The sequence below is a fragment of the Pseudooceanicola marinus genome (assembly GCF_002786295.1).
Classification (GTDB): Bacteria; Pseudomonadota; Alphaproteobacteria; order Rhodobacterales; family Rhodobacteraceae; genus Pseudooceanicola; species Pseudooceanicola marinus.
In genome coordinates this window covers 1-111530 of the sequence record NZ_PGTC01000018.1, presented here as the reverse complement: position 1 = coordinate 111530, position 111530 = coordinate 1, and the positions used below count along the sequence as shown (strand labels likewise).

Sequence of the window (111530 nt, the reverse complement as noted above, 5' to 3'; positions counted from 1 at the left end):
ATCCGCCGGGGCGTGGCCGCCTTGGACAGCGAGGCCAGGGCCATAAACCAGGCCTTGGGCATGTCCGAGGGCAGGCCGACGGGGATCCCGGCGATGGTCGGCGTTTCGGTGAAGGGGTGGCGCGGTTCCTCGAACTCGGGCGCGGTGCAGTTGATGCAGGGATAGTTGCCCCGGGTGCAGGAGCCGGAGCCATTCCAGGGCCGGATGTTGCAATCGCCATGCGCCTGGGTTCCGACGCAGCCCAGGTGCTCCATCATGCAGCCGATCTCGGACAGTTCGCGGGCGCTGGCCTTGTATTCGTAGAACTCGTTCTTGGTGCAGCCGTGGTGCACCAAGTGATCGGCGAAGAAGCGGGGGCGGCCAAGCGGGTCGAGGTCCTCCGCGCCCAGCCGGTCGTCGGCCAGCAGCAGCAGGGTTTCGGTGATCCAGTCGGGGTGCGTGGGACAGCCCGCGATATTGATGACCGGCCGGCCCGACCGGGCGCGGAAATCGCCGGGCAAGGCACCGCCCGGCAGCTTGCCGTCATAGGCCAGCCCGATGGCGCCCGCCGGGTTGCCTCCCGCAGAGGTGATACCGCCGAAGGCCGCGCAGCTGCCCACGGCCACCACGTCCTGCGCCAGCGGCGCCAGGGCGCCCACCCAGTCCAGCATCGGGCGCCCGGTGCCCGCCAGCATGTGATAGCGCCCGGTGCCGCGCGGGCCGGTGACGACGGATCCCTCGATGCAGAGCACATCGAGCGGGATCTCTCCGGCTTCGACAGCGGCGAGGATGCGGCGCACCTCTCCCCCGGTCTCGACCGACAGCGAGGGGTGCCAGAGCGTCTCGATCCCCGCGTCGGAGAGCAGTTCGAAAACATTGGGACCTTCGGCGCAGAGAAGCGACATGGTGCAGCCGCCGCAGCCGGCCGATTGCAGCCAAAGCATGTTCATTCGCAGGTCTCCCCGGGGGTGATCGGCAGGGTCAGGCAGAAGGCGGCGCCGTGCTCCGACGGCAGCAGGGCCAGGCGGCCACCGTGTTCCTCGGCGATCTTGTGGCTGATCGACAGGCCCAGACCGGTGCCCTGGCCGACGGGCTTGGTGGTGAAGAAGGGGTCGAAGATCGCCGCGTGGTGTTCGGGGGCGATACCGGGGCCGTTGTCGGTCACCGTCAGCCGGGCGCAGCCGTCGTGGCGGGAGATGTCGATCACGACCTCCGGGGCCTCGGCGCCGCGCAGGGCGTCCATGGCGTTCTGCACCAGGTTCATCACGATCTGCTGGACATGGCCGGCGGTGCCGGTGACCTCCAGCGTGTTCAGCCCGGTGATCCTGGCGGTGATGCCCGATTTCGACCCGCGTTCGACCCAGTGGGCGGCGACGCGCGCGGTGTCCACCAGGTCGAAGGGGGCGCCGGCGTCGCGACCGTCGGCCGAAAGCCGGCGCAGGTCCGCCACGATGTCGCGCACCCGTTCGGCGCCGTCGCGGGCGCCGTGGATCGCGTCACGCAGGTTCTTCAGGTTCCGGTCCAGCTTCAGCTCGGCGCGCAGGCGCACCAGCTCCTCGCGTTCGGCGCCGGCCTGCACCCGGTCGAAATAGGCCTCGAACCGGCCCAGGTATTTCTCCAGCGCATGGGCATTGGCGTAGACGAAACTGATGGGATTGTTCAATTCATGGGCCACGCCCGCCAACAGGCGGCCGAGGGAGGCCAGCTTCTCGTTGCGCACCAGCTGGGCCTGGGCCTCCTGCAGGCGGCGGTGGGATTGTTCCAGCTCGGAATAGGCCTGGCGCAGCTCGCCCAGGGGGCGGCCGACCAGCACCGCGCCCATGACGCGGCCCCGTTCGTTCACCCGGGCCGACAGGCCGATCTCGAAGGGGGCAGGGCCTTCGGCGGTCACGATCTCCGCCTCGAACTGGGCGGGAGCATGCGACAGGCGCAGGCCGCGCAGGGCGCCCGACAGCATTTCCGCCCCGGCAGGCGTCATCAGCCCGGCTACCGGGCGACCGTGATAGCTGTCGGCTGGCGCACCCGTGGTTTCGGCGAGAGAGGCCGAGACCTCTTCGATCGTGCCATCACGATCCAGCACGACCATCACCTCGGTCACCGAGTCGAGCACCGAGCCGATGAAACGCCGCAGGTCCTGAAGCTCTTCGTTCTGCCGTTCCAGCTGTTCCTGGTGGGCCACCAGTTCCGCATAGGACCGGTCGACCGCCTCCAGCACGCTGGCCCAGGCGTCGTCGGTGAATGCGTTCTGAGGCAGGTCGAGTTTCATGCCGTCCCCGGTGGTCTTGCGCCAGTCTAGGCGAGCAGGGCACGGAAAGAAATGGCGGCGTTGACCACCGTGTGCAAACGCCGGGGACCAGGCGCATGCGGGCCGCGCGCCGCTGGCGCGCAGGCCCCTTGCTACGGGCGCTCAGCGCGGCAGGCTTGCCGCCTCGCGCGCCAGTTCCTCGATCGCCTTCCAGTCGCCGGCTTCGACCAGCTTTTGCGGGGCCACCCAGGAGCCGCCGACGCAGAGGATGTTCTTCAGCGACAGGTAGTCCCGCGCGTTGCCGGGCGAGACGCCGCCCGTGGGGCAGAAGGACACGCCCGGGATCGGTGCGCCGATGGCCTTGATGGCCGCCGCGCCGCCGGCGATCTCGGCGGGGAAGAACTTCTGCACCGAATAGCCGCGCTCCAGCAGGGCCATCACCTCCGACGCGGTGGCCGCACCCGGCAGCATCGGCAGCTCGGCCTGCTCGGCTGCGGTCAGCACCTTGTCGGTGGAGCCGGGGGAGACGCCGAACTTGGCGCCTGCGGCGATCACCTGGGTCACATGCTCGGGCGTCAGGATGGATCCCGCGCCCACGACGCCGCCCTCGACCTTGGCCATCTCGGCGATGACCTCCAGCGCCACGGGGGTGCGCAGGGTCACTTCCAGGGCGGGCAGGCCGCCGGCGACCAGCGCCTCGGCCAGGGGGCGGGCATGGGCCACGTCATGCACGACCAGCACGGGGACCACGGGGGCCAGTTCACAGATCTTGCGGGCCTCGGCAGAGGCGGATTCAGGGGTCATGGACATCTCCTCAGACCACGTTGGAGGCGCCATCGCGGGCAGGCGAGGCGTTCTGGCGGAAGGTTTCGAACAGTTCGCGGCCGATACCGAAGCTGTTGGCCGAAAGGTCGGGGGTGACCGGTGTGCGGCTTTCCAGATCGGCGTCGACCGTGATGGTGCCGTTCACGGCATCCAGCGTTACCACGTCGCCGTCCTGCAGCCGCGCGATCCAGCCACCGTCGGCGGCCTCGGGCGACAGGTGGATGGCGGCGGGCACCTTGCCGCTGGCACCCGACATGCGGCCATCGGTCAGCAGGGCGACCTTCAGGCCCCGGTCCTGCAGCACGGCCAGGGTCGGCGTCAGCGAGTGCAGTTCCGGCATCCCGTTGGCCTTCGGCCCCTGGAAACGCACCACCACGATGGTATCGGAAGTGAACTCACCGCGCTTGAACGCCGCCTTCACGTCGTTCTGATCGTGGAAGATGCGCACAGGCGCGGTGATGACATGGCGTTCGGGGGCCACGGCAGAGACCTTCATGATCGCCGAACCCAGCGGACCGGACAGCGATTTCAGCCCGCCCGATTTCTGGAACGGGTCGGAGGCGGGGCGGACGATCTTGTCGTTCTCGGATTTCCGCGCGCCCTCGGAATAGGTCAGGCGGCCATCGGCGCCGATCTGCGGCTCGCGGGTGTAAAGCTCCAGCCCGTCGCCCGCCACGGTCTTGGTGTCGTCGTGCAGCAGACCGTCGTTCAGCAACTGGTCGATCAGGTAACCCAGGCCGCCCGCGGCGTGGAAGTGGTTCACGTCCGCGAGCCCGTTCGGGTAGACCTTGGCCAGCAGCGGCGTGACCGCCGAGATCGCGTCGAAATCCTCCGGGGCCAGGATGATGCCCGCGGCGCGGGCCATGGCGGGCATGTGCAGCACCAGGTTGGTCGAGCCACCCGTGGCCATCAGACCCACGATGCCGTTGACGAAGGCCTTCTCGTCCAGCACCTCGCCCGCGGGGCGGTAGTCATTGCCGAGCGCGGTGATCTCCAGCGCGCGTTCGGTGCCCGCCACGGTCAGCGCGTCGCGCAGCGGCGTATTCGGGTTCACGAAGCTGGCGCCGGGCAGGTGCAGGCCCATGAACTCCATCAGCATCTGGTTGGAGTTCGCGGTGCCGTAGAAGGTGCATGTGCCCGGGGAGTGGTAGGAGGCCATTTCCGCCTCCATCAGCTTGTCACGGCCCACTTCGCCCGCGGCAAACTGCTGGCGCACCTTGGCCTTTTCGTCGTTGGGCAGGCCGGAGGGCATCGGGCCGGCGGGCAGGAAGATTGCCGGGATATGGCCGAAGGTCGCTGCGGCCATCACCAGCCCCGGCACGATCTTGTCGCAGACACCGAGGTAGAGCGCCGCGTCGAAGCAGTTGTGCGACAGCCCGATGCCAGCAGCCATGGCGATCACGTCGCGGGAAAACAGCGACAGCTCCATCCCCGGCTGGCCCTGGGTCACGCCATCGCACATGGCGGGCACGCCACCCGCCACCTGGGCCGTGGCGCCCTTGGCCCGGGCCGAGGCGCGGATCAGTTCGGGGAATTTCTCGAAGGGTTGATGCGCCGACAGCATGTCGTTGTAGGCGCTGATGATGCCGATGTTGGCGGCCCGTCCCCCGGCCAGCGCGTCCTGGTCGGTCGGCACGCCAGCATAGGCATGGGCCTGGTTCCCGCAGGTCAGGTGAGCCCGGACGGGGCCTGCCTCTGCCGCGCGACCAACCCGGTCGAGGTAGCCCTCGCGCCGGTCTCGGGAGCGTTCGATGATCCGGTCGGTCACATCGGCGATGGTCTGGTTGAGGGACATGGCTGGGGTCTCCGCTTTGGCGTCGTCCGGGGCGCCGGCCTGGGGAGGGGCCGGGGCCGATGAGTCGGCAGGAACTCTGTCGCGGCCAGTTTAGCGCTAACAGCGCGGGATTCCACCCCGGTCGCTCAGGGCGCGGCAGTTTGGGCCGATGCGCGCGGATCCGGGGGTTCTACGCACCTGTACACAACTTCATTCCTATGCCGCCAGCCTGCCGCATTTCGGCCCCGTTTCCCATGCAAAAGCGTCTGTGCGAAAAGCAGGGCCCTGCGAGGGGCCGCGAGGGAGAGAGTTTCAGGCCATTCAGGGTGCGGACAAAGGTGCGAGCGACGCATCGGCCCCCCCCCGATCCGCCGCCGGGCCGCGAGAGCGCCGCCCGCTGTCCCGCAACGGAATTCACGCGACCGGGCCGGAGAGGCCCCGTGCCGCGCGTCCAGAGGCGACATTCTGTCGTTCCCGACTTCCCCAGACACGGGGAAGACTATAGGAGGGTGGCCATGCAGCCATCCTCCTCTTTTTTCCCGACGATCCGCCTGAAACCGAAATCCGACCCCCGGAAGATCCGGCACGGGTTTCCCTGGGTCTATGCCAACGAACTGGTCACCGACCGGCGCACCAAGGCGCTGACACCCGGCGCCGTGGCCCTGCTGGAGGATGCTGACCGGGCGCCCCTGGCGCTGGTGGCGGTGAACCCCGAAAGCCGGATCTTCGCCCGGGTTCTGGGCCGACCAGATGCCGAGATGCCCGTGGGCGGGCCGGACCGCGCCTGGTTCGCGGCGCGTCTGCAACGGGCGCTGGACCTGCGCGAGCGGCTGTTTGACGCGCCCTTCTACCGGTTGATCCACGCCGAGGCCGACGGGCTGCCCGGTGTCATCATCGACCGTTTCGGCGACACGGCGGTGGTTCAGCCCAATGCCGCCTGGGCCGATGCCCGGCTGGAGGCGCTGACCGAGGCGCTGGTGGCGGTCACCGGGGTGACCAACGTGCTGAAAAGCGCCTCGGGCCGCGCGCGCGGGCTGGAAGGGCTGGATGATGTCTCCGCCACCCTGGCGGGCACCGCGCCCGACGCGCCGGTGCCGGTGCAGATGAACGGCGCCACCTACATGGCCGATGTGACCGGCGGGCAGAAAACCGGGCTGTTCTACGACCAGCGCCCGAACCACGCCTTCGCCGCGCGGCTGTCGCAGGGCGCGAAGGTGCTGGACGTCTTCAGCCACGTCGGCGGCTTCGGCCTGGCCTGCCTGGCCGGCGGGGCCGACAGCGCGGTGGCCGTCGACGGATCGGCCCCCGCCCTGGCGCTGGCCGAGCAGGGGGCCGAGGCCATGGGCGCCGGCGCCCGCTTCGAGACCCGCAAGGGCGATGCCTTCGCCCAGCTGGAAGCGCTGGCTGCCGAGGGCGCGCGCTTTGACGTGGTGATCTGCGACCCGCCGGCCTTCGCGCCGTCGAAACAGGCGCTGGAGGCGGGGCTGCGGGCCTATGAACGTGTTGCGCGCCTGGCCGCGCCGCTGGTGACCGAGGGTGGCTTCCTCGGGCTTTGCTCCTGCTCGCACGCCGCCGACTTGTCGAAATTCCGCGCCGCCTCGATCCGGGGCATCGGCCGCGCGGGCCGTGACGCGGCGCTGATCCATACCGGCCAGGCCGGGCCGGACCACCCGATGCACCCGCAGCTGGCCGAAAGCGGCTACCTCAAGGCGCTGTTCTTCCGGCTATGAAGGCGGTCCTGGACGCCTGCGTGCTCTACCCGACGGTGATGCGCGAAATGCTCCTCGCCGCCGCGCGCGCCGGGCTCTACCAGCCCGTCTGGTCGGAGAGGCTGCTGGAAGAATGGGCCCTGACGGGCCGGAAGTTCGGCGCCGAGGTGGAGGCCCAGGCCCGGGGCGAGATCGCCTTGGCCCAGGCGGCCTTCCCGCAGGCCTGCCAGAAAACGCGAGCGGGGATCGAAGAGCGGCTCTGGCTGCCCGACCCGGGCGACCTGCACGTCCTGGCGCTGGCCGTGTCCAGTTCCGCCGATGCCATCGTGACGGCCAATGCCAAGGACTTCCCGCGCCACATCCTGGCCGAGGAGGGCGTCAGCCGCGCCGACCCGGACGCGCTGCTTCAAGGGTTCTGCGACAGCGCGCCGGAGGCGATGTGCGCCCTCGGCGCCGAAGTGCTGGCCACCGCCCGGCGCTTGTCGGGCGAGGACTGGACGATGCGTAGGCTGATGCGCAAGGCGCGACTGCCGCGCACGGGCAAGGCGCTGGAACGATTGCTCTAGGGGGATCCTCCTGCGGAGGATGCCTCCGGCGGGAGTATTTTGAGCTTTCGGATGAGGAAAGAGCCAGCGCCCCTGATTATCCGACAGCCCTAAATACTCTGGGGGAGCCGAAGGCGGGGGCAAGGCCCCCTCTGCCCGCTCAGCTTGCCTCGGCGCCGAGGGCTTTCAGCTGCTCCGCCGCGATCTCGTAGCTGCGGATGCGGGCCACGGGGTCGTGGATCTGCGCGGCGGCGATGATCTCGTCGGGCTGGTAGGCCTCGATGAAATCGGCCAGCTGGCGGCGCACCATTTCGGGCGTGCCCACGGCGGTGACGCGGAAGGCGCGTTCGACCTGCGCCAGAAGCGCGGGCGCCACGTGATCCTCGATACGGTCCACCGGGCGCGACAGCTTGCCGGGATTGCCGGTGCGCAGCTTGGCGAAGGTCTGCTGCATCGAGGTCTTCAGCCGGATCGCCTCTGCCTCTGTCTCCGCGGCGAAGACGTTCATCGCCAGCATGAAATAGGGCTTGTCGAGCCATTCGGAGGGCTGGAAATGCGCGCGGTAGATCTCCGCCGCCTGGTCCAGCGCGTCAGGCGCGAAATGCGAGGCGAAGGCGTAGGGCAGGCCCGCCTGGGCGGCCAGCTGCGCGCCGTAGAGCGAAGAGCCCAGGATCCAGACCGGCACCTTGGTCCCCTCGCCGGGAATGGCATGCAGAGTCTGGCCCTCGGCCGGATCGCCCAGGTAGGCCAGCAGCTCGCCCACGTCGCGGGGGAAGTGATCCTCGCCCGACATGTGGCGGCGCAGGGCGCGCGCGGTGGCCATATCCGTCCCCGGCGCCCGGCCCAGGCCGAGGTCGATACGGTCGCCGTGGATCGTGGCCAGCGTGCCGAACTGTTCGGCGACCGTCAGCGGTGAGTGGTTGGGCAGCATGATGCCGCCCGCGCCCACGCGGATGCGTTTGGTCTGGCCGGCGATATGGCCGATCATCACGGCGGTCGCCGAGGAGGCGATGCCGGGCATGTTGTGATGCTCGGCCAACCAGTGACGGTGATAGCCCAGCTCTTCGGCGCGCTGTGCCAGCGTCACGGAATTGCGGATCGCCTGGGCGGCGTCGCTGCCTTCGGGGATCGGGGCAAGATCGAGGAGGGAGTATTTCATGGTCGTCCTTTCTGGGCGCCTCGGGGAGGAGGGTCAGGCGCCGGTCCAGCGCGCGTCGAGGGCCTGGATGGCCGCGACGCGGTCGGGGGTCTTGGGGTGGCTCATCAGCCAGGCGGGGCGTCCTGCGCCCGCCGCGCCGGTGAGATGTTCCAGCTTTTCCAGCAGCGCCACCTGGGGAGCCGTGCCGATGCCCGCCTTGGTCAGCAGGGCGGCGGCATAGGCGTCGGCCTCGTATTCGTCGCTGCGCGACAGCCGTGCGGCCAGCAGGGACATGGCGGTATTGGCGATCAGGGGCCCGAGGCCCGGAATGAACCGGCCCAGCACCTGGGCCAGGCCGATGCGCAGGGCGTTCTGTCCGGAGAAGTCGATCATCCGGCGCCGGGAATGGCCCAGGGCCACATGGCCCAACTCATGGGCGATGACCGAGGTCAGTTCCTCGGCCGTCACGCGCCCCGCGCGGTAGGCTTCCAGGAAGCCGCGGGTCAGGAAGATCCGCCCGTCAGGCGCCGCCAGGCCGTTGATCGCCGGGATGTCATAGAGATGCACCTTGATCCGTGGCAGGTCGAGGGCCCGGGCCAGCTGTTCCATCTGCCGTTTCAGCCCCGGTTCGGCCAATTCGGCCGACCGCTGGTCCAGCTGCGCCTTCAGCCGCCAGGCGGAGAAGCGCCAGGTGACAAAGCCGTAGAGCAGGGCCAGCAGGATCGGGGTGAGTTTCAGCATGTCACCGATATGTATGCAGCCTGGCGGCGGGACAAGAGCGGGGCGCGCGCATCATTGTGGCCCGCTGCGCGGCAGCGCGCCGCTGTCTTCGGGCGGGCTGTCGGACTGCGCCGCCCGCAGCCGGGCACGGCGCAGGCTGCGCCGCATCCACAGAGCCATGCCGGCCATCAGTACCAGCCCCGCGAGAATGCCCGTCACGTCCGAGGCGATCTCTCCCAACGTAGCGATCGAGGCGGCGAAACTGTAGCCCAGCCCGACGTAGGCGCTGACCCAGACGCCCTCTCCGGTGACGCTGCCCAGGGTGAAGGCGCCGCGCCGCATCCGCGCGGCCCCGGCGGCGAAGTTCACGTAAGGGCCAAGCGGCGAGACCAGCCAGCGTGACAGGAAGACCGCCGCCACCCCGCGCTGGTCGAGGAAATGCTGCGCCCGCGCCAAGGCCAGCGCGGTCTTGCGCCGCCCCGTCAGCCGGGTCGACAGACGCCCGTAGGCCGCCTGCGCCAGTTGATAGCCGGCCTGGTCGCCCACCACGGCGCCGATGTAGGCCGCCAGGATGACCCCCGTCAGGTCAAGATCCCCGGAGGCGGCAAAGCCGCCCGCCGACAGCATCATCAGCGACGACGGGATGGGCAGCGCCAGGCAGGACAGGAATGTCCCGATCCCCAGAAGCGGCAGGCCCCAGTCGACCAGTGCGGCAAGCAGCCAATCGGTCATGGCTCACCGGGTCGCGCCGGTGCGGCCGGGGCGGGCTCAGTTGGGGCGGGGGCCGTTGGGGCGGGGGCCGTTGAGATAGGGGTCTGGGCATCCAGCCAGCCTTCCAGCCGCGCCAGCAGCGCGGCCTCGTCCTCGCCTTGCGCGCGGGCAATCTCCGCCAGGGTCGGCGGCTTGCCCTCGGGCCGTTCCGTCAGGCCAAGCTGGGCCGCCACCTCTTCCACGGGCAGGTTCCAGGAATGGGCGACATAGCCCGGGGTCATCCAGCCCTCGGGCACGAGACGCCGGTGGTCGGGATCGGACCAGTAGAAGGTGAAAAGCGCCAGCCGCAGGAGGAAGACGAGCGTCAGGGCCAGCCCGGCCAGGAAGCCGAGACAGGCAAGCGGGTGGCGCCGCCAGAGCTGGACGAGAAGAGACATGCGCGATCCTCCGGCCCGCAGCTAAGCCGATCCGGGCGCGGAGGTCGAGAGGGGGATGGGGCCAGCGCGATCACGGCGCGGCGAGGGCGCAGCCTGTCGGCGTGCCGCAGAACGACAAAGGGGCGCGACCGTGCCGCGCCCCTTCGGGATGGTCTGCTTTGAGGGTCGATGCCTCAGACCAGTTCGGCGTCCAGAGTGATGTCGGCGGCGGCCAGCAGGCGCGAGACGGGGCAGTTTTCCTTGGCGGTCTTCGCAGCCTCGAAGAAGGCTTCCTCGTCGACGCCGGGGATCTTCGCCTTCAGGTGCAGGTCGACACCGGTGATGGTGAAGCCGTCGCCGTCCTTTTCCATCTTCACTGTGGCCTCGGTCGACAGCTCGTCGGCGACGACACCGGCCTGTTCCTGCAGGATCTTCGACAGGGCCATGGTGAAGCAGCCCGCGTGGGCCGCGCCGATCAGCTCTTCGGGGTTCGTGCCGGGGGCGTCCTCGAACCGGGTGTTGAAGCCGTAGGGCTGGTCCGACAGCGCCCCGGACTGGGTCGAGATGTGGCCCTGGCCATCCTTGATGGTGCCGGTCCAATGGGCGGATGCGGTCTTGCGGATCATGGGGAACCTCCTTCGGGGTTTGGGTCTTGGGGACCCAACGTGCGCCCCGGCCTGGGGTTCCGTCCTAGCGCACCAGTTCGCGCATCCCGCGGTCCAGCCCTTCCAGGGTCATCGGCACCATGCGATCCTCGAAGATCTCGCGGATCATGGCGATGGAATGGGTGTAGTCCCAGTATTTCTGCGGCACCGGGTTGATCCACAGGTGATCCGGCCAGGCCTCGCGAGCGCGTTGCAGCCAGACCTGGCCTGCCTCGGGGTTCCAGTGCTCGTTCGCGCCGCCGGGATAGGCGATCTCGTAAGGCGACATGGAGGCGTCGCCGACGAAGATGCATTTGTAGTCGGAGCCATAGGTGCGCAGCACCTCTTGGGTGGGGGTTTGTTCGCTCCAGCGCCGGGCGTTGTCGCGCCACACCCCTTCGTAGAGGCAGTTGTGGAAGTAGTAGTGTTCGAGGTGCTTGAACTCGGCCCGGGCGGCGGAGAAAAGCTCTTCGACCACCTTGATGTGATCGTCCATCGACCCGCCCACGTCGAGGAACAGCAGAACCTTGACGGCATTGCGCCGCTCGGGGCGGGTCTTCACGTCGAGGTAGCCGTGTTCGGCGGTGGCGCGGATCGTGCCGTCGAGGTCCAGTTCCTCATGCGCGCCGTCGCGGGCCCATTTGCGCAGCCGTTTCAGCGCGACCTTGATGTTGCGCGTGCCCAGCTCCTGCGTGTCATCGAAATCGCGGAACTCGCGTTTGTCCCAGACCTTCACCGCGCGGCGGTGGCGGCTATCCTTCTGGCCGATGCGCACGCCTTCGGGGTTGTAGCCGTCGGCGCCGAAAGGCGAGGTGCCGCCCGTGCCGATCCACTTGTTGCCGCCCTGGTGGCGGTCCTTCTGCTCCTCCAGGCGCTGCTTCAGCGTCTCCATCAGCTTCTCGAAGCCGCCCAGGGCCTCGATCTGCGCCTTCTCCTCTTCGGAAAGGTGCTTTTCGGCCATGGACCGCAGCCACTCTTCGGGGATGTCCACGGCCTCCATCACTTGATCGAAGGTGATCTCCTCCAGCCCGGAAAAGGCGGCGGCGAAGGCCTGGTCGAAGCGGTCGATGTTGCGTTCGTCCTTCACCATGGCGGCGCGGGCGAGATAGTAGAACCCTTCGGGATCATAGGTGACCAGGCCGGCCTTCAGGGCCTCCAGGAAGGTCAGGTATTCGCGCAGCGACACCGGCACCGCGTGCTGCCGCAGGGCGTCGAAGAAGGGAATGAACATCTGGTCTCCTCCCGGATGTGTCCCCGCGGGGCGGCCCGGTGGTGACCGGGATCAGATCAGGCTGCGGTGGACGAAGAGCGTGATGAAAAGCCCGATCAGCGCGAAGAGGATGGCATGGGTGGCGCCGTATTGGAACATGTCCTTGCCGTTGCCGCCGCGACGTTTGGCGCGCAGAGCGCCGAAGATGGCGCCGATGATCAGACCTGCGATGACGAACATTGTTTCCCCTCCCGGCCGGACAGGCCCCCTTGGCGTCTTCCGGACATGCACGCCGGCGCCGGGGCGCCGGGCCGGGGTCACCCGCCGCGCGGGGCCAGGGCGGCCACGTCGCGCAGCCGGGCCTCGACGGCCGCGTCCGGGCCGAAGCCGTAGCGCGCCCAGCCCAGAGAGTCCAGCCGGCTGGCACGGGCCGCGGCGGTCTGGCCGGCCAGGTCCTGGGCCTCGGCGCGCAGCATCTTGATATTGGCCAGAAGTACTGCGTTCTGGTAGCGCTCGGCGATCGCATCCTGCCCCTTCAGCAGCGCCAGGGCGCGTGCGCTGTCTCCGCGCGAGATCGCATGGGCGGCCAGCTGAACGGCGGTGTGCGCGGCGTGGATGCGGGTTTCGGGGTGCTGGCCGAAGAGGCTGTGAGCGCGCGACAGCGCGGCCTCGGCCCGCTTCGGGTCGCGGACCTGCAGCAGCCGGCCCAGCACGTAGTTGGCAAAAGCGGTGCGATGGTCGTTCCAACCCTTACTCTCTGCGATCACCACGGCGCGTTCGGCGCCGCGCAGCCGGCTGGCCGGTGATCCGTCGGGGCCAAGCGCCTGCGACAGGGCGCGAATCCACTCCACCGGTGTCTCGGCCATCACCCGCGGCGGCACGAAGCCCCCGTCGGGGTTCACCCGGGCCAGCACGCCGGGCAGCCGGGCCGCCACGGCCTTGCGCGTCATGCCCGAATGCAGTTCCGGCGCATAGGTGATCCGCAGGATCATCATGTCGTAGCCGGTCAGAACCGACTGGATGTTGTCGTCGTTGAAGGTACTGCCGGCCAGCCGGTAAAGATCGTTGAGAGGGCCCAGCGACTGCGCCAGCTCCTCGTGCAGGCAGTCGCGCATTTCCTGCGGCGCGGCATCGGAGGGCACGAAGATGGCGATCTGGTCACGCTCCTTCAGGCGGGTCCAGTCGGTGCGGGCGCTGCGCCGGGCGCTGCGGTATTCCGACAGCCGTGAAATGCCGGGCACCACGAAGCAGGCGGCGGCGGGCAGTTCGCGGCGGATGCGGTCCCCAGGCACCGCGTTGATGGTGATGTTGCCGGTCTGGCCCATGGGCAGGCGGGCGATGTCGATCCCCGCCTCGCGGCGCAGCCGGCCGATCACGTTGTCCAGCTCGCGCGCCATGCCGGGGGGCACATTGCCGGTCAGACCGACGCGGATCGGCCCCTCGAACCGGGTGAAGACGGGCATCTCGCGGCCCGATTCCAGGCGAAAGCTGAGGTCGATGAAATCGCGCGCAAGGTCGGCATTGGCGATGCGCGGGCGGGCCATGGGACCCGCGCCGTAAAAGACCTTCATCGGGGGCAGCGCGGTCACTTTGCTGGTGTCGGCGCGGCTGGCCGCCGAGGCCCGGGTGATCGGTGCTTGGGTGGTCGGGGTCTGGTTGGTCGGGGTCTGGTTAGTCGGGGGCGCGGCTTTCGGGATGCCGGTCGAGGGGCTGGCCGTGGGCGTGGGCGCCATGCAGCCTGAGGTGGCGACCATCAGCGGCAGAAGCATCGCGGCGACCGCAATCCGGCGGGTGAGCAGGCGGGCGGTGGTCGTCATGTCAGCTCCATCCGGTACTTGATGAAATCGGTCTTCCCCGCCAGCCGGTCGTAAAGGCGTTGCGCGGTGACATTGTCCTGCTGCGTCATCCAGTAGAGCCCCGAGGCGCCGGCCTCGCGGGCGCGGTCGCGCACAGCCTCGATCAGCGCCCGGCCCAGGCCGGTGCCGCGGGCGTCCGGGTCGGCATAGAGATCCTGAAGATAGCAGACATCCGCCTCGGCCCAGTTGTGGGGATGGAACAGGTAGTGGACCAGGCCCATGGGCCGCCCGTCGACCAGGGCCAGCAGGCCGTGCTGCGCCCGCGCGGGATCCAGCAGCCGCGAGAAGGTAAGGTCGTAGATCTCGGCCGGCAGCTCTGTCTTGTAGAAGGTGAGGTAGCCCTGCCAGAGCTCGGCCCAGCGGTGACGGTCCTGGGCGGCGACGGGGCGAATCTCGATCATCTTGGTTCCTTCGGTCGTTCCGAAGGCAAGGCTAGGACAAGAGATGGCTATCGGCCAAGCCCGTGTTTGTGGGTAGGGCGCAAGTTGTGGCCCGAGGCCGGGTCACGGGGGTTGCGTGCCTGCGCACAAGGCAGGGTTTTCGTCGCTTGTAATGTGCGGAAGAACGCAGATCTCGCCCCGGTTGCGCCTCGGTGTGACAGATTGCGCTCTGCGGGAGTCGGAGCCCGACAGACGGGGCAGGGCGCGCCGCGACGCCTTGCCCCGTGGAACGCGTTCAGCGGCGCTGGCCGCGGGCCATGAAGGCCAGACGCTCGAACAGGTGTACGTCCTGTTCGTTCTTCAAAAGCGCGCCGTGCAGTTTCGGCAGGGCGCTGGCACCGTCACGCTTCAGATCCTCGGCAGTCAGGTCCTCGGCCAGCAGCAGCTTCAGCCAGTCCAGCACCTCGGAGGTCGAGGGCTTCTTCTTCAGCCCCTGCATTTCGCGCAGCTCGAAGAACTGGGTCAGGGCGGCGGTCAGCAGGTCGCCCTTGATGCCCGGGTGATGCACCTCGACGATCTTCTTCATCGTCTCCATGTCCGGGAAGCGGATGTAATGGAAGAAGCAGCGGCGCAGGAAGGCGTCGGGCAGCTCTTTTTCGTTGTTGGAGGTGATGATGACGATGGGCCGGTTCTCGGCGCGGATCGTCTCGCCGGTCTCGTAGACGTGGAACTCCATCCGGTCGAGTTCCTGCAGCAGGTCATTGGGGAACTCGATATCGGCCTTGTCGACTTCGTCGATCAGCAGCACCACGCGTTCCGGCGCGGTGAAGGCCTGCCAAAGCTTGCCCTGGCGGATGTAATTCTTCACGTCATGGACGCGTTCCTCGCCCAGCTGGCTGTCGCGCAGGCGGCTGACGGCGTCGTATTCGTAAAGGCCCTGCTGCGCCTTGGTCGTGGACTTGATGTTCCATTCGATCATTGGTGCGCCCAGGCTCTGCGCCACCTGGCGGGCCAGTTCGGTCTTGCCGGTGCCCGGCTCACCCTTCACCAGCAGCGGACGCTGCAGGGTGATGGCAGCGTTGACCGCCACAGTCAGATCCTCGGTTGCGACGTAGTCCGCGGTGCCTTCGAAACGCGCGTTCATGCGGGCCTCCTCCTGCCGTTATGCCCTGTTGGGGTAAAAGGCGCGCGGCGGCTTGGCAAGCCGCGGGGGCGCGCCAGGTAGGGCAAAGGGGCCGTGGCGCCCGGAAACATCGCGTCACGGAGCCCTACGTATGAGGGCTGTCACCGTGAAAGCTGTTGTTAAGCACGTAATTTGAGCAAATTCGCAGTGCCGCAGCGAAATCGCCTGCGCGTGAGGCGCCCGGATTTGTGCCCGACTGATCTCGCCGCCTGCAGACAGCCCAGTGCAGTGGGCCGGGCCATTGGTCGCAAACTGACTGAAATCGCGCAGTTTTCACCGACGCGAGAGGGGCCGTGCTCCGGCGCCGGGAGCGGGCGGGCCATGCCCGGCAGATGCGCAATCGCGTCTGCGCGGCGGGATTATTTCGTGACAAGGCGGACCGGAGGCGTTAAGGCCCTGCGCAGGGGATCCTGCCGCCCGCGACGGCTGTCTTGATCGCGGGCCAAGGACGAGTTCGGGAGCCGCTGATGAAAGCAGAAACTTTCCTAGAAGACGATTATCGTCCCGCTGAGGACGAGCCGTTCATGAATGAGCGGCAGACGGAGTATTTTCGTCGCAAGCTGCTGGCCTGGAAGGAGGAAATCCTTTCCGACAGCCGCGATACCATTGAAGGCATGAAGGACAGCACGCGCAATATCCCCGATATTGCCGACCGCGCCAGCGAAGAGACCGACCGCGCATTGGAACTGCGCACCCGGGATCGCCAGCGCAAGCTGGTGGCCAAGATCGACGCGGCGCTGCGCCGCATCGACGAGGGGGAATATGGCTACTGTGAGGTGACCGGCGAGCCGATCAGCCTCAAACGTCTGGACGCCCGGCCGATTGCCACCATGAGCCTGGAAGCCCAGGAGCGTCACGAGCGCCGCGAGAAGGTGCACCGCGACGACTGATCGTGGGACCCCGGGGCGGGGCCACGCGGCGCAGGGCGCCGTGGACCCGGCCGGAACCAAGCCAGATAATTTCTTTTCAACGCCGGGGATTTCCCCGGCGTTGTTGCTTGCATCACCCCCCTATACAGGGCCATATCGCTGCGCCCGAGCTGCCGGGACAGGCGATTCCGCCCTGTCCCTTCCGCCATCGGGCCTGATGACCAAAACGGGCCACCCGGCCAGACCGGTGGCCCCATGCCGCCCCGGCCCGCGCGCCTGACGCGCCATGACGGGGGCCGCGAGCAGGAGAGTTCCCTTGCCGCTGACGGGCCAGAAAATCGCGATCATCGGGGCCGGGATCGGTGGGTTGGCCGCCGCGCGGGCGCTTGCGCTGCGCGGGGCAGAGGTCACTGTGCTGGAGCAGGCGGAGTGCATCCGTGAGGTGGGCGCGGGTCTTCAGATCAGCCCCAATGGCGCGGCGGTGCTGCGCGGCCTGGGCCTGCGGCCGGAGCTGTTCGGCATGGCCAGCGACGCGGTGCGCCTGGTCGATCACCACGGACGCACGGCGCTGCGCATGGATCTGGGCGGGCTGCCAGATCGCAACGGCTATTTCTTCTGTCACCGCGCCGATCTGATCGCCGCGCTCGCCCATGGGGCGCGCAAGGCGGGCGCCCGCGTCCGCCTGCTGCAACGGGTCGAGGACGTGGTAACGGGCGAGGCACCCGAAATCCATATCGCCAACCGGGCCCGCATGCGCCCGGCGCTGGTGGTCGGCGCCGACGGGCTGCATTCGCGCCTGCGCGCGGCGATTCTGGGCGACAGTCGGGCCAGCTTCACCGGCCAGGTCTGCTGGCGCGCCGTGGTGCCCGCCGCCCCTAACGACCCGAAGGGAGCCGAGGCGCGCGTCTACATGGGGCCGGGGCGTCACCTGGTTAGCTATCCGCTGCGCGGCGGGGCGCTGCGCAACATTGTTGCGGTCGAGGAACGCCGCGAATGGGCCCCCGACAGCTGGAGCCACGAGGACAATCCTGACAACCTGTGCCGCGCCTTCGCCGGCTTCTGCCCCGAGGTGCAATCGCTTCTGGAACGGGTCAGCCGGGTCAACCTCTGGGGCCTGCACCGCCACGAGGTTGCGCCGAAATGGTACGACGGGCGCACCGCGCTTCTGGGGGACGCCGCCCATCCGACGCTGCCCTTCCTGGCGCAGGGTGCGAACCTGGCGCTGGAAGATGCCTGGGTCCTGTCGGAGACATTGGCCGAGGCGCTGGACGGGGCCGCAGGACCAGAGGCGGCGCAGGCGGCGATCGGCCCGGCGCTGGAACGCTACCAGCAGGCGCGCCGAGACCGGGCGCGCCGCGCGATCCAGACCGCGAACCGCAATGCCTGGAAATATCACCTGCGCTTCCCGCCGCTGCGCGTGGCGGCCCATGCCGCGCTGCGCCTTGGCGGAAAGGTGGCGCCAGGCGCGATCCTGCATCAGTTCGATTGGCTCTACGGCCACGACGTCACCGGCGGCCAGCGCCTGGCCGCCGATCTGGACTGCCCGGTGTCAGAGGGCGATCTCTGCCCATAGGGGCACGTGGTCCGACGGCTTCTGTCGGCCGCGGATCTCGGCGTCGATGCCGCAATCGGTGACCAGATCCGCGCATTGCGGGGTCATCAGCATGTGGTCGATGCGGATCCCGTCGTTCTTCTGCCAGGCGCCGGCCTGGTAATCCCAGAAAGTGTAGTGGCCCGGGGCAGGGTGCCGGGTGCGGAAGATCTCGGTGAAGCCGAGGTTCTGGATGCGGCGGAAGGCGGCGCGGCTTTCGGGGCGGAACAGCGCGTCCTCGCGCCATTTCTCCGGCTTGGCGGCGTCCTCCGCCTGCGGGATGATGTTGTAATCTCCCAGCATCACCGCCGGTTCCTCCGCCGCCATCAGCTCCTCCGCGCGGGCGCGCAGGCGTTCCATCCAGGCCAGCTTGTAGGCATATTTGCCGCCCTCCACGGGCAGGCCGCTTTCCGTCAGCTCGACCGGGTTGCCGTTCGGCAGGTAGAGGCCGCAGATCCGCAGCGCATCCTGCTCGCCCACCACCGTCGCCTCGATCCAGCGCGCCTGTTCGTCACCCTCGTCGCCGGGCAACCCGCGCGTCACGTCTTCCAGCGGCAGCTTGGACAGGATGGCGACTCCGTTGAAGCTCTTCTGGCCGTGGGTTTCGACCTGGTAGCCGCGCTCCTCGAACAGCTCGCGGGGGAAACCCTCGTCCACCGACTTGATCTCCTGCAGGACGGCGACATCGGGCTGCGCCTCGTCCAGCCAATCCATCAGCGCCTGTGCCCGCGCCTTGATGCCGTTGATGTTGAACGTGGCCAGTTTCATGTCGGGCAACCCTTTTCTCTTTCCTTGCTGACGGAAAAAACACGAACTCTGGGGCCCGTGTATGGCCCCGAACCTGCGCGCGCCCGGCGCGCCTGCGGCCGGGCATCCCGTCTCTGCTGCTTTGTGGGTCTTTGTGCGGGCTCTGTCCAGACGGGTCACGTTTGCGCCTGTGCAGGCGCGATTCGGCGCGGGTGTATCGTCGTTCGGCGAATCCCGGCTTTGTGTTCTCAAAATGTTCCGATTCGTTTCCGCAAGCAAAACTGCTTGTCAAAATTTTGGCAGTTCATTGTTGTTTATATCGAAACAATGTCTTGGAAGTTGAAGCTATTGTGGGTAACTTTCGCTTGACACGGGTAAATTGAAAATTCGGTTTTTCAAACCCGAAATACGTGCAAGCGTTCTCTCATCGTCCTTTCTTTTCAACGACTTGGAGAACATGATGTCTGCCGTTCGTAAAACTTCCATCGCCACCACCGCCGCGTCTGCCGCGTCCCACACCCTTCTGGATGGCGATGCCGTCGAGATGTTCACCTCCGGCTCCGCACCCGCGCTGCAGGGCGACCTGATGGGCGGCGACGGACTGGGCATGTTCACCTCCGGTTCCGCTCCCGTGGCCACCGATGCCGCCGTAGGGGATGCCGTCGAAATGTTCACCTCCGGCTCGGCTCCGATGACCTCGGATGCGGCGGCCGGTGATGCGGTGCAGCTCTTCACCTCCGGTTCCGCCCCGATGGCGACCGATGCCGCCGCCGGCGATGCCGTCGAAGCCTTCACCTCCGGCTCTGCCCCGGTGACCTCCGAGGTCGCCGCAGGCGACGCGGTGGAGATGTTCACCTCGGGCTCCGCACCGGCCGCCGCCGCAGGGGATGCCGTCGACGCCTTCACCTCCGGCTCTGCCCCGGTCGCCTCCGAGGTTGCCGCCGGCGACATGGTCCAGGCCTTCACCTCCGGCAGCTAAGACGCTCTGACCGAGCAACTTGCCCGGACCGCGCAGGGGAACCGGGCAGGGGAGAGGCAGAGAGGACGCCTTCCGTCTGATCGTCGCCGACCCGATGGCGCCGCCAAAAGGTGCCGACGACCAGACGGAAAGGATCCGACCCATGTCGAATGTCATTCAACTGACCTTCCCTGCCCGGAGCCAGGGCCGGGCCGCGCGCCGCGCGGCCCTGCTCGACCGTTTCGCCCGTGAACGCCGCTCACAGGAGGACGTTTTCTGGCTGAAGGAAAATGCCGAGGTGCTGAACATCCTCGAAAGCACCGGCCAGACCCTGGCGTCAGGGGACCTGCCGGACGGGGCGCTGGCCCCCTACGCGGATATCTATGAGACGCTGGACAAACGCCTCGGGTTCTTCCCGCAATACTATCGCTTCTACCTGTCCCTGGCCCTTGATCTGGAGGCGCTCGGCATGGCGGGCGAGAAGGCTGCGGCCATGGTGCACTGGGCCCGGGCCGAGGGCCTGGCGGAGGCCGAGCTGTCGGACCTGCAACGCGCCGAGGCGCGGCGCCTGATGCTGCGCCGGGGGATCGACCCGTCTGGCGGCTGCGACGAGTCGCAGGCCCTGACGGCGCGGTTGATGCGGTTCATCTCGCGCCCCGCGACCTTCATGGTGCCGAACAAGAAGGCTGCCTATGAACTGACCCATATCGCCTTCTACCTAAGCGAGTATGGACGGAAATCCGTACAATTGCCCCAGCCGGCCAAGGAAAGCCTTAACTTTGCCGGAACGCTCGCCTACCTTGATCTGAATGCGGACCTGCTGGCCGAGATCTGCGTGGCGATGCGCTACGTGGGGATGACGCCCCCGGACACCTGGGAAGACTGGCTGAGCCGTGAAACGAACGGGTTCACCGTCGACGCATGGGAGGGCGCGATGGCGCATGACGGCTATCACGAGTTCCTCGTGAGCAACTGGGCGATGGCCACCGCCGGACGCGAAGAGGTCTTCCGCCAGGCCGTGCCGGAGGGCCGGGTGGCCTTCCACGCCGCGCCACGCCCGATCGGCCCGCTGCGCCGCATGTCGCAATGCCTGCTGGAGATGGACGCCGCCCGGTCCGTCGACTGGACCCGGATGGAGGCGCCGATCTGCGAGGCGCTGGCCGATGACGCTGCCATTGCCCATCTCGACCGGGCCGCCCGCGCCTGCGCTGATTTCGAGACTTTCTTCGCCGGTTTCGCCCGCGCCGGTCTTGTGGCGCCCCAGCAGAGGGCCCTTGCGTGACGGAAATGAAGACCCCGAAACTGACCCTAGCAAAGAAGGCGACCCTTGGCGGGGTCGCCCTTGTCATGCTCTACACCGCGCTGATTTCCTCGGCCGATGCGATCACCAAGTTCCTGGCCGGCGGCTATGCCGCGCCGCAGCTTTACGCGATCTCCGGCGTGCTGGTCGCCGCCTTCTGCCTGGTGACCGAACGGGTGAAGGGCGGCCGCGACGGCGTGATCCAGTCCATCCGAACCCGGCGTCCGGTGGAAATGGCCGTGCGGTCCATCGCCACGGTGCTGGCCTCGGTCTGCTTTTTCTATGCCTTCAAGCTGCTGGATTTCGCCGAGGTGTTCATCTTCATCGGGTTGATGCCGATCTTCGCCGGGCTGATGTCCGGCCCGATCCTGGGGGAGAAGGTGACGACCGCGGTCTGGTTCGCCCTGGGGGCCGGGTTCGTCGGGGTCGTCTGCCTCTTTCCGAACGGCATCCACGGCATGTCTCCCGGGCATCTGATCGCCTTCGGCGCCACCGCCTCGGGCACGCTGTCGATGGTCATGGCCCGGCGCATCGGCCGGTTTGAAAGCAACGCCCTGGCGCAGGTCTTCTGGCCCAATGCAACGCTGGCCCTGGTCATGGCGGTGGCGCTGCCCTTCGTCTACACGCCGATGTCGGCGCATGACCTTTTCTTGGTCGGGGCCTATGCCGCCTTCCTGTTTTTCGCCCGCTGGGTGCTTGTGGTGGCCTTGCGCAACCTCGCGGCCTACGTGGTCACCCCGCTGATGAACCTGCAATTCGTCTGGATGGTGATCCTGGGCAGCGTCGTCTTCGGCGAACGGACCGGGACCAATATCGTGCTGGGATCGGCCATCGTGATCGGATCGGGGCTCTACCTGATCTACGACCAGCTGGCGCGTGGCAAGGTCGTGCGCGGCCGTGGCTACAAGGCCCTGGCCACCGTCGACGGGGGAAGCAAGCCAACCGCGCCGACCGCGCCGGCCGAGTAGACCAGGGGGATACGGGACATGAAGACGGGCGCCCCCATCTGGTTGGCGCCCGCTTTCATGTGCGAACCGTCACTTGGCTGAAGAAAGGCCACCCCCGCCTATGGGCGTCAGATCGAGAAGGAGGTGCCGCAGCCGCAGCTGGCGGTGACATTGGGGTTGTCGATGGTGAAACGCGCGCCGATCAGCTCCTCGCTGAAGTCGATCACGGCACCGGCGAGGAAGGGCAGGGAGGTCGGGTCGATCACAACGCGCTGGCCCTTGTCCTCCAGCACCAGGTCGTCGTCGGCCACGGCATCCAGCTTGATATCGTACTGGAAACCAGAACAGCCGCCGCCCTCGACCGCGACGCGCAGGGCCTGGCCTTCCGCGCCGATCTCGGCCAGGCGGTCGAAGGCACGCTCGGTGACTTTCGGGGGCAGGTTCATGGGTCGTCTCCTGAATTTCGTGTGGCCGCGACACTCTCGCGCGCCTGACATTTTGCATGTCGTCACCGCCCAATATAAGGAAGAGGGCAATAGGCGACAAGAAGCCCAAGGAACACGATCATGCGCGCGCGCTATGCCTCCGACCCCGCCCTGTCCCGCGGGCGCCTCTATCCGGAAGAGGAAAGTGCCTTCCGCTCCTGCTTCCAGCGGGACCGGGACCGGATCATCCATGCCTCGGCCTTCCGCCGGCTGAAGCACAAGACACAGGTCTTCATCGAGCATGAGGGCGACTATTTCCGCACCCGGCTGACCCATTCGATCGAGGTGGGTCAGGTGGCGCGGACCATCGCCGGTGCCCTGGGCCTGAACCAGGAGCTGACCGAAGCCGTCGCCCTGGCCCATGATCTGGGCCACACGCCCTTCGGCCACACCGGCGAGGATGCCCTGCATGAGCTGATGGCGCCCTACGGCGGCTTCGATCACAACGCCCAGGCGATCCGGATCGTCACCAACCTGGAACGCACCTACGCGGAATGGGACGGGCTGAACCTGACCTGGGAAAGCCTGGAAGGCATCGCCAAGCACAACGGCCCGGTCGAAGGGGCGGTGCCCGTCGCCCTGGCCGAATACAACGCCCGCCACGACCTGGAGCTGCACACCCATGCCAGCGCCGAGGCCCAGGTGGCGGCGCTGTCGGACGACATCGCCTACAACAACCACGATCTGCACGACGGGCTGCGGGCGGAGCTGTTCTCGACCGACGAACTGGCCGAGTTGCCGATCCTGAAGGGATGTTTCGCCGAAGTGGACAAGCTGTACCCCGGCCTGAACTACTACCGCCGCCGGCACGAGGCGCTGCGCCGGTTCTTCGGGGTTCTGGTGGGCGACGTGATCGACGTCAGCCGTGCCAACCTGGAGGCGCTGAACCCGGCCAGCGTGGAGGAGATCCGCAACGCGGGTCGCCCCATGGTGCAGTTCTCGCCGCACATCTGGTCTGACCTGAAGGTGATCCGCGAGTTCCTTTTCCACCGTATGTACCGCGCCCCCGAGGTGGTGGAGATGCGCAAGAAGGTGACCCGGATCATCATGGAGCTCTTTCCGATCTTCATGGCCCATCCCGAATACCTGCCCAAGCAGTGGCGCAAGGATGTAGAGGAGATCGGGGGCGACGAGATGAAGCTGGCGCGCATCGTCTGCGACTACATCTCCGGCATGACGGACCGGTTCGCCATCGTCGAACATGCCCGCATCACGGGCATCGATCCGGAGCCGGGTCTGCGGGCCTCGGGCCCGGGCCACATCCGTTACGCCGACCGCGTCGCGGAAGACTGAGGCGGAATCTGACCGAACGGGAACGGGGGCGGGGCCACAAGCCTCGCCCCCGTTCGTTTCGCTACCTGTTGTCGGGTTGTGCCCGGACATTGCGCCGTCCCTTGTCCGAGATCCGGTAGGGGGAGGAGGCGCGGCTTTCGATCAAGCGTCGCCGTCGCAGCTTGCCGAAGATGTCGAGCGTGCAATCGCTGAGGATCAGCCCGTCACGTGTGACGCAGGTCACTGCCGTCACCCGGCCATTGGGCGCGCGTTCGTAGAGGATACGCCCACCCTGTGCCAGCGCGTGCAACACGCGCTGTTCGATTTTCGAGATGTTCATGATGAGATGCCGTTTGTGAAACCACGTCAGGCACGCGCGACTGCCCCTGCCGGATCATCTCCGGCGGGATCACGCGGCCGCTGGTCCCCAGGAAGGGACCGTCAGCGGGTTCCGACAATCTCCAGCATCTACAATTCCCTGGCGTATGCTTTGCGGGTCGCGCCTGAGTTAGGCGTGGGCGCGTCCCGGTTCAAGAGGCCCGGTGGCTGCGAGAGCCGACACGCCGGCTGGCTGCGGCATCCGGGCCACGGTCGCCCCGCGCGGGGGGAGGGCCTGCGCCGGCTGCAAAGGTTGGTGGTTCTTGCGATGACGCAGCTGCATCCGGCGCCCGCGCTTGCCGGCGACCAGGGGGCGTGCGGCGGGCAGGCTTTCGCCCTCGGCCAGGCGTCGCAGCAGGTCGGGGAAGAGCGCGGCCAGTTCCGCCCGCGCCGCCGGGCTGAGCGATCGCAGCGCCTGCGGGCCGAGGTAGAGGCTTTCGGCGGCGGCGCCTTCCGCGTCGATCACTTCGTGCCCGTCGAAGACCAGGTGGTGATAGCTGACCGCGCCTTCGGGCGTGCCCAGGGTGACGCCCGGCAGACCAATCAGGTGCTTGGCGGCGACCAGAATCTCCTCTGCGCCGAACATCCGCTGAGCGATGCGCGAGCGGACCAGCATGCGGTGTTGCTGGCTGACCGACAGGTCGCGGGCGGGCACGCCTGGGCCCAGGGCGCCGGCGCGGATCTGCACCGGGCAGAGGTTCGGCTGCTTCGCCAGGCGGCTGGCGGCGACATGGGTCGCGGCATGCCAGCGCAGGGGTTGCGGCCCGTGGTCCAGCGTCATCACCAGGTCGCCGGGCGCCAGGTCTTCCACAGGGCGGGGGCCGTCGGGCGTGGCGATCAGCGTGCCGGCGGTGAAACAGGGCGGCGCGGTGGAGGTGAAGGCCCCTTCGCCGATCATCAGCGCGGAATCGTATTTGGCGTCGTTGAAATCGGCCACCACGATCTTCAGCGTGTAGGTCTTGCCGGCCTCGACCTCCAGCGTCAGGTGCCCGGTCTTGATGGCGTTGAAGTCGGTGTTGTAGCGCAGCCAGTTGCCGGTATCGCCGTTGTTGCGATAGGGCCCGTTCTCCATCGAGTTCAGGTTGAAATAGCCGCCCTCCTGGTGGCTGATCGGCAGCAGCTCCATGTTGTTGCCGTTCTCGTCACCGAGGAAGACGGCGGCACTGTCCGAGTAGGCGCTGCCGTAGTAGACCGGATACTCCTCGGTCAGGAAGGTCAGCGGCACGGTGTAGGTCCCGCTTTCGGTGGCGGTGAAGTTCAGCTCGATCCCGGCAGCATCGTAGGACCGGGCGCTGCCCGGCACGACATCTTCGATGTCGCGGTCGCGGCCCTGATCCCAGTCCCAGTCATTGTGCATGTCGCTGCTGAGGTGGTCGTTGCGGTTATCACCCCAGCCCGCGTTGAAGTCCTCGGCCCGTCCGGTGGAGAAAATCACGCCGTTGTCGCCCGGCGTCGCTTCCCGTGCGACGTCGTCGCCGTTGGAATAGGTGCGCGTCTGCGCCGAGGTTCCGATCAGATCGGCCGAGTTGACCTTGATTCCGCTGTCTGCGCCGAAAAGAAGCTCTGCGATGGTCTTGGCGCTCTCGGAGGAATAATCGAGATCCGACATGGCGGCTGACTTTCTGTTCAGTTAAATTAACCATTCTGGCTAATTTCAATTTGACCTTCATTGTGTGCTTAATGTGGCAATGAAGGGGAAGTTTTGGTTCTTCCCCTGCGTCTACGTCCAAACTCACGGAGCCACCATAGGGCGGAGCCACTCTTTCGCCGTCTCGCGTCGCGAGGCCCTGTTCTGCCACGACCGGGGCCGCGGACGGGCCGCCATTGACCTTGCGCACCGGGCTGCTAAACCCGCGCGGAACACCTCTGGGATATGCTATGAACCTCTTTACCGATATTCGCGCCCTCGTTCTCGACAGCCTTGCCGCCCTTCAGGCGGAGGGGCATCTGCCGGAGGGCCTCTCCTTCGACAACGTCACGGTCGAGCCGCCGCGCGATCCGGCCCACGGGGACATGGCCACCAACGCCGCCATGGTGCTGGCCAAGCCGGCTAAGGCCAAGCCGCGCGATATCGCCGAGGCGCTGGCGCCGAAGCTGACGGAGGACCCGCGGGTGACCTCGGCAGAGGTGGCGGGCCCGGGCTTCCTGAACCTGCGGCTGGCGGGGGATGCCTGGGAAGGCATCGTTGCCGGTGTGCTGAGGCAGGGCGCGGCCTATGGACGCTCGGACATGGGCGCGGGCCAGAAGGTCAACGTGGAATACGTCTCCGCCAACCCCACCGGGCCGCTGCACGTGGGCCATACCCGGGGCGCCGTCTTCGGCGATGCGCTGGCCGCGCTGCTGGACTACGCGGGCCATGACGTGACCCGCGAATATTACATCAACGACGGTGGTGCCCAGGTCGACGTGCTGGCCCGCTCCGTCTACCTGCGCTACCTCGAAGCGCACGGGCAGGAGGTGGAGTTCGCCGACGGCACCTATCCCGGCGACTACCTGATCGAGGTCGGCCAGGCCCTGAAGGAGAAGGTGGGCGACGCCTATGTCGACCAGCCCGAGGACGTCTGGCTGGAAGAGGTGCGCGACTTCTCCACCGACGCCATGATGGCCCTGATCCGCGAGGACCTGAAGATGCTCGGCGTCGAGATGGACGTCTTCTTCTCGGAGAAATCCCTCTACGGCACCGGCCTTATCGAGAAGGCGATCGAGCAGCTGCGCTCGCAGGGGCTCATCTATCGCGGCGTTCTGGAACCGCCTAAGGGCAAGCAGCCCGAGGATTGGGAGCCGCGTGAGCAGACCCTGTTCAAATCGACTGAACATGGCGATGACGTGGACCGGCCGATCATGAAGTCCGACGGCGCCTGGACCTATTTCGCCCCCGACATCGCCTATCACTACGACAAGGTCAGTCGCGGTTTCGATCAGCTGATCGACGTCTTCGGCGCCGACCACGGTGGCTATGTGAAGCGGATGAAGGCGGCCGTCTCCGCCCTGTCCAACGCCCGCGTCCCGGTCGACATCAAGCTGTGCCAGCTGGTGAAGCTCTACAAGAACGGCGAGCCGTTCAAGATGTCGAAGCGGGCCGGCACCTTCATCACCCTGCGGGACGTGGTCGAACAGGTGGGCCCCGACGTGACCCGTTTCGTCATGCTGACCCGCAAGAACGACGCGCCGCTGGATTTCGATTTCGACAAGGTGCTGGAACAGTCGAAGGACAACCCGGTCTTCTACGTGCAATATGCCCACGCCCGGGTCTGCAGCGCCCTGCGCCGCGCGACCGAGGCCGGCATTGCCTGCGACGACGCCACCCTGGCCGCCGCCGACCTGTCCGGCATGACCCACGAAAGCGAGCTGGCCGTGGCCCGCAAGCTGGCCGAATGGCCGCGCCTGGTGGAGATCGCCGCCCGCACGCATGAGCCGCACCGGGTGGCCTTCTACCTCTATGAACTGGCCTCCGATCTGCACGCGCTTTACAACCGCGGCAACGAGGAAACCCAATTGCGTTTCGTCCAGGAGGACAATCCGGCGGTTTCCCAGTCGAAACTGGCACTTGCCCGGGCCGTGGCCGTTGTCATTTCCGCTGGTCTTGGTATCTTGGGCGTGAAACCGGCAGAAGAGATGCGCTAACGCACCGCTGCTGGCCGACGACAGGCACGACCCCTGATTTTCCAGCGAGACCGGGCAGCATAGTCCGGCGGGCAGAGGCATATGGCAGATTTTCCGGCGGACGGACGCTATGCGTCCTATGACGAGTACCCCGATGTATCCGGGCAACCGGCCTCCTTCGGGGGGCTTGTCACCTGGGTCGGCGGCGCCCTGTCTCTGGCCCTGATCGCGGGGGTCGGCCTCTGGGGCTACAAGATGGTCATGCGCGATGTTTCCGGCGTGCCGGTGGTGCGGGCCATGTCCGGTGAAAGCCGCCGCGTGCCCGACAGTGCCGGTGGACAGGAAGCGGAATTCCAGGGCCTTTCGGTGAACCATGTCGCCGCGACTCAGGGGACCGAGGGCTCCGCCGGGACGGTCCGGTTGGCGCCCGCGCCCATGGGGCTGGGCGATGATGCCGTCACCGAGGCCGAGCTGGAGGCGCACGCCCGGGCCGAGGCGGAGGCCGCGGCCCCCGTGACCGCGCCCGCGCCGCTGGACCTGTCAGACCCCGATCGCATCCAGGACCTGGCCGCCCAGCTGTCGCAGGGTGCCGATCCGCTGACGGCGATGCAGCCGAAGACCGTGACCCCGCCCGAGACCTCTGCGGCAAGCGAGGCAGAGTCCGTTGCACGCCGTCCCAAGGGGGGCGTGGCCGTCGCCGTGCGCCCGAAGACGCGCCCGGACGAGCTTCTGGCCAATGTCGCCGCGCGCCAGGTGGCCGGCCCAGTGTCCACCCCCGAAACCGTGCTGGACGTGGCACCGGAGGAGGTGCCCCTGGGCACCCGCATGGCCCAGCTGGGCGCCTTCGGATCGCATGACGTCGCGGTGCAGGAATGGGACAAGTTCGCCGCCCGCTTCGGCATCTACATGGATGGCAAGCAGCGGGTGATCCAGCGCGCCGAAAGCGGCGGCCGGATTTTCTATCGCCTGCGCGTCCTGGGCTTCGACGACCTCTCCGACAGCCGCCGCTTCTGCGCCGCGCTGGTCGCCGAGGGCGCCGACTGCATTCCCGTCTCGGCGAAGTAAATGGCCTTCGGCGCAACCATTCTGGACCCGACCGGCCTACGGCTGACGCCGGAGGAAAAGGCGCTGTTCGCCGCGACACAGCCCTTCGGATTCATCCTCTTTGCCCGTAACATTGAAAGCGCCGAGCAGGTCCGCGCGCTCTGTGATGAACTGCGCGAGAGCGTTGGCCGCAATGCGCCCATCCTGCTGGATCAGGAGGGGGGGCGCGTGCAGCGCCTGCGCGCGCCCCTGGGCACCGATTGGGAGCCGCCGCTGGAGTTCGCCGCCCGCGCAGGCGTCCAGGCCGAGGAAGCGATGCGCCTGCGCTACGCCATCACGGCGGCGGAAATGCGTGCCGTGGGCATCGACGTGAACTGTGCGCCGCTGGTCGACGTGGCGGGCGAGGGCACCCATCCCTTCCTGTATAACCGCTGCTACGGCACTGACGCCGCGCAGGTGGCCCGGCTTGGCCGCGCCGTGGCGCAGGGGCTGATGCAGGGTGGTGTGCTGCCGGTGGTCAAACACATCCCCGGCCATGGCCGGGCGCGGGCCGACAGCCACCTGGAGCTGCCCCGCGTGACCGCCTCGCTGGAGGAGCTGGACGACGTTGATTTCGCCCCCTTCAAGGTGCTGAACGATCTGCCCATGGGGATGACCGCACACCTGGTCTACGACGCGCTGGATCCTGACCGCCCCGCGACCCTGTCGCCGGTGGTCATGCAGGCGGTCCGCAACCGCATCGGTTTCGACAACCTGCTGATGACCGACGACCTGACGATGAAGGCACTGGCGGGGGATCCGGCCGACCTGGCGCTGGCCTCTCTGGAGGCGGGCTGCGACGTGGCGCTGCTGTGTAATGCCGATCTCGACACGCGGGCCCGCGTCGCGGAGGCCGCCGGCCTGATGACCCCGCCGGCACAGGCCCGGGCGGAACGGGTGATGGCCCTGCAGGCCCCGGCGCCCGCGCTTGACATTGACGCCCTGAAAGCCAAGCTGACCGCCTTGATGAACGGGTAAGCGATGGCCGCCGACGATTTCGAAGACGACACCCCGCTGCGGCGGCTGGAGACGGATGCCTCCGGCCCGGACGGGCAGGGGCGCATCACCGTCGCCGAACGGCTGGCGGCCGAGGCGCTGATCGTCGACGTGGAAGGCTTCGAAGGGCCGCTCGACCTGCTGCTGACGCTCAGCCGCACGCAGAAGGTCGACCTGATGAAGATCTCGATCCTGACGCTGGCGGAACAGTACCTGGCTTTCGTCGAAAAGGCCAAGACCCTGCGGATCGAGCTGGCCGCCGATTATCTGGTGATGGCGGCCTGGCTGGCCTTCCTGAAATCGCGCCTTCTGCTGCCGCCCGACCCCGAGGAAGAGGGCCCGTCGGGCGAGGAACTGGCCGCCCACCTGGCGTTCCAGCTGGAACGGCTTCAGGCCATGCGCGACGTGGCCGCCCGGCTGATGGCGCGCGACCAGAAGGGGCGTGATTTCTTCGTGCGGGGCGTGCCTGAAACCGTGGAACGGGTGCGCAAGGTCACCTATTCCGCCACCCTTCTGGAGCTGATGCAGGCCTACGCCCGCATTCGGACCAAGGACGAATTCCGCCCCTTCGTGATGGACCGCGACAACGTCTTCACCATGGAACAGGCGCTGGACCACATGCGCTCGATGGTCGGTTTCGCCGGCACCTGGACCGAACTGTCGGCCTACATGCCCCCCGGCTGGACCAGCGACCCGGTGCGCCGCCGCTCGGTCACCGCGGCCACCTTCGCCGCCTCGCTGGAACTGGCGAAGGAGGGCAAGGTGATGATCCGCCAGTCCGAGACCTTCGCTCCCATTCAACTGCGCCGCCGGGAGGACCGCAAAGATGGCTGACGCCGATCCCGAGATCCCCGAGGACGATGGCCCGCGTGAGAGCCTTTTCGAGGCGCCGCCCCTGGGCGAGCAGGAACGCATGGTCGAGGCGATCCTCTTTGCCTCCGCCGAGCCGGTCACCGTGGCCGACCTGAACGCGCGCATGCCGCACGGCTGCGACGGCGCGGCGGCGGTGGAGCAGTTGCAGAAACGCTATGAGGGGCGCGGCGTGCGCGTGGTCCGCGTGGCGGAGGCCTGGGCGATCCGCACGGCGCCCGACCTCGGCTTCCTGCTGCAGAAGGAAACGGTGGAGACCCGCAAGCTGTCGCGCGCGGCGATCGAGACCCTGGCGATCATCGCCTATCACCAGCCCGTCACCCGCGCCGAGATCGAGGAGATCCGGGGCGTCAGCGTGTCCCGCGGGACCATCGACCTGCTGCTGGAACTGGAATGGATCCGTTTCGGCCGCCGTCGGATGACCCCGGGCCGCCCGGTGACCTTCGTGGTGACACCGCACTTCCTCGACCACTTCGGGCTGGAAACGCCACGCGACCTGCCGGGCCTGAAAGACCTGCGCGCCGCCGGTCTTCTGGACAGCCGCCCGCCGCCGGGCCGCGATGAGGAGGAGCGTGAGAGCGACGAGGAGCAGGCCGACATGTTCGACGAAGACGCGGTGATCGAGCCTGACGAGGACGAATAAGGCCCCATCCCGTCACCTCGGTGTGAGGGGGCCATGCATTCTGCGCCTTTTACTGTTACCTTGTGTCCAAACCCAAGGAAGGGACAGGACATGAACGCAGACAGACTGATCCGCATGCTGTTCAACCGAGTGCTGCGCCGCTCGGTCAACAAGGGCATGAACGCCGGGATCGACCGGATGGCCGGCGACAGCCCCGAAGGCCAGCAACGCGCCAAGCAAAGCAAGAAGATGGCCCGCCAGGCCCGTCAGGCGCAGCGCGTGGTGCGGAAGCTGGGCCGGTTCTGAGCGGCCCCGATCAGATCGCCACCCGGCGCGGTGCCAGGCATTCGATCAGCGCCAGCGTCAGGCAACTGGCCGAGATCAGGTTGCACCAGGCAATCCCGCCGGCCTCGTAGGGCAGGCGGAAGGTCAGCGCGCCGCCCAGCACAGCCAGGTAGGTGATCGAGGAATTCAGGCCGAGAATCGCGCCGCGTTGGCTGGCCTCCAGCCCGGCCAGGCGACTGACGACGAAGTTCAGCGCGAAATGCTGCATGATCCCCCAGGCCAGTGCCAGGGCTAGCAGTACGCCATAATGCAGGGCCGAGGCCGAGAAGGCCAGGTAGACTACCAGCAGCCCGGCAAAGCTGATCGCGCCAGCGCTGATCTGTGGCAGCCGGTCGAAGTGGCGATCAAAGAGCGTCGCGATGCCGAAGCCGCTGCCGTAGCACAGGATCAGCAGGCCCGCCGCATCGGTGCCGCGGGCCAGATCGTCGGCCACGTGTACGCCGATGAAGGCGAAAGTGCCGTAGAACCCCGTCATCAGCAGCCCGGCAGAAGCCAGTCCGCGCCAGATCCCCGGCACCCGTAGCGCGGTCAGCGGCGAGGTGGCGCTGCCGACGCGGCGCACCGACAGGTCGGCCCGCATCAGGGCCAAGTACAGCAGCCCCATGAAGATCAGCAGCAACCCATAGACCGCGCGCCAGCCGACCCATTCGGCCACGAAACCCGCGCCCGCGACGCCCGCCACCAGGGCCAGCGTCCAGCCTGACAGCATCAGGCCCATGGAGCGCTTCTCTTCTCCCGGCGGCCCCAGCTCCGGCGCCAGCCCGTAGATCGCAGGAATGGCGATCCCTGCACCCAGCCCGCCGATGGCCTGCGCGCCGATCAGCACCCATTTGCCCGGCGCCAGTGTTGACACCAGCAGCGAGATAAGCAGCAATACCAGCGCCTGCATCAGCGCAGGACCCGGCCCAACGCGGTCGGCGCGCGGGGCCAGCAGCAGGGCCGAAAGCGCAGTGGTCCCGCCGTAGGCCGCCGCCGCCTGCAGAATTTCGGCGGGTTCCGTGCCCAGGTCACGGGCGACGGCGGCGCTGATCGGGGCCAGCACCATGGAGTTGGCGCCCACGACGGCGATGGCGCCGGTCATCAGGGCTAGGGGTTTGGTGATGAATGCCATGGGGGTTCTTCGGGGTCAGGACTGGGGGAGGGCGGGGCGTCGCGGCGCCCTCAGCCGCTGCGGAAATGCTTCGACAGCTTCAGGCCCTGGCCCTGGTAATTCGAGGCGATCTCCTGCCCGTAGAGGGTCTCGGGGCGTTCGGCCATCTTCTCGAAGACCAGGCGGCCAACAACCTGCCCGTCCTCCAGCACGAAGGGCGCCTCGTGACAGCGCACCTCCAGCACCCCGCGCGAGCCTGAGCCGCCGGCCCCGGCGTAGCCGAAACCGGGATCGAAGAAGCCGGCGTAGTGCACGCGGAATTCCCCCACCATGGCGAGGTAGGGCGCCATCTCGGCGGCATAGTCGGGGGGAATCGTCACAGCCTCGCGGCTGACGAGGATGTAGAAGGCGCCCGGATCGAGGATGATCTGGCGATCCTCGGTGCGTACCGTTTCCCAGAACTCGCGCGGATCGTACTGGCCGATCCGGTCCAGGTCGATGACGCCGGTATGGGGTTTCGCACGATAGCCCACCAGGCGGTCGGGGCCGGGCGACAGGTCGACGGAGAAGCCGAGGCCCTGTTCGATCACCGCGCGGCCGCTGACCAGTGGGGTTTCGGCGTGCAGCGCGCGCAGGGCGTCATCCGACAGCGCCGCCTGGCCGGCGCGGAAGCGGATCTGGTTCAGGCGCATGCCTGGCCGGACGAGGACGGAGAAGCTGCGCGGGCAGATCTCGGCATAGAGGGGGCCGGTGTAACCGGCGGGGATTCGGTCAAACTCCGTGCCGCCATCGGTGATCAGCCGAGTCAGCAGATCCAGCCGCCCGGTGGAGCTCTTGGCGTTGGCCATGCCCGCGGTGCCTTCGGGCAGGGCGAGCGATTCCATCAGCGGCACCACGTAGACACAGCCCTTTTCCAGCACCGCGCCATCGCTCAGATCGACCTTGTGCATCTCGAACTCGGCCAGCCGGTCGGCCACGCTGCGGCCCTTGCCCGACAGGAAGGAGGCCCGCACGCGCCAGGCCACATTGCCCAGGCGCAGGTCGAGGCTGGCGGGCTGGATCTGTTCGGGGATGATCTCGGGCGTGCCCGTGACCTCGCCCGCGGCGATCATGCGTTTCAGGTGCTGGCTGGGCAGGATGCCGGTCATGGGCCATGTCTCCTTCTGGAGTGGCAGACTACGGCGTGCAGGGGACGAAGAAAAGCGCCAAGACCCGCCGGAGAAAGGGTTTTCTCCGGCGGGGTCTTAGGTGACCGACGATTGGTATCGGGGATATTTGGTCGGGCTAGCAGGACTCGAACCTGCGACCTTCCGTCCCCCAGACGGACGCGCTACCAGGCTGCGCTATAGCCCGACGGTTCGCGCTTTCTATCCGATCTGAGGCTGGGGGCAAGGGGTTTTTCACGCCTTTGCCCGCAAAAATTCGGGCGCCTTTTCAAGGGCCGCCCGGGCCGGTCTCAGCGCAGCGCGACGAGGTCCTGTGCCAGTGCCAGGGCGCGCGCGGCCGTGGCCGGGGGCAGGGGGCTGCGACGGGCGAGGAGGTACGACAGGACACCGGATTCGGGCGCGAAGGCGTCGTCTTCGGGGTCGTCCGGCACGGTGACCGGTGCAGGCGCGGCGGTTGCCGCCACCGGCGCGGCGGTGGTTTCCTCGACCTCGGGCGCCTCCTGCGCGTCCAGGTCGGAGAAGAGATTACGACCCTCGCCCTCGTCCTGACTGTCCGACTCGGCTGCGACGTCCGGCGTCTGTGCCAAGTCGGGCGCCCGGGACGCCTCGGCCGCGACGTCGGACGTCATCGTTGCGTGACCGGGAAGCGGATCCGCGGGGGCGTCCTCTGTCGAGGCAGCCGCCACGTCGGTGGCGGTGGCGGCGGGGCCGCTTTCGCTGCCGTCGGGCGGCGTCATGGCATCGGGGCCGGATTCGGGCGGGGCGCTGCGCGGCTTCAGCTGTACGATCTCCGCTTCCAGCGGCACGGCCAGATCATCCAGCGGCGGCGACATGGTGGCGACATGGGCCGTGCCGCGATCCCGCAGCAGCTTCTGCACACCCTTGATGGTCATGCCCTCTTCGTGAAGCAACCGCTTGATCCCGCCCAGCAATTCCATGTCGGAAGGGCGGTAGTACCGGCGCCCGCCGGCGCGTTTCACCGGGCGCACCTGGGTGAACTTGCTTTCCCAGAAGCGCAGGACATGCGCGGGCGTGCCGAGCCACTCGGCCACCTCGGAAATGGTGCGGAAGGCATCTGCGGACTTGGGCATCTATATGCCCCTCAGCTGCCCTTGTTGCCGGCGGCGACGCGATCTTTCATCAGATGCGAGGGCCGGAAGGTCAGCACGCGGCGCGGGTTGATCGGCACTTCCTGACCGGTCTTGGGGTTGCGCCCCACCCGTGCAGCCTTTTCACGGACCGAGAAGGTCCCGAAGGAGGAGATCTTGACCTGTTCGCCGTCGACCAGCGCGTCGGACATGTGATTGAGAACAGACTCCACCAGCTGCGCGGAGTCATTGCGCGACAGGCCGACCTCGCGGAAGACGGCTTCGCTCAGGTCCATTCTGGTCAGGGTCTTTTCACTCATCACCGATCCCTCTCTGGTTGGCTCAGCATAGGCACCGCGCAATTTCCGAGTCAACATCAATGGTCTGATAGCAAAGGAGAATGCGGCTTTGCAGCGGGGGCTGCCGGGCTATTACCAGCGGATGACGACCGATCCCCAGGCCAGCCCGCCGCCGATGGCCTCGGCCACCAGGACCTGGCCGGGCGTGATCTTGCCCTCGGCGACGCCCACCGACAGGGCCAGGGGGATCGACGCGGCGGAGGTGTTGCCGTGATCCTGAACGGTCACGATCACCTGGTCCATCGGCACGCCCATCTTCTTGGCCGTGCCCTGGATGATGCGGATATTGGCCTGGTGCGGCACGATCCAGTCGACGTCCTCGGCGCTCAGTTGGGCCTTTTCCAGCGAAGCCTCGGCGGTCGCCGCGAGCTTGCCCACGGCCTGACGGAAGAGCGGGTTGCCCTGCATCCGCAGCTTTCCCGCCACGCCGGAGGTGGACACGCCACCGTCGACGTAGAGCATCTCGCGATAGCGTCCGTCGGAGTTCAGGTCGCAGGCCAGGATGCCACGATCCTGCGACGAGCCAGAGCCGGTGCGCGCCTCCAGCACCAGGGCGCCGGCACCATCGCCGAACAGCACGCAGGTGGACCGGTCGGTCCAGTCCATGATACGCGAGAAGGTCTCGGCGCCGATCACCAGGACCCGCTGCGCCTGGCCCGACAGGATCATCCCGTTGGCATTGGCCAGCGCGAAGATGAAACCGGCGCAGACGGCCTGCACGTCGTAGCCAAACCCACGGGTCATGCCGAGACCTTCCTGCACCATCGTCGCGACGGAGGGGAAAGTCAGGTCGGGGGTCGAGGTGGCAACGATCACGCAGTCGATGTCGTCGGCGGAAAGCTCTGCGTTGAGAAGGGCTTGCTCGGCGGCCTTGATCGCCATCTGCGAGGTGGTTTCCCCCTCGGCGGCGAAGTGACGGCGCTCGATGCCCGAGCGGGTGCGAATCCATTCGTCGGTGGTGTCGAGGGTCTTTTCGAACTCGGCGTTTGGCACGATGCGTTCGGGAAGATAATGTCCGACGCCGGTTGCTACTGCGCGAATAGTCATTCGGTCTCCGTCCCTCGTTCCGCGGCATCCTGAGCCAGCGAAACGGCGGATGCAACCCGTGCCGCGATCTTCTCCTGAAAACCGCTGGCCGCCAGCTGATAGGCCAGTTTCACGGCGGCGGAAACCCCCATGGCATCGGCCGAGCCATGGCTTTTCACCACCGGCCCGTTCAGCCCGAGGAAGACACCGCCGTTGACGCGGCGCGGGTCGATACGTTTCTGCAGGCGCCGCAGCGAAGTCAGGGCCAGCACGGCGGCAAAGCGTGACAGGGGCGAATACTTGAAGGCTTCCTTCAGCAGGTCGCCGATCAGCGAGGCGGTGCCTTCGCCGGTCTTCAGCGCCACGTTGCCGGTGAAGCCGTCGGTGACGATCACGTCGCAACGGTCGCCGGGAATGTCACCGCCCTCGACGAAGCCGACATATTCGAAGTTCGCCTGTTCGGCCGCTTCGCTGATCAGCTCATGCGCGACCTTCAGCTCCGGCCGGCCCTTGTGTTCCTCGGTGCCCACGTTCAGCAGGCCGATGCGGGGGCGGGCCAGGTTCATGCCGTTGCGCGCATAGGAGGCCCCCATGAGCGCATACTGCAGCAGGTCCTTCTCATCGGCGCGGATATCCGCGCCGACGTCCAGCATCACGTTGAAGCCCTGCGGGTTGCGCGAGGGCCAGAGCACGGCGATGGCCGGGCGGTTCACCCCCGGCAACTTGCGCAGGCGCATCATCGACAGCGCCATCAGCGCGCCGGTGTTGCCGCAGGACACGCAGACCTCGGCCTCGCCGTCGCGCACCGCGTCCAGCGCCGACCACATCGAGGTCGACTTGCCGTGGCGGACCACCTGGCTGGGCTTGTCGTGCATGGTCACGACGTCGCTGGCATCGCGCACGGTGACGCGGCCCGCCAAGCCACGCTTGCGCGCGATCAGGCGGTCCAGCTCGTCCTTGGGGCCGTGCAGGATGAAATCGATGTCCGGGTTCTTCCGCGCCGAACGCGAAATGCCGGCAACAACAGTTGCCGGCCCGCGGTCGCCGCCCATGGCGTCGACGGAAAGAACGACGCGGCGCGCGGCCGCTTCGCCGGGAAGGGACTCGTTCCTGTCCTGATCTGACGGATGAGACGCAGACATTTAGGACAGATGCTCCCCGGCATTCACGGCTTATGCCGCGTCTTCGTCCAGATCGATCTCGTCGGCCAGCGCGACAACTTCGCGCTCGGCGTAGTGGCCGCAGGAGGGGCAGACGTGGTGGGGGCGTTTCAGCTCACCGCAGTTGCCGCACTCGTTGGGGTTCGCAGCCGTCAGAGCGTCGTGCGCACGACGGTTGTTGCGGCGCGACTTGGAGACTTTGTTCTGTTGGACAGCCATGTCACAACCTATCGTATTCGGGGGCCAAAGCATGAAACCCGGCCCGGTTTCTCGTGGATGCGAGGCTCTTAGTCGGACAGGCCCGTCGCATTCAACCCAAAATTCGGATGGAAGCGCGAAAATACTGCGAAAAAGATCCCTTGCAAGCGATTCTTTGGGGCTGGGCCGGACTGCGCAGGGGCAAGCCGGGCCAATGAGGACTGGCGCGGCGCCCGCGCCGGTTCTCAGCTCTTGCTTCCGTCCGAGTCATCGCCGTCGTTGCGGCGGGCGGCCAGCAGGTCGGCGAGGCCCGCGAGGGGCTTGGTGTCCTCGTCGGTCATCGCCGTCTTGCCAGGTTCGGTGAATTCCTGCTGATCCATCTCGGCCCCGTCGGCGCGCGGGTAAAGGGGCAGGGACAGCGCCAGCGCCTCGGCCATGACGGCGGCCGGGTCGATGTGGCTGCCCAGCTTCTCCAGCGTTTCATCTTCGGGCATCTCGACCTCTTCAGACTCGGCGCTGGTCTCATCGGGAAGATGCGGGGTGAAACGGCGCGTCACGTCTTCCTCGATCCGCGTGGTCACGGGGGCGAGGGTGACCGAGCAGGGCTGGACGACGGTGGCGCCCAGATGGCCGGTCAGCAGCCAGTCGCGTTTGCCGGCGGGGCGGATCTCACCCTTGAAGACGACCTTGCGCAGGGCCTTCAGATCCAGCATCTCGGCCAGCCCGGTCAGCTCTGCGGCCTCGGGCGTCAGAGAGAAAGGGGTCGGCGCGGTCTTGGGCAGGGCGGACACCCGCAGCGCGGTGGCGGAGGTTTCGGTCATGGGGGCCTTTCGTGCTTTCTTGCACCAGTGTAACTCGTTATGTAGGCGAGGTAGAAGCCTGTGCACTGGAAAACAAGAGGGGCAAGATGGCGGGGATCGGCAAGAAGGCAAGCGCAATTGTCATGGCTGTGGCCATGTTGGGGATTGCCGGCTGTACGGCACAGTATCGAAACCACGGCTACATGCCGGACGAAGAGATCCTGTCGCAGATCACCGTTGGCGTGGATACGCGCGACACCGTTCTGGAGACCTTGGGCGCCCCGACGACCTCCGGCGTTCTGGAGCAGGGCGACTTTTACTATATCCGCACCCGGATGGAGCAATATGCCTGGAAACGCCCCCAGCCGGTGGAGCGCACGGTCATGGCCGTCAGCTTCGACCAGCGGGACGTGGTCAGCAACATCGAGACCTTCGGCCTGGAAGAGGGCCGGGTGGTGACCCTGGAAAGCCGCGTCACCAGTTCCTCGACCGCCGACAAGACGTTTGTCCGTCAGCTTCTGGGCAACCTGGGCCGGTTCAACGCGGCCTCGGTCCTGGGCGGCGAGTAAACGCGCCCGGGCGATCGGCGCCCCGAAAACAGTTTTGTGCAAAGGCCCGGTGCGTGACAGACGCGCCGGGCCTTTCGCGTTTTGCCCGTCAGCCTTTCGCCGTCGGCCCTTGCGCCTGTCACGATGCGGTCACATCTGTCATGCTAGGCGGAGCGGAACCTGATCCGCTCCGCCGACGGAGAGCCTGATATGCTGTCGCTGAAGAAGGGGCGCTATGCCGCCCGCCTGGCCGAGACCCCCGCAGACATTCTTGCCGCGCAGCGGCTGCGCGCGCTGACCTTCCTCGGCGATGCCGACCGGTTCGACGCCGACGACTTCGATTCGATCTGTGCCCACATCCTGGTCGAGGACACGCGCAACGGTGCCCTGGTCTGCTGTTTCCGCATGCTGCCCCTGGCTGCCGGGCGCGAGATCGGGCGCAGCTATTCCGCGCAGTACTACGAGTTGTCGAGCCTGGAGAGCTTCGAGGGGCCGATGGTCGAGATGGGGCGGTTCTGCATCCATCCCGACTATCGCGATCCAGACATCCTGCGTGTGGCCTGGGGGGCGATGACCGCCTACGTGGATCGCAACGGGGTGGAGATGCTGTTCGGCTGTTCGTCCTTCAAGGGCACCGATGCCGAGGCCTATCTGGATGCCTTCGCCATGCTGAAGGAAAAGCACCTGGCGCCGAAGCGGTTCCTGCCGCGGGTGAAGGCGCCCAAGGTCTTCCGCTTTGCCCAGAAGCTGCGGCGCAAGCCCGATGCGAAACGCGCCATGCTGGGCATGCCGCCGCTGCTGCGCACCTATCTGTTGATGGGGGGCTGGGTGTCGGACCATGCGGTGGTCGATCCCAAGATGAACACGCTGCACGTCTTCACCGGGCTGGAGATCAAGGCCATCCCCCCGGCGCGCAAGCGCCTGCTGCGCGCCACGGCCGGATAGGTCCTCGCCCTTCCGCCTCCGCCCGTTCAGGGATAGTCGCGGCCCTTGCGGGACCGGAACCCGGGCAGGGTGAGGTTGCGCAGCAGCGCCGCCCCGCGCAGCGCGAAGACAAGGGCAAAACCTGTCGCGGCAGCGGCCAGGCGGCTTTCCCCGGCGGCGGCGATGAGGACCGTGGCACTGGCGCCCAGGGCGGCGGCGGTCACGTAGATTTCCCGCCGAAGGATGATCGAGGGTTCCTGTCCCAGCGTGTCGCGCAGGATCCCCCCGACGGTGCCGGAAAAGACCCCCATGATGACCGCGACCAGCCCCGCGACGCCCTGGTCCAGCGCCTTCAGCGTTCCGGCGATGGCGGCAAAGCCCAGCCCGAAACAGTCGAGCCAGAGGATCAGCACCATCCGCGACTGGACCAGGTGCGCGGTGAAATGCAGCACCACGGCAATGCCCAGGCATAGGGCCAGCGGAAATGGGTTCTCGATCCAGAAGACGGGCACGTCCAGCAGCAGGTCCCGCAGGGTGCCGCCGCCAACACCGGTGATCGCGGCGAACCACATGAAGCCGAAGACATCCAGTTCCTTGCGCGAGGCGACCAGCGCCCCGGTGGTGGCAAAGACCAGCGTCGCCAGCGCGTCGGCGGCAAAGAGCAGGGGATGGTCGATCATAGGACAGGTCCACGCGGTGACGAAAGGGGCGGTCGGCCTGCCAGACGTGCCACGGGGGCGGGGCGTGCCGCAACACATCACTGCGCGCAGGACGGGGCGCAGGGCAGTTCGGCCCACCTTCGGATCGGGGCAGGGATGCCTGCGCGGACCGGGGGCAGACCGCTTAACTGCACAGTTTTCGATCAAATGCCGCCCGCCACAGGGCTGTTTTGCCCAGGCAGGACAGCGTTTCCCGGACCATTGTTGACTAAATGGTAAAAAATTGAGTTCCTGATGCCAATACTCAGGCCCGACCACAAGGGCCAGCCACAACAGGGGTGTGCCATGACTGTCTCGCTTAAAACCACCTTCACGGGTCTCGACTTCGTCAATCCTTTCATCCTTGCCTCGGCCCCGCCGACCGAAAGCAAGCGCAAGATCATGAAGGCCTTCGAGGCCGGCTGGGGGGGCGTGGTCACCAAGACGATCGGCCTGCACCCGGTGGAAAACGTCGCCGGACCGAAAACCATCTACCAGCGCGCCAGCGAGGAGAAGCCCTATGTCTCGCGGATGAAGCGGCCCGACACCGTGTCGCATTCCTCCTGGAACTGGGAACTGATCTCGGACCAGCCGCTGGAACAGTGGCTGCCGGACCTGAAGGAGATCAAGGAGGCCTACCCGGACCGCATGGTCATCGCCTCGATCATGGCCGGTGCCGACGGCGAGGAAGAGATGCAGAACTGGCGCAAGCTGGCCCGGGCCGTGGTCGATGTCGGCTGCGACGGGATCGAGCTGAACATGTCCTGCCCCCACATGGACCGCAAGGACATGGGCGCCCATATCGCCAATGACGAGGACATCATCCGTTCCGTCCTGGCGGCCGTCACCGACGAGGTCGACGTGCCGATCTGGGTGAAGCTGACGCCGGCGACCTCGACCCTGGTCGATGCGGCGGGTGCCGCGTACGAGGCCGGCGCCTCGGCGATCTCGCTGTGCAACACCTTCCCCTCGCTGCCGCTGATGGATCCCGAAACCCACAAGTTCGAGGTCGAGGTCGATGGCTACGTCACCTCCGGCGGTCTGGGTGGGCTGGCGATCCTGCACCAGGCACTGCAGCGCGTCTCCGACATCTCCCGCGCCTACCCGGATCAGTCGATTTCCGGCATCGGGGGCATCAAGGGCTTCCGCGAGGCCTTCAACTTCATCGCCCATGGCGCCGGCAACCTGCAGGTCTGCACCGCCGCGATGGAGGAAAAGGGCAGCGGCGGCGTCGGCGTGCAGCTGATCAAGGAGCTGTGCGACGACCTGGCGGCCTACATGGAAAGCAAGGGCTACACCTCGATCGAGGATTTCCGCGGCATCGCCCGGGAACGCATCGTCGAGCATTCCAAGATCCGCCGGAAGAGCGAGGACTACAACGGCGGCTTCATGAAATCGGCCTGATCGGCGGACTGCGGGGCGGGCAGCGGCCCGCCCTGCTCGCTGGGACATCCTGACGAGGGCGTCGCAGCCCCACCTTCGGGTGGGCGTTGCGGCGCCCTCGACCTTTCTGGGCGGTCCCATGGCCCGCGGCGCTGCCGCCCGCCCTGCCATCCCAGCTTGACGCCGCCGCGGCGCCTGATTAGCTGCGCGCCATGGCACAGGCACCCCTTCTCCAACTCACCTCGATCTCCCTGACCTTCGGCGGCGATCCGGTTTTCGACGATCTTTCCCTTTCCGTGCAGCCCGGTGACCGGGTGGCCCTGGTGGGGCGCAACGGGTCGGGCAAATCCACCCTGATGAAGGTCATGGCGGGCCTTGTAGAGGCGGACAAGGGCGAGGTCGTCCTCAGCCCGGGTACCACCGTGGGCTACATGGAGCAGGAGCCGGATATGTCCGGCTTCGCCACCCTGGGCGAATTCGCCATGTCGCGGCTGGACGTGTCGGAACAGTACAAGGTCGAGATCGCGAGCGAGGGGCTGAAGTTCGACCCCGATCGCCCGGTGGAAACCGCCTCGGGCGGCGAGAGGCGCCGCGCCGCGCTGGCCAAGCTGATGGCCGAGGCGCCCGAGCTGATGCTGCTGGATGAGCCGACCAACCACCTCGACATCGAAGCGATCGCCTGGCTGGAAAACGAGCTGAAGCAGACCCGCGCGGCCTTCGTGCTGATCTCTCACGACCGCGCCTTCCTGCGCGCCCTGACCCGCGCCACCCTGTGGATCGACCGCGGGGCCGTGCGGCGTCAGGAGAAGGGGTTCGAGGATTTCGAGGCCTGGCGCGACAAGGTCTGGGAGGAAGAGGACATCGCCCGCCACAAGCTCGATCGCAAGATCAAGGCCGAGGCCCGCTGGGCCGTGGAGGGCATCAGCGCGCGGCGCAAGCGCAACCAGGGCCGGGTGCGCAACCTCCAGGCCCTGCGCGAGGAACGTGGCAACCAGATCCGCCGCAAGGGCACCGCCGCGATGGAGCTGGAGGCCGGGCCCGCCAGCGGCAAGAAAGTGATCGAGGCCAAGGGCCTGGCCAAGGGGTTCGGCGACAAGCGGATCGTGACGAAATTCGACCTGCTGGTGAACCGCGGTGACCGGGTGGCCTTCGTCGGCCCCAACGGGGTGGGCAAGACGACCCTGATCAAGATGCTGATGGGAGAGGTCGCCCCCGACGAGGGCGAGGTGAAGCTGGGCACCAACCTTGTGCCCGCCATCTTCGACCAGAGCCGCGCGGCGCTGGATCCGGAAATGACCCTGTGGGAAAGCCTGACCGGCGACAAGGAAATGCGCGTCTCGGGCGCCGCCGACCAGGTGATGGTGCGCGGCACGCCCAAGCATGTCGTGGGCTACCTTAAGGAGTTCCTGTTTGACGAGGCGCAGGCCCGCGCCAAGGTCAAATCGCTGTCGGGTGGCGAAAAGGCGCGCCTGCTGCTGGCCAAGCTGATGGCCAAGGAATCGAACATTCTGGTTCTCGACGAACCGACCAACGACCTGGATGTCGAAACGCTGGACCTGCTGCAGGAACTGCTGGACGACTACGACGGCACCGTGCTGCTGGTCAGCCACGACCGCGACTTCCTCGACCGGGTGGCCTCGACGACCATCGCGATGGAGGGCAATGGCCGCGCGACCGTCTATGCCGGTGGCTGGACGGACTACCGCGCGCAGCGCGAGGAGCGGCTGGCGGAGCTGGGCGAGGGATCGCCCAAGGCGTCTGCCAAATCCGAGGCACCGAAGGCGGAGGCCGCCAAACCCGCGCCCAAGGCGCAGAAGGCGGGCCTGTCCTTCACCGAGAAGCACCGGCTGGAGGAGCTGCCCTCGGTGATCGAGCGGATCGAGGCGGAGATCGCCAAGCTGGAGGCTTTCCTTGCGCAGCCCGACATGTACCAGAAGGAGCCGGTGAAGTTCCAGAAGGGCACCGAGGCGCTGGCGGAACGGCAGAAAATGCTTGCCGCCGCCGAGGAGGAATGGATGGAACTGGAGGAGAAGGCGGCGGGCTGATCGCGCCCGTGGCCTGCCGTCAGCCCGTCGTCCGGCTCAGCGTGATCCGGGACGACGGCCCAAAGCCCAGCTTTTCGTAGAAGGCGGTGAGGCCCTGTTCGGCCTCCGCCTGCGGCGTGATGACCAGGACCATATCGGTGGCGCCCTGGTCCCTGGCCCAGTCGATGACCGCATGGGCCAGCAGGCGGGCGAGGCCCCGACCCCGGGCGGGCGGCGTGACATAGAGGTCTTCCAGTTCCGCCGACAGCCCGTATTCCACCCCGAATGTCAGCGATCCGGCCGCCAGGGCGATGACCTGGCCGTCTTCCTCGATCAGCCAATGGGCCGCGCGGGGGTCCTCCAGCATGACGGCGAGGTTTGCGGCGACGTCTCTCGCGGGCGTGAGGATGGCATCCTCGCGGAAAAGGTCCAGGTAGAGCGGAAGCAGCGCGGCGGCATCGGCTCCCGTGGCGCGGCGCAGCTCGGTCTTCATGCCTTTGGATCGCGGGCCGTGTTGAACCAGCCGCGCTTGGTCACCCAGCTCAGCTGCACCACGGTCAGGATGATGCGGTAGAGGTGGTGCAGGGTCACCACCGCCGGGCTGGCGTTCAGCGACAGCGCCACCAGTGCCATTTCCGTGACGCCCCCCGGCGCGAAGGAAATGAAAAGCACATCGAGGTCCAGTCCGGTCAGCGGCGCCACGGCGAAGGACATGCTCAGGCCGATGGCCAGCATGGAAGTGACCGACAGCGCCGACAGCCAGGTGGCGCGCAGCAGCCGCGCCCACTCCACGCCGATGAACCGGGTGCCCAGCGAGGTGCCGATCACCACCTGACAGCCTGAGACGACCCATTGCGGCGCCTCGATCACCGCCAGCCCCGAGAGCGTCAGGATAGCGGCGCAGATCATCGGGCCGATCAGCTGCGAGGCGGGCAGGTGCAGGCGGCGGAAGACGACAAGCCCGACCAGGGCCGCGCCGAAGACCTCCGGCAGGTGCTCCAGCCCGACGGCGTGGTCGCTGAAGCTGATGCCGGCGGAGGAGCCGACGGGATGGCCATACCACAGCGACAGGGCCACCGGCAGGCCGGCCACCACCACGATGATGCGCAGGAACTGCTGCACCGCCAGGATGCGCACATCGGCCCCGGCCTGTTCGCCCGCGATGATCGAATCGATCAGCCCGCCAGGCGCCCCGGCGTAGAAGGCCGTGGCCTGGTCATAGCCGCCGAGGTGGCGGAAGATGACGAAGTTGACCGCCTGCGTCAGCGGCACGAATAGCGTCAGCGCCAGGATGGAGGCCCAGAGCCGCGGCATGTTGCCCACCACGTCCCAGCTGATCTGTGCCCCGATCGTCGCCCCGATGGTGGCGATGAAGAGCGAACGGAACCCCTCGGGGAAGCGGTAGTCGTGGGGCAGTGCGCGGGGGAAGACAGCGGTCAGGACCCCGACCAGGAAGAGCGAGCCCAGCATGTAGGGCAGGGGCAGATGCGCCAGGTGCGCCAGGTAGCCGCCTGTCAGCCCGATGAGGCAGAGAACGACGACGCGGGCGATTGTCCTGGGAAGATCTTGCAAGGTTCAGCGGGCCGGTGGTCTGGGCGCCGCAGGGCGCCGGGCCAGAGCTTCGGAACGGTCCAAAGAGATGGCCGCCCGGCACCGGGCGCGGGAATGGAAAACGCGCGAAGGAACTGGAGCGGGTAGAGAGCTCCGGTAGAGAGGTTTCTTCACTTGGAATTCAGTCAAGAGGTGTCCCGTAGCTCATAAGGGAGCGGTTTATTGAGATCAATAGGTTGCAGATAAGGTGTCCCACGACGTTCTCACGCAATCCATGCGTTCAAGGGTCGCCCGATGGTGCCCGGCTTCATGCTCCGCTGGTTGGGCAAGGGCGCGGATCTCCTGGGCCATCTGGGCTGGCGCTCGCCACTGAGGACCACCGCACTGCAGGCGCTGGCCGATGGCATTCGGGGGGACCCGACAGCATGGGCGCAGGCGGGCGGCACGCCTTGCCAAAGCCTGGAGCTATCGCTGGCGCAGCTGCACTCAACCCGGCAGGAGAGGCTCTTCGCCCGCGCCTTCCTGCTTCTGCCAATGGCAATCGGGGTGCTGTCGCGGTTGTGGTGCCTCTCGGAACTGATCACGCTGCTGGATCCCGGCCGGGCCATGGCGGGGCTGACCGGGCGTGTGGTGCCGGGCTGGATCGCCCCGCCGGTCGTCACTGGCGGCGCGCTGGCGGATGTCGCCCTTGGGCTGGCGATCCTCTGGCGGCCCTGGGTGATCCGTGCCGCGCTCGGGATGGTGGCGCTGTCGCTGGCCTAGCTTATGGGCAGCCTGGTCGTGGCCGCCGACCTCTGGGCAGATCCGCTGGGGCCGATGGTGAAGGTCCTGCCGGGGCTGACGCTCTATGTCGTCGTTGGCCTGTTCTGGCTGCCGGTGGTCTGGATGCAAATCCGCATGCGCGACCTGGCGCGTCTGGCCGCGGAGGAGGGCGCCCCGCTGCCCACGCAGTATCACTGGCTGTTTCGCAGGTGGTTCGGCTTCGGCTTCCCTGCTTTCGCGGCGGTGCTGGGGATTGTCTGGCTGATGCTGAACACGCCGGTGGTATAAGCAGAGGAAGGAGGTTGGTGTTGCGGTATGTCTGTATTGCAACGCGATAACTGGGGGACCGCTGAGTGCAGGTAGCGGACATGGCACTCGACGGGGGCATGCCTGAGCCCGCTGATGCAACCGGCCCATTGCCGACCTTCAACCAGGCGCGACCGATGTCTGCTCCCACGCCTTTCGCAAAGTGGTCCAGCCCGGTGAACCGGACCTTCAATCCGAGGCGATTGGGCGACCGATAGGCAGACGAAGCGTGCACTCTCTGCGCGTGCGTCAATGTCCGCTATCGCGCTCTCCCGCCGCCATCAGCTTCCGCAAACCGTCGTCCAGCGCGGCGATCTCCTGATCGGACAGCGCAGCCAGCAGTTCGTTCTGTGTCTTCACATGCGCGGCGACAGCCTGGTCGATCAGGTCGAACCCCGTCGTGGTGAGCTTCACCACCGCGCGGCGGGCATCCCCGGGATCCTTGGCCCGCGTAACCAGGCCCTGTTTGATCAGCTGGTCGATGCGATTGGTCATCGTGCCGGAGGTGATCATCATCGAGGCCATCAACTCCCCCGGGGACAAGGCATATGGGGGGCCGGAACGACGCAGCGTCGCCAGCACGTCGAACCCGGCGGCGTTCAGGTCATGCCGGGCGAAGGTCTCGTTCATCCGGCGGGCGTGGTGATGGAACACACGCGAGAGCCGCCCGATCGGGCCCATTGCGCTGACATCCAGGTCAGGCCGCGCCTGCCGCCATTGTTCAAGTATCTGATCCACTGCATCCATATTGGCCTTCTAGGCAGAAGGTATCTTGACGTCAAGATATGTGGAAATTATCTCGACATCAAGATAATTTAGAGGAACCTCCCATGTCCCGCTCTCTTGACCTGCTTCTGGCGGCGCTTGCGCCGATGATCTGGGGCAGCACCTATATCGTCACGACACAGTTGCTGCCGGACGGCTACCCGATGACTGCGGCGGTGCTGCGCGCATTGCCCGCAGGCTTGCTCCTGCTGCTCCTGACCCGCCAACTCCCGCGCGGGGTATGGGTGATCCGGTCCTTCGTGCTCGGCGCCCTCAATTTCTCGATATTTTGGTGGCTGCTGTTTGTCGCTGCCTACCAACTACCCGGCGGCGTCGCGGCGACGGTTGGCGCCATCCAGCCGCTGATCGTGCTTTACCTGTCGAAATGGCTCTTGGGGCAGAGCACCCCGCCGGCTGCGGTGACCGCAGGGGTCACCGGCCTTCTTGGTGTGGCGCTCCTGGTCCTGACACCTGGCGCTGCGCTGGATGGCCTGGGCGTTCTCGCGGCTCTTGGTGGCGCGGTTTCCATGGCCTTCGGCACCGTGCTGACGCGGAAATGGCAGCCGCCGGTCCCTGCACTCACCTTCACATCTTGGCAGCTTACCGCCGGTGGTGTGCTGCTGTTGCCCGTGGCGCTTTTTGCGGAACCTGCGTTGCCGCCGCTTGATCTGAAGACGGTGCTTGGGTTCCTCTATCTGAGCCTGATTGGCGGGGCTTTCACTTACTTCTTCTGGTTCCGCGGGATTGCCCGGCTTGGCCCTGCGGCCGTGGCGCCACTGGGCTTCCTCAGTCCCATAGCCGCGACACTGCTCGGGCTGATCCTTCTGGGCGAAACATTGAGCCTCCTTCAGAGCAGCGGCATGGTTCTGGTCCTGGTGAGCGTCTGGCTCGGGCAGCACGCGCTCCGCAATGGCGCTCCGAAGGCGCCCATGCCCGGGCACAGCCCAGCGAGGTAGCGCAACGTCGGATGCGCCCAGAGGCCCGAGGCAAAGCCTCGGGCCGTCTCGTTGAAGCGGACAGTGCCGGACCTTGCTGCACCGATCAAAGTGTGCTCGGAGCGACGCTGAGGCGGGGCGCTCTCTCTCGCCCCTAGGTGCCGTAACTTGCGGCCCAGTCCGGTCGTTCGCGAGGTGCAGCTTTGAGGCGGGGCGGCTTCTCCAAGCCAGACATCGGCGGCATTGTGCAGCATGATCGTGCAGGCCAAGTTTGGCAGAGCGGGACGAAGCTGCCTTTGACGGTCACCTCTATCTTGATGTGATCTCCGCAATTGATGCCGCGCTTTTCTTGAGTGCGGACCGGCTTTGCATCCAAGCGGCAGGGTCTATTGCAAATGTGCTCCTCAACCAGGCTAGCGTGAGCCGCCGCGTGGCCTCCAGCGCGTCTGGGTCTTCTGCTTCGGTTTCGCGCGCGTCCCACCCTGCGATACCGCCCAGGCCATGGCCGACGCCGTTGATCGTCAGCAGAGCCTCGGCGCCGGCGGCGTCGTGGTACGGATCGGCATGCCAGTCGGGACCGCGCGGCGTGAAATGCGGGTCGTCATCGGCTCCGCAAACCACGAGCGTCGGGGTGCTGATGCCGCTAAAGTCCACATCGAAGAACGGAAAGCGTGTGGCGTTTTCCGGGGTCAGGTCCGCACCGCCACGGCCCGGAGAGGCCAGCAGGATGCCGGCACGGATCCGCGGATCGGAAAAGTCCTCCCCCTGCAGGCGCGCGCCAAGCAACAGGCTGCAGGGGAACCCGCCAAAGGAATGCCCGGCCACCGCGATCCGCTCATGATCAAGCCGCCCTGCCACTGCCGGGGCCTGCCGCTCGACCTCGGTCAGTTGGTCGAGGATGGCGCGTATTTCCGCCACCCTCTCGCGCCAGAAGAAGGGCCCGCCGGGCAAATCCGGGTCGCGCCCGCCGACCCGTGAGCTGGCGTGGGTGGGCTGGATAACGGCCACACCCCGTTCGGCCCAGAACTGCGCAAGCGGGGCATAGCCGTCCTTGGAGGGGATGTAGTTGGAGGGGCCGAAGCCATGCGACAGGATCACGATAGGCAGGTTCGACCCGACGGCCGGGGCCGTCAGGCGCAGCTCAAGCGGCTGGCGGCCAGGCATGGGCAGCCGGATCGGGGTATAAGCGACGGTGATCTCTGGCTCTGGTGTCGGCAGTGCGCGGGAGAGAGAAATAAGTCTGTTCATGGGAGTTTCCGTTCGAGAGGGAGATCAGCATCGGACGCGTCACGCTGTGCCAAGGCGGGCTTCGCGGAACCAGGTCTCTGCGTCCGCGCCTGCAGGCAGCTTCATCGGCGCCGTCTCGTCCGTGACGGCCCGCCAGACAGCCTGCGCGACATCCTGCGGCTCGGTCTTCTCGGCCGCGGACTGGAGGCTCTGGAAATAGGCCTGCACGAAAGGGCCATAGACCTCGGGCACATCCATGCCCATCCGCGCCACTGCATTGCGTCCGAAGGATGTCGAGGGTGCGCTGCCGGGCAGGACCAACCGGGCACTTATGCCGAATTCAGCGGCCTCAAGCGCGAAGCTTTCGGTGAAGGCATTCAGGGCGGCCTTACTGGCGCTGTAGATCGACAGGGCAGGCAATGGGCGCAGCGTCACGCTGGAACTGACGTTGACAATGACGCCAGCGCGGCGCGCGCGCATGGCGGGCATCACGGCGCGGGTCATGGCCATGGCGCCCAGCACATTGGTTTCAAACAGCTCACGGGCCCGGGCGATGTCGGCACCTTCCAGCACATTGAGCATGCCGACACCGGCGTTGTTTACCAGCGCATCGATCTGGCCCGCCTCGTCAATCGCAGTCGCAATACTTTCGGGGTCGGTGACATCCAGGGACAGCACCTGCAGACGGTCGGACTCATGCAGCCCTTCGACGGAGGGAGTGCGCATCGTGGCGACGACGTCCCAGCCCTGATCGAGGAACTGCGCGGCGATAGCCTGACCGAAACCGGAGGAACAACCCGTAATGAGGATGCGGGGCATTTGAGGTCTCCTTGTCTTGTGTGACAGAGAGATAGACGGCAAAGTTCGGCCTTGATATACAGAAAAATCCATAATCATCCATAGATCGTCCGAATAGATGCTCGATAGCTCCTTGGATCCTCTTTCCAGAATCGTCACCCTGCTGAAGCCTGCGGTCTCCGTCTCCAAGATGGTCGAAGCTGGCGGCCAGTGGCTGGTGGAGCGTCACGACATGGTCAGCCCTTTTTACTGTGCGATGGTCGAAGGGCAGTGCAGGCTGCACGTCACCGGGCGCGATCCGGTCACGCTGAGGGCTGGTGATTTCGTGCTGATCCCCCACCTGCAGGGCTTTACCATGTCCAGCGAGGTGCCCCCGCCGCCTCACGTGCCCCGCCTGCCGCTTGAAACCGGTCCCGGGCAGTTCCGGCTTGGCGCGACTGAGGCCCCGGTCGATGTGCGCGCCCTCGTCGGGCATTGCAGCTTTGACACGCCGGCCAGGAGCCTCCTCGTGTCACTGCTGCCGGAGATGATCCATGTCTCTGATCAGGACCGCCTGACGGCCCTTGTGCCCATGATCCACGAGGAAACCCGCGCCGACCGTCCAGGGCGCGGATTGATCCTCGAGCGATTGCTGGAGGTCCTTCTAATCGAGGCCCTGCGGTCTGATCAGGCGACGACCCTGCCGCCCGGGCTGCTGCGCGGCCTGTCGGATCCGCAGCTGTCCGGTGCACTGCAACGTATCCACGCCGAGACGGGCGGCCCACTCTCCGTTTCACAAATGGCGAAGGCGGCGGGCATGTCGCGCTCCGGCTTTTTCGAACGATTCCGCAGGCAGGTTGGCCGCGCGCCGATGGAATACGCCACCGAGTGGCGCATGGCCGTGGCCAAGACCTTGCTGCGGGCGGGCGGGCTGACCAATGCCGAGATCGCTCAGAGGGTCGGTTACGGGTCCGCCAGCGCCTTCGGACTGGCCTTTGTCCGTCACGAGGGCCTGTCGCCCGGAGCGTTCGCGAACAAGGTCAGGCGTTAAGCTGGTTACGGACCCCCTGCGTCTGTCACCAGTCCTTGGGCAACGTCGAATTTGGTCTCGGAACGGCAATGCGGCGCTGCGGGGGGGGGCACAGGTCCGTCAGGTGCGCCGTCAATTCCGGCCCATTGCGGCCCTTCGTGATAGGCGCAGCGAATGTCCTGACCCAGCCCATCGTGTCGGAAATTGGCGCGATACCAGGCCTGCCACGACTGGCAGCTTGGGGCTGACTGCAGCCGGTTGGACCTGAGTCAGTGCTGCGATGCTACGGATGCAAGGCGAGAGCTTCTGCCTCTGTAGGGCGATCACAGATCGAGAAGCCCCCGCCGTCCCTACGCCACGTCGCGCATAAAATGACCGCCGCCCTTTAGGGGCGGCGGCTGGTCGGCAACCGATCTGGGTCAAGACGCAAGCATACCATGCGGATCGAGCACGAACTTCTTAGCCACACCGCTATCGAAGCTCTTGTACCCTTCGGCGGCCTGGTCCAGCGGCATAATCGTGGCGTTGACGATGTCCGCGATCGGAAGGCGGTCGTGCAGGATCGCCTGCATTAACTGGCGATTGTATTTCAGCACGGGAGTTTGACCGGTGTGGAAGCTCTGCGCCTTGGCCCAGCCAAGGCCGAACCGCATCGACAGGTTGCCAGATTTCGCGGCGTCATCCACCGCACCCGGATCCTCGGTGACATAGAGCCCGGGGATGCCGATGCCGCCCGCGACGCGGGTGATCTCCATCATCTGGTTCAGCACGATGGCCGGTTGCTCGCCGCCCGAATGACCGCGCGCCTCGAAGCCCACGGCGTCGATGGCGGCGTCCACTTCCGGAGAGCCGGTGATCTCGGCGATCATCTCGGGAAGGTTGTCGCCCTTGGACAGATCGACCGGTGTGAAGCCCACCTTCGCCGCGTGCTCCAGTCGCTCCTTGTTGAAGTCGCCGATCATCACCATGGCTGCGCCGAGAATGCGCGCCGAGGCCGCCGCCGCAAGGCCCACGGGACCTGCACCGGCGACATAGACGATGGAGCCGACGCCGACACCCGCCGTCAGCGCCCCGTGAAATCCGGTCGGGAGAATGTCGGACAGCATGGTCAGATCTCGGATCTTGGCCAGCGCCTGATCGCGGTCCGGGAATTTCAGCAGGTTGAAATCCGCGTAGGGCACGGTGACGTAGCGGGCCTGACCGCCGATCCAGCCGCCCATGTCGACATAGCCATATGCGCCGCCCGCGCGTTCCGGGTTCACCGTCAGGCAGACGCCCGTATCGCCCTCGCGGCAGCAGCGGCAGCGACCGCAGGCCACGTTGAACGGCACCGAGACGACATCGCCGACCTTCAGCATTTCCACGTCCGACCCGGTCTCGATCACCTCCCCCGTGATCTCGTGGCCGAGGACAAGCCCCGGCTCTGCGGTCGTGCGTCCGCGTACCATGTGCTGGTCGGAGCCGCAGATGTTGGTCGAGATGACCTTGAGAATCACCGCGTGCTCCAGCTTGCGCCCGTCGGGGGCCTGAAGCTTCGGATCATCGATCTTCTGAACCTCGACGGCCCCGGGGCCTGTATAAACAACACCGATATTGCTCATGTGCGTCTCCTCCATAGATCTTGCACAGGCGAGACTCCGCATGTCGGCATGCCGCGGAATGCAGGGCCTCGTTCACCGGATGCTATCTTTGGCGGATCAGAACACATGGCGGAAAGCGACACAGCCTCGAACGCACGCGACAGCGCGATTTTCCTCTGCTTGTCGCGCGACGCCGGTCGGTGCGAGCGCGCGCTTCGCAATGTCGGGCGCGTGCCGCGTAGAGGGATCAGAAACAAGTCTAAGCGACGTCAGAGGCGATCAAAGCAGGGAGCAGGTCGGCTGCTTCCTGCGCAGTCCGGTCGTTCGCCCATGGTGCGGCGAACGACGGCTTCCCGCCGATGATGTTGAAAAACGCCTGTTGTGGCGCTGGTCGAGTTGGCCGCGGAATGACGGGTCAGCGAGAGGATCGGGGATTTTGACGGGGCGCACTCGTCCGCTTCATGCGGGCGCCGCTCCATTGGAGCTCTGTGGCCGGAGTTTCGCCAGTTTCCGGAGGTTTTGGGCCGTTGCGGCCAAGGTGAACTCGTCTTTCGAGCCAAGCGGGCCCCTGAGCCGGAGTCTCCCGAGGCCCAGGATCCGCTTCAGGTGAGCGAACAGCATCTCGACCTTTTTCCGCCGCCGCTGTGCCACCTCGTTAAATGCGGAAGCCGTGCAGGCTCGGGCGAGGTCCCGGACGATCTCGTATTTCTCACGATTGATGCTGCGCACGTCGCTCTTCGGACAGCACTTGGCCTTTGACGGGCAGTCCTGACAGTCCGCCTTCAGCGCGCGATACCGCCGCGGCCTCATCCCTGTCGCCGAGCGGCCCGGATCGGAATAGTTGCGCCGGGAATGCCGGAGCTCCTTGCCCTCGGGGCAGAGGTAGCGATCGCCTTCCTCATCCCACGTGAAGTCGGACCGAGACCAGGTCCCGTCCGTGCGCTCGGACTTGTCGAAGACCGGGATGAAGGGAAGGATCTGCCGCTTCAGCGTCAGCCAGACGAGGTTCTCTTCCGAACCGTAGGCCGTGTCGGCAGCCAGCCAGTCCGGACGGAGACCAAAACGCCGTTCGGTCCGGTCCAGCATCGTGCGGGCCGACCCGACCTCTGCCTGCCGGACCGACCTCGTCGCCTCGACGTCCATGATGATCCCGTGATCGGTGTCGATCAGGTAGTTGTCGGAATAGGCAAAGAAGGCCGGACCCTTGCGCGCGGCCGTCCACTGGCTTGCCGGATCGGCATGAGCGGTGAACTTCGGCGTCACCGTCGTGGCCGCGCCGAACGCCGCTTCGTCGAGCGCGTCGAGATACTCGCGAACGGCGCGCGGAGCCTCCAAAGGATCGATCGCATCGGCATCCCAGTCCTCGGCTCTGCTGGAGCTCTGCTTCTGGACATCCGCGCTGATCAGACTGGCATCGACGGCGAACCCGGTTCCGCCAACGAGGCCCTCGGTAATGCACGTCGCGACGACGTCCTCGAACAGGCGGCGGAACAGGTCGCTCTCACGGAACTTGCCGTGGCGCAGCTTCGAAAAGGTCGAGTGATCTGGGATCTTGTCTTCGAGACCGAGGCGACAGAACCATCGATACGCCAGGTTGAGATGGACCTCCTGGCACAGCCGGCGTTCCGACCTGATCCCCATCACATAGCCGATGACGAGCATGCGGATAATGAGTTCCGGGTCGACCGATGGCCGCCCGGTGTGACTGTAAAAGCCGCGAAGATCTGCGTGCAGTTCGCGTAGATCGAGGAACCGGTCGATCCCGCGCACGAGGTGGTTCGCCGGAATATGCGTCTCGAGATCGAACTCGTAGAACAGCCGCGCATGCGCCTTTTGAGTTCCCAGCATCCCGTGCCCTCCCGCTCCCGTAAATAAAGGGAATCAGAAGCTTCGGCCCCCGGCAAGCGCGGAGTTTTTCAACACCATCCGCCCATTCTGGACCTTCGCCGCGGATGCGCGCTTATCAAGCTTGGCTGGCGGGAGCGGCCACTCAGATGGTGGCAAATGCACACCGCGCACCGCCTCTCAACCGTCCGCGGGGTCGACCTGATCGTGGTCACGCAGCGCGGTCGGATGAGCGATGTTCGCTGCGACTGCAAAGGCAATAGGCAGCAAACTCAGTGAGCGGTCTTTCGCTGGATAGGCCAGAAACGGCAGCACTTTACTGGATATTTCCGGTCTCGAACACCTATTCTCGCGGCCCTAGCAACCGTTGAACCCTCACCTCGGTTAGATCTGAAAGACTTAGAAAAACTAACGCAACAAGTAGATTTTTTCATTTTCACTAATCCTACCCGAGTGACACGGTAGGCCCGGTCGGCAGGGAGAGCCGATGAGGGAGGATACATGATCGAGGCGTTCCAGGCGCTGAGGGGTACGTCGGCGGTTCTTTATCTGATGTTCGGCGCTTTGCTGGGGCTCGTGGTGGGCATCCTGCCAGCGCTTGGTGGGGCAGCGGGCCTTTCTCTATTGTTTACCTTCATCTACGGCATGGAGCCAAGCGCGGCGATGGCGATGGTCATCGGGATGCTCGCCACGGTCAGCACGGGCGATACCATCACCTCGGTCCTCTTGGGCGTGCCGGGATCGGCCTCGTCCCAGGCCACGGTGCTGGATGGCTTCCCCATGGCCAAACAGGGACAGGCGGCAAGGGCGCTGTCGGCCGGCTTTCTCAGTTCAGTGATTGGCGGATTGTTCGGGGCGCTTGTCCTGACCCTGACTCTGCAGTCGGCCAAGCAGGTTATCCTGTGGTTCGGCATTCCCGAAATCCTGATGATGATCCTCTTTGGGGTGGCCAGCGTGGCGGCGCTTTCGGGCAAGAGTCTGCCCAAGGGTGTGGCGATCTGCGCCTTCGGCATGGTCGTGGCCTCGGTCGGCTTTGCGCCTGCCAGCGGCGAGCAACGGCTTGATCTGGGGCTGTTCTATCTGGGGGACGGCCTGCCGTTGATCGCCTGCGTGATCGTGGTCTTCGTTATCCCCGAGATCGCCGACCTGATCCAGCAGAACCGTTCGATCTCGGATCGCCCAAGCCTTGGCAATGGCACCCGGCAAGGGGTCATCGACGTCCTGCGCAACAAGTGGATCGTATTGCGATCGGCAACCGTAGGCTGCCTGGTCGGCGCCATGCCGGGTGTCGGTGGCGCGGTGGTGGACTGGATCGTCTACGGCCAGACTGTTCGGTCGGCCAAGGACAAGAGTCAGTTCGGCAAGGGCGACGTGCGCGGCGTGATCGGCGTCGAAAGCTCGAACAACGCGGTCATGGGCGGGGCGCTGGTGCCGACGCTGCTGTTCGGCGTGCCGGGGTCCGGCTCCACCGCGCTGCTGCTGTCGGCCCTGATCCTGATCGGCATCCAGCCGGGGCCGGGCATGCTGACGCAGGATATCGACCTGACCTACCTTATGATCTGGAGCCTCGCTCTGGCCAATATCCTCGGCGCGGGAGCCTGCTTCCTGTTCTCCCGGCATCTGGCCAAGCTGACGCTGATCCCCTTCAGCTGAATTGCACCCTTCCTGATCGTGGCGATCTCCTTTGCCACGCTGCAGATCAACCGAGACCCGCGCGACCTGTTTCTGATCCTGCTCTTCGGCGTCATCGGCGTCGCGATGCGGCGGTTCGGTTTTTCCCGCCCGGCCTTCCTGATCGGCTTTGTCCTGCAGCAGAACCTTGAGAAGTCGCTCTACCAGACGGCCCAGCTCTATAGCCTGACCGACTTCCTGTCGCGGCCCATCGTGCTGATCCTGCTGGCCGTGGTTCTGCTGATCCTGGGGGCCTCGATCAAGCAGCAGATGACGAAGATCGCCGGCAATCCGGAGGAAATCGACCGGATCCGCCAGACCCGCCCAACCCAACTGGTGCTGCCCGCACTGCTGGCGGTGTTCTTTGCGGCGGCGCTGTGGATGGTGAAGGACCTGCAACCGCTGGGGCGCATGTTCCCGATGGTCGCCGGCGGCGTTGGCTTGGCGGCCTGCGCGGTGATCTTGCTGCAACTGGGCCGCGGCGCGCCCTCGGCTCTGGAGGACAGCCATGTCACCGGCCCGCGCTACTCGGTGTCCTTCTGGCACACGGCGGCGTGGCTGATCGCGGCAGTGCTGTCCATCGCCTGTTTCGGCTTTTTCGCCGGAGCGGCGCTCTTCATGGCGGCCTTCCTGACGGTCGAGGCCCGCGCCAAGCCATGGGCCGTGGCCTTGGGCGTGGTGAGCATCATCGGGGTCTACCTATTCCTGACCTATCAATCCGGGACCTTCCTGCCTGATGGCTGGGTCCTGTCACTGAACCCGTGGGATTACTTCTGAGGAGGAGAAGACGATCATGAAACTCAAAACCATCTTGCTTGCCGGGGCTGTTGCCCTTGGGGCCAGCCTGCCTGCCACCGCGCAGGATCTGGGTCTGAACCGGATCAACGCCACCGTGCCGTTTGGCGAAGGCGGCGGCAGCGATACGCTGGTCCGCGCGGTTGCGCCCTATCTGTCCAAGGCGTTCGAGAACGAACCTACGATACTTGTCCGAAACGAGCCGGGCGGCGGCGGTATTCCTGCTGCCAACCGCTTTAGCAAACGCGCCAGTTCGGATGGATCGGACTTCTTGGCCATGTCCTCGTCGATTTTCATCGCCAAGACGCTGGGGGCGCCGCAGATCAGCTTCACGCTGGATGAGTTCGTACCGGTGTTCATCGCGCCGATGGGTCCCCTCTACTACGTTTCGCCGACCACCGGCGCGACGGAGACGGGCGACATCGAGGGCATGAAAGGCGCGGATCTCGTGTTCGGCGGCGGGCGTCAGGACTCGGCCGACATTCTGACCGTGCTGTCCTTCGACCTGCTTGGTTTCGACGTCAAATCCGTCTGGGGACTTGAGCGCGGGGGCGGCCGCATCGGATTTGAGCGTGGCGAGTTCAATGTCGACCACCAGACCACCGCGGCCTACACGCGCAGCGTCCAGCCGCTGGTGGACGAGGGCAAGGCGATCACCATGATGGCCGGCGGTGTCATCGCCCCCTCGGGTGAGATCGTGCGCGACCCGAACTTCCCCGACGTGCCGACCTTCATCGAGCTCTACGAGGAGGTCCATGGCGAACCGCTAAGCGGCCCCGCCTATGAGGCCTACTACGCGCTGACCAGCTCGGCCATCACCGTCGGCAAGGCCATCGTTCTGCCGTCTACGGCCTCCCCCGAGGTGGTCGAAGCCTGCAGCCGCGCCTTCGAGAAGGTCATCGCCGATCCGGATTTCCGTGCGGCCAACGAAAAGTCGCTCGGCGGTTACGACCTCTACACCGGGGAGGACGCCCAGGCTCTTTGGGGCACCGTGACGGGCATGTCGCCCGAGGCCCGCGCCTGGCTGGCAGATTGGTATGCCGAAAAGGTCGGCTTCAAGCTGCCCTGATGATCGCAGACATGCTCGGACCGACACAGGTCCGGGCTTTCAAAAGGACTTCCCATGACCGATACGCAGACCCCAGCAAAACCGCAACATACCGGGACCGTCATCCCCTTGCCGGAGGTTCCTCCGGGCGTCGAGGTGATCCATGACGTCTCGTTCGGGCCCCACGAACGTCAGGCCTACGACGTGTATCTGCCGGAAGGCGCAGAGCGTCCGTTGCCTGTCGTTGTCTTCTTCCATCCCGGGGCCTGGCAACGGCGCGACAAGCGGGCGGGGCGCACCAACCGCCCCTCGGCAAGGTCTTGCAAAACCAGCTCCAACTGAGCAATTGCCACCCCGTTCCCGGCCAAGGCAGCCTCGTAGACCAGCGTCGAGTTCGAGAACACCATGAGGGGCTTCTTGTCATCCCAGGTCCGTCCGGCGGCGGCCATCCAGTTGGGCCAGTCTTCCATGCGGTTGCGCGAGGCGATCCGCGTCGTGAGCGACAGGTCCACCTTTGGACCCAGCCGCTCGGCGACAGCGGGCGTGCAGACCGCCAGAAGGTGCGGCGTGAACAGTGGCACGCGGGTAATGTCGGGCGACTCCTATGGCCGCATGCTGAGCGCCATGTCAAGGTCAGCCCATCCCGCGTCGACACTCTCGATACCGGTTTCGAATTCGACGGAGATGTCCGGATATTGCTGTGAGAACGCTTCCAGCCGAGGAATGAGCCAGGGGTTCGCCCACGTCTGATAGAGCTTGATCTTGACCGAAGCAGAGCCGGACTTTCCGGTGCCGATCTCCAGTGCCTGTTCGATCTGCTCGAAGGCATCGGAAAGGGTCTGCGCGATCTGCCGCGCCGCGTCGGTAGGCTCCGAACGGTTACCGTACCGGTGAAACAAGGACACGCCCAAACCGTCTTCCAGCCGACGAATTTGCTGGCTGACTGCGCCGGGAGTGACATTTAGCTCGCGCGCCGCCGCCTCAAACGTCCCGAGGCGCACCACAGGTTCGAAGTGGCGCAGCCCCTGAAGATGGAGGCGGGACAATATGCTGGCTCTGGCGGACACGATCTCGGAAGCGACTGGATTCAGGTAGGCACTACAGGAGGTTTCAAGGTTGGCATAGGCGATCTCAAAGGGGCAAGGCGTCGTCTGGCCAAAAGGGAGTGGCCCTGGCCGCCGGTGACGACAGCGCAAAGCTTGCCCTGGCCATTCTGATGCGCGTCAATCCACCAAACAGCCTTTCCACGACATTCGTGCAAGCCGCAGCATGACGCACAGTGCTGACAAGAAGGGCGGGAACCGGATCTTCGCTGCAGTTTACACCGAGGTCTGCTATGCGGATGAAGCTGCCGTTACTCAAACGCCCGAACGGATCATGTCCCGGATCTTCGTCGCCTTCTCGAAATGATCAAGTTCATGGGTCTTGATCCACCATTCGGCTGCTTCCATGAGCAGCTCTGGGTCATCATTCTTGTTCGCAAAAAGACGCATAGAAAGACCTACCGTCTCGCCTCTCTTGGCAATCTTGTCGTTGCAGATTCCGATTGCTTTAGTTCGTAACGATTGGCGCATTGTAAATTCGCTTCTTCCGGTCTTGGATGTACTCATGGAAACACAAAGGGAACATCCGCGTTCGGCAAGGCCATCGGAGCCGTAGGTAGGGCTCGAAGCAGACCTTGGCCGCGGATTGCATGGAAGTCCAGTGTGGGCCGGAAGGACCGAGAAGCCGAGGGACAGACGCGCGTGCTGCGAGGGCCGTTTCCTGCGCAAAGCTGCCGTCAGTCTCAGGCGCGGCGAATGACCGTAGCCAGTCCGAAGCTGACATCGGTGACGGTTGCGGCAGAGGTCCACACGGCGCCCAAAGCGTTGGTCGGGTTCCATGCCGCTGCTTTTGGGCATCTGGGCAGATGCACCTTCTACGTGCCGGTTTGCCATCTTGCCCTTCGGGGAATTTCGCCCTATCGAGCGCACAAGGTGCCGGGCACCTGCCGCCTGCGGACGCGAGTCACGGTGAAGCCCGGAGCAAGACGACATCTCACCCTCGAAGCATTTCGCAGGTGGGTAATGCAGGCTCCCTCCCGATCCGAAATGCCTCCCCCGGAGGAGTGAGCAATGTCCTTAGGACCTGCCCCTAATAGAATCGAGAACCGCTTTCTGACCCGGCCCGTCGGGCGATTGTTCCTATCGAATGCCCTGCCCATGGCCGTCGTGATGTCGACGGGCGGCCTGCTGAACGTGATCGACGGGATCTTCGTCGGTCGTTTCGTCGGCGCCCAGGCCCTGGCGGCGGTCAGCCTGGCCTTTCCGGTCGTCATGTTGCTGACGGCTCTGACCACTCTGGCGGGGGGCGGCATGGCCAGCCTGCTTGCCCGCCATCTGGGGGCCGGGGCGCGCCGAGAGGCGGGAGAGGTCTTCGCAGGAGGCCATGGCCTCGCGCTCGCCCTGAGCGCGGTGCTGATCGCGGCAGCGCTGAGCCTTGGCCCTGCCATACTCTCCGCGCTTGCCGCCGGAGACGCGGCGGTGGCGGGGTCTGCGCAGAGCTATCTGCTGATCCTGATCCTTGGCGCCCCGATCCAGTTCGGTCTGGGCCTGCACGCCGACGCCCTGCGCAGTGAAGGGCGGGCCGGGCACATTGCCTTGCTTTCGGTGCTGGTGAACTTGCTGAATGCCGGAGCCAACTATGTCGCGATCGTGCTTCTTGGGCTCGGCGTGGCCGGGTCGGCCCTTGGCACCGTGGTCGCGCAGGCCCTTGGCCTGGCGCTGTTGCTGGGGCTGCGGGCCTGCGATCACGAGCTTCTGCCCCTTGGGGTCCTGCGGCAGGCGAGCTGGCTGTCAGGCTGGGGGCGGATGCTTTCGCTCGGCCTTCCGCTCTGCCTGACCTTTGTCGGCATGGCCCTGGTGGCCAGCACGGTCCTTCGTATCATCGGCACCGCTGGCGCCGAATCCGCCGCCTATATCGCCGCCTACGGTGCGGTGACGCGGATCCTCGGGCTGGCCTTCCTGCCGCAGATGGCGATCGCTCTGACCACCCAGAGCATCACCGGCAACAACGCTGGCGCAGGCCGCATGGATCGGGCCGGCGCCGCCCTGCGGCTTGCGATGGGAAGCGCGTTCCTCTGGTGCATGGGCGTGACTCTGGCCGGCGCGTTGGCCGGCGCGCAACTGGGCGCGCTATTTTCGGGCGATCCGGAAGTCGTCGCGGCAGTCGTCACGATCCTGCGTCCGATGACGGCCCTATATGTCATCACCGGCCCGGTTCTTGTCCTCGCCATGCATTTCCAGGCCCTGGGCTTCCCCGTCCGGACCGCGGTGCTGACGCTGGCAAAGCCATGGCTGCTGACCCCCGCGCTGCTCATTGTCCTGGGGAAGGTCTCTGGGATCGATGGACTGTGGTATGCCTTTCCCATCGCGGATGCCGTGCTGCTTGTTCTGGCCCTGGTCCTCGCCATCAACTCCGTGAAATCACCCGCCAAGGAGGCAGCATGACACAGCCATCTCTCGAAACGGTCAAGGCGCAGGCCAAGGCGCTCCGGCAGGCCCTAGAAGCCAAGGGTATGGCGGTCAGCCATGCCCATGCGCTCGAACTCATCGCTCGACAGCACGGGGCACGAGACTGGAATACGCTTCATGCCCGCATCGGCCATCGCGACGCCCCGGGGGAGCTGGTCCTGGGGGCTAAAGTCACGGGGCACTACCTTGGCCATGCCTACAGCGGAAAGATCGTCGCACTTTCCGGGGCTGCGGGGCATCGCCATGTGGAGATCGCACTCGACAAGCCGGTCGACACCGTTGAGTTCGACAGCTTCTCGAACTGGCGTCAGCGCATCCGGGGCACGCTTGGCAAAGACGGCCGCAGTGTTCGGCGGACGTCGAATGGCACGCCGCATCTTACTGTGGAGACGATAAGGGGCTGAACTCGCCCATGGCGCGCCAAAGCTGTGAACGGCAATTCTTGCTGGATCCGCGTGCGGGTAGACCGACAGCTTCATCCGCGCAGCTGCTGTTCGTCCGGAGCGCAGTGAACGGTAGCTCCCCGGTCTTCTGGTCCGTTACCGTTCCGATCCGCCTGCTAAGCTATTGACTTCATGTGCCCCTTCACGTGGGCGTTCTCAAGCTAAGCCCTTGGCGTTGCATGGTTCGGCTGATCCTCTCCGGTGCGCCACTTCGTACCTCGCATTGGCTGAACTAGCTGGAACGTCGGATGGCCGATCAGGCCTCGGGCCACGCCTTAGTCGTTGTGCGGACGTAGGTGGGCCAAGGCCGCTATTGTCCGCTGGGTGACTGATACTGACCCGGAGCTTTGGCGGAGAGGGGAGAGACTAATTGACCTCCTCGATCCGAGGATCGGTCTCAGACTTCACGTCGTGAAGCGGGGGAAGGGAGGGGCCGGTCCGTCGGTCGCGTCCATCTCGCGGATGGTCAGAGGCCTGTGTGTCCCACGTGCAAATTCTGAAGGGGCACTTTGGCGCTTAAGAGACGGAAATAAAATGATTTTGTGATCGGGAATGGAGCGGGTAGCGGGAATCGAACCCGCGCGTTCAGCTTGGGAAGCTGACAGGCTACCATTACATCATACCCGCCGCGCGAGAGTTGAGGTATGCCAAGCCCCCGGTCGCGTCAAGCGGGAAGTGATAGGCGTCAGGCGGTTGGCGGTGGCGCTACGGGGGAAATGGAGGAGGGGGCTCCGCCCCCCGTCGCGCGGGGCGCGACTCCCCCCGGAGTATTTTGGACGAGGTGAAGCAGGGGCGGGGCGCGCAAGGCCGAGGCGCGCGCCCTTGGACGGAGGGCTGGCGCAAGATCCGGGCGCGGCCTCAGCCGCGCCGCCGCCTGCGCCGCCCACTGCCGTCTGCGCCGCTGCCGCCGGTGTTGAAGCTGACATCGGGCAGTTGCACCACCTTGGCCAGTTCCGGGAAGGGATCGCTGGCGTGGGGCAGGGCGTTTGCGGCGACGAAATGGGCCTGGAAGGCGGGCGCGATGGCGGTCTCGATCTTGGTGATGCGGGCCACGTTGCCCTCGATGGCGGCGCGGGCCGCGATGTCGCACAGCGCGATCCGGGCACCGGTGCCGGCGGCATTGCCGGCCGAGGTCACACGCTCCAGCGGGACATCGGGGATCATGCCCAGCACCATGGCGTGTTTGGCGGAGATATGGGCGCCGAAGGCCCCGGCCAGCACCACGCGGTCAACGCGATCTACACCCATCTCATCCATCAGCAGCCGGGCGCCGGCGTAGAGCGCGGATTTCGCCAGTTGGATCGCCCGCACGTCGCCCTGGGTCACGGTGATCAGCGGCCCGCCCTCGGCCCGGCCATCGTGCAGCACATAGGCATGCGTGCGTCCGTCGGGGATGCAGCGCGCGCTGCCGGTCTGTTCGGCCGATCCGATCAGGCCCGAGGCATCCATGATGCCGGCCATGCGCATCTCGGCCAGGGCTTCGATGATGCCGGAGCCACAGATCCCGGTGACCCCGGTGGCCACCACCCGGGGCGCGAAGCCGGGATCGTCGGACCAACGCTTCATCCCGATCACGCGGAAACGCGGCTCCTTCGTCACCGGGTCGATCTCCACCTTCTCGATGGCCCCCGGCGCGGCGCGCTGGCCGGAGGAGATCTGCGCCCCCTCGAAGGCCGGCCCGGTGGGAGAGGAGCAGGCCAGCACGCGGCTGGTATTGCCCAGCAGGATCTCCGCGTTGGTGCCCACGTCGATGATCAGCACGAGGTCCTCGGATTTCTCAGGCGCTTCCGACAGGGCGACGGCAGCGGCATCCGCCCCCACATGGCCCGCGATGCAGGGCAGGATATAGAGCCGCGCGCGCGGGTTGATGGCGGCAAAGCCAAGATCGGAGGCGGGAAGGGACAGGGCGGAGGAGGTGGTCAGCGCGAAGGGCGCCTGGCCCAGCTCCGTCGGGTCGATGCCAAGCGCCAGGTGGTGCATCACCGGATTGCAGACCAACGTCGCCTCGACGATCAGCGCCGGGTCGATCCCGGCGTCACGCGCCAGCTCCGCCGCGAGGTCCGACAGCGCGCCGCGTACGGCGTTTGTCATCTCGGTGTCGCCGCCGGGGTTCATCATCACGTAGGATACGCGGCTCATCAGGTCCTCGCCGAAGCGGATCTGCGGGTTCATCAGCCCGGAGGCGGCGCGCACCTCGCCGGTCTCCAGGTCCGTCAGATGCGCCGCGATGGTGGTGGAGCCGAGGTCGATGGCCAGCCCATAAAACCCGTCTTCGTGCAGGCCGGGAAAGAGGTGCAGCAGGCGCGGCGCGGCGCCGGTGTGGTCTCGGTAGACCGCCGCCGTCACCCGCCAGTTGCCCTTGCGCAGCACGCCCTGCAGCGCCGCCAGCATCGACAGGTCGACGGTCAGTCCGGTGACGCCCCATTGCGCCTCCAGCGCCGCGGCGAGCCGCTCGAAATCGCCGGAGGGGTCGTGCATGTCGGGCTCCGCCACCTCGACGTAGTGCAGCCGGGTGGCGGGGTTCATGGTCAGGGCGCGGGTCTCCGCCCGCTTGCGGATCACCTGGCGGTGCACCTGGCTTTCGGCCGGCACGTCGATGACGACGTCGCCCTGCACCTGGGCCTGACAGCTCAGCCGCCGCCCTTCGGGCAGGCCGCGGGTGCTGTCGTACCGCTCCTCCACGCTGTTCCAGGGGGACAGGGCCGTGTCGGTGACATGCACCCCGTGTTTCGGGAAATCGCCATAGGCCGGCGTCACCTGGCACTTGGAACAGATGCCACGCCCGCCGCAGACGGAATCGAGGTCCACCCCCAGCTGGCGCGCAGCAGTTAGCACCGGCGTGCCCACGGGGAACCGTCCCCGCTTGCCCGAGGGTGTGAAGATGACGAGCGGGTCGGGATCGGTCATGGGGGCCTTCCGCGGGTTGTCCTGCCCCCAGCCTAGGCGGTGGCGCGGGGCGGCGCGGGCCTGTCCCCGACGCGCCGGGGCGCAGTCCCGACATGGGCGCCTCGAACGGGCCGATGCCCGGGGCCGTCGGAACCGCCTCTTCGCATGCCCGTCATGCAAGGTCCGCAGGGGCATGATTTCGCCTTTCCCCTGCGTCCGAGACATGTAATAGGGAGGCGCCAAGTGATCTTGTCCATGGAGTGACCCGATGGAGATTCGCGAGGCTCTCACCTTCGATGATGTTCTTCTAGTTCCGGCGGCCTCGTCGGTCCTGCCCAGTACCGCGGATACCAAGACCCGCGTCACCAAGCGGATTTCGATGAACATCCCGCTGCTCAGCTCGGCCATGGATACCGTGACCGAGGCGCGCATGGCCATCACCATGGCGCAGGCCGGCGGGATCGGGGTGATCCACAAGAACCTCGACCTGGAAAAGCAGGCGCAGGAAGTGCGCCGGGTGAAGCGGTTCGAAAGCGGTATCGTCTACAACCCTGTCACCCTGACCCCGGATCAGACCCTGGCAGACGCCAAGGCCCTGACCGAGCGGTATGGCTTCACCGGCTTCCCGGTGGTGGATGAAAACCACAAGGTGGTCGGCATCGTCACCAACCGCGACATGCGTTTTGCCCAGAAGGACGAGACGCCGGTCAAGGTGATGATGACCAAGGACAACCTGGCCATCCTGCACGAGCCCGCCGACCGCGACCGCGCCATCGACATGATGCGCGAACGCCGGATCGAGAAGCTGTTGGTCACGGACGGGACTGGCAAGCTTACCGGCCTGCTGACACTGAAGGACACCGAGAAGGCCGTGCTGAACCCCACGGCCTGCAAGGACGACCTGGGCCGCCTGCGCGTGGCCGCAGCCACCGGCGTGGGCGACGCGGGGTTTGAACGCTCCGAGGCGCTGGTCGACGCGGGCGTGGATATCCTGGTGATCGATACCGCCCACGGCCACAGCGCCGGCGTGGTGGATGCCGTGGCACGCGCCAAGGCGCTGTCGAACGAGGTACAGATCATCGCCGGCAACGTCGCCACCGCCGAGGCGACCAAGGCGCTGATCGGCGCCGGCGCGGATGCGGTGAAGGTCGGCATCGGGCCGGGCTCTATCTGCACCACCCGCATGGTTGCGGGCGTGGGCGTGCCGCAGCTGACCGCGATCATGGATTGCGCCAAGGCGGCGGGCGACGTGCCCGTGATCGCCGATGGCGGCATCAAGTTCTCGGGCGACTTCGCCAAGGCCATCGCCGCGGGTGCCAGCTGCGCCATGGTCGGCAGCATGATCGCTGGCACCGACGAATCCCCGGGCGAGGTGATCCTCTACCAGGGCCGGTCGTTCAAATCCTACCGCGGCATGGGCTCCCTGGGCGCCATGGCGCGCGGCTCGGCCGATCGCTACTTCCAGAAGGATGCGGCCAGCGACAAGCTGGTGCCGGAAGGGATCGAGGGGCAGGTGCCCTACAAGGGGCCGGCCGGCGCCGTGATCCATCAACTGGTCGGTGGCCTGCGTGCGGCCATGGGCTACACCGGCTGCGCCTCGGTCGAGGAGATGCGCGCGAACTGCCAATTCGTGAAGATCACCAACGCGGGCCTGTCGGAAAGTCACGTCCACGACGTGCGCATCACCCGCGAAAGCCCGAACTACCGCGTCGGCTGAGGCGCGACCTCACAGACAATATCCCGGAAGGGCCGGTTGCGCAGGCGCGCACCGGCCCTTTTTTATTAGGAATGGCAGGGAGTTATACAGCTGACGCCCGTTTGTCGACTATGCGCTCTGAGGCAGAGCAACCTGTGGTGTCCTGCACAGCTAATGTCGCCGGTAAGCCTTTGCACTTTGTACGAGTATACAGCATTGTGCCGCCGGGGACAAAATTTGACTGAAGGGTACCATGGGGACGGGACACGCAGAGGACGGGGATCGCGCGCGCGATGATGATGCGGCGCGGGCGGCTTGGCTATATTATCGTGGCGGGATGCGGCAGGATCGGATCGCGCGTGAAATGGGGATTTCTCGCCAGCGCGTGCAGCGCCTGGTGGCACGTGCAACGCAGGAGGGGCTGGTCCAGGTGCGGGTCGAGCATCCGATCTCCGCTTGCGAGGAACTGCAGCGCGATCTAGCCGCGCGTTTCGGGCTGGCGCTGGTCAGGGTGGCGCCGGGGCTGGGCGAGGGCGCTGACCCGGTCGCGGCCATCGCGCCCTTTGCTGCCCAGGTGCTGGAGCGGATCCTGGCGGATGAGACGCCCCAGGTCGTGGGACTTGCCTGCGGCAAAGCCATGAACGCCATGGCGGAGGAAATGCACAGCATGGACGCGCGCCACCATCGGCTGGTGTCCCTGGTTGGAAATGTCGCTCCGGATGGGGCGGCGGGGTTCCACGAGGCCCTGATGCGTGTCGCCGAACGGGTTGGTGCCCCGCCGCATCTTCTGCCTGTGCCGCTCATGGCGCGTGAGGCGGGGGAGGTGGCCCAGTACAGCCAGATGCCCCATGTGCGCCAGGCCCGGGATCTGGTCGCCACGGCTGGCACCGCCTTCGTCGGGGTTGGCGTCATTGCCGCGCCACTGCCCTTGGCCGACAGCCTGACCCCGTCGGATGTGGAGAGCCTGAGGGCGTCGGGTGCGGTCGGAGAGCTCTGCGGTCATGCTTTCGATGCCGAAGGCCGCTATATCGACCATCCCTGCAATCGCCGCATGTTGAGCATCCGCATGCCGCTTGGCCGCACGCGGGTGATCGGCCTGGCGGCGGGCCCCAACAAGGTCGCCCCGCTGAAGGCGGCGCTGCGGGGCGGGCTGTTGCAGGGGCTGGTGACCGACGAGGCGACGGCGCGCGCGCTGCTCGACCACTGAACCGATCATCGCCCCAAGGAAGCGGTGAATGTTCAGAAAGAACAAGCGCCTTTGCGGGCGCGCAGGTGACCGAGCTTGTCATTTCCGGCCGAAATGCCGGAAATGACAACAGGTCGGGATCTGTCAGTCGAGCTCGGATCGCCAGGGCGGGTTTGCGCCGGCCCGAGAGACGGTGACGGCGGCGACCCGTGCGCCGAAGTCGAGCGCCGCGCGCAGATCGGTCTCGTCGATCGCGGCCAGGTCGTCCTTGCTGAGCCGGCCGCGCGCGGAAAGCTCGGCAAGGACACCGGCGTTGAAGGTATCCCCGGCGCCCACGGTATCGACCATCTCGGCGGTGCGGGCCGGCACCTGGAGCTCGCCCCCGGCGTGGAAGGCCTCGGCCCCGCGCGCGCCCCGCGTCAGGATCACCAGCGCGCCGGTCTGCGCCTGCAGGGCGCGGGCTTTCTCGCTGGAGCCTTGGGTCCCGGGCTGAAGCCAGTCCAGGTCCTCGTCCGAAATCTTGATGATATCGGCCTGGCCGAGCATCCGGTCCATGCGATCCCGGAAGGCGGCCTCGTCGCGAATGAACCCGGGGCGGATGTTCGGGTCGACCATCACCACGCGGTCCGCGCATTCCCGCGCGCAGAGGGTCGCGTAGGTCTCCGCCCCAGGTTCGACCGCGAGGGAGATCCCCCCGAAATAAAGCGCCTCGCAGGTCTCGGGCAGCGCTGGAAGGTCCTCCGGCGCAATCATGCGGCCGGCAGAATTTTCGTCGTGAAAACTGTAGCTTGCACTGCCTTCCTGAAGTGTCACATAGGCCATGGTGGTGGGCCGATCGGCGCGGATCAGGCGGGTGGTGTCGACCCCCGATGCGCCCAGGGCCTCCTTCAGCCGCTCTCCGAAGGGGTCGGTCGAAATGCCGGAGATCATGCCGACCTCGGTGCCCAGGCGGCCGAGGGCGATGGCGGTGTTGAAGACGGCACCGCCAACGTGGGGCACGTAGGCGTCCTGGCCGTCCTTTGTCTTGGCGGGGATCATGTCGATCAGGGCTTCGCCACAACAGATCAGCATCGGCGGGTCCTCCTCCGGGATGGGTGTTTCGCGGGCAGGCATACGGTATTCCGACGCGCGGGGCGAGAGAAAGCGTTATCGCTACCAAGCCGGGTCATCCCCACTCGGGAGAAGCCTGTGGATAACTCTGGGGATGGGCTGGTATGTTTTGCGGCCCCGACGTGGAAAAGGCTGGCGGAACAGGGGGCTTGGGCGGATCTTGCCTCCGCTGCGGTCGCCATTTTTCAGACTGAACGAGGTGACGGCGCCTTGCTGGAAATGTCCCAATTGCAATCTGTTGTGGCGACAAGCTGTCGCTCCGCGTGAAGCTATGCGGGTCGGCGCTGTTTGACTGGTGCCGCCGGCCTGGATCTGTGGACGGTCGCGGGATCGAGATGTGGAGACAAGGTGGATATGTTTTTCGCGGCCCTGGAAAAGGTTTAACGGTGGAAAGTGCATCAACTTGTCGAGCCGGTGGATACGGTCGCGGAAACGGGAAAAGGCGGTGGTGCTTGATGGAATTTGTTAGATATGAGATTTAAGTATATAAAATATATAGAAAAAAGTATCATTGCGGATTTCTTGGGGCGCGCGCCACTCTCCGGTCCGGGTCGGTGCGCGACCGTGGGGCACGCGCCCCTGGCGGCTCGGCGCGGGCGGTCCCGCTTGCCTCCCCCCGGCGGGCGGTTTAGGGGAAAGGCCTCTGATCCCGCGCGCAGGCGGCCTGGCCCGCGACTGCGCCCGGTAGATCGTTTGCGCAGCGCAGGAGGCTTTGATGACCCAGACGGTACAACCGCGTGAAACCGCAATCGCCACCGTGCACGCGACCCTGGCCGAGGCCTTCGGCGACCGGATTCAAACCGGCGCTGCGATCCGTGCGCAGCACGCCAACACGGCGACGGGCCGCGGCACCCAGGCCCCCGACATGGTGGTCTGGCCGGAAAGCACTGAAGAGGTGTCGCTGATCCTGCGGACCTGCTGGGCTCAGGGCGTGCCGGTCATTCCCTTCGGCGCGGGCTCCTCGCTGGAAGGGCAGCTGAACGCGCCCCAGGGGGGGGTGTCCCTGGACATGAGCCGCATGGCCGCCGTTCTGGAAACCCACCCCGAGGACCTGCTGGCCGTGGTGCAGCCAGGTATCACCCGCAAGCGCCTGAACGAGGAGTTGCGGGCCACCGGCCTGACCTTCCCCATCGACCCCGGCGCCGACGCTTCGGTCGGTGGCATGTGCGCCACCCGGGCGTCCGGCACCAATGCCGTCCGCTATGGCACCATGGCCGACAACGTGCTGGCGCTGGAGGTGGTTCTGGCCGATGGCACCGTCATCCGCACAGGCTCGCGTGCGGCGAAATCCTCCGCCGGGTATGATCTGACACGGCTGATGATCGGCTCCGAAGGGACCCTGGGGGTCATCACCGAGGCAACCTTGCGCCTGCGCGGCATTCCGGAAACCGTTCTGGGGGGCATCGCGGCCTTCCCCGATCTCGACAGCGCCGTCTCCGCCGTCATCCTGCTGGTTCAGATGGGGCTGGACATCGGCCGTGTGGAGCTGTTGGACGCCATGCAGATCCGCGCCTGCAATGCCTATTCTAAGCTGGACCTCGAAGAGACCGTGACACTGTTCTTTGAATGCACGGGCACCGAGGTCGTGGCGCAGGACACCGCCGAAACCTTCGCCGAGATCGCCCGCGATGCCGGGGCGACCCATATCGACTGGTCGACCGATCCCGATACCCGCAACAAGCTGTGGGCCGCGCGCCACGATAGCTACTGGGCCGCGCTGGCGCTGCGACCGGGCTGCAAGGGACTGGTCAGTGACGCCTGCGTACCGATCTCTGCCCTGGCCGAGAACATCTCCGCCGCCCAGGCGGACCTGGAGGCCAAGGGGCTGATCGGCACCATCCTTGGCCACGTGGGTGACGGCAACTTCCACGTCGTTCTGATGACCGACCCGGAGGATGCGGAGGAGGCCGCGCGGGTCGAGGACTTCCTGCATGCGATCACCCTGCGCGCTCAGGCGGCGGGGGGCACCTGCACCGGCGAACACGGGATCGGGCAGGGCAAGATGGGCGCCCTGGCCGAGGAGGTCGGCCCCGCGCTGGTCGCCATGCGTGCGGTGAAGGCGGCGCTGGACCCCAAGGGTATCCTGAACCCGGGCAAGATCTTCGCCATGACCGACGGGGCCGCCTGATGCAGCCCGCCGCCCGCATCGCCGCCGCCGCCGAGATCCTCGACCGCGTACTGGAGGGGGAGGCCGCCGAGAAGGCGCTGACCTCCTGGGCGCGGGGCGCCCGCTTTGCCGGGTCTAAGGATCGCGCGGCGATCCGGGACCACGTGTTCGACGCGCTACGCTGCATGGGCTCCTTCGCCGTGCTGGGCGGCGCGCGGACAGGGCGCGGCTTGATGGCTGGGATGCTGCGCGACGCCGGGCAGGACCCGGCAGAGGTCTTCACCGGCGAGGGGCATGCGCCGGCGCCGCTGACCGAGGCCGAGACCGGGCAGAGTCTGAGCGACGACGAGGCCGCCTGGGCCGACATCCCCGACTGGGTCCGCCCCGATTTCGAGGCTTCTTTGGGCCTGGATGCCCTGGCCGTGGCCAAGGCGCTGCGCGCCCGGGCCCCGGTGCAGATCCGGGTGAACCGCCGTCTGTCGACCCGCGGTGCCCTGCAGGCGGAGTTGGCCGACGAGGGCATCACCGCGCAGCCGATGGAGCTGGCCCGGGCCGCGTTGGAAGTCACGGAGGGGGCCCGCAAGCTGCAACGCACCGCCGCCTACGAGGATGGCCGGTTCGAGATGCAGGATGCGGGCAGCCAGGCCATCTGCGAAGCGGTGCCGGTCGCCGACGGGCAGCGGGTGCTTGATTACTGCGCGGGCGGCGGCGGCAAGTCGCTGGCCCTCGGCGCCCGGGCCGAGCTGCGCCTGCACGCCCATGACGCGGCGCCCCAGCGGATGAAGGACCTGCCGGCCCGCGCCCGGCGTGCGGGCCTGCGTGTGACCCTGCTGGACAGCGATGATCTGGCCGCTCATGGCCCCTTCGATCTGGTCTTCTGCGACGTGCCCTGTTCCGGCAGCGGCGCATGGCGACGCGCGCCTGAGGGCAAGTGGCGCCTGACCCGGGACCGGCTGGAGGAGTTGACGGCGATCCAGGCGCAGATCCTCGATACGGCCGCGCCCTTGGTCGCCCCGGGGGGGCGGCTGGCCTATGCGACCTGCTCGCTCTTTGATGCCGAGAACGCCGCGCAGATCCGTGCCTTCCTGGAGCGCACGCCCGGTTGGCGGCAGGACAGCGAACGACGCCTGACACCGCTGGACGGCGGTGACGGCTTCTACGTATCGCAACTATTGCGCGACTAATGTCCCATCCCTGTGCGGCTTGCGGGCGTGTTCTGCCCGGCGCGGCGACGTTACTCTGGGTCCTGTTAACCATCGCTTAAATCCTGCCGGCGCAAGCTGCGGGGGCGTTTGGCGACAGGAGGCAAGGTGGCCCAGACCGGCTTGGCAGCGGAACGGACGGAGCTGGCCCGGCGTGCCCTCGGCGCGCGGGCGCCGCTGCTGTTCGGGCTCAGCTTGGTTTTCGTCATCGTCGCCGTCGTGGTGCCCGACCCGATCCTGACCCTGGCCTTCCTGTTGAGCGGGGTGAGCCTGGCCCTGGTGCTGGGCTGGCTGGCCTTCTGGCCACAGCAGGCGCAGGCCGCGGCGCCGCAGGGGGCTGCCATGCGGCACGGCGTCCGCGCTTCCGTCGAGGCCGTGCTGGAAAACGACCCCGCCTCGGTCCTGATCACCGGCCCGGAAAACGATCTTCTCTTCGCCAACCGTGTTGCCCGCGACATGCTGCCCGGTGGCACGGCCGAGACGCTGGAGGCGGCGCTGGAGCCACGCCTGGAACAGCCGGCGGCCGTGCTGCGGCGCCTGCGGATGGAGCTGCAGGATCGAAGCTCCGTGCGTGAGGACCTGGTGGGCCGGGTCGGGCACCTGCGTCTCAGCGCACAGGTTCTGGACAGGGCGGAGGGGCGCGCTGCGCATCGTATCCTCTGGCGCCTGGAGGAGCTGGGCGGCCCCCTGGCCGCGGAGGGCGGCGCGCTGCCGATGCTGTCGCTGGGGCGGGGCAACGCGGTGCTTTACATGAATGACGCAGCGCGCGCGCTGGCCGGCGGCCGGGTGCAGCACCTGGAAGACCTGGTGATCGAGGGGCCGGAGGATCCGGAGCGCGCCGAGGGGCGCGTGGTGATCCGCACCGCTAGCGGCACGGAAGAGCGGTTCCTGCGCTCTGCTCCCCGCGTCGGCGGCCGGCGCGAGGTGCTGCTGCTGCCCGCCGACCGGGCGCAGCCCGTGGCGCGGGGCAGCGAGCTGATCTGGTCCATGGTCGACGCCCTGCCGGTGCCGATCCTGCGCCTGTCGGTCGAGGGGGAGATCGAGCTGGCCAATGCCGCCGCCTGCCAGTTGCTGTCCATCGGTCCGCGCCCCGACGCGGTGCTGGGGGAGTTGATGGAGGGGCTGGGTCGGTCGATCCCGGAATGGCTGGCCGAGGCCGCCGGGCAGCCGGTGGACGGGCAGAGCAAGCCGCACTCGGAGTTCCTGCGTCTGTCGCATTCCGATCGCGAGGTCTTCGTTCAGGTGGCGGTGAAGCCGGTGCCACACGAGGGGCGCAACGCGCTGATCGCCGTACTGTCGGACGCGACCGAGCTCAAGACGCTGGAGGCGCAGTTCGTCCAGAGCCAGAAGATGCAGGCCATCGGCCAGCTGGCCGGGGGCGTGGCGCATGACTTCAACAACCTGCTGACCGCGATCACCGGCCATTGCGACCTGCTGCTGCTGCGCCACGATCCGGGGGATCCGGACTACGCCGACCTCATCCAGGTCAACCAGAACGCCAACCGCGCCGCGTCCCTGGTCGGGCAGTTGCTGGCCTTTTCGCGCAAGCAGACCCTGCGGCCTGAACCGCTGGACCTGCGCGACACGCTGTCGGATCTGACCCATCTGCTGAACCGCCTGGTGGGGGAGAAGGTGACCCTGTCGCTCAGCCATGATCCGCTGCTGCCGCAGATCCGGGCGGACAAGCGGCAGCTGGAACAGGTGCTGATGAACCTGGTGGTCAACGCCCGCGACGCGATGCCCGAGGGGGGAGAGATCCGCATCCAGACCGAGGTGCTGCACCTCGACGGCGAAATGCGCCGCGACCGCGCCGTGGTGGCGCCCGGGGATTACGTCCAACTGCGGGTCAGTGACACCGGCCACGGCATTCCGCCCGACAAGCTGCCGAAGGTGTTCGAGCCCTTCTTCACCACCAAGCGCGTGGGCGAGGGCACCGGGCTGGGCCTGTCGACCGCCTACGGGATCATCAAGCAGTCGGGCGGTTTCATCTTCATCGACAGCACCCCGGGTGAGGGCACCTGTTTCACGCTGCTCTTCCCCGCGCGGGAGGCGGAGGCGTCGTGCGATGTGGCCCCTGCCGGACCGGCCGAGGCGGAGATTCCCGCGCGGGCCGAAGGCGTGGTTCTGCTGGTGGAGGACGAGGCGCCGGTGCGTGCCTTTGCCGGCCGGGCCCTGCGTTTGCGCGGCTATGACGTGCTGGAGGCCGAAAGCGGCGAACAGGCGCTGGAGGTGCTGGCCGCCACCGACCGCGACATCGGCATCTTCGTCACTGACGTGATCATGCCCGGCATGGACGGGCCCAGCTGGGTGCGCGAGGCGCTGAAAACCCGGCCCGGCACGCGGGTGGTCTTCGTCTCCGGCTATGCCGAGGACAGTTTCGCCGACTCGGCCCGGCGCATCCGCGGGTCGGTCTTCCTGCCCAAGCCGTTTTCCCTGGCCGAATTGACAGAAACGGTGCAGCGCCAGTTGGCGCGCGGCGCCGTGTCGGGCGACTGACCGGGCCAGGCAGGGGCTGTCCGGGCGGTTCGCCTGCCGGCGTCAGCGGACGGGAATGCTATCGTAGAGCGCGAATTCCTCGGCCTGCTTGCGCCGCAGCTTGGCCTCCACCTCGGGCGACAGGGCCAGGTCCATCTCGGGGGATACATTCTCTCGCGCCGTCTCGATCCGGGTCTCCAGTCGCTCTTCCAGCCAGGCACGCAGCCCGGCCTGATCCTCGTAGCGAAACAGCTTCGTGGCACAGGTGCCGTTGCCGGCGGGTTCCAGGAACTTGGCCTGGCTGCCGACATTGGCAAAGCCCGGGCGCTGGCCCTGGCAATAGCCCTCGACGAAATCGTCGAAGCTCAGATCATGGGTGGCATTGGGTTTGCCGGCCATGAAGGGCCGCTGACGGAACCGATACCAGGAGCCGAGCCAGGAGATCGGCTCGCGCACCACGGCCAGAATCTCCAGATCCTCGGCCACGAACTTCTCCAGCATGGGCCGGAAGAAGCGATTGTAGCGATAGACGGGGGCGTGTTTCAGCTCGGGCGGATTCGACACCAGGATGTCGGCCAGCGGGCCCAGGGCGGATTCGTAGGCGGTCGTTCCGGTCTTGGGCACCGACAAGAACACCAGCCGGGCCTTGGAAAATACCATCATTTCAACCCCCTTGGCCATCCCGACCCCTGCATTCGCGACCGTAAACTACTCCTTAACCCTGGCTTCGCAAAGTCGGATCCTGAAGAATTCGATTGAAATGTTCTCTTTTTGCCCCCATACAGTGAGGAACAAGAGGCGAACATAAGCGCTCATTGCTGCCCCAGGCAGGGTGTGAAATAAGGAAGCAGAGAATGGCAACGGCAGATCTACTCTCCATGAACTCCAAAAAAGACCCCAACAAGCAGAAGGCGCTGGATTCGGCGCTGTCCCAGATCGAACGCCAGTTCGGCAAGGGCTCGATCATGAAGCTGGGGGGCAAGGACGCCATCCAGGAGATCGAGGCCACGTCGACCGGCTCGCTGGGCCTCGACATCGCGCTCGGGATCGGCGGCGTGCCCAAGGGGCGCATCGTCGAGATCTACGGGCCCGAAAGCTCGGGCAAGACGACGCTGACGCTGCATTGCGTGGCCGAGGAACAGAAAAAGGGCGGCGTCTGCGCCTTCGTCGACGCCGAACATGCGCTGGATCCGGGCTATGCCCGCAAGCTGGGCGTCGACCTGGACGAGCTGCTGATCTCGCAGCCCGACACTGGCGAACAGGCGCTGGAGATCACCGATACGCTGGTGCGTTCGGGCGCCGTCTCCATGGTCATCGTCGACTCGGTTGCGGCCCTGACGCCGAAGTCGGAACTGGAAGGCGACATGGGCGACAGCTCCGTCGGTGTCCACGCCCGCCTGATGTCCCAGGCGATGCGCAAGCTGACCGGCTCGATCAGCCGCACCAAGTGCACGGTGATCTTCATCAACCAGATCCGCATGAAGATCGGCGTGATGTTCGGCAGTCCCGAGACCACGACGGGCGGTAATGCGCTGAAGTTCTACAGCTCCGTCCGCATGGACATCCGCCGCATCGGCGCGATCAAGGACCGTGACGAGGTGGTCGGCAACTCCACCCGCGTCAAGGTGGTGAAGAACAAGGTGGCGCCGCCGTTCAAGCAGGTGGAATTCGACATCATGTATGGCGAAGGCATCTCGAAGACCGGCGAGTTGATCGATATGGGCGTGAAGGCCGGCGTGGTCGAGAAATCGGGCAGCTGGTACAGCTACGGCGATGAACGGATCGGGCAGGGGCGTGAGAACGCCAAGACCTTCCTGAAGGAAAATCCCGACATCTCCTTCGAGATCGAGGACAAGATCCGCGCCGCCCACGGGCTGGAGTTCGGGGAGAAGTTCTCCGAGGATGACGATGGCGACGTGATGGAGGGCTGAGGCCCGCCGTCAGAACGACCTGGTAGAGAGCGGCCACCGGGGCCGCTCTTTGCGTTTGCGGCCCTGGTGTCTGTGGAAGGTCGCGCACCGCACGCCGGGGGGCTGACCCGGCGGGCGCAATGTCTGAAATGCCGTTGTCCCGGCCCGTGCCCGCAGGGAAGGCGCGCGTCGCCTGTCAAATCCGCGCGCGCGTCCCCGGGGGCGGTAGACACTGCCCCCTGCGCCCGTTAAATCGACGGAACCGTCAGGCAACCGGGACAAGGGCCGCCAAGAATGAAGACGCTGAACGAGATCCGCTCGACCTTCCTGAACTACTTCGAGAAGCAGGGACATACGGTTGTACCCTCCTCGCCGCTGGTTCCCCGGAATGACCCGACGCTGATGTTCGCCAACTCCGGCATGGTGCAGTTCAAGAACTGCTTCACCGGGGTTGAGCATCGCGACTACACCCGAGCGACGACCGCGCAGAAATGCGTCCGTGCCGGTGGCAAGCACAACGACCTCGACAACGTCGGCTATACCGCGCGCCACCACACCTTCTTCGAGATGCTGGGCAACTTCAGCTTCGGTGACTATTTCAAGACCGAGGCCATTCCCTTTGCCTGGGAACTGGTGACCAAGCATTTCGACATCTCGCCCGAGCGTCTCTACACCACCGTCTATCACACCGATGACGAAGCCTATGAGCTGTGGAAGAAGATCGGCGTGCCGGAAAGCCGGATCATCCGCATCGATACCTCCGACAACTTCTGGCAGATGGGTCCGACCGGCCCCTGCGGCCCCTGTTCGGAGATCTTCTTCGACCATGGTGACAAGTTCTGGGGTGGCCCTCCGGGCAGCCCGGAGGAAGACGGCGACCGTTTCATCGAGATCTGGAACATCGTCTTCATGCAGAACGAGCAGTTCGAGGACGGCTCGATGCGGGCGCTCGACATGCAGTCGATCGATACCGGCATGGGGATCGAACGGGTGGCCGCACTGCTGCAGGGCACCAACGACAACTACGGCACCGACCTGATGCGCGCGCTGATCGAGGCCTCGGCCAATGCGACCAGCAGCGACCCCGACGGGCCGGGCAAGACCCATCACCGGGTGATCGCCGACCACCTGCGCTCCACCTCATTCCTGATCGCCGACGGGGTGATGCCGGGCAATGACGGGCGCGGCTACGTGCTGCGCCGCATCCTGCGCCGCGCGGCGCGCCACGCGCACCTGCTGGGCGTGCAGGATCCGCTGATGTACCGCCTGGTGCCGGAACTGGTCCGCCAGATGGGCGAGGCCTATCCCGAGCTGCGTCAGGCGCAGCCGCTGATCGAGGAAACCCTGAAGCTGGAGGAAACCCGTTTCCGCCAGACCCTCGACCGCGGGCTGAAACTGCTGGATGAGGAACTGACGGGCCTGCCCGAGGGCGCCGAATTGCCCGGTGCCTCGGCCTTCAAGCTCTATGACACCTATGGCTTCCCCCTCGACCTGACGCAGGACGCGCTGCGCGAGCAGGGCCGCACCGTTGATACCGAAGGCTTTGACGCCGCCATGGCCGAGCAGAAGGCCAAGGCCCGTGCGGCCTGGGCCGGCACCGGCGAGGCCGCCGACCAGGCCGTCTGGTTCGACATCGCCGAAACCCATGGCGCCACCGATTTCCTGGGCTATGACACCGAAACCGCCGAGGGCCAGATCATCGCCGTGGTTAAGGACGGTGCTCAGGCCGAGGCCGCCGAAACGGGGGAGAGCGTGACCCTGGTGCTGAACCAGACGCCGTTCTATGCCGAAAGCGGCGGCCAGGTGGGCGACACCGGCGAGATCCGGACCGAGGGCGGTCGCGTGCGCATCACCGACACCCGCAAGATCGAGGGCGTCTTCCTGCACATCGGCGAGGTCGTCGAGGGCCAGGTGAAGAAGGCCCAGTCCGCGATCCTGGAAGTGGATCACGCGCGCCGCTCGAAGATCCGCGCCAACCACTCGGCCACCCACCTGCTGCATGAGGCCCTGCGCGAGGCGCTCGGCGCCCATGTGGCGCAGCGTGGTTCGCTGAACGCGCCGGAACGCCTGCGCTTCGACTTCTCCCACACCCAGGCGGTCACTCCGGAGGAGCTGGCGCGCATCGAGGCCCAGGTGAACGCCTTCATCCGTCAGAACACGGCGGTCGAGACCCGCATCATGACCCCGGATGACGCCCGCGCCCTGGGCGCCCAGGCGCTGTTCGGTGAGAAATACGGTGACGAGGTGCGCGTCGTTTCCATGGGCCAGGCCGACACCGGCAAGGGCCAGGACGGCAAGACCTGGTCGATCGAGCTCTGCGGGGGCACCCATGTGACCCGCACCGGCGACATCGGCGCCTTTGCCCTGACCGGCGAAAGCGCCAGCTCGGCGGGTGTGCGTCGGATCGAGGCCCTGACGGGCGAGGCGGCCCTGGCCGAGCTGCGGGGCCGCGACGTGACCCTGTCGACCATCGAGGGCCTGCTGAAGGCCCAGGGGACCGAGGCGGTGGACCGCGTGAAGTCCCTGATGGAAGAGCGCCGCAAGCTGGAAAACGAAGTGGCCCAGCTGAAGCGCGAGATCGCCATGGGCGGCGGCGGTTCGGGTGGTGGCGCCGAGGCCGAAGAGGTCAATGGCGTCAAGTTCCTGGGCCAGGCCCTGCAGGGCGTCTCGGGCAAGGACCTGCGGGCGCTGATCGACGCGCACAAGCAAAAGCTGGGCTCGGGCGTGGTGCTGCTGGTGGCCGAGGATGACGGCAAGGTGGCCGTGGCCTGCGGCGTCACCGACGATCTGACCGACAAGGTCTCGGCGGTGGACGTGCTGAAGGCCGCCGTTCCGGCCGTGGGCGGCAAGGGCGGCGGGGGCCGTCCCGACATGGCCCAGGGCGGCGGCAAGGACTTTGCCGGTGCGGATCAGGCGCTGGCCGCGGGCCGCGCCGTGTTGGAAGCGTAAGGAGAGAGACGATGCCCCAGGCTTACTGGATTGCCCATGTGCATGTGACCGACGAAGAGGCCTATGGCCGCTACGCCAAGCTGGCCGGCCCCGCCATCGCCAAGCATGGCGGCAAGTTCCTGGCCCGTGGCGGCCGCTACACCTGGCTGGAAGGCAACGAGAAGTCGCGCAATGTCGTCGCCGTCTTCCCCTCGCTGGAAGAGGCCGAGGCTTGCTACCACGGCCCCGACTACCAGGAAGCCCTGAGCCATGCCCGCGGCGCCTCGGAACGCGACCTGATGATCGTCGAGGCCTTCGAGGAGTGATCCTCCGGGCCCGGCCCGATCATCGAGAGACCCAGAAAAGCTGCGCCCCGGGCGCGGCTTTTTTCGTTTGCACCCTCCTGCTACGCTTGGGGCGAGATAGAAGAGGGCACCATGCTGTCAGAGATCACGGTCGGCGTCATCGGCACCGGGCAATTGGGGCGCGCCATGGCGCAGGGGCTGTTGATGGGCGGCTTACCCGGATCAAATCTTTGGCTGGCCAATCGTAGCGGCGCCCCGGTCACGCTGGAGGGGGGCGCTGCGGTCACCCAGACCACCGACCTGGCAGCCCTCGGCGCGGCCTGCGACGTGGTGGTGCTGGCGGTGCCGCCCGCCGTGGTACCTTCCCTGTCGCTGGAACTGCGCGACCGGCTGGTCCTGTCGGTGGTGGCGGGGCTAACGCTCGACGGGATGCGGCACGCCACGGGCGCCCACCGGGTGATCCGGGCCATGTCCAACCCGGCGGCGGAGCGGCGGTTAGCCTATACCCCCTGGGTCGCGGGCGGCGCCGTCACCGCTGAGGACCGGGCCACGGCCACGGCCATCTTTGGTGCCATCGGCGTCACGGATGAGATCACCGATGAGGCCCATATCGACGATTTCACCGCCCTGACCGGCCCGGTGCCGGGCTTCGTCGCCTATTTCGCCGACAGCATGATCCGCCATGCCACGGCCCAAGGCATCCCCGAGGAGATCGCGACCCGTGCCATTCGCCAGTTGTTCCTCGCCTCGGGCCAGATGCTGAAGGAGGGGGCCACGCCCGCCGGGCAGGTGCAGGAGATGGTGGACTACGCCGGCACCACCGCTGCCGGTCTGACCCATCTGCGCCGGGGCGGGTTCGATGCGGCCCTGTCGGAGGCGCTGCTGGCAGCCACGGAAAAGGCGCGGACCATCTGATCCGCGCCTCTCCAATATCCGAAAGCTGAAAATACTCTCGCCGAAGGCATGGCCGCGCTGAGGCGCGGCCAGACCCGATCAGGACTTCGCGGCGCGCTTGCGCTCATGCGGGTCCAGGAACCGCTTGCGCAGGCGGATCGCGTTCGGCGTCACCTCGACCAGTTCGTCGTCGTTGATGTAGGCGATGGCCTCTTCCAGCGACAGGGTGATTGGGGTGGTCAGGCGCACCGCGTCGTCGGTGCCCGAGGCCCGCACGTTGGTCAGCTTCTTGCCCTTCAGCGGGTTCACTTCCAGGTCGTTCTCGCGGCTGTGCTCGCCGATGATCATGCCCTGGTAGACATCTGCCTGGGCGCCGATGAACATGCGACCGCGATCTTCGAGGTTCCACAGCGCATAGGCCACGGCCTGGCCGTTCTCCATCGAGATCAGCACGCCCGCGCGACGGCCCGGGATCGGCCCCTTGAAGGGCGACCAGGAATGGAACACGCGGTTCAGCACGCCGGTGCCGCGGGTGTCGGTCAGGAATTCGCCATGGTAGCCGATCAGCCCGCGCGACGGCACATGGGCGATGATCCGGGTCTTGCCGGCGCCCGCCTGCTTCATCTCCACCAGGTCACCCTTGCGGGCGCCGGTCAGCTTTTCGATCACCGCGCCGGAATATTCGTCGTCGACGTCGATGGTGGCTTCCTCGATCGGCTCCATCTTCTGGCCGTCTTCCTCGCGCAGGATCACCTGCGGACGGGAGATCGACAGCTCGAAGCCTTCGCGGCGCATGTTCTCGATCAGCACGCCCATCTGAAGTTCGCCACGGCCTGAAACCTCGAAGGCCTCGCCACCGGGGGTGTCGGCGACCTTGATCGCGACATTGGTCTCGGCTTCCTTCATCAGGCGGTCGCGAATGACGCGGGACTGCACCTTCTTGCCGTCACGACCTGCCAGCGGGCTGTCGTTGATGCCGAAGGTCACGGTGATGGTCGGCGGGTCGATCGGCTGGGCTTCCAGCGGCTCGTCCACGGCCAGGGCACAGATCGTGTCGGCCACGGTCGCCTTGGTCATGCCGGCGATGCTGACGATGTCGCCCGCGATGGCTTCCTCGATGTCCTGCTGCATCAGGCCGCGGAAGGCCTGGATCTTGGTGACGCGGAACTGTTCGACCTTCTGGCCGATGCGGGAGATCGCCTGCACGGTCTGACCGACCTTCAGCTTGCCGGATTCCACGCGGCCGGTCAGCATGCGGCCCACGAAGGGGTCGGCGCCCAGGGTCACGGCCAGCATGCGGAAATCGTCGTCCTGGTGCGCCTGCTGCTTGGGCTTGGGCACGTGGTTGACGATCAGGTTGAACAGCGCGTCCAGGTTCTTGCGCGGGCCGTCCAGTTCATTGTCGGCCCAGCCGGAGCGGCCGGAGGCGTACATATGCGGGAAGTCGAGCTGATCCTCGTTCGCATCCAGCGCCGAGAACAGGTCGAAGACCTCGTCCAGCGCGCGGTCGGGTTCGGCGTCGGGCTTGTCCACCTTGTTCAGCACCACGATCGGACGCAGGCCCAGGGCCAGCGCCTTGGAGGTCACGAACTTGGTTTGCGGCATCGGGCCTTCGGCGGCATCGACCAGCAGGACCACGCCGTCGACCATCGAGAGGATCCGTTCCACCTCGGCGCCGAAGTCGGCGTGGCCAGGGGTGTCGACGATGTTGATGCGGGTGTTCTTCCATTCGACCGAGGTGGCCTTGGCGAGAATGGTGATGCCGCGCTCGCGTTCCAGGTCGTTGCTGTCCATGGCGCGTTCGGCAACGGCCTGGTTGGCGCGGAAGGCGCCGGATTGTTTCAGCAGTTCGTCAACGAGCGTGGTCTTGCCGTGGTCGACGTGGGCGATGATGGCGATATTGCGCAGATCCATGTGGGGTCCTCTTAGGGTCTCGCGCAGGCCCTAGCCCGGTATGGCCAGAAAAGAAAGGCCCAAAGCGGGGATCAGCCGAGACAGCGGCCAAGCGGTGCAGAAAACCGGCTATGGAACCAGGTGTGGCCCGTATCCATGACATGGGCGCCGCTGCCCAGCTTGAACCGCAGCAGGCCCGGGGCACGGTCGCGATCCACCGGGCCGAGGTCCAGCCGCGTGATGCCCCGCGCCGCCAGCCAGCGCATCGCGGTCCACAGCAGCATGGTGTGCGCCGACAGGCGGCGGCCCGCCTCTCCGCTCCATCCGATGTGGTAGCTGGCGCCGGGGGCGTGAAGCAGGAAAAGCATGGCGGCGATCGCCTCGCCGTTCCAGGTCGCCGTGAACAGTCGCGTCTCCGGCCAGTTGAGGGCGAAGGCGGGGGGCAGGGCGCGATAGCTGCGCGCGCGCTGCTGTGCGGCCTCTGCCGCCAGCAGCCAGTGCTGGGGATTGCGGGGCAGGGGGCCGTGCCGCAGGCGCAGCCCGGCCTTGTCCGCCCGGTTCAGGCGGTTGCGCCATTTCTGGGCCAGCCCGGCGCGTTGCCGGCCTTCGTCTTGCAACAGGGCCAGCACCGCCCGCGATTGCGGCGTCATCACCCGGATCGCGCCGCTGCCCATGAGGGCGGCATCCATTGCGGCATCGCCGGCCGAGATCAGGGCCGGGCCGGGCAGGGGCCGAAGCTCAGGCAGGACGGCGGGGTCGGGCAGCCACAGGATGCGCATCGGTCCCAGCCGGCGGGTCACAACCAGGGCCCCATCGGGGCGCCGGGAAACTCCCGCGCCGATCTGGGCCAGCGTCGTGGCGTAATGCGGGTGACGGTGCATCCGCCAGGCACCTGTGTCCTCTGGGGCGGAGGGAGTTGGGGACGCAGGGGGGGCCTGCGCGGCAGGGGGGCGGGCGTGCAGCATGACCCATGTTAAGGGCGTGAAAACCTATCTCAGGGTTAATGGCGGGATGAAACCGCGCGCCCGATCCCCAACGTCCCTGCCCGAAACGCAACAGGGCCGCCCGACGTGGCGGGCGGCCCTGCTGGTGTTTCTGTGTCTGGCGCCGCCGGTCTGGCTGGCGCTGACCCTGGCCGAGGCGCTGTGGCGCTAGGCCGGGGGGCGGATCAGAACGGGATCTCGTCGTCCAGGTCGCTGTTGCGGCCACCGCCGCCGCCACCCGAGCCACCGGACCCGCCGCCGAAGCCGCCACGGTCGTCGTAGCCGCCACCGGCGCCACCGTCGTAACCGCCGCCGCCACCGCCGTAGCCGCCACCCTGGCCGCCACCGTAGCTGCCGCCACCACCGCCGCCGCCTTCACCGCGACCGTCGAGCATGGTCAGCTCGGACTGGTAGGGGCGCAGCACGATCTCGGTCGAGTAGCGGTCCTGGCCGGACTGGTCCTGCCACTTGCGCGTTTCCAGCTTGCCCTCGATGTAGACCTTCGAACCCTTGCGCAGATACTGCTCGGCCACGCGGACCAGCGGCTCGGAAAAGATGGCGACCGAATGCCATTCGGTGCGTTCGCGGCGTTCGCCGGTGTTGCGGTCCTTCCAGTTCTCCGACGTGGCGATCCGCAGGTTGCAGACCTTGCCGCCGTTCTGGAACGACCGCACTTCGGGGTCGCGCCCCAGATTGCCGATCAGGATGACCTTGTTGACGGAACCTGCCATGGTGCGTCTCCCCTCGTGTTTCGTACTGTCCCGGGGAGCGTACCCCGCATTGGGGCCCCGAGTCAGGGCCGATGTTCAGAGCGTTACATCAAAGCGGGCGTGAAAGGGCAAGCCGCTTGCTGTGGGTGTTCGGGTTAACCCGGCGCAGGACGGCGGTGATGCCGCCGGGGCGGGCAGGCCGGCGAAGGGCAAAGAGCCGCCGCCGGGCCAGGAAAGGGGTGCAAAAACCATCCGCCGCGGCTAGGATCGCGCCGATTTATCAAGGTTTCGACAATTTCCGGAGGGATGCCGCATGTTCAGCCGCTTTCTTGCCACGCCACGCAGGCCCTCGGGACGTTCTGCCCCCCGCGCCGTGACCGTCGCAATCGGCTGTGCCTTGGCCGCCGGTCTCGCCGCACCCGCGGCGGCGGATGTCCTGGCCTCACAGGCCCGCAAGAAGCAATTCGGCGCGCAGACCCGGCTGCTGGATCAACGTGCGGCATCGCAATACGCGGCCTCGGTCCGACTGACCCCGCAGGCGATCCGCACGCCGACCAAGTGGGATGACGTGTGGGATGGCGCCTATTCCGGGCCCTACCTGGACATGGCGCGCTCCGCTGCGCAGCGCCACAACGTGCCCGAAGGGGTCTTCCTGCGGCTGGTGCAGCAGGAAAGCAACTGGAACGCCGCCGCCGTCTCACACAAGGGAGCCGTCGGCCTGGCGCAACTGATGCCGGATACGGCACGGCTGCTGAAGGTCGATGCGACCGATCCCTACCAGAACCTCGACGGCGGAGCGCGCTACCTCGCTGAGCAATATCGCGTCTTCGGCAGCTGGCCCCTGGCCCTTGCCGCCTACAACGCCGGCCCCAAGGCAGTGCAGCGGCACGGCGGCATCCCGCCCTATGCGGAAACTCAAGCTTACGTGAAGACGATCTGGGGAAGCTGATCCACTTCCCTGCAACCCGCTGGAAACAGATGGTTTTTGAGGCGCCTCATCCGGGGCGCCTCGTTGCGTTTGCGCGGTGTCGGGCCGGGGGCAGGCGGAAATTTCGGTTCTCTCCGGAACCCGGGACAGGGGGCGGTGTTGTCTCTCCACATGACGACGCCGCCGCAGACACAGCGCTCACTCAGGGCCGATGGCGGTGTCACCCAAGGAAGAAAGAAAGGACACCATCATGCGCAACGCACTGATCATTCCCGCCATCGCCGCCGCTTCCCTGACCGCAATTCCGGCCTTCGCCTACGACGGCCCGATCTCCGATATTTCCGTCGACGTGCCCGCTGGCGCCGCTGAAGAGGGCGCAGTGCCGGCCGCCTACATCGACACCATCACCGGCGACGTCGAAGCCGCCCTGCGCGACAAGTTCGACAAACCCACGGATGGCGGTTTCGGCCTGCGCCTCGAAGCCTCGGTGCTGTCCATGGAAATCGACCCGACGATGGGTACCATGGAAGGTCAGGTTGCCGTCTTTGGTGCCGACTCCGAGATCCTTGATACCTTCCTGGTCGAGCTGGAAGCCGACACCGTGGCCGGCAACACCGATCCCGAAGCCTACTACGGTCCGATGATCGAGAAGTTCGCCACGATCTCTGCGGAACATGTGGCCGACCTGCCGGTCAACGACGAGAAGTCGATCGTGGGCGAAGCCGCCGCTGACTGATAGGTCGCCTTCGCGACCAGCAGAGCAAGCTCTGTTCCGGCCCCTGCCATCGGCAGGGGCCTTTTGCGTGTCCCGGGGCCGTCAGTCCGCGGCGATTATTCCGCAGCGACCTGGATCACCGGTTCCATCTCGGCGAAATCAGCCTCGCTCAGGTGGCACTTGATCTGATGGCCGCCGAACTGGCGCATCGGGGGCACCTCACGCTCGCATAGCCCGCCCGGCACCTTGTCCTTCCAGCGGCAGCGGGTCTGGAATGGACAGCCCGGCGGCGGGTTCACCGCCGAGGGAATGTCGCCCTCCAACACCACGTGCTTCTTCCGGACCGAGGTGTCGGCAATGGGCACCGCCGACAACAGCGCCTCGGTATAGGGGTGATAGGGGGGCGCGAAGACCTCTTCGGTGGTGCCCAGCTCGACCACGTGACCCAGGTACATCACCATGACCCGGTCACTGAGATAGCGCACGATGCTGAGGTCGTGGGAGATGAACAGAAGCGTCGTCTTCTGCTCGCGCTGGATCTCCATCAGCAGGTCGGTGACGGCGGCCTGCACCGAGACGTCCAGGGCCGAGACGGGCTCATCCGCCACGACGATGCGCGCATCCCCCGCAAAGGCCCGGGCGATGCCCACGCGCTGCTTCTGCCCGCCTGACAGCTGGCGCGGCATCCGGTCGGCGAACTCGCGCGGCAGCTTAACCAGGTCCAGCAGGGTAAGCATCCGCTCGCGCCGCTCGGCCTCGTTGGCTCCCACGCCGAAGATCTCCAGCGCGCGCATGATCTGGCGGCCGACGGTCATCGAGGGGTTCAGCGTGTCGAAGGGGTTCTGGAACACCATCTGCACGTCGGCAACGGTCTTGGTGTCACGTTTCTCGATCGGGGTGTCCTGGATCTCGCGGTTGTCCAGCAGGATGCGGCCCTCGGTCGCCGTCTCCAGCCCCATCAGGACCTTGGCGAAGGTCGACTTGCCGCAGCCGCTCTCGCCGACGATGGCCAGGGTCTCGCTTTCGCGCGCCTCGAAGGTCAGGGTTTCGTTGGCCTTCACCACCTTCTTCTCGCCGCCCTTGAACAGGGCGGAGGCAGCGACCTTGTAGTATTTCTTCAGGTTCTCCATCTTCAACACAGTGCGGCCAACCTCGGCCTTCTGGTGCTGGGCGCCGACCTGCGGCGGCGCGTCCCAGTCGATTTCCTCCTGGCGCAGGCAGCGGGTCTCGTGGCGCTCATCGCCTTTGACCGGCTCCATGCGGATGTCCTGGGCATCACAGCGCCCCTCCACGAAATAGTCGCAGCGCGGGCCGAAGTTGCAGCCGGGCGGGCGTTCGTGGGGCAGGGGGAAGTTGCCGGGGATCGCCACCAGCGGCCGTTCGGTCTTTGACGCGCCGGGCAGCGGGATCGAGCGGAACAGCGCCTGGGAATAGGGATGGCGCATCTGGTCGAAGACATCCTCGATCGAGCCGCGTTCCACCGCCTCGCCGGAATACATGACGCAGATGCGGTCACAGGTCTCCAGCACCAGCCCGAGGTTGTGGGAGATGAACAGCATCGAAGTGCCGTATTTCTTGCCCAGATCCTTCACCAGCTCGACGATGGCGGCCTCGACGGTCACGTCCAGCGCCGTGGTCGGCTCGTCGAGGATCAGCAGGGCGGGTTTCGACATCAGCGCCATGGCGATGACGATCCGCTGCTGCTGTCCGCCCGACAGCTGGTGCGGAAAGGCCTTCAGGATGCGTTCGGGATCGGGCAGTTTCACGTCCTCGATCACCTGAAGTGCCCGCGCCCGCGCCTCGCGTTCCGAGATCCCCTCATGGATCACCGGCACTTCCATCAGCTGCTTGCCGATGCGCATGGCGGGGTTCAGCGAGGCCATCGGCTCCTGGTAGATCATCGCGATCTCGTTGCCGCGGATCTGGCGCAGCTCGGCGTCGGACATCTCCCCAAGGTCGCGGCCCTTGAACCTGATCGAGCCGCCAACGACGCGGCCGTTGACGCCCAGATCCTGCATCACGCCAAGCGCCACGGTGGACTTGCCGCAACCGCTCTCGCCCACCAGGCCAACGGCTTCGCCGGGGCGCACGGAGACGGAAAAATCCATCACCGCCGGGATCTCCCGCAGGCGGGTGAAGAAGGAAATCGACAGCCGGTCGATCTCCAGGATGGGTCCGTCATAGTCGGGCTTGTCGCTCATGACACCTCTCCGCGGGAACCGCCGTGTTCCCATTTGATGGCTAAAAATACTGCGGGGGCCAGCCGTCTCAATCTTTCAGACTTTCCTCGCGCAGCCCGTCGGCCAGCAGGTTCAGGCCCAGCACCATCGACAGCAGCGCGACGGCCGGCACGATGGCGGGATGCGGGTAGATCGACAGCAGCTTGCGCCCCTGGTTGATCGTCGTCCCCCAGTCGGGGCTTTCGGGCGGCAGGCCGAGACCGAAGAAGCCCAGGGTGCCCAGAAGGATGGTGGTATAGCCGATGCGCAGGCAGAAATCGACGATCAGCGGCCCGCGCGTATTGGGCAGGATCTCCCACAGCATGATGTACCAGGCACCTTCGCCCCGGGTCTGGGCGGCGGCCACGTAGTCGCGTGTCTTGATGTCCAGCGTCAGGCCCCGCACGATGCGGAAGACCGTCGGCGCATTGACGAAGACCACGGAGACGAAGACCACCAAGATACCCCCGGGGATGTTGAAGAGGTCAAGCCAGGGCGGCAGGAAGGCTACCCGTGTTTCCGGGTCCGAGATCAGCGACAGGTAGACCCAGCCCAGCACAAGGATCAGCAGCGCCAGCATCACGTTCCGCTTCGGCGGCTGGGTGCGGTAGCGCGAGTTGATAAGTACGGCGAGGAAGATGATCGGGAAGAGGAACAGCACGACCGCCATGTAGCTGGGAATGCCCGTCTGCACCATTTCAGGCGTCACCAGCAGGTAGAAAAGCAGGATGACCGGAAAGGCCAGGATCAGGTTCGCCAGGAAGGACAGTGCGCTGTCCAGCTTGCCGCCGAAATAGCCCGCCGGCAGGCCCAGCGTGATCCCCACCATGAAGGCGAAGAGCGTCGCCAGCGGCGCGATGCGGATGACCACCCAGGCGCCAGCCACCATGCGCGAGAAGACATCGCGCGCCAGGGTGTCGCCGCCCAGCAGGTAATAGGCGAATTCGCCCTCGTCGGGGCTGCGCAGGGGCGTGCCGGGTGGTTCGTTCTTCATGCCCAAGGCGGTGGACAGCGGATCATGGGTCATGATCATGTCGAACACCCCCACGGCCAGCGCCGTGTAGACCCAGAACATCACCAGTACGAAGCCCACCATGCCGATGGTATTGTCAAAGAGCTTGCCGTAAAGCCCCAGCTTGCGCTTGTAGGCGATGGACAGGGTGAAGGTCACGATCAGTGCCACCCAGACGGGGATGAAGCGGATCACGAGTTGCAGGGCGATCTGGCCCCAGGACAAAGGTTCCATGTGCCGCGCCTCCTCAGGAAATCCGGATCCGGGGGTTCAGGTAGACATAGCCGATATCCGAGATCAGCTGCGTCACTAGGACCACCAGCACCGAGACGACCGAAATGCCCAGCAGAAGGTCGATGTCATTGTTGCCCGCCGCCTGCACCAGGGCCCAGCCCAGCCCCTTGTAGTTGAACAGGGTCTCGACGACGACGACCCCGTTCAGCAGCCAGGGGAACTGCAGCATGATGACGGTGAAGGGCGCGATCAGCGCGTTGCGCAGGGCGTGTTTCAGCACGATGTTGCGGAAACTCACGCCCTTCAGCCGCGCGGTGCGGATGTATTGCGCGGTCATCACCTCGGCCATGCTCGCCCGGGTCATCCGCGCGATATAGCCCATCCCGTAAAGCGAGATGGTCAGCACCGGCAGGAAGAAATTCTCGAAGGTGGCGTTGTCCATCGCCGAGGTCGCCGTGCCCTTGAACCATTTCAACCCCACGGCGGAGGAGGCGAAGACCGCGATCAGGATCACGCCGGAGACATATTCCGGCGTCGCCGTCGTGGCGATGGAGACGGTGGACAGGGTGCGGTCGGTCTTCGATCCCTCGCGCATGCCGGCCAGCACGCCGATGATCAGCGCCGCGGGCACCATCAGCAGCATCACCCAGAGCATCAGCTTGCCGGTCATCCACAGACGCACGGCCACGATGTTGGACACGTCGTCGCGGAAGACCCGGCTTTCGCCCCAGTGGCCCTGCAGGATACCGCAGCGCGCCGGTGCCGTCTGGGCCGTCAGGTCCCCCGTGATGCAGCGCCCGGTGATGCGGTCGCCCCTGTCGTTCGTCCAGCCCGGCACCACGCCCAGCCATTCGCCGTAGCGCACCAGCGTCGGCTGGTTGAAGCCGTTGTTTTCCAGCCAGCCCGCGACCTCCTCGTCGGACATCCGGGCGTTGCCTTCGTATTTGGCGATCTTTTCCAGGTTGGGCGGAAGGTTGGTCAGGAAGAAGACGATGAAACTGAGGCAGAGCGCCGTCAGGATCATCACCCCGATCCGTCGCAGGAGGAAGAGAAGCATGGAATGTCCCTGTCAGTGGCGTCCGGGTGGGCCCGGCTTGTCGTTCTTGGCGGCCGCAGGAAGTGAAAGGGGCCATGGCTTGTCTTGCGCCACAGCCCCGGTCTGATCGCGGATCAGGTGTCGAGCCACCACTTGTAGTGATGCATCTCGAAGGTCGGGTGCTGGCCCGCATCCATCACGTAGTCCTTGGCGTGACGGAACAGCGAGCGCCAGTAGGGCTGCACCATGACGCCGTCATCCAGCATGATGGTTTCAAGCTGGGCCATGACCTCGCGGCGGCTGTCGGCGTCGGAGATCGACAGCGCCTGGTCCAGCAGGCTGTCGAACTCCGGGTTCGACATCGCCGTCTCGTTCCAGGAGGCGCCGGACTTGTAGGCCAGGGCCAGGACCTGCACGCCCAGGGGGCGCATGTTCCACTCGGTCGCGGAGAAGGGATAGACCAGCCAGTCGTTCCAGAAGGTCGAGCCGGGCAGGATCTCTCGGCGGATGTTGATCCCGGCGTCGCGCATCTGGGCTGCGACGGCGTCACAGGTTTCCGACTGCCACTGGTCGTCGATCGAGATCAGCGTGAACTCGGTGTCGGCCATGCCGAGCTCTTCCAGCTTGGCCATGGCGGCGGCCGGGTCGGTGGGGATGCCCGGCACCTCGGCATACTCGGGGTGGATCGGGCAAACGTGGTGGTTTTCCGCAACGGTGCCGTATCCGGCATAGCCCAGCTCCAGGATCACCTCGTTGTCGACCGCCTGGATCAGCGCCTTTCGGACCTCCGGGTCGGTGTAGGGTTCCTGGCCCTGGTTGAACCGCACGGTGATGGTCGCGGCGGTGACGGCCTCGGACTTCTTCCAGCCCATGGCGTCCAGCACCTCGATGAACTCGCCGGTCGACTGGTAGGTCATGTCGATCTCGTCGCTGTCGGCGGCGGCGACCCAGCTGGCCATGTCGGTGCCGAAGTCGATGAACTCGATCCGGTCGAGGTAGGCGCCGGTCCCCCACCAGTCGTGCTCGGTGTTCTTCACCAGAACCTGGCTCACGCCGACTTCGTTGGTTTCGGGCAGGTAGGGTCCGGTGCCGATGGGGTTCTCGGCAGGGTCTTCGCCGGCGTAGGAGGGGTGCACCACCGCGGCCGGGTAATCGGCGAAGCCGGGAATGATGGTGATGTCGGGGGAGGCGCAGACCAGTTTCACGGTCAGTTCGTCCACCACGGTCACAGCACCTTCGCGCGCCATGCCGCTGTCGCTGTCGATCAGCGAGGCCATGCGCGAGGCCATGGAGTTGCCTTCGACACCCTGTTCGCACCAGCGGTTGATGTTGAACACCACGTCCTCGGCGGTGAAGGGATCGCCGTTGTTCCAGGTGACGCCGGGGCGGACGTGCAGCATGTACTCGGTCGCGTCCTCGTTCACGTCCCAGCTTTCGATCAGCATGCCCTTGAAGGTACCGTCGTTCTGGTATTCGACCAGGTATTCCAGCCAGCCGCGGGCGAAGTTGGCCATCTGCGACCAGTCGAAATTCCGCGGATCCTTCAGCGCCTTGGTCTCCATCTGCACGCGCAGGGTGCCGCCGGGCTTGGGCGTGGACTGGGCCATCGCCGGACGTTCCAGCCCGCCAAGCGCGTAGATGCCGGCCGAGGCGACGCCAAGCGCGGAGGTGCGGGCCATGAATTCGCGGCGGCTGAGCTTGCCGGCCTTGAATTCATCCGCATACATGCGGGCCGCGGGGTGAATGCGGCCCTGAGGGGTGTCGTGATACGTCATGTCGTTCTCCCTGTGACGTTCGATCCCCGGCGCAGCGGGCGGTCTCTGCCCGGATGCCGAAGGCGAAGGTATCGGCCCGTCGCTTGCCCCTCGCCGGGTGCGGACCTCGTTGTGAGGGTCATTCCCGCAGGAAAAGACCCGCCCGTCAATTCATGTCTCCGCGCTTTCATAGGTTAAAAACGACATACCTTCCATCTGAAAGCGACACCATCGCACCCTGTGGAGCGGCAGACGTCGGCGAATCTGACTGTGCAAATATCTGATCTTGAATGCAAAAATGTGACGCTCCGGCGCCATCCGCTGGCCGGGCAGGCGACGCAGGCTCCCCTTGTGCGGGCGCGTCAGCGGCGGCGGCGCAGCGCGGTCGGCGTCTTGCCAGTATGTTTCTGGATGAACCTGGTGAAGTAGGCGGCAGAGGAGAAGCCCAGCATCTCGGAGATCAGGCCGATGGGCAGGCTGCCGTCCTGCAACATGCCCCGGGCCTCGTGCAGGGTGCGGCCGGTCAGGATTTCCGCCGCCGTGATCCCCGCCGTCTGGCGCAAGGTGCGGGTCAGGTGGGTGGGCGTGACACCCAGCGTAGCGGCGAAATCCGCCATCGACTGGCTGGAGCGGAAGTCGCGTTCGACCAGTGCGCAGAAAGCGGCGGCCAGCCGGTCGGCGGCCTTGCCCGCGCCCACGGGCGCCGGCTCGGAGGCCAGCAGGCGGCGCAACCAGACCGACAGCAGCCCGGCATGGGCCTGCAGGGCCTCGGCACCGTAGGGACGGTGGGTGGCCTGTTCCCGCTGCATGGCGTCGATGATCGCGATCAACTCGGCCTGGGCCATGCTCTCGCGGACCCGCAGTTGCACCGGATCGCCGGGCAGCACGAGGCCCGCGTCAGCGGGGATCTGAACGACCTGGCCGTAGCTCTGCTTGCCGATGTCCAGCATCATCAGCGTGCCGGCGGGCACGAAGAGGACGGTGTTCATCGTCAGCCCGCGCCGCCGGCCCAGCACGATGGTGCGCCCCTGGCCCTTCGACAGGTAGAGGAACAGGTGGGTGCTGCGCGCGTGTGGCAGGGTCAGCCGCCAGTCTTCATGGCCGGAGAGCTGTGAAAGGGTCTGACTTCTGACCGTTGGAGGCGTGTAATCAGCCAATGGCGTATAGCGTTCTGGTATGTGTCCCGAGTGTCCCTAGACGGGAATAGAACGGTTCAGCCGGGATAAGTAAAGCATCACGGAAGCGTGAGCTGCTGCCAGTCCCGCATGCGGGCGCGGAACCAGGTCCGCTGCCGCTTCGCGTATCTACGGGTTCCGATAATGGCGCGCTCCCGGGCCTCGTCCAGTGAAATATCGCCCAGGAGGTGGGCAATCAGCTCGGGCCCCCCGATCGCCTTGGATGAGGGCAGGGCAGGGTCCCAGCCCTCCAGGTTGGCGCGCGCCTCCTCCAGGGCGCCCGCCTCCATCATCAGGTCGAAACGGCGCTCGATTCGCGGGGTCAGCCAGTCCTTCGGCGCCTCCAGCACCAGCCGCGTGGCCTGTTCGGGCGGCAGCAGCGGTGCCGGTGTGTCGTCCTGCCAGGCGGCCAGGCCGCGGCCCGTTGCGCGCAAGACCTCCCAGGCGCGCTGCACCCGGGCGGGGTTGGCCAGGTCGACGCGCGCGGCGCTTTGCCGGTCCAGATCCGCGACCATCGCGGGCAGGTCGGCCTCGCGCAGGGCATTGCCCTCGGCGCGGATCGCCTCGGGGATCGGCGGGATCTCCACCAGCCCCTCGGTCAGGGCGCGGAAGTAGAGGCCGGTGCCGCCGACGATGATCAGCCGCTCCGGCCCCTCCAGCAGCTCCGCCACCTCGCGCAGCCAGGCGCCGGTGGAGTAGGGATCGAGGCGCCCGACATGGCCGAACAGGCGGTGCGGCCGGCTGGCCTCTTCCTCCGGCGAGGGGCGGGCCGACAACAGGCGCCAGTTCGCATAGACCTGCAGCGCATCGGCATTGACGATCACCCCGCCATCGCGCGCCGCGATCTCCATCGCCAGGGCCGACTTGCCCGAGGCCGTGGGCCCCGCGATGAGCACATGGCGGGCACAATCCGTCACCGGCGCCTGTCTCATCCGCGTCCCCTTGCCAAGCCTGCCTGTTGTCCCAATTCGCGCATTGAACCCGCCCGCCTTTTCCGACATTTTGCGCGCGATCCTAGTCCCCCGCCGTGAAGGAGCGCAACATGGCCGAAACCGCGCAGGAGCCCACCTACAAGCGGGTGTTGCTGAAGATCTCGGGGGAGGCCCTGATGGGGCCCCAGGGCTTCGGCCTGCATCCGCCGACGGTCGAACGTATCGCCGAAGAGGTGAAGAGCGTTCACGACATGGGCGTCGAGATCTGCATGGTCATCGGTGGCGGCAACATCTTCCGCGGGCTGGCAGGCTCCGCCCAGGGGATGGAACGCACCACGGCCGACTACATGGGCATGCTGGCCACGGTGATGAACGCCCTGGCGATGCAAAGCTCGCTGGAGGGCCTGGGCGTCTACACCCGGGTCATCAGCGCCATCACCATGAACGAGGTGGCCGAGCCCTATATCCGCCGCCGCGCCGTGCGTCACCTGGAGAAGAAGCGGGTCTGCATCTTCGCCGGCGGCACCGGCAACCCCTATTTCACCACCGACACCGCCGCCACGCTGCGCGCCAACGAGATGAACTGCGAAGCCATCTTCATGGGCAAGAATGGTGTCGACGGGGTTTACGACAGCGATCCCAAGACCAACCCGGACGCCAAGCGGTTCGAGCATGTGACCTACGACGAGGTGCTGCAGAAGCACCTGAAGGTCATGGATGCCTCGGCCATCGCCCTGGCGCGCGATAATCACAAGCCGATCATCGTCTTCCCGCTGGACGAGCCCAACGGGTTCAAGGGCGTGCTGGAAGGCAAGGGCACCTACACCGTGGTCCGCGACTAGGCGCGCCACCTTCCCGGTTCAGGCCTTCGGTTCGGAGACAAGGGTCGCCCCACGGGCGGCCCTTTTGCGCTATGACGGCAGGCTGGCCGAACGCACCGAAGGTCATTCATGTATTCTGCACATGAGTACTTTGATGTTTCCGGCGGCGACGAGGACATGCACACGCCGAAGACCATCGAGCCGATCGAGCACTGCCGCGACGCCAGTGTCTTCCCCGTCTACGGCGGCAAGATGTAACAGAGCCGGGCACCCCGGTCCCCAGCGGGGGCCGGCAGAGCCGGACCAGGGGCGCATCGCGGGCCAGGGCCTTCGGTGCGCCCTTTGTCGTCGGGCAGGGGGGCGAAAGCGGTGGCTCGCCGGGCATCTGTCGCAAATCACTATACATCCCGGGCCCGAAGACTTAGAAGGCTGCGGAAAGAAGAACCAGCTCAGCGGGCAAAATCACCATGTCTGAAGACTTCGAACTCGACACCAACGACCTTTCGCGCCGCATGGACGGCGCAATGGCGAACCTCAAGACGGAATTCGCCTCGCTGCGGACCGGCCGGGCCTCCTCCTCCATGCTGGAGCCGGTCATGGTCGAGGCCTACGGCCAGATGACGCCGATCAACCAGGTGGGCACCGTCAACGTGCCGGAACCCCGCATGGTCACCATCAACGTCTGGGACAAGTCGATGGTGAACAAGGTGGAAAAGGCGATCCGGGAATCGGGCCTGGGGATCAACCCCCAGATGAACGGCACCATCATCATGCTGCCGATCCCCGAACTGAACGAGGAACGCCGCAAGGAACTGACCAAGGTCGCCGCGCAGTATGCCGAGCATGCGCGCGTTTCCATCCGCAACCTGCGCCGCGACGGCATGGACCAGATCAAGAAGGCCAAGGCCGACGGTCTGTCCGAGGACGACCAGAAGTTCTGGGAGACCGAGGTGCAGGATCTGACCGACACCTACATCAAGAAGGTCGACCAGGCGCTGGAGACCAAGCAGCAGGAAATCATGCAGGTCTGAGACCTGGCATGCGGCTGCGACGAAAACCGAAGACCGGAGAGAGGCGGGCCCGGGCCCGCCTTTGCCTGTGACATACGGGGAGAGAGCACGCATGGCGGACAGTGAAGAGGCCATGGCCGAGGAGATCTCCCTTGGCGCGCCGGGCGATCGTCCCAGGCCCTGCCACGTCGCGATCATCATGGACGGCAACGGACGCTGGGCCACGATGCGCGGGCGACCGCGTCTGTTCGGCCACCACGCCGGCGCCCGCCGCGTGCGCGAGATCGTCGAAGCCTGCCCGGATCTGGGCGTGAAATACCTGACCATCTTCGGCTTCTCGACCGAGAACTGGAAACGCACCCAGATCGAGGTGGCGGGTCTGATGTCGCTGTTCCGGTCCTACATCCGGAAGGAGGCGCGCGCGCTGCGCGACCGCAACGTGCGGGTGCGCTTCATCGGGGATCGTCCGGGACTGGACGAGAAGTTGCAGGCGCTGATGGATGAGCTGGAAGAGATGACGGCAGAGTGCACCGGCACCAACCTGACCATCGCCCTGAACTATGGCGGCCGCGACGAGGTGGCCCGCGCCACCAAGCGCCTGGCCGAGGACGTGGCGTCGGGTCGCCTGCTGCCCGAGAACGTCGACGAGGAAACCCTGCCGCGCTATCTCGATACCTATGTGCTACCCGACCCGGATCTGGTGATCCGCACCTCCGGGGAGGCGCGCATTTCCAACTTCCTGCTGTGGCAGTCGGCCTATGCGGAATACGAGTTCATAGACACCCTCTGGCCCGATTTCACCCGCGAGGTCTTCGCCGGAGTGCTGGCCAATTTCGGCAAGCGGGACCGCCGTTTCGGCGGCGCGAAGGGCTAGGGCATGGCGGATCGCAAGTGGTCGGATCTGGCGCCGCGACTGGTGTCGGGCATCGTGATGGTTCTGGGCGGGCTGGCCCTGATCTGGGCCGGCGGGCATTGGTTCCGCATCTTCATCGCCCTGGCCTGCGGCGGCATGGTGTGGGAGCTGGCGCGGATGTGCGCGCCGCTGCGCCGTGACGTGCCGCTGCAGATGGGGGGCGTGGCTGCCGGTTGCCTGGCGCTGGCGCTCTACCTGCCGGGGGGCTTCGCGCTGCCCTTCCTCTTGGCACCCTCGATGGTGGGGCTGTCGCTGCTGCCGCAGCGGCGCGCGCTGTTCCTGACCTTCAGCGCCATGATCCTGCTCGCCGGCTACGGCATGGTCGGGCTGCGCGACGGGCAGGGCGCGCTGTGGCTGGGCTGGCTGGTCGCGGTGGTCGTGGTGACCGACGTGGCGGGCTATTTCGCCGGCCGCATGATCGGCGGGCCGAAGTTCTGGCCACGTGTCAGCCCGAAGAAGACCTGGTCAGGCACCATCGCGGGCTGGGTCGTGGCCGGCTTCGTCGGCCTGGCCTTCGGTCTGTGGATGGGCGAGGGCGTGCAGTTGGCGGGCGTTTCGGTCGCATTGTCCATGGCCTCGCAGATGGGCGACATTGCCGAAAGCGCGGCCAAGCGGCGCGTGGGCGTCAAGGACAGCTCGAACCTGATCCCCGGCCACGGCGGGCTGATGGACCGTTTCGACGGCATGCTGGGCGCCTCCCTCATGCTGCTTCTGACCGGTCCCTGGACCGGCCTGTTCTTCATCGCGGGGTAACATGCGCGGGATCACCATCCTCGGGGCCACCGGCTCCATCGGTCAGAACACCGTCGATCTGATCGCCCGGCGGCCTGACGATTTCACCGTCGAGGCGCTGACCGGCGGACACAACATCGACCTGCTGGCCAAGGACGCCCGGCGCCTGGGCGCCAAGCTGGCCGTCACCGCCCATGACAACCGCTACGCTGATCTGAAGGCCGCGCTGTCGGGAACCGGCATCGAAGTGGCCGCGGGGCAGGGCGCCCTGATGGAGGCCGCGCAGCGTCCCGCCGACTGGGTCATGTCGGCCATCGTCGGCGCCGCGGGCCTCGCGCCCGGCCTGGCCGCGCTGGAGCGGGGCGCGGCCCTGGCCCTGGCCAACAAGGAAACTCTGGTCTGCGCCGGGCCGCTGGTGCTGGAGACCGCCGCGCGGTCTGGCGCCGATCTGATCCCCGTCGACAGCGAACATTCCGCCCTCTACCAGGCCCTGCTGGGCGAAGACATGGCGAGCGTGGAGCGGGTCATCATCACCGCCTCCGGCGGCGCCTTCCGCGACTGGCCGCTGGAGCAGCTGGCAGCGGCCACGCCAGAACAGGCCTCCACCCATCCCAACTGGGCCATGGGCCAGCGGATCACCGTGGATTCGGCCTCGATGTTCAACAAGGCGCTGGAGCTGATCGAGGCGAAGGAGTTCTTCCACCTCGACCCGGAGATCATCGAGGTGGTCGTGCACCGCGAAAGCCTGGTGCATGCGCTCGTCGGCCATATCGACGGTGGCATCCTGGCGCACCTTGGCCCGGCGGACATGCGCCACGCCATCGGCTACGCCCTGAACTGGCCCGCCCGTGTGGATCTGCCGGTGGAGCGTCTGAACCTGGCGAAGATCGGCCAGCTGACCTTCGAGGCGCCCGATCCCGCGCGCTACCCCGCGCTGGCCATCGCGCAGCGGGTCATGCGCCGGGGCGGTCTGTCGGGCGCGGCGATGAACGCCGCCAAGGAAGTGGCGCTGGACGCCTTCCTCGACAGCCGCATCGGCTTCATGCAGATGGCCGAGGTGGTCACACGCGTTCTTGACCGGATAGAGACCGATTCCGGTCTCATTGATGCCGCCTTCGACCTTGATAACGTCCTCTCGATGGACCAGATCGCCAGGGCCTATGCCTGGGAAAACGTCAATTCCGGCGTTGCGGCGGTGACTTGAGAGCCTTTTCAAATAGGAAGACGTAGACCTTTATGACCAGTTTCCTGCCAGAGTTCGGCAATACCCTTTACGTGATCATCGCCTTCGTCGTCGCCCTGTCGATCATCGTCGCGATCCATGAATATGGCCATTACATCATCGGTCGCGTGTCGGGCATCAAGGCAGAGGTCTTCTCCCTGGGGTTCGGCCCCGTCCTGTTTTCCCGCGTCGACCGCCACGGCACCCGCTGGCAGCTGGCCGCGCTGCCCTTCGGCGGCTACGTGAAATTCCTGGGCGATGGCGATGCCGCCTCCTCCGGCCCCGATGAGGAGGCGATTTCGCGCCTCAGCGCGGAAGATCGCCGGCACACCATGCTGGGCGCGCCGCTCTGGGCCCGCTCGGCCACCGTGGTGGCGGGGCCGATCTTCAACTTCATCCTGTCGATCCTGCTGTTCGCCGGTCTCTTCCTGGCACGGGGCCAGGTGGCCGAACCGCTGGCCGTGGGAGAGCTGCGCCCGCTGCCGCCCGCGCTGTCGCAGGGCGCCGACCTGCGCCCGGGGGACGAGATCCTGGCCATCGGTGGCGTCGACCTGCCGGCGATGGACGATGCCGAGGGCATGTCCGGCTTCTCCGACGCGCTGCCGCAGGCGGCCCAGCTGGACTACCGGCTGCGCCGCGATGGCCAGGAGGTGACGGTGCCCGGCCCCTATCCCTATCCGCCCATCGTGCTGCAACTGGCGCCCAACTCGGCCGCCTATGACATTGGCATGAAGCCGGGCGACGTGATCACGGCCATCGACGGCACACAGATCTTCGCCTTCGATCAGCTGAAGACACGGGTTGAAGGCTCCGACGGGGCGACGCTGCTGCTGGATGTCTGGCGGCCCGAGACCGGGGAGACCCTGGAATTCGCCCTGACCCCGCGCCGGGTCGATGAACCCGCGCCCGAAGGCGGCTTCCGCACCGAATGGCGGATCGGCATTGCCGGGGGCATGGCCTTCGACCTGGCGACCGAACGGGCCGGGGTGCTGGAATCGCTTTGGGGCGGGGTGCTGCAGACCTGGGGCGTGATCACCAGTTCGTTGTCGGGGATCTGGCACATGATCACCGGGGCGATTTCGTCCTGCAACATGTCCGGCCCGATCGGCATCGCCAAGACCTCCGGCGCCATGGCCAGCCAGGGCACCACCAGCTTCCTGTGGTTCGTCGCGGCCCTGTCCACGGGCGTCGGCCTGCTGAACCTCTTCCCGGTGCCGATCCTGGACGGGGGGCACCTGGTTTTCCATGCCTATGAGGCCGTGGCGGGCAAGCCGCCGTCGGACGGTGCGCTGCGGGTTCTGATGGCCGTCGGCCTGACCATCGTGCTGTCGGTCATGGTCTTTGCCCTGACCAACGACGTTTTCTGTCCCTGAGGCCCGGGCGCGGCGCCGCGTCCCGACGGACCGGCGGCCCTCACGGCAGGGGGCAGTTCCTGCCTCGACAAGGGGCAGGGGATCGCCGCCCGATTTTTGCCGCATTCCAATGGAATAGATGCGTGTGATTGTAGGCCCGACGGGCCCAAATCGCGTGCAGGAAAGGTTGGAACGCAATGACGCTTCTCCAGAAAAGCTACCGTGGTCTGTCGGTGCTGTTCGAGCTGAACGTCGATCTGCTGCTTTACGCGGGGCTGACGGCGCTGGCGCTGTCGGCGGGTGCCTACATGGGCCAGATCCTGTTCTGAGCGGCCTCTCGCAGGGCCCTGGCGGGCGCTGAAAACGGCCATCTTCTCCTCACTTCGGACCCGGGCCGGACCCGACGCGCGCGGCGACACGTCCCGCGCGTTTTCCTGTTTTGACAAGCGGTTATTAACCCGATACTCACGTCCTAACTGGGATGTCTGACTGGGTTTGGAATATGACGAATACCTTTGGAGCCGGGGCTGCCCCCTCCGTTCGCCGCAACAAGTTTTCCTTGCCTCTGGCAGCTGCGATTTTCGCCATTGTTTCAGGCGTTTCTCTCACCGCGCCGGACGCGGTTCTGGCGCAGAGCTACCGGTTCAACGCGGTCGCCATCGAAGGCAACCAGCGGATCCCCGACGCCACCGTCGTCTCCTACGCGGGAATCGGGCGCGGTGAGGCCGTCACGGCGGCAGAGCTGAACGACGCCTATCAGAACATCGTCAATTCCGGTCTCTTCGAGACCGTCGAGCTGACGCCGCGCGGCGGCACCCTGGTCATCAGCGTCACCGAATACCCGACGATCAACCGCATCTCCTTCGAGGGCAACCGCCGGATCAAGGACGATGCGCTGACGGAAATCGTGCAGTCGACCTCCCGCCAGGTCTTCTCGCCGACTCGGGCCGAAGCCGATGCCGCGCTGATCTCGGAGGCCTATTCCCAGCAGGGCCGGCTGGCGGCGCGCGTCACCCCGCGCATCATCCGCCGCTCCGACAACCGTGTCGATCTGGTGTTCGAGGTTTTCGAGGGCGACAACGCCGAGGTTGAACGGATCTCCTTCGTCGGCAACACCGTCTATTCCGACCGTCGCCTGCGCCAGGTGCTGGAATCGAAACAGGCCGGTCTGCTGCGGGCCTTCTTCCGCTCCGACACCTTCGTGGCTGACCGGATCGAGTTTGACCGCCGGGTGCTGAACGATTTCTACCAGTCGCGCGGCTACGTCGACTTCCGGATCACCGGCGTCTCTGCCGAACTGTCGCCCGAGCGCGACGGCTATGTCGTGACCTTCAACGTCCAGGAAGGGCAGCCCTTCGAGTTCGGCCGGATCACCACGGTCAGCGAATACGAAGGCGTCGACGCGGCCCCCTACCAGGAGGCCCTGCGCATCAAGCCGGGCCAGACCTACACCCCCACCGATGTCGAGAATTCGATCACCCGGATGGAACGCCTGGCCGTGCGCCAGGGTCGCGACTTCCTGCGGATCGAGCCGCGCATCACCCGCAACGACCGCGATCTGACGCTGGATGTGGAATTCGTCCTGTCGCGCGGCCCGCGGGTTTTCGTCGAGCGGATCGACATCGAGGGCAACACCACGACCCTGGACCGTGTCATCCGCCAGGAATTCCGCATGGCCGAGGGCGACCCCTTCAACCCGCGTGAGATCCGCCAGACCGCGGAGCGCATCCGCGCGCTCGGGTTCTTCTCCAGCGCCGACGTGAACGCGCGCGAGGGCACCCGCCCGGATCAGGTCATCCTCGACGTGGATGTCGAAGAGGCGCCGACCGGGTCGCTGTCCTTCGGCGGGACCTACTCGACCACCGACGGTTTCGGGCTTCAGGTCGCCTTCCAAGAGCGCAACTTCCTGGGCCGGGGCCAGACCCTGGGCGTGACGGTGTCCGGTGTCAGTTCCAACACCAACTACTCGATCAACTTCGTCGAACCGCGTCTGCTGGGCCGGGATCTGCGGCTGAACTTCGGGCTGTCCTACAGCGAATCCGAGTCCGACTATTCGGACTACGATGCGATCAGCGGCTCCTTCACGACCGGCCTGACCTTCCCGCTGAGCGAACGGTCGAGCCTGAACCTGAACTACAAGCTGAACGCGCGGGACATCAATCTTGACGACGACAGCGATGTCGGCCCGCTGCTTCGGGCCGAGGCGGAAGAGGATCTGCGCTATTCCTCCTCAGTGGGCTACACCTATGCCTATGACACGCGTCTGACGGGTCTGAACCCGAACGCCGGCATCCTGCTGGAATTCGGCCAGGACTTCGGCGGGGTCGGCGGCGACGTGGAGTTCATCCGCTCCACCGCGCGGGCGATCGCGCAGACCGCCGTCTGGAACGAGGACGTGACCCTGCGGGCGACCTTCCGCGCCGGCAACATCTCGATGCTGGGCGGCAGCGATTCCATCGCGACCGACCGTTATCGGATCGGGTCTTCGATCATGCGGGGCTTCACCCCCGACGGCATCGGCCCGCGGCAGTATTCGCCCGGCAACTACGACGACGCCCTGGGCGGCACCACCTACGCCGTGGCGCAGTTCGATGCCGAATTCCCGCTGGGCCTGCCCGAAGAACTGGGCATCACCGGGGGTGTCTTCTACGACGTCGGCTCTGTCTGGGGGCTGGACCAGTCGGACAGCGACGTCTTCTACGAGGACTTCTCGCTGCGCCAGGTCGTCGGTGTCTCGCTGTTCTGGGACACGCCGGTCGGGCCGCTGCGCTTCAACTGGACGACGGCGCTGCAGAAGGAAGACTTCGACGAGGAGCAGACCTTCGACCTCTCCATCCGGACGGATTTCTGAGGACCGGCGTGACGGCATTTTCCACCTTTTTCGGGGCCCCGGTCCGGCTTGCGCTGGCCGGGGCCCTTGCGTTTTCCCTGTTGGGGGCAGCGCCGTCGATGGCGCAGGGGCAGGCCCCGCAGCAGTTGCGGTCCCCGGTGCTGGTCATCGACAGCGAACGGCTCTTTTCCGAAAGCGACTACGCGCAGCAACTGGCTGAGGAGCTGGAGGCCCGCGCCGCCGAGATCGCGGCGGAGAACCGGCGGATCGAGGCCGAGCTGGCGGAGGAAGAACGTACCCTGACAGAGCGCCGCGCGGAGATGGACCCGCAGGCCTTTCGGGAACTGGCCGATGCCTTCGACGAGAAGGTGATCCGCATCCGCCGTGAACGTGACCTGGAGGCGCAGGGCCTCGGCGAGGACAGCGAGGCGGTTCGGCGAGAGTTCCTGGTGTCCGTTGAACCCGTGCTGGATCGCCTGATGCAGGAGGCTGGCACGGCTGTGATCCTCGAACGTCGGACGGTCTTCGTCACGCGGGAAGCGGTGGATGTGACCGATGAGGCCATCCGCCGGATCGATGCCGCCCTTCTGTCCCGGGCGGAGGACGGCGCCGACACGGACACTGAGACCGACCCTGCGGCGGGCATAGGCGCAGAGCCGCCGCAGCAGAGCGGTGCCGCGCCCGAGGGGCCAACCGAAGGCGCGCTGACCGGCGGCAGCCTGACGGAGGAAGGGCTGGCCGAAGGCGTCACCGCGCCTGACAGCGATGTCTTGCCGGAGGTGCCGGAGCAGGCGCCCGAGGGCACGACCTCCGGCGACTGAACCGCCGCCGGACGGGAGGACCGCGCATCCGCCGGCAGGGCCCCTGCCGCTTGCCGCCGCGCGGGTGACTTGCTAGGGACACAAGGACACGGGGCTTCCCCGGAGGCGGCCCAGGGGTGCGCCTCCCGGGCCGCATGAGGAAAGATTTCATGACCGAGACGCTGCAAACCGCCGATATCGCTCGTATTCAGCGTATTATTCCGCACCGCTATCCCTTCCTGCTGGTCGACAAGGTCGTCGACATCGACGGCTACAGCTCGGGGCGGGGCATCAAGAACGTCACCATGAACGAACCGCATTTCCAGGGGCACTTCCCGGGTAAGCCGATCATGCCCGGCGTGACCATCGTCGAGGCGATGGCCCAGACCGCCGGCGTCATGGTGGGCGCGGCCCTCGGCCTGGAAGACAAGAACGCGCTGATCTACTTCATGTCGATCGAGAAGGCGAAGTTCCGCCGCATGGTCGTGCCCGGCGACGTGCTGGAGCTGCAGGTCGAAACCCTGCGCGGCAAGCCCGGCGCGAAAATGTGGAAATTCGGCGGTAAGGCGACCGTGGACGGGGACCTGGCCTGCGAGGCCGAGTTCATGGCCATGCTCGATCTGCCAGCCGACGCGGTCGAGGGCTGAGCCATGGCGATCAGCCACGAAGCCTTCGTGCACCCCTCCGCCCATGTCGAGGACGGCGCCGAGATCGGCCCCGGCGCGCGGATCGGTCCCTTCTGTCACATCGGCGCCAAGGCCGTGATCGGCCCCCGGGTCGAGCTGATGAGCCATGTCGTGGTGCAGGGCCGGACCGAAATCGGGGAAGAGACACTGGTGCACCCCTTCGCGGTCCTCGGCGGCATTCCCCAGGACCTGAAGTTCAGGGGCGAGGAGACCTCGCTGGTCATCGGCAAGCGCAACCGCATCCGTGAACACGTGTCGATGAACACCGGCACCGAGGGCGGGGGCGGCGTGACCCGTGTGGGTGACGACGGGTTGTTCATGGCGGGGTGCCACGTGGCCCACGACTGTCAGGTCGGCAACCATGTCATCATCGTCAACAATGCCGCCCTGGCCGGCCATTGCGTGATCGAGGATGAGGTCATCATCGGCGGCCTCTCGGGCGTTCATCAATGGGTGCGCATCGGGCGCGGCGCGATCATCGGCGCGGTGACCATGGTCACCAACGACGTGATCCCTCATGGGTTGGTGCAGGCGCCGCGGGGCCATCTCGACGGCCTGAACCTGGTTGGCCTGAAACGGCGCGGCGTCGCGCGGTCGGACATCACCGCCCTGCGCGCGGCCTTCCAGATGCTGGCCCAGGGCGAAGGCGCCTTCCAGGACCGCGCCCGCCGCCTGGGCGAGGAAACCGAAAGCGCCTATGTGCGCGAGATCGTCGATTTCATCACCGGCGAAAGCGACCGCTCCTTCCTGACACCGGGCGGCTGAAATGGCGCTCTTCGGCAGGCGGGGCGGGGCCCGCGCGGCCCCAGCACAGGACAGGACGGCGGCAGAGGCGCCAGACGGGCGCCTCGCGATCATCGCCGGCGCCGGCGCGTTGCCCGTGGCTCTGGCCGAAGCCGAGCCGCAGGCCTTCCGCGTGTCCCTTGCGGGTATCGACTGTGACCTGCCGGAAGAGACGCTGACCCGCTACCGTTTCGAGAAACTGGGCAGCCTGTTCCGTGGGCTGCGGGACGCGGGGGTGACCCGCGTCGTGCTCGCCGGCAGCCTGGCGCGCCCAGAATTCGACAAGACGGCGCTGGACGCCAAGATGCTGATGCTCGCCCCGCGCCTGCTGAAAGCCATGGGGCAGGGCGGGGACGACAGCCTGCTGCGGCTGGTGATCTCCATCTTCGAGGAAGAAGGCTTTGCCGTTCAGGGCGCGCATGAGGTCCTTCCCGAGCTGATCGCGCCCACGCCCGGCCTGCTGGCCGGTCCCGCGCCTGACGCGCAGGCCCGCGCCGATGCCACCCGCGGGGCGGAAATCCTGGCGCATATGGCGCCGCTGGACATCGGCCAGGCCTGCGTCGTGGCGGGCGGGCTGTGCCTGGGGATCGAGACCCTTCAGGGCAGCGATGCGCTCCTGCGCTACGTGGCCACTACGCCCGCGCACCTGCGCCGGGCGCCCGGCGTCTTCGTCAAGCGCCCCAAGACCGGGCAGGACCTGCGCGTGGACATGCCCGCCATCGGCCCTGCCACGGTCGAGGGGGCCCATGCGGCGGGCCTGGCGGCCATCGCCATCGCCCCGGGGGCCGTGCTGCTGCTGGACCGCGCGGCGCTGCTGGCCCGGGCGGAGGATCTGGGCGTCACGATCTGGGTGCAGGAGACATGATGCGCATCTTCGTCATCGCGGGCGAGCCTTCGGGCGACAATCTCGGCGCGGCTGTCATGGCCGGGCTGAAGGAGCTGACGGGCGGCCAGGTCACCTTTGAAGGCGTCGGCGGGCCGGCGATGGAGGCCGAGGGCCTCACCTCGCGCTTTCCCATGTCGGAACTGTCGGTCATGGGCCTGGCGGAGATCCTGCCGAAGTATTTCCACCTGAAACGCCGCATCCGCGAATGCGCCGAGGCGGTGCTGGCCGATCCGCCGGATCTGCTGCTGACGATAGACAGCCCCGATTTCTGCCTGCGCGTGGCCAAGCTGGTGAAGGCGCGGTCGCAGATCCGCACTGTCCACTACGTCGCTCCCACGGTCTGGGCCTGGCGCCCGAAACGCGCCGTGAAGATGGCGCGCGTCATCGACCAGGTGCTGGCGCTCTTTCCCTTTGAGCCGCCGCTGATGCAGGCTGCCGGGATGGAATGCGATTTCGTCGGCCACCCGATCGCCACCCAGCCGATCGCCACCGTCGAGGAGGTGCACGACTTTCGCGTCCAAAGCGGCATCGGTGACGCCCCGATCCTGCTGGTGCTGCCCGGCTCACGCAGCGGGGAGGTCGCGCGCCTGGCGCCGGTCTTCGGCCCCGTGCTGCGCGAGCTGCGCGCCCGCCACCCGGAGCTGCGCTTTGTCCTGCCCGCCGCCGCCCATGTGGCCCCGCTGGTGGAGGAGCTGACGCGCGACTGGCCCACGGAGCTGATGATCCTCGACCCGCGCGACGCCGACCCGGCGGAGTTCGCCCGGATCAAGCGCGCTGCCTTCCGGGCCGCCGACCTGGCGCTGGCCGCCTCGGGCACCGTCTCGCTGGAGCTGGCCGCCAATGACACGCCGATGGTCATCGCCTACGACATGGCGCCGCTGACGCGGATGATCATGCAGCGGATGCTGATCACCGACACGGTGACCTTGGTCAACCTGGTCTCCGACACACGGGTGATCCCCGAGTTCGTCGGCGATGACTGTGATGCGGCGAAGATCGCCCCGGCCCTCTCCGCCGTGCTGGAGGATCCGACCGACCAGTTCGAGGCCCTCGAGGTCACGATGGATCGTCTGGGTCGCGGCGGCGAGGCCCCCGGCCTGCGCGCCGCCCGCGCCATCCTCGCCCGTCTCTAGGGTCTCCGCAGCGCCCGACCGCGTCTTCGGGTGCCCCATAGCCTCTTCCCCTATTGTTGGCCGGAAATATGCCGGGGGGAATTGAGCCGCAGGCTCAAGGGGGCAGAGCCCCCACGCTCCTTTGCTGGGCCCCAAAAGGCAAAACGCGCGCCCCCTGAGGGACGCGCGTTTCTTCTCTCTCTTGGCGCCGGGGTCAGTACCCGCGCCAAATCCAGCCACCGCCAAGGATGCGGCTGCTCTCGGTTTCGTAGAACACGCAGGCCTGGCCGGGAGAAATGCCTTCCTCGGCACTCAGCAGCTCCACTTCCGCCTCGGTCTCGCTGATCGGGCGCAGGATGGCCTCGCGCGGGGGGCGGGTGGAGCGGACCTTGACCGAGATGTGATGTTCGGCCTTGTCGGTCATCTTGCCCTCGCCCAGCCAGTTGATCTCCCGCACTGGCACGCGGCGGGTGGCCAAGAGCTCCTTCGGGCCGACGATCACCTGCTTGGCGTCGACGTCCAATTTCACCACGTAAAGCGGCTCGCTCAGCCCGCCTATGCCCAGGCCGCGGCGCTGGCCGATGGTATAGTGGATCACGCCCTCATGCGTGCCCAGCACCCGGCCGTCCGCATGGACGATCTCGCCCGGCTCCGCCGCGCCGGGGCGCAGTTTCTCGATTACGGACGCATAGTTTCCGTTCGGGACAAAGCAGATGTCCTGGCTGTCGGGCTTGTCCGCCACGGCCAGGCCGTACTGCGCCGCCAGCTCGCGGGTGGCGTCCTTCGACGGCAGGTGGCCCAGCGGGAAGCGCAGGAAGGCCAGCTGTTCGGGGGTGGTGGAGAAGAGGAAATAGCTCTGGTCGCGGTTCGCATCGGCCGCGCAATGAAGCTCGGGACCGGTCGCGCCCATCTTGCGCTGGATGTAGTGCCCGGTGGCCATGCAGTCGGCATCCAGATCCTTCGCCGTCTCCAGCAGGTCCTTGAACTTCACCCGTTCGTTGCAGCGGATGCAGGGCACTGGGGTGGCGCCCGCCAGGTAGCTGTCGGCAAACTCGTCGATCACCGCATCCTGGAAGATGTTTTCGTAATCAAGGACATAGTGGGGGAAGTTCATCTCCTCCGCGACCCGGCGCGCATCGTGGATGTCGATGCCGGCACAGCAGGCGCCCTTCTTGGCCAGGGCCGCGCCGTGGTCGTACAGCTGCAGTGTCACGCCCACGACGTCATAGCCTTCCTCGGCCAGTTTCGCCGCCACGACGGAACTGTCGACGCCGCCGGACATGGCGACGACCACGCGGGTCTCGGACGGGGGCTTGGCGAAGCCCAGGGAATTCAGCTCGGGTGCGGTGTCCAGTGCCATGGGTGCTCCTGATCGGCCGGGGATGGGGGAGAGGGACGACTCGTCGGCCCGGCTCGAAGATCAAGAGAATATAGGAAAATGCGACACACTCTCAACCCGCCGTTTCACCAGCCGTTAAAACCCGCCCCAAAGAATGGCGGGGATCTACTGAGGGCCAGTGAGGGCCGGAGCGATGTATCTAAAGAAAGTCCAGGGGCCGCGGGCGGTGACCCTGCCGGATGGCCGGGTGATGACGCGGGCGGATCTGCCGCCGGCGACGACCCGTCGCTGGGTCGCCTCGCGCAAGGCGGCCGTCGTGCGGGGGGTGGTCCATGGTCTTATATCCCAGGACGAGGCGCTTGAGAGATACTCGCTCTCACCGGAGGAATTTCTGGAGTGGGTCAGCGCGGTCGCCAACCATGGCGAGGAGGCGCTGAAGGCGACGGCATTGCAGAAGTACAGACAATCTTAGGTTGTTGTCCGCAAAGGGGATTTCCCGGTAACCTGAGGTTAACCAAATGCCGTCACGATCCAAGGCAACCAGGGGATTAACGGAGAGAACTTGGCATGCGCGTGCTTTTGGTAGAAGATGATCCGACCACATCGAAGAGCATCGAATTGATGCTGACCCATGCCAACCTGAACGTCTACACGACCGACTTGGGCGAAGAGGGCATCGATCTTGCCAAGCTCTATGATTACGACCTGATCCTGCTGGATCTGGGCCTTCCGGACATGAACGGGCACGAGGTGCTGCGTCAGCTGCGCCTGGCGCGGATCGAGACGCCGATCCTGATCCTGTCGGGCGCTGACGATACCGAGAACAAGCTGAAGGGCTTCGGCTTCGGCGCCGACGATTACCTGACGAAACCCTTCCATCGCGAGGAACTAGTGGCGCGCATCCATGCGATCATCCGCCGGTCCAAGGGGCACTCGCAGTCGATCATCCGCACCGGCCGGATCGAGGTGAACCTTGATGCCAAGACAGTGGAGGTGGACGGCAAGCCCGTGCATCTGACTGGCAAGGAATACCAGATGCTGGAACTGCTGTCGCTGCGCAAGGGCACGACCCTGACCAAGGAAATGTTCCTGAAACATCTGTATTTCTGGGTTTATCTTTTAAAATCAATGGTAGACCGTTTCAATTTCAAAAGCGTTTCAAAGTTCGCGTTTCGTGCTGTCTTTGTCCGTGCGTGCTTTCTGGGCCTCTTGGGCTCGCGCCTTCTGGACGGCCGCGCCGGCGTAGAGCCGGATCATGGCCGCATCAGCGTGTCCGGTGATCGCCTTCACATGCTCTGAGGTCATTCCCGGAATCGCGGCGATTTCGGAGGCGGCAGCGTAGCGCAGCCCATGAATATCGTAGGCCTCGGCGCCGATCTCACGGCGCACGGCCATGATGTTCTTGTGCGCAAGCTGGTAGCTGATCCGGCTGCCATCGGGATGGCAGACAATGAAAAAGCCCTTCTTCGTCTCGGCTGCCAGAACCCTGCGAAGTCGATCCGTAAGCGGGATATAGAGTTCGGTCTTAGTTTTGCCTTGCGTGATGGTGAAGCCGTCTTCGTCCAAGTCGGACCACCTGAGGTCGAGGACATCACCGATGCGCTGTCCGGTTCCTAGCAGCAGCTCGAACAACAGCAGAGTGCGCCCGGATGCGTTTGCCCTAAAGGCCTCAATCAGGTCCACTGGCCAGGGTCGGCGCTTGCGCCCCGTGGGCTTTAGCCGCTCCACTCCCTGGGCTGGGTTCCCGTCTAGCCAGCCGATCCTCTTCCCGTGGTTCAGCAGCGCCGCCAGGGTGTCCAGCTTGCGGTTTGCATCGGTCGGTTTGTCTGCCAGGGCATCGCGCATTTCGTAGACATGGACAGTTCGCAGCTGGCTCGGATCGACGTGTCCGGCGACATCCCGGATGTATGCGAGATGCCGTTCATGACTGCGTCGGGTGTTGAATGCATAGCCAGCCCATTTGGGCGAACTCATGAACTCGTCGATCAGCTTCGAGATCGTGCGCCGCGGTGCCATGGATCTCCCCCGCAGCAAGCGGGCGTAGTCGGCCGCGAACTCAGGGGTCCCCGGGTTGGATTTGATCCGCTCGCAGATGCTGCCCCTCACGAAGTAGAGGTAGCCCCTCTTGCCCTTTGCGTAGACGTAGGGAGGTAGGTGCCGCTTCATGCCTTGCGGGTCCAGTCAACCAGGTCGGCGTCATCCATCGTCACCTGGGGCGGTTTCACTTCGATCGAGCCGTCAGGGCCGATCTTGACCGTGCACCCTTTCGAGACCCATTCGGAGACTGCACGGCGCATGTCGGCAGGCCGCATGGCCGTTCGCTGTGATGTGATGTCCATCGAGTACTTCCCTCAGTCGTCAGAGTTCTACTTGTCAGCCCGGTCGAGGCGGTCAATCTCAGCTGGGATCAGGGCGCCTTTCTCACTCTTCAGCGCTTCGGCCAGGACATCAGCACAGGCTTGGAGGAAGATCCGCAGCGCGGGCTTCGTCGCTTCGGCGGCGCGGCTCTCGGCGTGAGCCTTCGCCTTGGCCAGTTCGTCAGGGGTGTGCAGGTCTGTCATGCTGCGGCCTCCTTCTCAGCCAACTGCCCACAATTCGCCCTCACTACAGCCGCGGCCACGGGCGGGCAGACGGAGTTTCCG

Annotated in this window: 107 protein-coding genes, 2 tRNA genes and 2 pseudogenes (1 of these 111 running past the window's edge); 56 read left to right on the top strand and 55 right to left on the bottom strand. The window is 66.5% G+C overall.

Annotation, left to right across the window (positions count from 1 at the left end):
* From CVM50_RS14565 to edd, 4 genes are all read right to left on the bottom strand, one after another.
* Positions 1-929, bottom strand: the 5' portion of a protein-coding gene (locus CVM50_RS14565) for an NADH-quinone oxidoreductase subunit B family protein (RefSeq protein ID WP_085888160.1). It extends 61 nt beyond the left edge of the window; only the first 929 of its 990 coding nucleotides appear in the window; its start codon is at positions 927-929; its stop codon lies off the left edge, out of view.
* The gene (locus CVM50_RS14560) at positions 926-2245 is read right to left on the bottom strand and encodes a sensor histidine kinase (protein WP_085888158.1); all 1320 of its coding nucleotides are present in this window, start codon (positions 2243-2245) and stop codon (positions 926-928) included. Before CVM50_RS14560 ends, CVM50_RS14565 begins: the two co-directional genes overlap by 4 nt.
* Positions 2246-2386: 141 nt before the next feature.
* Entirely contained in the window at positions 2387-3034 is a 648-nt protein-coding gene (eda, locus tag CVM50_RS14555; RefSeq protein ID WP_085888157.1) for a bifunctional 4-hydroxy-2-oxoglutarate aldolase/2-dehydro-3-deoxy-phosphogluconate aldolase, read from the bottom strand.
* Between the two features lie 4 nt (positions 3035-3038).
* A complete protein-coding gene (gene edd / locus CVM50_RS14550) occupies positions 3039-4844 on the bottom strand; it encodes a phosphogluconate dehydratase (RefSeq protein WP_085888155.1) in 1806 nt (601 codons plus the stop codon).
* Positions 4845-5338: 494 nt separating this feature from the next.
* Between edd and CVM50_RS14545 the strand changes: the two genes are divergently transcribed.
* On the top strand, positions 5339-6553 hold the full coding sequence (locus CVM50_RS14545) for an RSP_2647 family RNA methyltransferase (protein WP_085888153.1): 1215 nt from the start codon (positions 5339-5341) through the stop codon (positions 6551-6553).
* Positions 6550-7098 (top strand): RSP_2648 family PIN domain-containing protein, encoded by a 549-nt coding sequence (locus CVM50_RS14540; RefSeq protein ID WP_085888151.1) that lies wholly within the window; start codon positions 6550-6552, stop codon positions 7096-7098. The genes CVM50_RS14545 and CVM50_RS14540 overlap by 4 nt, the downstream gene beginning before the upstream one ends.
* A 139-nt stretch (positions 7099-7237) precedes the next feature.
* On the opposite strand, the gene CVM50_RS14535 is transcribed toward CVM50_RS14540, so the two are convergent.
* From CVM50_RS14535 to CVM50_RS14495, 10 genes are all read right to left on the bottom strand, one after another.
* Positions 7238-8236 (bottom strand): LLM class flavin-dependent oxidoreductase, encoded by a 999-nt coding sequence (locus CVM50_RS14535; RefSeq protein ID WP_085888150.1) that lies wholly within the window; start codon positions 8234-8236, stop codon positions 7238-7240.
* Positions 8237-8269: 33 nt separating this feature from the next.
* On the bottom strand, positions 8270-8956 hold the full coding sequence (locus CVM50_RS14530; RefSeq protein ID WP_085888148.1) for a M48 family metalloprotease: 687 nt from the start codon (positions 8954-8956) through the stop codon (positions 8270-8272).
* Positions 8957-9007: 51 nt separating this feature from the next.
* A complete protein-coding gene (locus tag CVM50_RS14525; protein ID WP_085888146.1) occupies positions 9008-9667 on the bottom strand; it encodes a DedA family protein in 660 nt (219 codons plus the stop codon).
* Positions 9664-10083, bottom strand: a complete 420-nt coding sequence (locus CVM50_RS14520; protein WP_085888144.1) for a hypothetical protein — start codon at positions 10081-10083, stop codon at positions 9664-9666. The genes CVM50_RS14525 and CVM50_RS14520 overlap by 4 nt, the downstream gene beginning before the upstream one ends.
* A gap of 173 nt (positions 10084-10256) precedes the next feature.
* A complete protein-coding gene (locus CVM50_RS14515) occupies positions 10257-10688 on the bottom strand; it encodes an OsmC family protein (protein WP_198431906.1) in 432 nt (143 codons plus the stop codon).
* Positions 10689-10752: 64 nt separating this feature from the next.
* Positions 10753-11937, bottom strand: a complete 1185-nt coding sequence (locus CVM50_RS14510; RefSeq protein WP_085888142.1) for a vWA domain-containing protein — start codon at positions 11935-11937, stop codon at positions 10753-10755.
* A 51-nt stretch (positions 11938-11988) separates the two neighbouring features.
* The gene (locus tag CVM50_RS21740) at positions 11989-12156 is read right to left on the bottom strand and encodes a hypothetical protein (RefSeq protein ID WP_198431905.1); all 168 of its coding nucleotides are present in this window, start codon (positions 12154-12156) and stop codon (positions 11989-11991) included.
* A gap of 77 nt (positions 12157-12233) precedes the next feature.
* On the bottom strand, positions 12234-13733 hold the full coding sequence (locus CVM50_RS14505) for a DUF2927 domain-containing protein (protein ID WP_232618252.1): 1500 nt from the start codon (positions 13731-13733) through the stop codon (positions 12234-12236).
* Positions 13730-14173 (bottom strand): GNAT family N-acetyltransferase, encoded by a 444-nt coding sequence (locus CVM50_RS14500; protein ID WP_085888141.1) that lies wholly within the window; start codon positions 14171-14173, stop codon positions 13730-13732. The genes CVM50_RS14505 and CVM50_RS14500 overlap by 4 nt, the downstream gene beginning before the upstream one ends.
* A 274-nt stretch (positions 14174-14447) precedes the next feature.
* Positions 14448-15296: an AAA family ATPase gene (locus tag CVM50_RS14495; RefSeq protein WP_085888139.1), complete on the bottom strand. Its 849-nt coding sequence runs from the start codon at positions 15294-15296 to the stop codon at positions 14448-14450.
* A gap of 506 nt (positions 15297-15802) precedes the next feature.
* Here CVM50_RS14495 and dksA point away from each other — a divergent pair.
* Together dksA and CVM50_RS14485 are read left to right on the top strand one after the other, a co-directional pair.
* Complete coding sequence (gene dksA / locus CVM50_RS14490) at positions 15803-16225, top strand: RNA polymerase-binding protein DksA (protein ID WP_085888137.1); 423 nt, start codon at positions 15803-15805, stop codon at positions 16223-16225.
* Between the two features lie 295 nt (positions 16226-16520).
* Positions 16521-17777: an FAD-dependent monooxygenase gene (locus tag CVM50_RS14485; RefSeq protein ID WP_085888136.1), complete on the top strand. Its 1257-nt coding sequence runs from the start codon at positions 16521-16523 to the stop codon at positions 17775-17777.
* Here CVM50_RS14485 and xth read toward each other — a convergent pair.
* Positions 17754-18563, bottom strand: a complete 810-nt coding sequence (xth, locus tag CVM50_RS14480) for an exodeoxyribonuclease III (RefSeq protein ID WP_085888541.1) — start codon at positions 18561-18563, stop codon at positions 17754-17756. The two genes, CVM50_RS14485 and xth, sit on opposite strands and share 24 nt — an antisense overlap.
* A gap of 439 nt (positions 18564-19002) precedes the next feature.
* Between xth and CVM50_RS14475 the strand changes: the two genes are divergently transcribed.
* From CVM50_RS14475 to CVM50_RS14465, 3 genes are all read left to right on the top strand, one after another.
* Entirely contained in the window at positions 19003-19521 is a 519-nt protein-coding gene (locus CVM50_RS14475; protein WP_085888540.1) for a DUF6749 family protein, read from the top strand.
* 142 nt (positions 19522-19663) lie between these two features.
* Entirely contained in the window at positions 19664-20782 is a 1119-nt protein-coding gene (locus CVM50_RS14470) for a DUF6902 family protein (RefSeq protein WP_085888134.1), read from the top strand.
* Positions 20783-20787: 5 nt separating this feature from the next.
* Entirely contained in the window at positions 20788-21768 is a 981-nt protein-coding gene (locus CVM50_RS14465; RefSeq protein WP_085888132.1) for a DMT family transporter, read from the top strand.
* Between the two features lie 107 nt (positions 21769-21875).
* Here CVM50_RS14465 and CVM50_RS14460 read toward each other — a convergent pair whose 3' ends face one another.
* A complete protein-coding gene (locus CVM50_RS14460; protein ID WP_085888131.1) occupies positions 21876-22193 on the bottom strand; it encodes a HesB/IscA family protein in 318 nt (105 codons plus the stop codon).
* 120 nt (positions 22194-22313) lie between these two features.
* Between CVM50_RS14460 and CVM50_RS14455 the strand changes: the two genes are divergently transcribed.
* Positions 22314-23525, top strand: coding sequence for a deoxyguanosinetriphosphate triphosphohydrolase (locus CVM50_RS14455; RefSeq protein ID WP_085888129.1), 1212 nt, complete (start codon positions 22314-22316; stop codon positions 23523-23525).
* A 61-nt stretch (positions 23526-23586) separates the two neighbouring features.
* On the opposite strand, the gene CVM50_RS14450 is transcribed toward CVM50_RS14455, so the two are convergent.
* Together CVM50_RS14450 and CVM50_RS14445 are read right to left on the bottom strand one after the other, a co-directional pair.
* Positions 23587-23844 (bottom strand): YjhX family toxin, encoded by a 258-nt coding sequence (locus CVM50_RS14450; protein WP_085888127.1) that lies wholly within the window; start codon positions 23842-23844, stop codon positions 23587-23589.
* Between the two features lie 168 nt (positions 23845-24012).
* Positions 24013-25491, bottom strand: a complete 1479-nt coding sequence (locus CVM50_RS14445) for a Hint domain-containing protein (RefSeq protein ID WP_085888125.1) — start codon at positions 25489-25491, stop codon at positions 24013-24015.
* 269 nt (positions 25492-25760) lie between these two features.
* On the opposite strand from CVM50_RS14445, the gene argS reads away from it, so the two are divergent.
* From argS to CVM50_RS14415, 6 genes are all read left to right on the top strand, one after another.
* A complete protein-coding gene (argS, locus tag CVM50_RS14440) occupies positions 25761-27506 on the top strand; it encodes an arginine--tRNA ligase (RefSeq protein ID WP_085888123.1) in 1746 nt (581 codons plus the stop codon).
* Between the two features lie 81 nt (positions 27507-27587).
* Positions 27588-28550, top strand: a complete 963-nt coding sequence (locus CVM50_RS14435) for an SPOR domain-containing protein (protein ID WP_085888121.1) — start codon at positions 27588-27590, stop codon at positions 28548-28550.
* The gene (gene nagZ / locus CVM50_RS14430) at positions 28551-29546 is read left to right on the top strand and encodes a beta-N-acetylhexosaminidase (RefSeq protein ID WP_085888119.1); all 996 of its coding nucleotides are present in this window, start codon (positions 28551-28553) and stop codon (positions 29544-29546) included.
* A 3-nt stretch (positions 29547-29549) separates the two neighbouring features.
* Complete coding sequence (locus CVM50_RS14425) at positions 29550-30398, top strand: segregation and condensation protein A (protein ID WP_085888117.1); 849 nt, start codon at positions 29550-29552, stop codon at positions 30396-30398.
* Entirely contained in the window at positions 30391-31077 is a 687-nt protein-coding gene (gene scpB, locus CVM50_RS14420; RefSeq protein ID WP_085888115.1) for an SMC-Scp complex subunit ScpB, read from the top strand. Before CVM50_RS14425 ends, scpB begins: the two co-directional genes overlap by 8 nt.
* 90 nt (positions 31078-31167) lie before the next feature.
* Positions 31168-31362, top strand: a complete 195-nt coding sequence (locus CVM50_RS14415; protein WP_085888113.1) for a hypothetical protein — start codon at positions 31168-31170, stop codon at positions 31360-31362.
* Positions 31363-31372: 10 nt separating this feature from the next.
* Here CVM50_RS14415 and CVM50_RS14410 read toward each other — a convergent pair whose 3' ends face one another.
* The 9 genes from CVM50_RS14410 to CVM50_RS14370 all read right to left on the bottom strand — a co-directional run bounded on the left by CVM50_RS14410 (position 31373) and on the right by CVM50_RS14370 (position 38309).
* Positions 31373-32512, bottom strand: coding sequence for an MFS transporter (locus CVM50_RS14410; RefSeq protein WP_085888111.1), 1140 nt, complete (start codon positions 32510-32512; stop codon positions 31373-31375).
* Between the two features lie 50 nt (positions 32513-32562).
* Positions 32563-33639 carry a 2'-deoxycytidine 5'-triphosphate deaminase gene (locus CVM50_RS14405; RefSeq protein WP_085888109.1) on the bottom strand — a complete coding sequence of 359 codons (1077 nt, stop codon included), beginning with the start codon at positions 33637-33639 and terminating at the stop codon, positions 32563-32565.
* 128 nt (positions 33640-33767) lie between these two features.
* Positions 33768-33844 (bottom strand) — tRNA-Pro (locus CVM50_RS14400).
* 103 nt (positions 33845-33947) lie between these two features.
* Positions 33948-34748 (bottom strand): MerR family transcriptional regulator, encoded by an 801-nt coding sequence (locus CVM50_RS14395; RefSeq protein ID WP_085888107.1) that lies wholly within the window; start codon positions 34746-34748, stop codon positions 33948-33950.
* 11 nt (positions 34749-34759) lie between these two features.
* The gene (gene ihfA / locus CVM50_RS14390; RefSeq protein WP_085888105.1) at positions 34760-35065 is read right to left on the bottom strand and encodes an integration host factor subunit alpha; all 306 of its coding nucleotides are present in this window, start codon (positions 35063-35065) and stop codon (positions 34760-34762) included.
* Between the two features lie 111 nt (positions 35066-35176).
* The gene (locus CVM50_RS14385) at positions 35177-36151 is read right to left on the bottom strand and encodes a beta-ketoacyl-ACP synthase III (RefSeq protein ID WP_085888103.1); all 975 of its coding nucleotides are present in this window, start codon (positions 36149-36151) and stop codon (positions 35177-35179) included.
* Complete coding sequence (gene plsX / locus CVM50_RS14380) at positions 36148-37272, bottom strand: phosphate acyltransferase PlsX (protein WP_085888102.1); 1125 nt, start codon at positions 37270-37272, stop codon at positions 36148-36150. The genes CVM50_RS14385 and plsX overlap by 4 nt, the downstream gene beginning before the upstream one ends.
* Before the next feature lie 30 nt (positions 37273-37302).
* Positions 37303-37509 carry a 50S ribosomal protein L32 gene (rpmF, locus tag CVM50_RS14375; protein ID WP_085888100.1) on the bottom strand — a complete coding sequence of 69 codons (207 nt, stop codon included), beginning with the start codon at positions 37507-37509 and terminating at the stop codon, positions 37303-37305.
* Between the two features lie 224 nt (positions 37510-37733).
* Positions 37734-38309, bottom strand: coding sequence for a YceD family protein (locus tag CVM50_RS14370; RefSeq protein ID WP_085888098.1), 576 nt, complete (start codon positions 38307-38309; stop codon positions 37734-37736).
* An 86-nt stretch (positions 38310-38395) separates the two neighbouring features.
* Between CVM50_RS14370 and CVM50_RS14365 the strand changes: the two genes are divergently transcribed.
* Entirely contained in the window at positions 38396-38857 is a 462-nt protein-coding gene (locus tag CVM50_RS14365; RefSeq protein ID WP_085888097.1) for an outer membrane protein assembly factor BamE, read from the top strand.
* Between the two features lie 189 nt (positions 38858-39046).
* Complete coding sequence (locus CVM50_RS14360; RefSeq protein ID WP_085888096.1) at positions 39047-39781, top strand: GNAT family N-acetyltransferase; 735 nt, start codon at positions 39047-39049, stop codon at positions 39779-39781.
* 26 nt (positions 39782-39807) lie between these two features.
* On the opposite strand, the gene CVM50_RS14355 is transcribed toward CVM50_RS14360, so the two are convergent.
* Positions 39808-40440 carry a trimeric intracellular cation channel family protein gene (locus tag CVM50_RS14355; RefSeq protein ID WP_085888094.1) on the bottom strand — a complete coding sequence of 211 codons (633 nt, stop codon included), beginning with the start codon at positions 40438-40440 and terminating at the stop codon, positions 39808-39810.
* Positions 40441-40764: 324 nt separating this feature from the next.
* Between CVM50_RS14355 and CVM50_RS14350 the strand changes: the two genes are divergently transcribed.
* Positions 40765-41862, top strand: a complete 1098-nt coding sequence (locus CVM50_RS14350) for a tRNA-dihydrouridine synthase (protein ID WP_157792193.1) — start codon at positions 40765-40767, stop codon at positions 41860-41862.
* Positions 41863-42053: 191 nt separating this feature from the next.
* Positions 42054-43886, top strand: a complete 1833-nt coding sequence (locus CVM50_RS14345) for an ABC-F family ATP-binding cassette domain-containing protein (protein WP_085888091.1) — start codon at positions 42054-42056, stop codon at positions 43884-43886.
* A 19-nt stretch (positions 43887-43905) separates the two neighbouring features.
* Here CVM50_RS14345 and CVM50_RS14340 read toward each other — a convergent pair whose 3' ends face one another.
* Positions 43906-44358, bottom strand: coding sequence for a GNAT family N-acetyltransferase (locus CVM50_RS14340; protein ID WP_085888090.1), 453 nt, complete (start codon positions 44356-44358; stop codon positions 43906-43908).
* Positions 44355-45437 carry an AbrB family transcriptional regulator gene (locus CVM50_RS14335; protein WP_085888088.1) on the bottom strand — a complete coding sequence of 361 codons (1083 nt, stop codon included), beginning with the start codon at positions 45435-45437 and terminating at the stop codon, positions 44355-44357. Before CVM50_RS14335 ends, CVM50_RS14340 begins: the two co-directional genes overlap by 4 nt.
* 288 nt (positions 45438-45725) lie before the next feature.
* Between CVM50_RS14335 and CVM50_RS14330 the strand changes: the two genes are divergently transcribed.
* Positions 45726-46178 (top strand): DoxX-like family protein, encoded by a 453-nt coding sequence (locus tag CVM50_RS14330; protein WP_157792192.1) that lies wholly within the window; start codon positions 45726-45728, stop codon positions 46176-46178.
* Between the two features lie 3 nt (positions 46179-46181).
* Entirely contained in the window at positions 46182-46466 is a 285-nt protein-coding gene (locus tag CVM50_RS14325) for a DUF2269 family protein (protein ID WP_085888085.1), read from the top strand.
* A 267-nt stretch (positions 46467-46733) separates the two neighbouring features.
* On the opposite strand, the gene CVM50_RS14320 is transcribed toward CVM50_RS14325, so the two are convergent.
* Positions 46734-47231 carry a MarR family winged helix-turn-helix transcriptional regulator gene (locus CVM50_RS14320; protein ID WP_085888083.1) on the bottom strand — a complete coding sequence of 166 codons (498 nt, stop codon included), beginning with the start codon at positions 47229-47231 and terminating at the stop codon, positions 46734-46736.
* A gap of 83 nt (positions 47232-47314) precedes the next feature.
* On the opposite strand from CVM50_RS14320, the gene CVM50_RS14315 reads away from it, so the two are divergent.
* Positions 47315-48205: an EamA family transporter gene (locus CVM50_RS14315; RefSeq protein ID WP_085888081.1), complete on the top strand. Its 891-nt coding sequence runs from the start codon at positions 47315-47317 to the stop codon at positions 48203-48205.
* Between the two features lie 288 nt (positions 48206-48493).
* Here CVM50_RS14315 and CVM50_RS14310 read toward each other — a convergent pair whose 3' ends face one another.
* Positions 48494-49432, bottom strand: coding sequence for an alpha/beta hydrolase family protein (locus CVM50_RS14310; RefSeq protein WP_085888079.1), 939 nt, complete (start codon positions 49430-49432; stop codon positions 48494-48496).
* A gap of 39 nt (positions 49433-49471) precedes the next feature.
* A complete protein-coding gene (locus CVM50_RS14305) occupies positions 49472-50230 on the bottom strand; it encodes an SDR family oxidoreductase (protein WP_085888077.1) in 759 nt (252 codons plus the stop codon).
* 97 nt (positions 50231-50327) lie between these two features.
* On the opposite strand from CVM50_RS14305, the gene CVM50_RS14300 reads away from it, so the two are divergent.
* Entirely contained in the window at positions 50328-51239 is a 912-nt protein-coding gene (locus CVM50_RS14300) for an AraC family transcriptional regulator (protein WP_085888075.1), read from the top strand.
* Between the two features lie 398 nt (positions 51240-51637).
* Here CVM50_RS14300 and fdhA read toward each other — a convergent pair whose 3' ends face one another.
* Together fdhA and CVM50_RS14290 are read right to left on the bottom strand one after the other, a co-directional pair.
* Entirely contained in the window at positions 51638-52819 is a 1182-nt protein-coding gene (gene fdhA / locus CVM50_RS14295) for a formaldehyde dehydrogenase, glutathione-independent (RefSeq protein ID WP_085888073.1), read from the bottom strand.
* Between the two features lie 438 nt (positions 52820-53257).
* Complete coding sequence (locus tag CVM50_RS14290) at positions 53258-54646, bottom strand: transposase (RefSeq protein WP_085888071.1); 1389 nt, start codon at positions 54644-54646, stop codon at positions 53258-53260.
* A 498-nt stretch (positions 54647-55144) separates the two neighbouring features.
* On the opposite strand from CVM50_RS14290, the gene CVM50_RS14285 reads away from it, so the two are divergent.
* From CVM50_RS14285 to CVM50_RS21985, 4 genes are read left to right on the top strand one after another with little or no spacing between them, the layout of a single operon-like run.
* Positions 55145-56296 (top strand): tripartite tricarboxylate transporter permease, encoded by a 1152-nt coding sequence (locus tag CVM50_RS14285; RefSeq protein WP_085888069.1) that lies wholly within the window; start codon positions 55145-55147, stop codon positions 56294-56296.
* 18 nt (positions 56297-56314) lie between these two features.
* A complete protein-coding gene (locus CVM50_RS14280) occupies positions 56315-57091 on the top strand; it encodes a hypothetical protein (protein ID WP_085888068.1) in 777 nt (258 codons plus the stop codon).
* 16 nt (positions 57092-57107) lie between these two features.
* Positions 57108-58178: a type 2 periplasmic-binding domain-containing protein gene (locus CVM50_RS14275; protein ID WP_085888066.1), complete on the top strand. Its 1071-nt coding sequence runs from the start codon at positions 57108-57110 to the stop codon at positions 58176-58178.
* Between the two features lie 54 nt (positions 58179-58232).
* On the top strand, positions 58233-58499 hold the full coding sequence (locus CVM50_RS21985; protein WP_232618251.1) for a hypothetical protein: 267 nt from the start codon (positions 58233-58235) through the stop codon (positions 58497-58499).
* A gap of 5 nt (positions 58500-58504) precedes the next feature.
* On the opposite strand, the pseudogene CVM50_RS22265 reads toward CVM50_RS21985, so the two are convergent.
* The 3 genes and pseudogenes from CVM50_RS22265 to CVM50_RS22180 form a co-directional block, all read right to left on the bottom strand.
* A pseudogene (locus tag CVM50_RS22265) lies at positions 58505-58738 on the bottom strand (hypothetical protein); the annotation flags it as partial.
* Positions 58739-58759: 21 nt separating this feature from the next.
* Positions 58760-59203 carry a LysR family transcriptional regulator gene (locus CVM50_RS14265; RefSeq protein WP_157792190.1) on the bottom strand — a complete coding sequence of 148 codons (444 nt, stop codon included), beginning with the start codon at positions 59201-59203 and terminating at the stop codon, positions 58760-58762.
* Positions 59204-59515: 312 nt separating this feature from the next.
* Positions 59516-59731 (bottom strand): DUF6500 family protein, encoded by a 216-nt coding sequence (locus CVM50_RS22180; protein ID WP_085888060.1) that lies wholly within the window; start codon positions 59729-59731, stop codon positions 59516-59518.
* Between the two features lie 540 nt (positions 59732-60271).
* On the opposite strand from CVM50_RS22180, the gene CVM50_RS14255 reads away from it, so the two are divergent.
* Positions 60272-61645 (top strand): MATE family efflux transporter, encoded by a 1374-nt coding sequence (locus tag CVM50_RS14255; protein ID WP_085888058.1) that lies wholly within the window; start codon positions 60272-60274, stop codon positions 61643-61645.
* On the top strand, positions 61642-62073 hold the full coding sequence (locus CVM50_RS14250) for a glyoxalase superfamily protein (RefSeq protein ID WP_085888056.1): 432 nt from the start codon (positions 61642-61644) through the stop codon (positions 62071-62073). The genes CVM50_RS14255 and CVM50_RS14250 overlap by 4 nt, the downstream gene beginning before the upstream one ends.
* A gap of 592 nt (positions 62074-62665) precedes the next feature.
* On the opposite strand, the gene CVM50_RS14245 is transcribed toward CVM50_RS14250, so the two are convergent.
* Together CVM50_RS14245 and CVM50_RS14240 are read right to left on the bottom strand one after the other, a co-directional pair.
* Positions 62666-62739: transfer RNA gene (locus CVM50_RS14245), tRNA-Gly, on the bottom strand.
* 231 nt (positions 62740-62970) lie between these two features.
* Entirely contained in the window at positions 62971-65019 is a 2049-nt protein-coding gene (locus CVM50_RS14240; RefSeq protein ID WP_085888054.1) for an ASKHA domain-containing protein, read from the bottom strand.
* A gap of 247 nt (positions 65020-65266) precedes the next feature.
* On the opposite strand from CVM50_RS14240, the gene guaB reads away from it, so the two are divergent.
* Positions 65267-66715, top strand: a complete 1449-nt coding sequence (gene guaB, locus CVM50_RS14235; protein WP_085888052.1) for an IMP dehydrogenase — start codon at positions 65267-65269, stop codon at positions 66713-66715.
* A gap of 232 nt (positions 66716-66947) precedes the next feature.
* Complete coding sequence (locus tag CVM50_RS14230) at positions 66948-67901, top strand: sugar-binding transcriptional regulator (protein ID WP_085888050.1); 954 nt, start codon at positions 66948-66950, stop codon at positions 67899-67901.
* 123 nt (positions 67902-68024) lie between these two features.
* Here CVM50_RS14230 and CVM50_RS14225 read toward each other — a convergent pair whose 3' ends face one another.
* On the bottom strand, positions 68025-68951 hold the full coding sequence (locus CVM50_RS14225) for a carbohydrate kinase family protein (protein WP_085888048.1): 927 nt from the start codon (positions 68949-68951) through the stop codon (positions 68025-68027).
* Positions 68952-69705: 754 nt separating this feature from the next.
* On the opposite strand from CVM50_RS14225, the gene CVM50_RS14220 reads away from it, so the two are divergent.
* The 3 genes from CVM50_RS14220 (at position 69706) to CVM50_RS14210 (ending at position 74795) form a co-directional block, all read left to right on the top strand.
* Positions 69706-71118, top strand: coding sequence for an FAD-binding oxidoreductase (locus CVM50_RS14220; protein WP_085888047.1), 1413 nt, complete (start codon positions 69706-69708; stop codon positions 71116-71118).
* A complete protein-coding gene (locus tag CVM50_RS14215) occupies positions 71118-72281 on the top strand; it encodes an RsmB/NOP family class I SAM-dependent RNA methyltransferase (protein WP_085888045.1) in 1164 nt (387 codons plus the stop codon). The genes CVM50_RS14220 and CVM50_RS14215 overlap by 1 nt, the downstream gene beginning before the upstream one ends.
* A gap of 126 nt (positions 72282-72407) precedes the next feature.
* A complete protein-coding gene (locus tag CVM50_RS14210) occupies positions 72408-74795 on the top strand; it encodes an ATP-binding response regulator (RefSeq protein ID WP_085888043.1) in 2388 nt (795 codons plus the stop codon).
* A gap of 42 nt (positions 74796-74837) precedes the next feature.
* On the opposite strand, the gene CVM50_RS14205 is transcribed toward CVM50_RS14210, so the two are convergent.
* Entirely contained in the window at positions 74838-75437 is a 600-nt protein-coding gene (locus tag CVM50_RS14205) for a sulfotransferase family protein (protein WP_085888539.1), read from the bottom strand.
* A 191-nt stretch (positions 75438-75628) separates the two neighbouring features.
* On the opposite strand from CVM50_RS14205, the gene recA reads away from it, so the two are divergent.
* The 4 genes from recA to CVM50_RS14185 all read left to right on the top strand — a co-directional run bounded on the left by recA (position 75629) and on the right by CVM50_RS14185 (position 80832).
* Positions 75629-76705: a recombinase RecA gene (recA, locus tag CVM50_RS14200; RefSeq protein WP_085888041.1), complete on the top strand. Its 1077-nt coding sequence runs from the start codon at positions 75629-75631 to the stop codon at positions 76703-76705.
* A 273-nt stretch (positions 76706-76978) separates the two neighbouring features.
* Positions 76979-79633, top strand: coding sequence for an alanine--tRNA ligase (gene alaS, locus CVM50_RS14195; protein WP_085888039.1), 2655 nt, complete (start codon positions 76979-76981; stop codon positions 79631-79633).
* Positions 79634-79644: 11 nt separating this feature from the next.
* Entirely contained in the window at positions 79645-79938 is a 294-nt protein-coding gene (locus CVM50_RS14190) for a DUF1330 domain-containing protein (RefSeq protein WP_085888037.1), read from the top strand.
* 111 nt (positions 79939-80049) lie between these two features.
* Complete coding sequence (locus tag CVM50_RS14185; protein ID WP_085888036.1) at positions 80050-80832, top strand: pyrroline-5-carboxylate reductase family protein; 783 nt, start codon at positions 80050-80052, stop codon at positions 80830-80832.
* 78 nt (positions 80833-80910) lie between these two features.
* On the opposite strand, the gene typA is transcribed toward CVM50_RS14185, so the two are convergent.
* Positions 80911-82725, bottom strand: a complete 1815-nt coding sequence (gene typA / locus CVM50_RS14180) for a translational GTPase TypA (protein ID WP_085888034.1) — start codon at positions 82723-82725, stop codon at positions 80911-80913.
* 71 nt (positions 82726-82796) lie between these two features.
* Positions 82797-83585 carry a GNAT family N-acetyltransferase gene (locus tag CVM50_RS14175; RefSeq protein ID WP_157792189.1) on the bottom strand — a complete coding sequence of 263 codons (789 nt, stop codon included), beginning with the start codon at positions 83583-83585 and terminating at the stop codon, positions 82797-82799.
* An 82-nt stretch (positions 83586-83667) separates the two neighbouring features.
* Here CVM50_RS14175 and CVM50_RS21395 point away from each other — a divergent pair, with 82 nt between their 5' ends.
* Entirely contained in the window at positions 83668-83859 is a 192-nt protein-coding gene (locus tag CVM50_RS21395; protein ID WP_143515605.1) for a hypothetical protein, read from the top strand.
* A gap of 13 nt (positions 83860-83872) precedes the next feature.
* On the opposite strand, the gene ssb is transcribed toward CVM50_RS21395, so the two are convergent.
* Positions 83873-84418 (bottom strand): single-stranded DNA-binding protein, encoded by a 546-nt coding sequence (gene ssb / locus CVM50_RS14170; protein ID WP_085888030.1) that lies wholly within the window; start codon positions 84416-84418, stop codon positions 83873-83875.
* A 292-nt stretch (positions 84419-84710) separates the two neighbouring features.
* On the opposite strand from ssb, the gene CVM50_RS14165 reads away from it, so the two are divergent.
* Both CVM50_RS14165 and CVM50_RS14160 read left to right on the top strand, forming a co-directional pair.
* Positions 84711-85346, top strand: a complete 636-nt coding sequence (locus tag CVM50_RS14165) for a lytic transglycosylase domain-containing protein (RefSeq protein WP_085888029.1) — start codon at positions 84711-84713, stop codon at positions 85344-85346.
* Positions 85347-85575: 229 nt separating this feature from the next.
* Entirely contained in the window at positions 85576-86061 is a 486-nt protein-coding gene (locus tag CVM50_RS14160; protein ID WP_085888028.1) for a hypothetical protein, read from the top strand.
* Between the two features lie 95 nt (positions 86062-86156).
* Here CVM50_RS14160 and CVM50_RS14155 read toward each other — a convergent pair whose 3' ends face one another.
* The 6 genes from CVM50_RS14155 to miaA form a co-directional block, all read right to left on the bottom strand.
* The gene (locus tag CVM50_RS14155; RefSeq protein ID WP_085888026.1) at positions 86157-88241 is read right to left on the bottom strand and encodes a dipeptide ABC transporter ATP-binding protein; all 2085 of its coding nucleotides are present in this window, start codon (positions 88239-88241) and stop codon (positions 86157-86159) included.
* A 67-nt stretch (positions 88242-88308) separates the two neighbouring features.
* A complete protein-coding gene (locus CVM50_RS14150; protein WP_085888024.1) occupies positions 88309-89505 on the bottom strand; it encodes an ABC transporter permease in 1197 nt (398 codons plus the stop codon).
* A 13-nt stretch (positions 89506-89518) separates the two neighbouring features.
* Entirely contained in the window at positions 89519-90562 is a 1044-nt protein-coding gene (locus CVM50_RS14145; RefSeq protein ID WP_085888022.1) for an ABC transporter permease, read from the bottom strand.
* Positions 90563-90675: 113 nt separating this feature from the next.
* A complete protein-coding gene (locus tag CVM50_RS14140; protein ID WP_085888020.1) occupies positions 90676-92316 on the bottom strand; it encodes an ABC transporter substrate-binding protein in 1641 nt (546 codons plus the stop codon).
* A 341-nt stretch (positions 92317-92657) separates the two neighbouring features.
* Positions 92658-93452, bottom strand: a complete 795-nt coding sequence (locus CVM50_RS14135) for a helix-turn-helix domain-containing protein (protein WP_085888018.1) — start codon at positions 93450-93452, stop codon at positions 92658-92660.
* Between the two features lie 77 nt (positions 93453-93529).
* Complete coding sequence (gene miaA / locus CVM50_RS14130; RefSeq protein WP_085888016.1) at positions 93530-94402, bottom strand: tRNA (adenosine(37)-N6)-dimethylallyltransferase MiaA; 873 nt, start codon at positions 94400-94402, stop codon at positions 93530-93532.
* Between the two features lie 110 nt (positions 94403-94512).
* On the opposite strand from miaA, the gene pyrH reads away from it, so the two are divergent.
* The 14 genes from pyrH (at position 94513) to lpxB (ending at position 107570) form a co-directional block, all read left to right on the top strand.
* Positions 94513-95244, top strand: coding sequence for a UMP kinase (gene pyrH / locus CVM50_RS14125; RefSeq protein ID WP_085888014.1), 732 nt, complete (start codon positions 94513-94515; stop codon positions 95242-95244).
* A gap of 108 nt (positions 95245-95352) precedes the next feature.
* Positions 95353-95481 carry a hypothetical protein gene (locus CVM50_RS22175; RefSeq protein WP_268808205.1) on the top strand — a complete coding sequence of 43 codons (129 nt, stop codon included), beginning with the start codon at positions 95353-95355 and terminating at the stop codon, positions 95479-95481.
* Between the two features lie 209 nt (positions 95482-95690).
* Complete coding sequence (frr, locus tag CVM50_RS14120) at positions 95691-96254, top strand: ribosome recycling factor (protein ID WP_085888012.1); 564 nt, start codon at positions 95691-95693, stop codon at positions 96252-96254.
* A 112-nt stretch (positions 96255-96366) separates the two neighbouring features.
* Positions 96367-97107 (top strand): polyprenyl diphosphate synthase, encoded by a 741-nt coding sequence (gene uppS / locus CVM50_RS14115; RefSeq protein WP_085888538.1) that lies wholly within the window; start codon positions 96367-96369, stop codon positions 97105-97107.
* Positions 97108-97110: 3 nt separating this feature from the next.
* On the top strand, positions 97111-97899 hold the full coding sequence (locus tag CVM50_RS14110) for a phosphatidate cytidylyltransferase (RefSeq protein ID WP_085888010.1): 789 nt from the start codon (positions 97111-97113) through the stop codon (positions 97897-97899).
* Between the two features lies 1 nt (position 97900).
* Positions 97901-99082 carry a 1-deoxy-D-xylulose-5-phosphate reductoisomerase gene (dxr, locus tag CVM50_RS14105; protein WP_085888008.1) on the top strand — a complete coding sequence of 394 codons (1182 nt, stop codon included), beginning with the start codon at positions 97901-97903 and terminating at the stop codon, positions 99080-99082.
* A gap of 32 nt (positions 99083-99114) precedes the next feature.
* The gene (rseP, locus tag CVM50_RS14100; RefSeq protein ID WP_085888006.1) at positions 99115-100473 is read left to right on the top strand and encodes an RIP metalloprotease RseP; all 1359 of its coding nucleotides are present in this window, start codon (positions 99115-99117) and stop codon (positions 100471-100473) included.
* 176 nt (positions 100474-100649) lie between these two features.
* The gene (locus tag CVM50_RS22170; protein WP_263624942.1) at positions 100650-100781 is read left to right on the top strand and encodes a hypothetical protein; all 132 of its coding nucleotides are present in this window, start codon (positions 100650-100652) and stop codon (positions 100779-100781) included.
* Between the two features lie 173 nt (positions 100782-100954).
* Positions 100955-103303 (top strand): outer membrane protein assembly factor BamA, encoded by a 2349-nt coding sequence (gene bamA / locus CVM50_RS14095; protein WP_085888004.1) that lies wholly within the window; start codon positions 100955-100957, stop codon positions 103301-103303.
* Positions 103304-103311: 8 nt separating this feature from the next.
* Positions 103312-104103, top strand: coding sequence for an OmpH family outer membrane protein (locus tag CVM50_RS14090; protein ID WP_232618250.1), 792 nt, complete (start codon positions 103312-103314; stop codon positions 104101-104103).
* 149 nt (positions 104104-104252) lie between these two features.
* A complete protein-coding gene (fabZ, locus tag CVM50_RS14085) occupies positions 104253-104729 on the top strand; it encodes a 3-hydroxyacyl-ACP dehydratase FabZ (protein WP_085888002.1) in 477 nt (158 codons plus the stop codon).
* A 3-nt stretch (positions 104730-104732) separates the two neighbouring features.
* Positions 104733-105533, top strand: a complete 801-nt coding sequence (gene lpxA, locus CVM50_RS14080) for an acyl-ACP--UDP-N-acetylglucosamine O-acyltransferase (protein ID WP_085888000.1) — start codon at positions 104733-104735, stop codon at positions 105531-105533.
* Between the two features lies 1 nt (position 105534).
* A complete protein-coding gene (locus CVM50_RS14075; RefSeq protein ID WP_085887998.1) occupies positions 105535-106416 on the top strand; it encodes an LpxI family protein in 882 nt (293 codons plus the stop codon).
* Complete coding sequence (gene lpxB / locus CVM50_RS14070) at positions 106416-107570, top strand: lipid-A-disaccharide synthase (protein WP_085887996.1); 1155 nt, start codon at positions 106416-106418, stop codon at positions 107568-107570. The genes CVM50_RS14075 and lpxB overlap by 1 nt, the downstream gene beginning before the upstream one ends.
* A gap of 193 nt (positions 107571-107763) precedes the next feature.
* Here lpxB and mnmA read toward each other — a convergent pair whose 3' ends face one another.
* Positions 107764-108909 (bottom strand): tRNA 2-thiouridine(34) synthase MnmA, encoded by a 1146-nt coding sequence (gene mnmA, locus CVM50_RS14065; RefSeq protein ID WP_085887994.1) that lies wholly within the window; start codon positions 108907-108909, stop codon positions 107764-107766.
* 172 nt (positions 108910-109081) lie between these two features.
* On the opposite strand from mnmA, the gene sciP reads away from it, so the two are divergent.
* Positions 109082-109360, top strand: coding sequence for a CtrA inhibitor SciP (sciP, locus tag CVM50_RS14060; RefSeq protein ID WP_085887992.1), 279 nt, complete (start codon positions 109082-109084; stop codon positions 109358-109360).
* A gap of 95 nt (positions 109361-109455) precedes the next feature.
* On the top strand, positions 109456-110187 hold the full coding sequence (locus CVM50_RS14055; protein WP_306372311.1) for a response regulator transcription factor: 732 nt from the start codon (positions 109456-109458) through the stop codon (positions 110185-110187).
* On the opposite strand, the pseudogene CVM50_RS22215 reads toward CVM50_RS14055, so the two are convergent.
* The 3 genes and pseudogenes from CVM50_RS22215 to CVM50_RS14045 all read right to left on the bottom strand — a co-directional run.
* Positions 110179-110733: pseudogene (locus CVM50_RS22215) on the bottom strand (tyrosine-type recombinase/integrase); the annotation flags it as partial. The gene CVM50_RS14055 and the pseudogene CVM50_RS22215 sit on opposite strands and share 9 nt — an antisense overlap.
* Positions 110734-111050: 317 nt before the next feature.
* Positions 111051-111227, bottom strand: coding sequence for a long-chain fatty acid--CoA ligase (locus CVM50_RS21390; RefSeq protein WP_143515604.1), 177 nt, complete (start codon positions 111225-111227; stop codon positions 111051-111053).
* 27 nt (positions 111228-111254) lie between these two features.
* Positions 111255-111449, bottom strand: a complete 195-nt coding sequence (locus CVM50_RS14045; protein ID WP_085887989.1) for a hypothetical protein — start codon at positions 111447-111449, stop codon at positions 111255-111257.
* Positions 111450-111530 lie beyond the last annotated feature (81 nt).

Excerpts from the sequence above, each read along its gene's own strand:
- CVM50_RS14560 (WP_085888158.1), bottom strand. The coding sequence starts at position 2,245 with ATGAAACTCGACCTGCCTCAGAACGCATTCACCGACGACGCCTGGGCC.
- eda (WP_085888157.1), bottom strand. The coding sequence starts at position 3,034 with ATGTCCATGACCCCTGAATCCGCCTCTGCCGAGGCCCGCAAGATCTGT.
- edd (WP_085888155.1), bottom strand. The coding sequence starts at position 4,844 with ATGTCCCTCAACCAGACCATCGCCGATGTGACCGACCGGATCATCGAA.
- CVM50_RS14545 (WP_085888153.1), top strand. The coding sequence starts at position 5,339 with ATGCAGCCATCCTCCTCTTTTTTCCCGACGATCCGCCTGAAACCGAAA.
- CVM50_RS14540 (WP_085888151.1), top strand. The coding sequence starts at position 6,550 with ATGAAGGCGGTCCTGGACGCCTGCGTGCTCTACCCGACGGTGATGCGC.
- CVM50_RS14535 (WP_085888150.1), bottom strand. The coding sequence starts at position 8,236 with ATGAAATACTCCCTCCTCGATCTTGCCCCGATCCCCGAAGGCAGCGAC.
- CVM50_RS14530 (WP_085888148.1), bottom strand. The coding sequence starts at position 8,956 with ATGCTGAAACTCACCCCGATCCTGCTGGCCCTGCTCTACGGCTTTGTC.
- CVM50_RS14525 (WP_085888146.1), bottom strand. The coding sequence starts at position 9,667 with ATGACCGATTGGCTGCTTGCCGCACTGGTCGACTGGGGCCTGCCGCTT.
- CVM50_RS14520 (WP_085888144.1), bottom strand. The coding sequence starts at position 10,083 with ATGTCTCTTCTCGTCCAGCTCTGGCGGCGCCACCCGCTTGCCTGTCTC.
- CVM50_RS14515 (WP_198431906.1), bottom strand. The coding sequence starts at position 10,688 with ATGATCCGCAAGACCGCATCCGCCCATTGGACCGGCACCATCAAGGAT.
- CVM50_RS14510 (WP_085888142.1), bottom strand. The coding sequence starts at position 11,937 with ATGTTCATTCCCTTCTTCGACGCCCTGCGGCAGCACGCGGTGCCGGTG.
- CVM50_RS21740 (WP_198431905.1), bottom strand. The coding sequence starts at position 12,156 with ATGTTCGTCATCGCAGGTCTGATCATCGGCGCCATCTTCGGCGCTCTG.
- CVM50_RS14505 (WP_232618252.1), bottom strand. The coding sequence starts at position 13,733 with ATGACGACCACCGCCCGCCTGCTCACCCGCCGGATTGCGGTCGCCGCG.
- CVM50_RS14500 (WP_085888141.1), bottom strand. The coding sequence starts at position 14,173 with ATGATCGAGATTCGCCCCGTCGCCGCCCAGGACCGTCACCGCTGGGCC.
- CVM50_RS14495 (WP_085888139.1), bottom strand. The coding sequence starts at position 15,296 with ATGAACGCGCGTTTCGAAGGCACCGCGGACTACGTCGCAACCGAGGAT.
- dksA (WP_085888137.1), top strand. The coding sequence starts at position 15,803 with ATGAAAGCAGAAACTTTCCTAGAAGACGATTATCGTCCCGCTGAGGAC.
- xth (WP_085888541.1), bottom strand. The coding sequence starts at position 18,563 with ATGAAACTGGCCACGTTCAACATCAACGGCATCAAGGCGCGGGCACAG.
- CVM50_RS14475 (WP_085888540.1), top strand. The coding sequence starts at position 19,003 with ATGTCTGCCGTTCGTAAAACTTCCATCGCCACCACCGCCGCGTCTGCC.
- CVM50_RS14470 (WP_085888134.1), top strand. The coding sequence starts at position 19,664 with ATGTCGAATGTCATTCAACTGACCTTCCCTGCCCGGAGCCAGGGCCGG.
- CVM50_RS14465 (WP_085888132.1), top strand. The coding sequence starts at position 20,788 with ATGAAGACCCCGAAACTGACCCTAGCAAAGAAGGCGACCCTTGGCGGG.
- CVM50_RS14460 (WP_085888131.1), bottom strand. The coding sequence starts at position 22,193 with ATGAACCTGCCCCCGAAAGTCACCGAGCGTGCCTTCGACCGCCTGGCC.
- CVM50_RS14455 (WP_085888129.1), top strand. The coding sequence starts at position 22,314 with ATGCGCGCGCGCTATGCCTCCGACCCCGCCCTGTCCCGCGGGCGCCTC.
- CVM50_RS14450 (WP_085888127.1), bottom strand. The coding sequence starts at position 23,844 with ATGAACATCTCGAAAATCGAACAGCGCGTGTTGCACGCGCTGGCACAG.
- CVM50_RS14445 (WP_085888125.1), bottom strand. The coding sequence starts at position 25,491 with ATGTCGGATCTCGATTATTCCTCCGAGAGCGCCAAGACCATCGCAGAG.
- argS (WP_085888123.1), top strand. The coding sequence starts at position 25,761 with ATGAACCTCTTTACCGATATTCGCGCCCTCGTTCTCGACAGCCTTGCC.
- CVM50_RS14435 (WP_085888121.1), top strand. The coding sequence starts at position 27,588 with ATGGCAGATTTTCCGGCGGACGGACGCTATGCGTCCTATGACGAGTAC.
- nagZ (WP_085888119.1), top strand. The coding sequence starts at position 28,551 with ATGGCCTTCGGCGCAACCATTCTGGACCCGACCGGCCTACGGCTGACG.
- CVM50_RS14425 (WP_085888117.1), top strand. The coding sequence starts at position 29,550 with ATGGCCGCCGACGATTTCGAAGACGACACCCCGCTGCGGCGGCTGGAG.
- scpB (WP_085888115.1), top strand. The coding sequence starts at position 30,391 with ATGGCTGACGCCGATCCCGAGATCCCCGAGGACGATGGCCCGCGTGAG.
- CVM50_RS14415 (WP_085888113.1), top strand. The coding sequence starts at position 31,168 with ATGAACGCAGACAGACTGATCCGCATGCTGTTCAACCGAGTGCTGCGC.
- CVM50_RS14410 (WP_085888111.1), bottom strand. The coding sequence starts at position 32,512 with ATGGCATTCATCACCAAACCCCTAGCCCTGATGACCGGCGCCATCGCC.
- CVM50_RS14405 (WP_085888109.1), bottom strand. The coding sequence starts at position 33,639 with ATGACCGGCATCCTGCCCAGCCAGCACCTGAAACGCATGATCGCCGCG.
- CVM50_RS14395 (WP_085888107.1), bottom strand. The coding sequence starts at position 34,748 with ATGCCCAAGTCCGCAGATGCCTTCCGCACCATTTCCGAGGTGGCCGAG.
- ihfA (WP_085888105.1), bottom strand. The coding sequence starts at position 35,065 with ATGAGTGAAAAGACCCTGACCAGAATGGACCTGAGCGAAGCCGTCTTC.
- CVM50_RS14385 (WP_085888103.1), bottom strand. The coding sequence starts at position 36,151 with ATGACTATTCGCGCAGTAGCAACCGGCGTCGGACATTATCTTCCCGAA.
- plsX (WP_085888102.1), bottom strand. The coding sequence starts at position 37,272 with ATGTCTGCGTCTCATCCGTCAGATCAGGACAGGAACGAGTCCCTTCCC.
- rpmF (WP_085888100.1), bottom strand. The coding sequence starts at position 37,509 with ATGGCTGTCCAACAGAACAAAGTCTCCAAGTCGCGCCGCAACAACCGT.
- CVM50_RS14370 (WP_085888098.1), bottom strand. The coding sequence starts at position 38,309 with ATGACCGAAACCTCCGCCACCGCGCTGCGGGTGTCCGCCCTGCCCAAG.
- CVM50_RS14365 (WP_085888097.1), top strand. The coding sequence starts at position 38,396 with ATGGCGGGGATCGGCAAGAAGGCAAGCGCAATTGTCATGGCTGTGGCC.
- CVM50_RS14360 (WP_085888096.1), top strand. The coding sequence starts at position 39,047 with ATGCTGTCGCTGAAGAAGGGGCGCTATGCCGCCCGCCTGGCCGAGACC.
- CVM50_RS14355 (WP_085888094.1), bottom strand. The coding sequence starts at position 40,440 with ATGATCGACCATCCCCTGCTCTTTGCCGCCGACGCGCTGGCGACGCTG.
- CVM50_RS14350 (WP_157792193.1), top strand. The coding sequence starts at position 40,765 with ATGACTGTCTCGCTTAAAACCACCTTCACGGGTCTCGACTTCGTCAAT.
- CVM50_RS14345 (WP_085888091.1), top strand. The coding sequence starts at position 42,054 with ATGGCACAGGCACCCCTTCTCCAACTCACCTCGATCTCCCTGACCTTC.
- CVM50_RS14340 (WP_085888090.1), bottom strand. The coding sequence starts at position 44,358 with ATGAAGACCGAGCTGCGCCGCGCCACGGGAGCCGATGCCGCCGCGCTG.
- CVM50_RS14330 (WP_157792192.1), top strand. The coding sequence starts at position 45,726 with ATGCTCCGCTGGTTGGGCAAGGGCGCGGATCTCCTGGGCCATCTGGGC.
- CVM50_RS14325 (WP_085888085.1), top strand. The coding sequence starts at position 46,182 with ATGGGCAGCCTGGTCGTGGCCGCCGACCTCTGGGCAGATCCGCTGGGG.
- CVM50_RS14320 (WP_085888083.1), bottom strand. The coding sequence starts at position 47,231 with ATGGATGCAGTGGATCAGATACTTGAACAATGGCGGCAGGCGCGGCCT.
- CVM50_RS14315 (WP_085888081.1), top strand. The coding sequence starts at position 47,315 with ATGTCCCGCTCTCTTGACCTGCTTCTGGCGGCGCTTGCGCCGATGATC.
- CVM50_RS14310 (WP_085888079.1), bottom strand. The coding sequence starts at position 49,432 with ATGAACAGACTTATTTCTCTCTCCCGCGCACTGCCGACACCAGAGCCA.
- CVM50_RS14305 (WP_085888077.1), bottom strand. The coding sequence starts at position 50,230 with ATGCCCCGCATCCTCATTACGGGTTGTTCCTCCGGTTTCGGTCAGGCT.
- CVM50_RS14300 (WP_085888075.1), top strand. The coding sequence starts at position 50,328 with ATGCTCGATAGCTCCTTGGATCCTCTTTCCAGAATCGTCACCCTGCTG.
- fdhA (WP_085888073.1), bottom strand. The coding sequence starts at position 52,819 with ATGAGCAATATCGGTGTTGTTTATACAGGCCCCGGGGCCGTCGAGGTT.
- CVM50_RS14290 (WP_085888071.1), bottom strand. The coding sequence starts at position 54,646 with ATGCTGGGAACTCAAAAGGCGCATGCGCGGCTGTTCTACGAGTTCGAT.
- CVM50_RS14285 (WP_085888069.1), top strand. The coding sequence starts at position 55,145 with ATGATCGAGGCGTTCCAGGCGCTGAGGGGTACGTCGGCGGTTCTTTAT.
- CVM50_RS14275 (WP_085888066.1), top strand. The coding sequence starts at position 57,108 with ATGAAACTCAAAACCATCTTGCTTGCCGGGGCTGTTGCCCTTGGGGCC.
- CVM50_RS21985 (WP_232618251.1), top strand. The coding sequence starts at position 58,233 with ATGACCGATACGCAGACCCCAGCAAAACCGCAACATACCGGGACCGTC.
- CVM50_RS22180 (WP_085888060.1), bottom strand. The coding sequence starts at position 59,731 with ATGCGCCAATCGTTACGAACTAAAGCAATCGGAATCTGCAACGACAAG.
- CVM50_RS14255 (WP_085888058.1), top strand. The coding sequence starts at position 60,272 with ATGTCCTTAGGACCTGCCCCTAATAGAATCGAGAACCGCTTTCTGACC.
- CVM50_RS14250 (WP_085888056.1), top strand. The coding sequence starts at position 61,642 with ATGACACAGCCATCTCTCGAAACGGTCAAGGCGCAGGCCAAGGCGCTC.
- CVM50_RS14240 (WP_085888054.1), bottom strand. The coding sequence starts at position 65,019 with ATGACCGATCCCGACCCGCTCGTCATCTTCACACCCTCGGGCAAGCGG.
- guaB (WP_085888052.1), top strand. The coding sequence starts at position 65,267 with ATGGAGATTCGCGAGGCTCTCACCTTCGATGATGTTCTTCTAGTTCCG.
- CVM50_RS14230 (WP_085888050.1), top strand. The coding sequence starts at position 66,948 with ATGGGGACGGGACACGCAGAGGACGGGGATCGCGCGCGCGATGATGAT.
- CVM50_RS14225 (WP_085888048.1), bottom strand. The coding sequence starts at position 68,951 with ATGCTGATCTGTTGTGGCGAAGCCCTGATCGACATGATCCCCGCCAAG.
- CVM50_RS14220 (WP_085888047.1), top strand. The coding sequence starts at position 69,706 with ATGACCCAGACGGTACAACCGCGTGAAACCGCAATCGCCACCGTGCAC.
- CVM50_RS14215 (WP_085888045.1), top strand. The coding sequence starts at position 71,118 with ATGCAGCCCGCCGCCCGCATCGCCGCCGCCGCCGAGATCCTCGACCGC.
- CVM50_RS14205 (WP_085888539.1), bottom strand. The coding sequence starts at position 75,437 with ATGATGGTATTTTCCAAGGCCCGGCTGGTGTTCTTGTCGGTGCCCAAG.
- recA (WP_085888041.1), top strand. The coding sequence starts at position 75,629 with ATGGCAACGGCAGATCTACTCTCCATGAACTCCAAAAAAGACCCCAAC.
- alaS (WP_085888039.1), top strand. The coding sequence starts at position 76,979 with ATGAAGACGCTGAACGAGATCCGCTCGACCTTCCTGAACTACTTCGAG.
- CVM50_RS14190 (WP_085888037.1), top strand. The coding sequence starts at position 79,645 with ATGCCCCAGGCTTACTGGATTGCCCATGTGCATGTGACCGACGAAGAG.
- CVM50_RS14185 (WP_085888036.1), top strand. The coding sequence starts at position 80,050 with ATGCTGTCAGAGATCACGGTCGGCGTCATCGGCACCGGGCAATTGGGG.
- typA (WP_085888034.1), bottom strand. The coding sequence starts at position 82,725 with ATGGATCTGCGCAATATCGCCATCATCGCCCACGTCGACCACGGCAAG.
- CVM50_RS14175 (WP_157792189.1), bottom strand. The coding sequence starts at position 83,585 with ATGCACCGTCACCCGCATTACGCCACGACGCTGGCCCAGATCGGCGCG.
- CVM50_RS21395 (WP_143515605.1), top strand. The coding sequence starts at position 83,668 with ATGACCCATGTTAAGGGCGTGAAAACCTATCTCAGGGTTAATGGCGGG.
- ssb (WP_085888030.1), bottom strand. The coding sequence starts at position 84,418 with ATGGCAGGTTCCGTCAACAAGGTCATCCTGATCGGCAATCTGGGGCGC.
- CVM50_RS14165 (WP_085888029.1), top strand. The coding sequence starts at position 84,711 with ATGTTCAGCCGCTTTCTTGCCACGCCACGCAGGCCCTCGGGACGTTCT.
- CVM50_RS14160 (WP_085888028.1), top strand. The coding sequence starts at position 85,576 with ATGCGCAACGCACTGATCATTCCCGCCATCGCCGCCGCTTCCCTGACC.
- CVM50_RS14155 (WP_085888026.1), bottom strand. The coding sequence starts at position 88,241 with ATGAGCGACAAGCCCGACTATGACGGACCCATCCTGGAGATCGACCGG.
- CVM50_RS14150 (WP_085888024.1), bottom strand. The coding sequence starts at position 89,505 with ATGGAACCTTTGTCCTGGGGCCAGATCGCCCTGCAACTCGTGATCCGC.
- CVM50_RS14145 (WP_085888022.1), bottom strand. The coding sequence starts at position 90,562 with ATGCTTCTCTTCCTCCTGCGACGGATCGGGGTGATGATCCTGACGGCG.
- CVM50_RS14140 (WP_085888020.1), bottom strand. The coding sequence starts at position 92,316 with ATGACGTATCACGACACCCCTCAGGGCCGCATTCACCCCGCGGCCCGC.
- miaA (WP_085888016.1), bottom strand. The coding sequence starts at position 94,402 with ATGAGACAGGCGCCGGTGACGGATTGTGCCCGCCATGTGCTCATCGCG.
- pyrH (WP_085888014.1), top strand. The coding sequence starts at position 94,513 with ATGGCCGAAACCGCGCAGGAGCCCACCTACAAGCGGGTGTTGCTGAAG.
- CVM50_RS22175 (WP_268808205.1), top strand. The coding sequence starts at position 95,353 with ATGTATTCTGCACATGAGTACTTTGATGTTTCCGGCGGCGACGAGGAC.
- frr (WP_085888012.1), top strand. The coding sequence starts at position 95,691 with ATGTCTGAAGACTTCGAACTCGACACCAACGACCTTTCGCGCCGCATG.
- uppS (WP_085888538.1), top strand. The coding sequence starts at position 96,367 with ATGGCCGAGGAGATCTCCCTTGGCGCGCCGGGCGATCGTCCCAGGCCC.
- CVM50_RS14110 (WP_085888010.1), top strand. The coding sequence starts at position 97,111 with ATGGCGGATCGCAAGTGGTCGGATCTGGCGCCGCGACTGGTGTCGGGC.
- dxr (WP_085888008.1), top strand. The coding sequence starts at position 97,901 with ATGCGCGGGATCACCATCCTCGGGGCCACCGGCTCCATCGGTCAGAAC.
- rseP (WP_085888006.1), top strand. The coding sequence starts at position 99,115 with ATGACCAGTTTCCTGCCAGAGTTCGGCAATACCCTTTACGTGATCATC.
- CVM50_RS22170 (WP_263624942.1), top strand. The coding sequence starts at position 100,650 with ATGACGCTTCTCCAGAAAAGCTACCGTGGTCTGTCGGTGCTGTTCGAG.
- bamA (WP_085888004.1), top strand. The coding sequence starts at position 100,955 with ATGACGAATACCTTTGGAGCCGGGGCTGCCCCCTCCGTTCGCCGCAAC.
- fabZ (WP_085888002.1), top strand. The coding sequence starts at position 104,253 with ATGACCGAGACGCTGCAAACCGCCGATATCGCTCGTATTCAGCGTATT.
- lpxA (WP_085888000.1), top strand. The coding sequence starts at position 104,733 with ATGGCGATCAGCCACGAAGCCTTCGTGCACCCCTCCGCCCATGTCGAG.
- CVM50_RS14075 (WP_085887998.1), top strand. The coding sequence starts at position 105,535 with ATGGCGCTCTTCGGCAGGCGGGGCGGGGCCCGCGCGGCCCCAGCACAG.
- lpxB (WP_085887996.1), top strand. The coding sequence starts at position 106,416 with ATGCGCATCTTCGTCATCGCGGGCGAGCCTTCGGGCGACAATCTCGGC.
- mnmA (WP_085887994.1), bottom strand. The coding sequence starts at position 108,909 with ATGGCACTGGACACCGCACCCGAGCTGAATTCCCTGGGCTTCGCCAAG.
- sciP (WP_085887992.1), top strand. The coding sequence starts at position 109,082 with ATGTATCTAAAGAAAGTCCAGGGGCCGCGGGCGGTGACCCTGCCGGAT.
- CVM50_RS14055 (WP_306372311.1), top strand. The coding sequence starts at position 109,456 with ATGCGCGTGCTTTTGGTAGAAGATGATCCGACCACATCGAAGAGCATC.
- CVM50_RS21390 (WP_143515604.1), bottom strand. The coding sequence starts at position 111,227 with ATGGACATCACATCACAGCGAACGGCCATGCGGCCTGCCGACATGCGC.
- CVM50_RS14045 (WP_085887989.1), bottom strand. The coding sequence starts at position 111,449 with ATGACAGACCTGCACACCCCTGACGAACTGGCCAAGGCGAAGGCTCAC.